The 115,343-nt window shown below is 37.8% G+C and carries 100 protein-coding genes (2 of these 100 cut by a window edge); 35 read left to right on the forward strand and 65 right to left on the reverse strand.

Annotated features, from left to right (window positions below; genetic code table 11):
* The 5 genes from WG904_RS11315 to WG904_RS11335 form a co-directional block, all read right to left on the reverse strand.
* A protein-coding gene (locus WG904_RS11315) for a CaiB/BaiF CoA transferase family protein (RefSeq protein WP_339579427.1) crosses the window boundary here: on the reverse strand, positions 1–377 show its beginning. It extends 772 nt beyond the left edge of the window; only the first 377 of its 1,149 coding nucleotides appear in the window; the start codon lies at positions 375–377; its stop codon lies beyond the left edge, outside the window.
* Positions 374–1,531 carry an ABC transporter substrate-binding protein gene (locus WG904_RS11320; RefSeq protein WP_339579428.1) on the reverse strand — a complete coding sequence of 386 codons (1,158 nt, stop codon included), beginning with the start codon at positions 1,529–1,531 and terminating at the stop codon, positions 374–376. The genes WG904_RS11315 and WG904_RS11320 overlap by 4 nt, the downstream gene beginning before the upstream one ends.
* 238 nt (positions 1,532–1,769) lie before the next feature.
* Positions 1,770–4,289, reverse strand: coding sequence for a glycoside hydrolase family 2 TIM barrel-domain containing protein (locus WG904_RS11325; protein WP_339579429.1), 2,520 nt, complete (start codon positions 4,287–4,289; stop codon positions 1,770–1,772).
* Positions 4,286–5,392: a glycoside hydrolase family protein gene (locus tag WG904_RS11330; RefSeq protein ID WP_339579430.1), complete on the reverse strand. Its 1,107-nt coding sequence runs from the start codon at positions 5,390–5,392 to the stop codon at positions 4,286–4,288. Before WG904_RS11330 ends, WG904_RS11325 begins: the two co-directional genes overlap by 4 nt.
* Positions 5,389–8,148 carry a family 78 glycoside hydrolase catalytic domain gene (locus WG904_RS11335; RefSeq protein WP_339579431.1) on the reverse strand — a complete coding sequence of 920 codons (2,760 nt, stop codon included), beginning with the start codon at positions 8,146–8,148 and terminating at the stop codon, positions 5,389–5,391. The genes WG904_RS11330 and WG904_RS11335 overlap by 4 nt, the downstream gene beginning before the upstream one ends.
* 359 nt (positions 8,149–8,507) lie before the next feature.
* Here WG904_RS11335 and WG904_RS11340 point away from each other — a divergent pair, with 359 nt between their 5' ends.
* Positions 8,508–9,296 carry an IclR family transcriptional regulator gene (locus tag WG904_RS11340; protein WP_339579432.1) on the forward strand — a complete coding sequence of 263 codons (789 nt, stop codon included), beginning with the start codon at positions 8,508–8,510 and terminating at the stop codon, positions 9,294–9,296.
* Between the two features lie 159 nt (positions 9,297–9,455).
* Here WG904_RS11340 and WG904_RS11345 read toward each other — a convergent pair whose 3' ends face one another.
* The 22 genes from WG904_RS11345 to WG904_RS11450 form a co-directional block, all read right to left on the reverse strand.
* Positions 9,456–11,630 (reverse strand): alpha-L-rhamnosidase-related protein, encoded by a 2,175-nt coding sequence (locus WG904_RS11345; protein WP_339579433.1) that lies wholly within the window; start codon positions 11,628–11,630, stop codon positions 9,456–9,458.
* 98 nt (positions 11,631–11,728) lie between these two features.
* The gene (locus WG904_RS11350) at positions 11,729–13,315 is read right to left on the reverse strand and encodes a sodium:solute symporter family transporter (protein WP_339579434.1); all 1,587 of its coding nucleotides are present in this window, start codon (positions 13,313–13,315) and stop codon (positions 11,729–11,731) included.
* Complete coding sequence (locus WG904_RS11355; protein ID WP_339579435.1) at positions 13,299–14,369, reverse strand: Gfo/Idh/MocA family protein; 1,071 nt, start codon at positions 14,367–14,369, stop codon at positions 13,299–13,301. The genes WG904_RS11350 and WG904_RS11355 overlap by 17 nt, the downstream gene beginning before the upstream one ends.
* A 2-nt stretch (positions 14,370–14,371) precedes the next feature.
* Positions 14,372–16,912: an L-rhamnose mutarotase gene (locus tag WG904_RS11360; RefSeq protein ID WP_339579436.1), complete on the reverse strand. Its 2,541-nt coding sequence runs from the start codon at positions 16,910–16,912 to the stop codon at positions 14,372–14,374.
* A gap of 1 nt (position 16,913) precedes the next feature.
* A complete protein-coding gene (locus tag WG904_RS11365) occupies positions 16,914–17,822 on the reverse strand; it encodes a sugar phosphate isomerase/epimerase family protein (RefSeq protein WP_339579437.1) in 909 nt (302 codons plus the stop codon).
* 8 nt (positions 17,823–17,830) lie between these two features.
* A complete protein-coding gene (locus tag WG904_RS11370) occupies positions 17,831–19,267 on the reverse strand; it encodes a DUF4974 domain-containing protein (protein WP_339579438.1) in 1,437 nt (478 codons plus the stop codon).
* On the reverse strand, positions 19,264–20,397 hold the full coding sequence (locus WG904_RS11375) for a sialidase family protein (RefSeq protein ID WP_339579439.1): 1,134 nt from the start codon (positions 20,395–20,397) through the stop codon (positions 19,264–19,266). Before WG904_RS11375 ends, WG904_RS11370 begins: the two co-directional genes overlap by 4 nt.
* A gap of 108 nt (positions 20,398–20,505) precedes the next feature.
* Positions 20,506–21,150 carry a DUF3826 domain-containing protein gene (locus WG904_RS11380; RefSeq protein ID WP_339579440.1) on the reverse strand — a complete coding sequence of 215 codons (645 nt, stop codon included), beginning with the start codon at positions 21,148–21,150 and terminating at the stop codon, positions 20,506–20,508.
* Positions 21,151–21,221: 71 nt separating this feature from the next.
* The gene (locus WG904_RS11385) at positions 21,222–23,948 is read right to left on the reverse strand and encodes an alpha-L-rhamnosidase (protein WP_339579441.1); all 2,727 of its coding nucleotides are present in this window, start codon (positions 23,946–23,948) and stop codon (positions 21,222–21,224) included.
* A gap of 112 nt (positions 23,949–24,060) precedes the next feature.
* Positions 24,061–26,832 (reverse strand): glycoside hydrolase family 2 protein, encoded by a 2,772-nt coding sequence (locus WG904_RS11390; RefSeq protein ID WP_339579442.1) that lies wholly within the window; start codon positions 26,830–26,832, stop codon positions 24,061–24,063.
* Positions 26,833–28,173, reverse strand: coding sequence for a sialate O-acetylesterase (locus WG904_RS11395; protein ID WP_339579443.1), 1,341 nt, complete (start codon positions 28,171–28,173; stop codon positions 26,833–26,835).
* A gap of 198 nt (positions 28,174–28,371) precedes the next feature.
* Positions 28,372–30,207 carry a sialidase family protein gene (locus WG904_RS11400; RefSeq protein WP_339579444.1) on the reverse strand — a complete coding sequence of 612 codons (1,836 nt, stop codon included), beginning with the start codon at positions 30,205–30,207 and terminating at the stop codon, positions 28,372–28,374.
* A gap of 90 nt (positions 30,208–30,297) precedes the next feature.
* Positions 30,298–31,227: a glycoside hydrolase family 43 protein gene (locus WG904_RS11405; protein WP_339579445.1), complete on the reverse strand. Its 930-nt coding sequence runs from the start codon at positions 31,225–31,227 to the stop codon at positions 30,298–30,300.
* Positions 31,227–32,633, reverse strand: coding sequence for a glycoside hydrolase family 140 protein (locus WG904_RS11410; protein ID WP_339579446.1), 1,407 nt, complete (start codon positions 32,631–32,633; stop codon positions 31,227–31,229). Before WG904_RS11410 ends, WG904_RS11405 begins: the two co-directional genes overlap by 1 nt.
* A 2-nt stretch (positions 32,634–32,635) precedes the next feature.
* Positions 32,636–35,809 carry a DUF6298 domain-containing protein gene (locus tag WG904_RS11415; RefSeq protein ID WP_339579447.1) on the reverse strand — a complete coding sequence of 1,058 codons (3,174 nt, stop codon included), beginning with the start codon at positions 35,807–35,809 and terminating at the stop codon, positions 32,636–32,638.
* 133 nt (positions 35,810–35,942) lie between these two features.
* The gene (locus tag WG904_RS11420; RefSeq protein WP_339579448.1) at positions 35,943–37,493 is read right to left on the reverse strand and encodes a pectate lyase family protein; all 1,551 of its coding nucleotides are present in this window, start codon (positions 37,491–37,493) and stop codon (positions 35,943–35,945) included.
* Between the two features lie 160 nt (positions 37,494–37,653).
* Positions 37,654–39,312 carry a polysaccharide lyase gene (locus WG904_RS11425; RefSeq protein ID WP_339579449.1) on the reverse strand — a complete coding sequence of 553 codons (1,659 nt, stop codon included), beginning with the start codon at positions 39,310–39,312 and terminating at the stop codon, positions 37,654–37,656.
* A 299-nt stretch (positions 39,313–39,611) separates the two neighbouring features.
* On the reverse strand, positions 39,612–40,568 hold the full coding sequence (locus WG904_RS11430; RefSeq protein WP_339579450.1) for a hypothetical protein: 957 nt from the start codon (positions 40,566–40,568) through the stop codon (positions 39,612–39,614).
* A gap of 48 nt (positions 40,569–40,616) precedes the next feature.
* Positions 40,617–42,473 (reverse strand): RagB/SusD family nutrient uptake outer membrane protein, encoded by a 1,857-nt coding sequence (locus WG904_RS11435; RefSeq protein ID WP_339579451.1) that lies wholly within the window; start codon positions 42,471–42,473, stop codon positions 40,617–40,619.
* Positions 42,474–42,483: 10 nt separating this feature from the next.
* Positions 42,484–45,633, reverse strand: coding sequence for a SusC/RagA family TonB-linked outer membrane protein (locus tag WG904_RS11440; RefSeq protein WP_339579452.1), 3,150 nt, complete (start codon positions 45,631–45,633; stop codon positions 42,484–42,486).
* 38 nt (positions 45,634–45,671) lie between these two features.
* Positions 45,672–46,334, reverse strand: a complete 663-nt coding sequence (locus WG904_RS11445) for a DUF3826 domain-containing protein (RefSeq protein ID WP_339579453.1) — start codon at positions 46,332–46,334, stop codon at positions 45,672–45,674.
* A 9-nt stretch (positions 46,335–46,343) separates the two neighbouring features.
* A complete protein-coding gene (locus WG904_RS11450) occupies positions 46,344–47,981 on the reverse strand; it encodes a fucose isomerase (protein WP_339579454.1) in 1,638 nt (545 codons plus the stop codon).
* Between the two features lie 240 nt (positions 47,982–48,221).
* On the opposite strand from WG904_RS11450, the gene WG904_RS11455 reads away from it, so the two are divergent.
* A complete protein-coding gene (locus WG904_RS11455) occupies positions 48,222–49,091 on the forward strand; it encodes an AraC family transcriptional regulator (RefSeq protein ID WP_339579455.1) in 870 nt (289 codons plus the stop codon).
* 8 nt (positions 49,092–49,099) lie between these two features.
* On the opposite strand, the gene WG904_RS11460 is transcribed toward WG904_RS11455, so the two are convergent.
* The 18 genes from WG904_RS11460 to WG904_RS11545 all read right to left on the reverse strand — a co-directional run bounded on the left by WG904_RS11460 (position 49,100) and on the right by WG904_RS11545 (position 67,024).
* Positions 49,100–49,738: a YceI family protein gene (locus WG904_RS11460; RefSeq protein WP_339579456.1), complete on the reverse strand. Its 639-nt coding sequence runs from the start codon at positions 49,736–49,738 to the stop codon at positions 49,100–49,102.
* A gap of 106 nt (positions 49,739–49,844) precedes the next feature.
* Positions 49,845–50,489 carry a YceI family protein gene (locus WG904_RS11465; protein WP_339579457.1) on the reverse strand — a complete coding sequence of 215 codons (645 nt, stop codon included), beginning with the start codon at positions 50,487–50,489 and terminating at the stop codon, positions 49,845–49,847.
* 72 nt (positions 50,490–50,561) lie between these two features.
* On the reverse strand, positions 50,562–51,146 hold the full coding sequence (locus WG904_RS11470) for a YceI family protein (protein ID WP_339579458.1): 585 nt from the start codon (positions 51,144–51,146) through the stop codon (positions 50,562–50,564).
* 117 nt (positions 51,147–51,263) lie between these two features.
* The gene (locus WG904_RS11475) at positions 51,264–51,971 is read right to left on the reverse strand and encodes a hypothetical protein (RefSeq protein WP_339579459.1); all 708 of its coding nucleotides are present in this window, start codon (positions 51,969–51,971) and stop codon (positions 51,264–51,266) included.
* A gap of 25 nt (positions 51,972–51,996) precedes the next feature.
* Positions 51,997–52,623, reverse strand: a complete 627-nt coding sequence (locus WG904_RS11480; RefSeq protein WP_339579460.1) for a YceI family protein — start codon at positions 52,621–52,623, stop codon at positions 51,997–51,999.
* A 147-nt stretch (positions 52,624–52,770) separates the two neighbouring features.
* The gene (locus WG904_RS11485; RefSeq protein ID WP_339579461.1) at positions 52,771–53,472 is read right to left on the reverse strand and encodes a sulfite exporter TauE/SafE family protein; all 702 of its coding nucleotides are present in this window, start codon (positions 53,470–53,472) and stop codon (positions 52,771–52,773) included.
* Positions 53,469–53,897 carry a FixH family protein gene (locus WG904_RS11490; protein WP_339579462.1) on the reverse strand — a complete coding sequence of 143 codons (429 nt, stop codon included), beginning with the start codon at positions 53,895–53,897 and terminating at the stop codon, positions 53,469–53,471. Before WG904_RS11490 ends, WG904_RS11485 begins: the two co-directional genes overlap by 4 nt.
* Positions 53,898–53,929: 32 nt before the next feature.
* Positions 53,930–55,291 carry a cytochrome c oxidase accessory protein CcoG gene (gene ccoG, locus WG904_RS11495; RefSeq protein ID WP_339579463.1) on the reverse strand — a complete coding sequence of 454 codons (1,362 nt, stop codon included), beginning with the start codon at positions 55,289–55,291 and terminating at the stop codon, positions 53,930–53,932.
* Positions 55,269–56,159: a cbb3-type cytochrome c oxidase N-terminal domain-containing protein gene (locus WG904_RS11500; RefSeq protein ID WP_339579464.1), complete on the reverse strand. Its 891-nt coding sequence runs from the start codon at positions 56,157–56,159 to the stop codon at positions 55,269–55,271. The genes ccoG and WG904_RS11500 overlap by 23 nt, the downstream gene beginning before the upstream one ends.
* Positions 56,146–56,328: a hypothetical protein gene (locus WG904_RS11505; protein ID WP_339579465.1), complete on the reverse strand. Its 183-nt coding sequence runs from the start codon at positions 56,326–56,328 to the stop codon at positions 56,146–56,148. The genes WG904_RS11500 and WG904_RS11505 overlap by 14 nt, the downstream gene beginning before the upstream one ends.
* Before the next feature lie 2 nt (positions 56,329–56,330).
* Positions 56,331–58,469, reverse strand: a complete 2,139-nt coding sequence (ccoN, locus tag WG904_RS11510) for a cytochrome-c oxidase, cbb3-type subunit I (protein ID WP_339579466.1) — start codon at positions 58,467–58,469, stop codon at positions 56,331–56,333.
* 106 nt (positions 58,470–58,575) lie between these two features.
* Entirely contained in the window at positions 58,576–58,767 is a 192-nt protein-coding gene (gene ccoS / locus WG904_RS11515; RefSeq protein ID WP_339579467.1) for a cbb3-type cytochrome oxidase assembly protein CcoS, read from the reverse strand.
* Positions 58,764–61,136: a heavy metal translocating P-type ATPase gene (locus tag WG904_RS11520; RefSeq protein WP_339579468.1), complete on the reverse strand. Its 2,373-nt coding sequence runs from the start codon at positions 61,134–61,136 to the stop codon at positions 58,764–58,766. Before WG904_RS11520 ends, ccoS begins: the two co-directional genes overlap by 4 nt.
* A 1-nt stretch (position 61,137) precedes the next feature.
* Positions 61,138–62,478: an oxygen-independent coproporphyrinogen III oxidase gene (hemN, locus tag WG904_RS11525; protein ID WP_339579469.1), complete on the reverse strand. Its 1,341-nt coding sequence runs from the start codon at positions 62,476–62,478 to the stop codon at positions 61,138–61,140.
* Positions 62,465–62,905, reverse strand: a complete 441-nt coding sequence (locus tag WG904_RS11530; protein ID WP_339579470.1) for a Rossmann-fold NAD(P)-binding domain-containing protein — start codon at positions 62,903–62,905, stop codon at positions 62,465–62,467. Before WG904_RS11530 ends, hemN begins: the two co-directional genes overlap by 14 nt.
* Before the next feature lie 89 nt (positions 62,906–62,994).
* Positions 62,995–64,026 carry a response regulator gene (locus tag WG904_RS11535; RefSeq protein ID WP_339579471.1) on the reverse strand — a complete coding sequence of 344 codons (1,032 nt, stop codon included), beginning with the start codon at positions 64,024–64,026 and terminating at the stop codon, positions 62,995–62,997.
* Positions 64,027–64,036: 10 nt separating this feature from the next.
* The gene (locus WG904_RS11540) at positions 64,037–65,224 is read right to left on the reverse strand and encodes a PAS domain-containing sensor histidine kinase (protein WP_339579997.1); all 1,188 of its coding nucleotides are present in this window, start codon (positions 65,222–65,224) and stop codon (positions 64,037–64,039) included.
* 27 nt (positions 65,225–65,251) lie between these two features.
* Positions 65,252–67,024 (reverse strand): hypothetical protein, encoded by a 1,773-nt coding sequence (locus WG904_RS11545; RefSeq protein WP_339579472.1) that lies wholly within the window; start codon positions 67,022–67,024, stop codon positions 65,252–65,254.
* 305 nt (positions 67,025–67,329) lie between these two features.
* Here WG904_RS11545 and WG904_RS11550 point away from each other — a divergent pair, with 305 nt between their 5' ends.
* Genes WG904_RS11550 through WG904_RS11590 form a run of 9 tightly spaced genes read left to right on the forward strand, consistent with a single transcriptional unit; the run spans position 67,330 to position 73,611 of the window.
* Complete coding sequence (locus tag WG904_RS11550) at positions 67,330–67,983, forward strand: cytochrome b/b6 domain-containing protein (RefSeq protein ID WP_339579473.1); 654 nt, start codon at positions 67,330–67,332, stop codon at positions 67,981–67,983.
* Positions 67,973–68,098, forward strand: a complete 126-nt coding sequence (locus WG904_RS11555) for a hypothetical protein (protein ID WP_339579474.1) — start codon at positions 67,973–67,975, stop codon at positions 68,096–68,098. The genes WG904_RS11550 and WG904_RS11555 overlap by 11 nt, the downstream gene beginning before the upstream one ends.
* A 6-nt stretch (positions 68,099–68,104) precedes the next feature.
* Positions 68,105–68,542, forward strand: a complete 438-nt coding sequence (locus tag WG904_RS11560; RefSeq protein WP_339579475.1) for a thioredoxin family protein — start codon at positions 68,105–68,107, stop codon at positions 68,540–68,542.
* Positions 68,529–69,470 carry an FAD:protein FMN transferase gene (locus tag WG904_RS11565; protein ID WP_339579476.1) on the forward strand — a complete coding sequence of 314 codons (942 nt, stop codon included), beginning with the start codon at positions 68,529–68,531 and terminating at the stop codon, positions 69,468–69,470. The genes WG904_RS11560 and WG904_RS11565 overlap by 14 nt, the downstream gene beginning before the upstream one ends.
* On the forward strand, positions 69,467–69,700 hold the full coding sequence (locus tag WG904_RS11570) for a DUF4266 domain-containing protein (protein ID WP_339579477.1): 234 nt from the start codon (positions 69,467–69,469) through the stop codon (positions 69,698–69,700). The genes WG904_RS11565 and WG904_RS11570 overlap by 4 nt, the downstream gene beginning before the upstream one ends.
* 17 nt (positions 69,701–69,717) lie before the next feature.
* Positions 69,718–70,911: a DUF3570 domain-containing protein gene (locus WG904_RS11575; RefSeq protein ID WP_339579478.1), complete on the forward strand. Its 1,194-nt coding sequence runs from the start codon at positions 69,718–69,720 to the stop codon at positions 70,909–70,911.
* An 11-nt stretch (positions 70,912–70,922) separates the two neighbouring features.
* The gene (locus tag WG904_RS11580) at positions 70,923–71,597 is read left to right on the forward strand and encodes a response regulator transcription factor (protein WP_339579479.1); all 675 of its coding nucleotides are present in this window, start codon (positions 70,923–70,925) and stop codon (positions 71,595–71,597) included.
* Positions 71,597–72,847 carry a sensor histidine kinase gene (locus tag WG904_RS11585; protein WP_339579480.1) on the forward strand — a complete coding sequence of 417 codons (1,251 nt, stop codon included), beginning with the start codon at positions 71,597–71,599 and terminating at the stop codon, positions 72,845–72,847. Before WG904_RS11580 ends, WG904_RS11585 begins: the two co-directional genes overlap by 1 nt.
* A gap of 5 nt (positions 72,848–72,852) precedes the next feature.
* Complete coding sequence (locus tag WG904_RS11590) at positions 72,853–73,611, forward strand: phosphatase PAP2 family protein (RefSeq protein WP_339579481.1); 759 nt, start codon at positions 72,853–72,855, stop codon at positions 73,609–73,611.
* 47 nt (positions 73,612–73,658) lie between these two features.
* Here WG904_RS11590 and adhP read toward each other — a convergent pair whose 3' ends face one another.
* From adhP to WG904_RS11615, 5 genes are all read right to left on the reverse strand, one after another.
* A complete protein-coding gene (gene adhP / locus WG904_RS11595) occupies positions 73,659–74,693 on the reverse strand; it encodes an alcohol dehydrogenase AdhP (RefSeq protein WP_339579482.1) in 1,035 nt (344 codons plus the stop codon).
* A 46-nt stretch (positions 74,694–74,739) separates the two neighbouring features.
* Positions 74,740–76,041 carry an acetyl-CoA hydrolase/transferase family protein gene (locus tag WG904_RS11600; protein ID WP_339579483.1) on the reverse strand — a complete coding sequence of 434 codons (1,302 nt, stop codon included), beginning with the start codon at positions 76,039–76,041 and terminating at the stop codon, positions 74,740–74,742.
* 13 nt (positions 76,042–76,054) lie between these two features.
* Positions 76,055–76,516 (reverse strand): hypothetical protein, encoded by a 462-nt coding sequence (locus WG904_RS11605; RefSeq protein ID WP_339579484.1) that lies wholly within the window; start codon positions 76,514–76,516, stop codon positions 76,055–76,057.
* A 91-nt stretch (positions 76,517–76,607) separates the two neighbouring features.
* Positions 76,608–77,393, reverse strand: a complete 786-nt coding sequence (locus WG904_RS11610; protein WP_339579485.1) for a hypothetical protein — start codon at positions 77,391–77,393, stop codon at positions 76,608–76,610.
* 14 nt (positions 77,394–77,407) lie between these two features.
* Complete coding sequence (locus WG904_RS11615) at positions 77,408–78,340, reverse strand: dihydrodipicolinate synthase family protein (protein ID WP_339579486.1); 933 nt, start codon at positions 78,338–78,340, stop codon at positions 77,408–77,410.
* A gap of 185 nt (positions 78,341–78,525) precedes the next feature.
* Between WG904_RS11615 and WG904_RS11620 the strand changes: the two genes are divergently transcribed.
* Entirely contained in the window at positions 78,526–79,920 is a 1,395-nt protein-coding gene (locus tag WG904_RS11620) for an arginine decarboxylase (RefSeq protein WP_339579487.1), read from the forward strand.
* A gap of 8 nt (positions 79,921–79,928) precedes the next feature.
* Here WG904_RS11620 and WG904_RS11625 read toward each other — a convergent pair whose 3' ends face one another.
* Positions 79,929–80,210 (reverse strand): hypothetical protein, encoded by a 282-nt coding sequence (locus WG904_RS11625; RefSeq protein ID WP_339579488.1) that lies wholly within the window; start codon positions 80,208–80,210, stop codon positions 79,929–79,931.
* On the reverse strand, positions 80,207–80,800 hold the full coding sequence (locus tag WG904_RS11630) for a sigma-70 family RNA polymerase sigma factor (protein WP_339579489.1): 594 nt from the start codon (positions 80,798–80,800) through the stop codon (positions 80,207–80,209). Before WG904_RS11630 ends, WG904_RS11625 begins: the two co-directional genes overlap by 4 nt.
* A 179-nt stretch (positions 80,801–80,979) precedes the next feature.
* Here WG904_RS11630 and WG904_RS11635 point away from each other — a divergent pair, with 179 nt between their 5' ends.
* The 7 genes from WG904_RS11635 to WG904_RS11665 all read left to right on the forward strand — a co-directional run bounded on the left by WG904_RS11635 (position 80,980) and on the right by WG904_RS11665 (position 86,367).
* Positions 80,980–81,438 carry a YHS domain-containing (seleno)protein gene (locus WG904_RS11635; protein WP_339579490.1) on the forward strand — a complete coding sequence of 153 codons (459 nt, stop codon included), beginning with the start codon at positions 80,980–80,982 and terminating at the stop codon, positions 81,436–81,438.
* Between the two features lie 21 nt (positions 81,439–81,459).
* A complete protein-coding gene (locus tag WG904_RS11640) occupies positions 81,460–81,900 on the forward strand; it encodes a YHS domain-containing (seleno)protein (protein WP_339579491.1) in 441 nt (146 codons plus the stop codon).
* A 12-nt stretch (positions 81,901–81,912) separates the two neighbouring features.
* Entirely contained in the window at positions 81,913–82,302 is a 390-nt protein-coding gene (locus WG904_RS11645) for a hypothetical protein (RefSeq protein ID WP_339579492.1), read from the forward strand.
* A 3-nt stretch (positions 82,303–82,305) separates the two neighbouring features.
* A complete protein-coding gene (locus WG904_RS11650) occupies positions 82,306–82,812 on the forward strand; it encodes a hypothetical protein (RefSeq protein WP_339579493.1) in 507 nt (168 codons plus the stop codon).
* Entirely contained in the window at positions 82,800–84,581 is a 1,782-nt protein-coding gene (locus tag WG904_RS11655; RefSeq protein WP_339579494.1) for an NRDE family protein, read from the forward strand. Before WG904_RS11650 ends, WG904_RS11655 begins: the two co-directional genes overlap by 13 nt.
* A 146-nt stretch (positions 84,582–84,727) precedes the next feature.
* Positions 84,728–85,081 carry a helix-turn-helix transcriptional regulator gene (locus WG904_RS11660; protein WP_339579495.1) on the forward strand — a complete coding sequence of 118 codons (354 nt, stop codon included), beginning with the start codon at positions 84,728–84,730 and terminating at the stop codon, positions 85,079–85,081.
* Entirely contained in the window at positions 85,081–86,367 is a 1,287-nt protein-coding gene (locus WG904_RS11665) for a type II toxin-antitoxin system HipA family toxin (protein ID WP_339579496.1), read from the forward strand. The genes WG904_RS11660 and WG904_RS11665 overlap by 1 nt, the downstream gene beginning before the upstream one ends.
* A 12-nt stretch (positions 86,368–86,379) precedes the next feature.
* Here WG904_RS11665 and WG904_RS11670 read toward each other — a convergent pair whose 3' ends face one another.
* Positions 86,380–88,395: an ATP-binding protein gene (locus WG904_RS11670; RefSeq protein ID WP_339579497.1), complete on the reverse strand. Its 2,016-nt coding sequence runs from the start codon at positions 88,393–88,395 to the stop codon at positions 86,380–86,382.
* A gap of 180 nt (positions 88,396–88,575) precedes the next feature.
* Here WG904_RS11670 and WG904_RS11675 point away from each other — a divergent pair, with 180 nt between their 5' ends.
* The gene (locus WG904_RS11675) at positions 88,576–90,072 is read left to right on the forward strand and encodes a sensor histidine kinase (protein ID WP_339579498.1); all 1,497 of its coding nucleotides are present in this window, start codon (positions 88,576–88,578) and stop codon (positions 90,070–90,072) included.
* A gap of 15 nt (positions 90,073–90,087) precedes the next feature.
* Complete coding sequence (locus tag WG904_RS11680; protein WP_339579499.1) at positions 90,088–90,447, forward strand: response regulator; 360 nt, start codon at positions 90,088–90,090, stop codon at positions 90,445–90,447.
* A 51-nt stretch (positions 90,448–90,498) separates the two neighbouring features.
* On the opposite strand, the gene WG904_RS11685 is transcribed toward WG904_RS11680, so the two are convergent.
* Positions 90,499–90,690 carry a cold-shock protein gene (locus WG904_RS11685; RefSeq protein WP_339579500.1) on the reverse strand — a complete coding sequence of 64 codons (192 nt, stop codon included), beginning with the start codon at positions 90,688–90,690 and terminating at the stop codon, positions 90,499–90,501.
* A 247-nt stretch (positions 90,691–90,937) separates the two neighbouring features.
* On the opposite strand from WG904_RS11685, the gene WG904_RS11690 reads away from it, so the two are divergent.
* Positions 90,938–91,177: a hypothetical protein gene (locus WG904_RS11690; protein ID WP_339579501.1), complete on the forward strand. Its 240-nt coding sequence runs from the start codon at positions 90,938–90,940 to the stop codon at positions 91,175–91,177.
* On the opposite strand, the gene msrA is transcribed toward WG904_RS11690, so the two are convergent.
* Complete coding sequence (msrA, locus tag WG904_RS11695) at positions 91,174–91,665, reverse strand: peptide-methionine (S)-S-oxide reductase MsrA (RefSeq protein ID WP_339579502.1); 492 nt, start codon at positions 91,663–91,665, stop codon at positions 91,174–91,176. The two genes, WG904_RS11690 and msrA, sit on opposite strands and share 4 nt — an antisense overlap.
* Positions 91,666–91,915: 250 nt before the next feature.
* Here msrA and WG904_RS11700 point away from each other — a divergent pair, with 250 nt between their 5' ends.
* Both WG904_RS11700 and WG904_RS11705 read left to right on the forward strand, forming a co-directional pair.
* Positions 91,916–92,695: an NIPSNAP family protein gene (locus tag WG904_RS11700; RefSeq protein WP_339579503.1), complete on the forward strand. Its 780-nt coding sequence runs from the start codon at positions 91,916–91,918 to the stop codon at positions 92,693–92,695.
* Between the two features lie 78 nt (positions 92,696–92,773).
* Complete coding sequence (locus tag WG904_RS11705) at positions 92,774–93,064, forward strand: hypothetical protein (protein ID WP_339579504.1); 291 nt, start codon at positions 92,774–92,776, stop codon at positions 93,062–93,064.
* Here WG904_RS11705 and WG904_RS11710 read toward each other — a convergent pair.
* Positions 93,061–93,291, reverse strand: a complete 231-nt coding sequence (locus tag WG904_RS11710) for a hypothetical protein (RefSeq protein WP_339579505.1) — start codon at positions 93,289–93,291, stop codon at positions 93,061–93,063. The genes WG904_RS11705 and WG904_RS11710 overlap by 4 nt on opposite strands.
* Before the next feature lie 119 nt (positions 93,292–93,410).
* Positions 93,411–96,326: a DEAD/DEAH box helicase gene (locus tag WG904_RS11715; protein ID WP_339579506.1), complete on the reverse strand. Its 2,916-nt coding sequence runs from the start codon at positions 96,324–96,326 to the stop codon at positions 93,411–93,413.
* A gap of 123 nt (positions 96,327–96,449) precedes the next feature.
* On the opposite strand from WG904_RS11715, the gene WG904_RS11720 reads away from it, so the two are divergent.
* Positions 96,450–98,867 (forward strand): TonB-dependent receptor, encoded by a 2,418-nt coding sequence (locus WG904_RS11720; RefSeq protein ID WP_339579507.1) that lies wholly within the window; start codon positions 96,450–96,452, stop codon positions 98,865–98,867.
* A gap of 35 nt (positions 98,868–98,902) precedes the next feature.
* Here WG904_RS11720 and WG904_RS11725 read toward each other — a convergent pair whose 3' ends face one another.
* Positions 98,903–99,577, reverse strand: coding sequence for a peptidylprolyl isomerase (locus WG904_RS11725; RefSeq protein WP_339579508.1), 675 nt, complete (start codon positions 99,575–99,577; stop codon positions 98,903–98,905).
* Complete coding sequence (locus tag WG904_RS11730; protein WP_339579509.1) at positions 99,578–100,087, reverse strand: DUF2911 domain-containing protein; 510 nt, start codon at positions 100,085–100,087, stop codon at positions 99,578–99,580. It lies immediately after the preceding gene.
* Between the two features lie 237 nt (positions 100,088–100,324).
* On the opposite strand from WG904_RS11730, the gene ribB reads away from it, so the two are divergent.
* The 7 genes from ribB to WG904_RS11765 all read left to right on the forward strand — a co-directional run bounded on the left by ribB (position 100,325) and on the right by WG904_RS11765 (position 108,265).
* Positions 100,325–101,452 carry a 3,4-dihydroxy-2-butanone-4-phosphate synthase gene (ribB, locus tag WG904_RS11735; protein ID WP_339579510.1) on the forward strand — a complete coding sequence of 376 codons (1,128 nt, stop codon included), beginning with the start codon at positions 100,325–100,327 and terminating at the stop codon, positions 101,450–101,452.
* Between the two features lie 224 nt (positions 101,453–101,676).
* A complete protein-coding gene (locus tag WG904_RS11740) occupies positions 101,677–104,142 on the forward strand; it encodes a T9SS C-terminal target domain-containing protein (RefSeq protein ID WP_339579511.1) in 2,466 nt (821 codons plus the stop codon).
* A 272-nt stretch (positions 104,143–104,414) separates the two neighbouring features.
* A complete protein-coding gene (locus tag WG904_RS11745; protein WP_339579512.1) occupies positions 104,415–104,663 on the forward strand; it encodes a hypothetical protein in 249 nt (82 codons plus the stop codon).
* 62 nt (positions 104,664–104,725) lie between these two features.
* Positions 104,726–106,060 (forward strand): paraquat-inducible protein A, encoded by a 1,335-nt coding sequence (locus WG904_RS11750; protein ID WP_339579513.1) that lies wholly within the window; start codon positions 104,726–104,728, stop codon positions 106,058–106,060.
* Positions 106,061–106,062: 2 nt separating this feature from the next.
* Positions 106,063–107,394: a paraquat-inducible protein A gene (locus tag WG904_RS11755; RefSeq protein WP_339579514.1), complete on the forward strand. Its 1,332-nt coding sequence runs from the start codon at positions 106,063–106,065 to the stop codon at positions 107,392–107,394.
* A gap of 12 nt (positions 107,395–107,406) precedes the next feature.
* On the forward strand, positions 107,407–107,769 hold the full coding sequence (locus tag WG904_RS11760; RefSeq protein ID WP_339579515.1) for a response regulator: 363 nt from the start codon (positions 107,407–107,409) through the stop codon (positions 107,767–107,769).
* 10 nt (positions 107,770–107,779) lie between these two features.
* Positions 107,780–108,265 carry a DUF892 family protein gene (locus WG904_RS11765; RefSeq protein ID WP_339579516.1) on the forward strand — a complete coding sequence of 162 codons (486 nt, stop codon included), beginning with the start codon at positions 107,780–107,782 and terminating at the stop codon, positions 108,263–108,265.
* Here WG904_RS11765 and WG904_RS11770 read toward each other — a convergent pair.
* The gene (locus tag WG904_RS11770; RefSeq protein ID WP_339579517.1) at positions 108,249–109,253 is read right to left on the reverse strand and encodes a pectinesterase family protein; all 1,005 of its coding nucleotides are present in this window, start codon (positions 109,251–109,253) and stop codon (positions 108,249–108,251) included. The two genes, WG904_RS11765 and WG904_RS11770, sit on opposite strands and share 17 nt — an antisense overlap.
* A gap of 88 nt (positions 109,254–109,341) precedes the next feature.
* Between WG904_RS11770 and WG904_RS11775 the strand changes: the two genes are divergently transcribed.
* The 3 genes from WG904_RS11775 (at position 109,342) to WG904_RS11785 (ending at position 110,618) form a co-directional block, all read left to right on the forward strand.
* The gene (locus WG904_RS11775) at positions 109,342–109,698 is read left to right on the forward strand and encodes a hypothetical protein (RefSeq protein WP_339579518.1); all 357 of its coding nucleotides are present in this window, start codon (positions 109,342–109,344) and stop codon (positions 109,696–109,698) included.
* Between the two features lie 32 nt (positions 109,699–109,730).
* Positions 109,731–110,393 (forward strand): DUF6766 family protein, encoded by a 663-nt coding sequence (locus tag WG904_RS11780; RefSeq protein WP_339579519.1) that lies wholly within the window; start codon positions 109,731–109,733, stop codon positions 110,391–110,393.
* 69 nt (positions 110,394–110,462) lie between these two features.
* On the forward strand, positions 110,463–110,618 hold the full coding sequence (locus WG904_RS11785) for a hypothetical protein (protein ID WP_339579520.1): 156 nt from the start codon (positions 110,463–110,465) through the stop codon (positions 110,616–110,618).
* On the opposite strand, the gene WG904_RS11790 is transcribed toward WG904_RS11785, so the two are convergent.
* The 5 genes from WG904_RS11790 to WG904_RS11810 all read right to left on the reverse strand — a co-directional run.
* A complete protein-coding gene (locus tag WG904_RS11790; RefSeq protein ID WP_339579521.1) occupies positions 110,593–111,363 on the reverse strand; it encodes a DUF72 domain-containing protein in 771 nt (256 codons plus the stop codon). The two genes, WG904_RS11785 and WG904_RS11790, sit on opposite strands and share 26 nt — an antisense overlap.
* Positions 111,347–111,952, reverse strand: a complete 606-nt coding sequence (locus tag WG904_RS11795; RefSeq protein WP_339579522.1) for a hypothetical protein — start codon at positions 111,950–111,952, stop codon at positions 111,347–111,349. The genes WG904_RS11790 and WG904_RS11795 overlap by 17 nt, the downstream gene beginning before the upstream one ends.
* Before the next feature lie 70 nt (positions 111,953–112,022).
* Positions 112,023–113,774 (reverse strand): HAMP domain-containing sensor histidine kinase, encoded by a 1,752-nt coding sequence (locus tag WG904_RS11800; protein WP_339579523.1) that lies wholly within the window; start codon positions 113,772–113,774, stop codon positions 112,023–112,025.
* Positions 113,775–113,895: 121 nt separating this feature from the next.
* On the reverse strand, positions 113,896–115,023 hold the full coding sequence (locus WG904_RS11805) for a sensor protein KdpD (RefSeq protein ID WP_339579524.1): 1,128 nt from the start codon (positions 115,021–115,023) through the stop codon (positions 113,896–113,898).
* A 57-nt stretch (positions 115,024–115,080) separates the two neighbouring features.
* A protein-coding gene (locus tag WG904_RS11810; protein ID WP_339579525.1) for a porin crosses the window boundary here: on the reverse strand, positions 115,081–115,343 show its 3' portion. Its footprint extends 808 nt past the window's final position; the window shows 263 of its 1,071 coding nt (coding positions 809–1,071); its start codon lies beyond the right edge, outside the window; the stop codon is at positions 115,081–115,083.

Consider the following 115,343-nt stretch of genomic DNA (forward strand, 5'->3'; position numbering starts at 1 on the left):
ACTACACCATAAATTATTGTCTGATTAATTAATTGTACCGACTGGTAATCCAGCCCAATTTTCTCCATCACCCCTGGCCTGAAATTATGGATCATTATATCGGCTATGCTAATTAATTTTTTTAACCGCTGTAAATCTTCGCTGTCTTTTAAATCGGCAGCATACGATTCTTTATTTCGATTAATGGTATGAAAAAGCAGGCTATCTTTATCGATAAAAAGGTTTTTAATAGCCAGTTGCCTGCAGGCATCGCCCTGCACTGGTCTTTCTATTTTAATTACTCTTGCGCCTAAATCAGCCAGTTTTAGACCAGCCGAAGGTCCTGCCAGAAATTGGCAAAATTCTAAAACTAAAACTCCTTCTAAAGGCTTTGTCATGCTATCAACGTTTTAGATTTAACATATAATTTATTCAATTCAGTTCGTACTTTTTCTTCGTTGCCACCATTCATCACATATTCTCTAACTATATCGCCTGCATGGTCTTGAAAAAACATCGATCCGTGGTAACGTGGGCGTAAAAATGCACGCTGTAATGCGGGTAAAGTATTAGCAAAATAGTTTTGGCTTTGGCGATTTACTTCTTCGTTGTTCCAAGCCGTTAAATGTCCGGGCTGACCACCACTTTCGAAATATAAGGTTTGTTGACAGCTAGGCGAACCAACGTAGGCAACATATTGAGCTGCGATAGCTAAGTTTTCGCATTTCGATGAAATGGCTAATCCAGTCCCCCCCAACGTGCTTCTTAACTTGGTTTTCCCTACAAGGCTAATCATATCATGAAAATACAAAGGCTTACGGGCATATCCATTTCTCGAGTAATTGGCATATCCGTAAGCAAATGGACAATAGGCGATTTTATCAGTGGCTGTCATCGCTTCATATACCTGAATAGGGTTTCGGTTAAAATTTTCTGCATCAATTTTACTAGCCAATTCTCGGTACATCTTTAGGGCTTGAATTCCTATCATTGATGAAATTACCTCCTCCTCATTTTGGCAAGGATCTTCACCTAATGAACAGCAAAACGTGTAAAAATTCATTAGAATATCGATTGGAATACCTGCAAAAGCAACTAGGCCTTTATCGGCCAGGGCCAACAAATTGTCGAATGATTTGGGCAAGCTTAATCCTTTTTCGTTAAGTAAATCTGGTCTACTTGCTGCTACTGGAGTTGCTGCATCGATGGGCAATGCCCATTGGTGATTGTCGTAGTGGTAACTTTCGTAAGAAGCGCCAACACTGTTTATTTCCTGATCTTTTAAATATTCTGTAGTTAAATAATTATCTAATGGAACAATAGATTTTGTTTTTGCGGCAAATCCTGCCCAAGGATGATCAATTACTAAAAGATCGAAGCGTTCTGCCAATTCTTGAATAGAAAAGTCGGCAAAAGCTTGCAGGCTTCTTTTTTCCCAAATAATTTGTACATGGGGATGAAGTTCTGAAAATCGCTGTGCAGTAGCTACCATGGGCAAAAACCCACGACTATGATTCCATGTTATACCTTTTAAAGTGATTTGTTTGTTCAATTTCTTACTATATTTTTTGATCTCACATTAATTCGCTAAGCGAATGATTACACCGATTAATAGATTTCACCGATTTTTAATATTTTTATTCTACTTAGCATCGTCATACCGAACGTAGCGCAGCGAGGAGATAGCTATTAAAGTTCTCTCGTCTCTCGTGCCTCATTCACTCGAGATGACGAATTGAGGTAAAACTCGCAACCATGCGGCTCCTAACCATTTTCCATCAAATCCTCATTTAGTTCTCTCCTTTCGTTGAGATGACAATGGTGGCTTCTTTCAATCCCTCTGCTGTGGCAGTTAGTTTTATGGTACCTGCTTTTTCTGTTGCCTGTATAATGGCAAGACAAAGACCATGATATGCTTTTCTATAATTTGCTTTAAAAGGTTCTAAGCTTGCTTGAAAACCATTGTCAACCCCAGCGATAAAACCTACACCGTCTAATTTAAAATTCACCAAATTATCCGCTTCAGGCACTAAATTTCCCGCTTCGTCGGTTATTTTAACCGTTACAAACGACAAATCGGTACCATTTGCTAGAATATTTTCTCGATCGGCAATTAATTCAATTTTAGCCGCTTTACCAGCCGTTTTAATTGTCTTAACTAAAACTTCCTTTCCATTTTTTCGAGAAACTGCTTTTAAGGTACCTGGCTCATAGTTAACTTTCCACAGTACATGTAAGTCGTCATTTTGTTTGCTTCTTTTACCTAATGATTTACCATTGAGGTACAATTCTACTTCGTCGGCATTATTGTAATAGGCCCAAACATCGATTACTTTTTCTTGTTTACCAGCAAATAATCCATTTACTGGCCAATTCCAATGTGGCAAAATATGCAAAACGGGTTTGGTAGTCCACTCGCTTTGATAAAGATAATACGAATCTTTAGGGAAGCCGGCCAAATCTACAATCCCAAAATACGAGCTTCTGGCAGGCCATGAATACGGTAGCGGTTCGCCTAAATAATCGAAACCTGTCCACACAAAAATACCAGAAACATGAGTGTATTTTTTTGCTGCTTTTAGCGTTTCTTCGTGCGTCGAACCCCAATAGGCCGAAACATTATCATAAGCTGATGCGGCCCACGAAGAATTGCCTTCTGTAAACTTTGTTCTTCCATCCTTTGGCCAGCGACGAATGCTATCTGCAGTATCGTAAAAACCTCGGGTTTCTAAGGCAGATGTAGTTTCAGTTGCTAAGAATTTCTCGTTAGGATAAAGTATTGGGAAATCTTCGTAAAGTTTGTGGTTATAGTTTAATCCATACACATCTAAAGCACCTGCTTGATAGATAAAATTCTTGGCGGCATTGGTTTCGGTTAAGGCAGATAATACTGGGCGCGATTGATCTAAATCTTTCACAATTTTTACGAGTTCTTTAGTAAGCGCAATTCCAGTGCTATCGAACTGTTCACGAATTTCGTTGCCAATGCTCCATAAAATGATCGAAGGGTGATTAAAATCGCGCTTAATCATATCTTCGAGATCTCTTTTATGCCATTCGGTAAAGTTTACATTATAATCTTTTGATACCTTTTTCTTTTTCCAAACGTCGAATGATTCGTCCATAACCAAAAAGCCCATTTTGTCGCACAGGTCTAAAAACTCGGGTGCAGGTGGATTATGTGCAGTTCGGATGGCATTGCAGCCCATTTCTTTTAAAATTTCGAGTTGGCGCTCCATTGCTCTTGTATTTACAGCGGCACCAAGAGCACCTAAATCGTGATGCATACAAACGCCATTAATCTTCATTGGTTTACCATTTAAAGAAAAACCAGTTCTTGCATCAAAATTGAAATATCGGATGCCGAATAGTGTAGTTTTTCGATCAATTGTTTTCCCATTTTGGAGAATTTCTGCAACTAATTTATATTGCTGGGGGTTTTCTACCGACCATAGCATTGGATCTTTCAAGCTATAATTATCATATTTGAATGTTACATCAACGCCTGTGGTCTTCACCAGCATGGGTTTCTCGTCTAAAACCAATTTTCCATTAGGATTAAAAATTGAAATCTTTATATTGAAAGACTGATTTCTTAAAGTTTTATTGAATACGTTAGTTTTGATGTTAATATGAGCAGTAGGGTAAGGAACGGAGTGAACTTGGGTTCCTCGAAACTCATTAGCTTTGGCAAAATTAGCGGTAACAGATGTACCCCATTGTGCAAATGCTAATTTGGATGTTGAAGTAATCCAAACATTGCGATAAATACCCGACCCACTGTACCAACGTGAGTCGGGCTGTGCAGAATTATCTACTTTAACTGCGATTATATTTTTTCCAGGTTTTAAATACTTACTTAATTCGTACGAAAATGAGATATAACCAAAGGGTCTTTTACCTAAAGAATGTCCATTGAGCCACACTTCACTATTTTTGTATACACCGTCGAATTCGATAGTTATAATTCTATCTTTATAATTAAATGGTGCAATAAATTCTTTTCGATACCAACCTATTCCCGTCGGTAAGCCACCTCCTTCAGGTTTTGAAGGATTTTTTTCGTCAAATTTACCTTCAATGCTCCAATCGTGCGGTAGTGTTAATTTTCTCCATTTCAAATCGTTAAATAGTAATGATTTAGCTGAATCGTTATCGCCTAAAAAGAATTTCCAGTCTTTGTTAAAGTTGGTTCTTGTTCGAGGGGCTTGGAGGGTGGAGTTGGGAGTTGGGGTTTTTGCGCTCACCGCAGATGCTACTGCAAAAAGCAAAACCATTAAAAAGCCATATTTAAAATTAAACCATTTCATTTTCCTACGAAACTAATTTTACTCTTTCCTAAATCTATTGAGGTAGCTACTGCAATTCCTCGCTCGTCATTTTTATTTACGGCACAATAAAAGTGGTACACTATGCCTTTATGTTTAAGTACAAACGATTTATGCGCATACAATTGATCATAAGTTTCTGAAGATTCGATAAGATTATCTCCCGTCCAATCTGTCCAGTTTATCAAATCAGTTGAGGCGGCGAAGCGGTTAAATGCTCCTTTACGATCTTCCCAAAATGCACCGAAATAGAACATTACCCATGTATTATCAATTTTTTGAATAACTGCATCGCCCGTTATCCCAACAGGGTGATGAACCACAGGGTCTTTTAAATAGCGCTGCCAATTTTGCATATCATCAGAAACAGCCATTCCTATTCGTTCATACCAACGCGTCTTTTTATTGTCGACCAACGAATCGCCAACAGCATTATAATACATGGCGAATTGGTGACCAGTTAACCGCTCCTTATCTTCGATCACCGTACTTTTAAATAGTTTATTCCGATTTTCCCACCATCTTACATCCGCATCTGCTGAAGTGAGTACAGGCTGAACTAATCTATTCCATTCTTGAACTTTACTCGGATTTTTATCGGTATATGCCATTCCAATCGATAGCGGTTCTACTTCGTAACCCTTTTCTTTTCCACCAAAATACGACATCCAGTAGTTGCCTTTATATTTCGATAATTTGTAGTTCCCACCCCAGTTTATATTGGTTAAAGCATTATACCCAGCCTTTTGGTTCTTGTCCCATGTTTCTGTATCTGAAAATGACAGTAGACGACCCAAGTTTTGCCAATGAAGTAAATCTTTACTTTTTGCTAACCAAGTTTCGTAACCTCTACCGCCATAGATCAGATACGTCATATACCAATATTTTCCTTTACGAAATACTGTAGGGCAATCCATTTTATGCTGAGTATCGTTAGGAACCATCACCAAGCCAAATTTATAAGGAGTTTTAACCTCTTGATAAATTTTTTCCATCTGTATTAATGAAACTGCATTCTTCTGTTGAGCAAAAGAAATTAAGGCGGTAAATATAAAGTAGGCTAAAAGTAAAATGGCTTTTCTCATCTTCCCATAAATTTATACGAACCCGAACCTACTCCTATTTTCGCTCTTCCATTTTCATAGCCTAAAGCGGTAAATGATGCCGTTCCTAAATTGGTTGCTTGATGTGTAATTGAGGCTGGTAAATATAGGGTAGCCGTGGCATTGGCAGGAATAGTAACTGCTAATTTCAACCCCTCATTGGTTTTTATCCATTCTGTTTCGATAATCCCATACGGACTATCGTAACTTGTTTTCGCAGAAGTTAAATCGCCCACCACTTCAGGATAAATTATGATTTTATTAAAACCTAAAGAATTTTTCTCTTGCCTAATTCCGCCCACGCCACTATAAAACCATTCCATTAAATGCCCAAGCATAAAATGATTGTTAGATACGGTAGGCAACGCTGCCCACGATTCTGTTAATGCGGTTGCACCTTTTGCAATTTGCATACCGTAACCAGGTACATCTGATCGGCTATTCATGTCGAATATTACATCAGACCGGTTCTCATTTTCCAGAACTTTTAACAGATAACGATAACCAATATCGCCAGCAGTTAAACTATTGTTCCTATTCCTAATATCTTTAATTATATTTTCTACTACAGCAGCTTTGTTTTCTGGTTCTACCAACTCCATATAAACGGCCATGGCATTGGCTGTCTGACTACCGGTAGCGTATTGTTTAGTAGTTGGATTAAAAAATGTTTGATTAAATGATTTTCTTACTTCCGTTGCCAAGCGTTGATAGGTTTTTATTTCTTCGGTTTTACCCAATACTTTCGCAATCTGTTGCAAAATCATCAAATCTTGATAATAAATTGCCGTTGCAGTAACACCCATAGGTGTTAATTGCGATACACCTGGAGGTTTTGGACCTAAATCGTACCAATCGCCCAGGCCCTGTGAAAGTATATTGTCTTTTGCTTTTGTACCTAAATAAGCGATGTAACGTTTCATCATCGGATAGTAATCAGCCAATACGCCCTTATCGCCATACCATTGATACAAATACCAAGGCATAATTATTCCGCTACTTCCCCACTCTGGCGAATCCCTGAACATATCACCACCCCATTCAAACTTCACATATTCAGGAGAAATTTCTGGAATTAACCCTTCTGTTGTTTGCGAATTTCTCATATCCTGTAACGCTTTTCTAAAAAGCAGCGCCACATCGTAGTTGTAACGAACCGAGCTTCCCATCAGGTGAAGTTCTTCTAACCAGCCCAATTTTTCGCGATGAGGGCAATCGGTAAATAAGCTTACCATATTGCTTTTTATAGCCCAATCTATTAAGTTAAACGTTTTATTAAATAAATCATTAGAACTAGAAAATTTTCCAACAGGCTTAGCTGCATTACGAATATGCAGCCCTTTTAAGTCTTCAATGTAAGGTTTACTTGACATTGATGTAAAGTTTATTTGACTTTTCTGTAAAGCACCCTTTACTTGCAAATATCGAAATCCATAATAGGTAAATTGAGGGCGCCATGTTTCTAGGCCTCCTCCCTTTAAAATATAAGTAAAGTAAAAGGGGCTACCAGTTGGGGCTTGATTTACATTGCCATCTGCTTTTAGCAATTCGGCCGGTGTAATTCGGATGGTATCTCCCTTTTTTCCTTTTACTTTGAGTTCTATTATTCCGGAAGCGTTTTGTCCTAAATCGTATACCAAGTCGCCATTGGGCAGAGATTGAATAGTCTTCGCAACAAAATTTTCAAATACTTTAACCGGTTCTTCTTTTTGTGAGTTGAGTGGGGGTCCATTAACAACTAGCGGTATTTTCCATCCAATAGACTTGAAGCCAATATTGTCCCATCCCTTTTGTTCTAAGTTAGCATCGTAATCTTCGCCCCCATAAATACTCGAGAAAATAATGGGCGAAGGGGCTGTTTTCCATGACTGATCGCTATTAATCGTTGTTTTGGTGCCATCATTATGTTCGATAATCAACTTGCAAATCATTTTAGGAAAACCGAATGCAACTTTTAATTTTCGATACCTACCTTTTACGGGTGGGATGTAATAAAATCCATTTCCCAGCATTACGCCTAAGGCATTGCTGCCCATTTTTATTTGTTTTGTTAAATCGAATGTTACATACAGTGCTTGCTTATCGTATTTGGTCCACCCTGCATCGATAAAATGGTCTCCAATTTTTTGTCCGTTAAGTTTTGCTTCGAAATGGCCTAGACCAGCAATAAATAGCGTTGCTCTTTTTACAGTTTTAGGTACTTCAAATTCTTTTCTAAAAAGTGGGAGTATGTTGTTTTGGTTAAACTTATCTTTTTTACCATCTGTAGGTAAGGTGTTTACATTCGAATCGGCCAATTTCTCGTACGCAATCCAATTGGCACCTTTCCAATCGGCCAAGGTAAGTAAGCCCATTTGCCATGTTGAAATGGCACTCCACGACACATTATTTTTATTGTCCCATATTCTAACTTTCCAGAAATATGTTTTTCCAGCTTTCAAAAGTTTCCCTTTAAACTTATTTTGAATCGATTGCTTTGAATTTGTTTTTTTTGAATCCCAAATGCTTCCCACATTCTTGCTCAAATCTGAGGTATTTTCAGCTACCAAGATTTGATAAGCTGTTTGAAGCACGTTATTTTGTTTCGATTTTAATTTCCAGCTTAAATAGGGATTTAGCGTTTCAACACCTGTTGGATTTACCTGATATTGGCATGTTAATTCATCAACCTTTAAAACTTGTGCAAACAGCGGAATGCTAAGAAAGTAAAGCCAAGAAAAAACGATCAGTTTGCTCATTACAAAATTAAAAACTAACTTTAGTTAGTGTTAACATCATCTATCGCAGGGCGACAATAAAATTGGTTTATAAATGGTTAAAGGATAAATACACCTTTAAAATAACTTAAATTTATGACTAAATTTAAAAAGTCATTATTCAAATATAAATGTTTTTTTTAAATATGAACGTATTATTGATTAAAAAATAGCAACACTATTAAATATTAACGCGTTTTTTAATTTAAATCACTTAGATACAAAGACAACAGAGAAAATATGCTCCAGAAACTATTTGTGCTATGTTTCTATGTGGTAAAAAAGTGAGCGATTAATTAAAAACCATTTTGTATGTTTGAAATACTAAACCGCTTTTATAAATGAGCACCATAAACGAAAAAGAATCAAAATATCAAGCGCCTGCGCTCGACAAAGGGCTTGATGTATTGGAATACCTTTCTGCCCAATCTATTCCGCTTTCGCAGTCTGATATTGCTACTGGGATTGGCAGAACGCCGAACGAAATTTACCGAATGTTGATGAGCTTAGAAAGCCGTGGTTACATTTTAAGGGATGAGGTTTCTGGGAAATACAGATTATCTTTAAAGTTATTTTACCTTTCTCATCGTCACTCGCCAGTTGATGAATTGCGTAAGGCTGCTCAATTTCCATTAGAAGAATTGGCGGATAGTGTACGCCAATCGTGTCATTTGAGTATTTTGTATATGAATCAAGTCATGGTTATTATTCATGCAAAAAGTCCTGGCCCAATCGCTTTATCAATTGAAGAGGGCAATCTTTTCCCCTTACCACTTACAGCATCGGGAAAAGTTATCTTAGCTTTTATGCCAGAAAAGGAGCGCATGAGCACCTTAAAGAATAATGACATCTTCAAAAAATACCCAAAAACAAAGCGTGAAGAATTTTTGGCTTCTTTAGAAAATATCCAGCAAACTGGCGCATATTTTAAGCCCAGTGATCTTGCCGAAGGGGTTTCTGATATTTCTGTTCCTATTGGAAAACAAAATAAAGATGGGGTTATTGCGTGCTTAACCATCTCGATGTTAAGCACCTTAAATAGCAATAAGAATATTAAGACAGAAGAAATTTTAGCCGAGGCGAATAAATGTGTAAAGAAAATTGAGGCAAGGATAGGGATAAATTTGTAGGTTTTTAAACCTCAAAGAAAGGGAGGATTGCACAGCACGTAAAGAGGTTTGGTTACTCTTTTTTTAACCGCAAAGGGCGCGGAGAGCGCAAAGGTATCGTTAATTTAACCGCCCTCATTAGCGCCCAGCCCTGCAACCCGCAATTCGCAACCATCGTGCCTATTTCAAAGCTGTGTACGTAATTAAATAATCTACTCCTTTCTGTATGCTGATTTCGTAAAGCCCTTTTGATATTTCGACTACAGTACCATTTTTTAGTGTTGGTTTAGCACTGCTTTTGAATCTTAATTTTCCTTCGCCAACTGAAGATTTAACTTTAATTTCTTTCGTACTGCAATATACTGAAATATCCCCATCAGGTGTTGGAACTTTACCCTCCATCCAGGCTAAACCGCCTAGATTTGGTTCTATCGTATAGGTTTTATAACCAGCAGTTAAAGGCTTTACTCCTAGATAGTATTTTCCTAATAAATAAATCGGACTAGCGCCCCAGGCATGGCATAAGCTTTTACCGAATGGACGACCGTACATGGCAAGATGTTCGGTGTCCTTTTTTTCAGGATTATATTCTTCCCAAAACGAAGTCGCTCCTAATTTTAACATCCCACCCCAATAATTTTTCATTTCTTTTAGCACATACGGCTGTTCGCCCATGGCGCACAAGGCCTCAAGTTCATAGAAGCGCATGTAAGGCGTTGTAATCTTGTTAACCTTATTATTTAAAAGTACATGCTGCTTAACTTCTAGTTTTTGCTCTGGCGAAAAATAGTCGAAAAAGATACCAAACATATTTGCATAGCGCGTTACATTATCGGTTTGTTTTCCGCCAATGCGACTATGTACTAGTGCATGTTTATCTTTATTCCAGTATAAATCGAAAATTTTAGTGCGTAAAGCTGTTGCCTGTTTAGTATAAACGGCCGAGCCAGCTGTATCCCCAGCCAGATTTGCGCATAAAGCCATTGTTTCTAAACTTCGGCAATACAATAACTGTTCAAAGCTTACCTCTCCCTCCTTACTTAATTTATCAGCCCAATCGATAAAAATCCAGTCGCCCGGCATCCATTCTAATAAGCCATCTTTATTTTGGCGACCATTAATATATTCCATTAAGGTTTTCATACGTGGATATATTTCGGATACAAATTTTTGATCTCCTGTAAATTTATAGTAATCGTAAATCCCTAGAAACCAGTAGAAAGAATAATCCATAATGGTGTTAATGTGTGCCGTAACGGGATCTTTTCCACGTTGTGCCAACAACGTCCTTTTTACTGTGGGTGCATCAAAAAACGAATAATAATTCATCAAATAACTTTGGTAGGCATCTCCGCTCCACACCCATCTGTCGCGCTTAATGCCATCGATAAAAAACTCTCTTGTATTTAGGTGAAAGGTGTATTTTGCGACATCGTAAATTCTGTTTAACTCATTATCAGCGCTATTAAATGAACCTCGTTCGGCAACTGGTGAATATTCGTACAGCATCGAAATTGAGTCTAGAGAAACTGTGCCTTCTGCTTGATAGTTTACATACCTAAATGCTTTCGAAAGTTCCAATACCGAGTCTTTTTTACTCGATAAATCTAGATCCAAAACGTCTAAAGTTTCGCACTTATCGGTAGATAAAGCTTCTTCTTTCGATTCACCATAAAAGATGGTAAGTTTTCCTTTTCCCTTTAAACCATGTAATTTTACAAAACCAAAGGTTTCTTTACCAAAATCGGCCACAAAACCTGTATTGTTTTTTTCTTTTTTAACTGCATTCATGGGCAAAACGGGCAATTTAAATTTCGATGGTGGTGTTAAGGGATCCGTTAAGTCCCATGTTCCAGCATTTACAAAAGTAGTTCCCGATTTGTCGGAAGTTTTTCCACTGGCATCGATCCACTCTTTGTCTTCAAAAGTTGTAAGCCAAGTTTCATCAGAAACAACTGTTTTACCTTGAACAAAAATGGCAGGAACTTTGGCTTGCCCATATACCTTTAAACTTAATTTATGTTTTCCTGCGGGAATCGATATCATTTTAGGAAAACCCAATACCGCTTGCCCGTCGATTTTTACATTGTACATGCCTTCAACGTATAACTTTACCTCTTCGGCAGCTGCCAAGTTAAATTCTTTATGAAAATCGACCAGTACATAATGGCTATCCATTTTCCAAAATGGCGGAAAAAACGAACCACGTTCTGTTCTTCTATTTTGCATTATATTGCTCATGTAGATATCAAAATCGCCTGGATACCAAATCCAGGAAGCTTTTTGCGCCTGTGATTCGACTACTAAACTTAATAAAGTAAGGGTACAGATCGAGAGTCTTAGAATAAAATTCATATGTGTATGATGTTATTGTTATTTGTTATATAGAATACGTCATGTATCTTCGTTTGCGTTGGTGTGTTTCGGCACATGGCTATTTCATAGTGTTAAAATTAGTGGCCGTTAAAAAAGATATATAATGCAACCATCACTAGGATTAGTAACACCCACAAAAACTTGACTTGAAAATCGGGTTTCGCAGATAAATCAATTTTCAGTAAAGCTTGATGATTTTTTTGTCCAGCTTTATCAGTGATGGTTATAAAAAATGCTAGGATAGAAAGGAATGCAAATATATAGAAGGATAAGAGTAGGAAATGAGGCCAGTTGTACGTACCATTCGGAAAAACCCACAGGTATAAAACACCAGTTCCTAAGCTAAATAATGTTCCAAATATTAGTACAAAATTTGCTGCTCGTGTTGTGGTTTTATTCCATAGTACACCAAAAAGAAACACCGCAGACATGGGTGGAGCAATAAATCCTAACACCGACTGAAATACATCAAAAAGATTTAAACCTTTAATACTATCTATACCTATAGTGATAAAAATAGAGATCAATGAACCGACCAGCACCACCCATCTGCCTGTTTTTTTGATGGTTGTTGGTGAAGCATTTGGCTTATATCTTTTAACATAAATATCCATGGTAAAAACTGTGCTTAAGGAGTTTAAGGCAGACCCAATGGTACTTATCAAGGCAGCAATTAACACCACTATAATCAACCCTTTTAATCCTGCCGGAAATAACTGAGTAACCATGGTTAAATACGCTTCGTCGGGATTTTTTAATTGAGGATATAAAACGAAGCAAATAATTCCTGGTAGAATAAAAAGGGGAACATCTAAAATTTTTAGCCAGCCAATAAAGTTTGCGCCTAGTTGCCCTTCCTTCAAGTTTTTGGCACCCAAAACCGATTGAACCATTGATTGATCGGTACACCAAAACCACACACCCATAATAGGATAACCTAATAAAATAGCTATCCAAGGATAATTTTTATCAGATGATGGAAGGAATAAGTTCCAATAAGAACCAGGGGTACTGTTGTAGATGGCTGATAGTCCGCCAGCCTTATCTACACCTAAAACTACAAGTAATAACGACACGACGATGAGTAATAACATCTGGAAAACATTGGTATATGCAATTGCTTTTAATCCTCCAGCTGCCGCAAAAAAAGCAGACAAAATCACCATTAAAATTACGGATAGATACATTGGCATATCGAGTAGCTGCTTCACCAGAATTCCACCTGCAAATAATGTTAGCGACAACCACGAAATTAAGATGGTAATTAAAGTGTACCACGCTAATATATTCCTTGTCGAATCGCCAAAACGTTTCCCCATAAACTCAGGCAGGGTAAGCACTTTAGCCCCTAAATAACGTGGTGAAAAGACCATCGCGAGCAATAATATAAAAATGAACGCATACCAGGCAAAATTACCCGCCACAATACCGCTGGTAAAGCCAACACTTGCCGAAGCAATAAGCATCGAAGGCCCAACATTTGTACCCCACATATTTAAACCAATGCTCATCCACCCCAAGCTATTACTAGCTAAAAAAATGTTTTCGTTATCTACTTTATTTTTAACAAAGGAGATATAATAACCAAAGGCAATAAGGATAATTAAATAGGCCGCAATAACAGCATAATCTATCGGTTGTAAAAAGTTATTGATTTGGCTCATATTCTTTTAAAATATCATCAATTTTTACTGGTTTTCCTGTTTCTAGCGATCTGTCCATGGCCTGCAAGAGTGCAACTGTTCCAATTCCTTCTTTTAAATCGGGATAGGCTATGGCATCGTTTTCAATACTATTGGCAAAATAATCGAGGTAATTTTGGTATTCGCCGGCGTGGTGACTTTGGCCTTCGAAGCGGAAATAGTGTTTTAATTTTGCATCGCCCCACGTAATTATTTTCTCTTCGCCAGTTTTATCGGTTACCGCATAGCGGAGTTCATGGTAATCGGCCTGACTCGCACCTTCCGTTCCTCTTAAAATGGTACTCATGCCACTGTCGCGATAGGCGGGTTGGGTGGGTCCGGTATAGGCACCACTTACACGTGCAATTCTTCCATCTTTTGCTTTAAAGATAAAGTGCATGGTATCGTGATTTTTTAAACCTTCTTTAGCCCCGTTGCTGCTAAGCATACCATAGCCCATAACCTCTTCAATTTCGGGCAAATACCATCTAATAAAATCTGTTGGGTGACTTAAGCCCCCATAAAGCCATTTAAACGATTGTTTTAGCGACCAACCTTTGGCTAAAAACCAACGATGATCAGCATGGTATTGTGCTTCTATGGTAATTAAATCGCCAATCAGCCCTGCTTCGTAGTCACTACGTTGACGCATGGCTGGCTCAAAAAAACGAGAACTTTGGCCTACAAAAATTTTCTTGTGGGTTAATTTACTTAACTTTAAAAGCTCGCTTGCTTTTGATAAATCGTCGATAAATGGTTTCGTACAAATTACATGTTTATCATGTAAAAGTGCTTGTTTAACGTGCTCAGCATGCAAATGATCAGGTGTATAGATTGCAATTACATCAATGTTTTTATCATCCAGCATCTGCTGATAATTGGTGGTGAAGTTATGGAAGTCGAATTCTTTTGCTCTTAGTTTACACATTTCTAGACTTGCATCGCAAATCTGGGCCAATTGGTACTTATCGCTTGCTAAAGCTGCAGCTATCGTACTTCTACCCTCTCCTAAACCTAAAATTCCTAGTTTTAACATACTTAGTTTGTTGGTTTGTTAGTTGTTGGTAAGGGATTAAAAAACACCCACACTTCCCCGGGTTTTGTTCCTTCAATTCCTACTTGATATTTTTTCATTAATGCATTCCAATCGTTAACCCTAGGATTATTTTCTGTCGTTTTAGGATTTAACTCTTCTAAACTTTTTCCTTTCGGGATACTGATGATGAGCATTAATTGTGGCCCATTCTTATAAATTAACAGTTGCTGAAACTCAGCATTACAAAATCCCTTTGAGAGTTCTGGCCATTTTTCGAATTGTGTAGCATGGTGGGCAAGATATTCGTTTTGCAAGGTGGTATCGCTTAGCAAATTAGCCGACAAAATAACATGACCCCATTCTTTCGCAAATGACAAATCACAATTCTTTTTTCGATTAAAATCGTAGATTAAATTATCGTATAACTTAACTTCCGCTTCTTTGAACTTAAGTGCTAATGCTTTTTGCATCACTGATGGATGTTGCTGATAGGTATAAATTACAAATCGATTTTCCCATGAGTATATAGCTTCAGCTGGAATATTTTTTTGCACGCAAAATGTTTTCAGCTCATCTGCACTTGGCTTTGTACCCACCGCGAACACAAGTTCAAAAACCACAGACTTTTGAAGAGCAAGATCTACATTAATTTCTCTAGAAGCTAACATACTAGCTTTTTCTGTTAGCAAGTACTGATACTCCTTTTGTAAGCCTGCGTTTTGTCTAATGCTATCCGCTACTAAATTTCCATTATTTAACCAAAGGTTACCCGGCCCATTCGCATTTTGCAAAAATTTGCTCGAGGGAGTCCAATTATCTTTAACTGTAAAATAGGATGAACCTTCGTCGGTATAGATGTAAAACCAATGATCAGGCAAATGTGCATATGGAGCACGATAGATGCTATCTATATAATTCTTTGTAATTAAAGAATTTTCTTGCGCCGATAAAGTATAAATACCCGATACATCATACAGGTGCTTTCCATAATGATGAATTTTATTCCCGATAATGGTATTGTTTTTCATTGCATTAACGGATTGTGTCCACCCCCAACCCAAACTTATCCCTGTATAAGAAACCTCATTTATTTCGTTGTGAGAAATTTTAATTCCACTTACATAGCCTGCTCCAATTCCTACAGCACCCCAGTCTTCGTTGGTGGCGTTGGTTATAAGGTTATTTTCGATGAGTTGATTACTACTTATTTCGCGCGTATCGGTTGGATTATAAGGCAAATGTACTTCTGTAGCTTCATCCGAAAACTGACCAACCAGTATAGCCGAGCCACCGATATCTTTAAAAAGATTTCCTTTAATGCTATTATTGTGGGTACCTTTTTTATAATCTAGTGCTGTTGAAGCCAAATGTTCGAAGCTACACGATTCGAAACTCGTAAAATCGGCATAGCTTACCTCTACAGCTGCCGCAGGGCGGCCAACCCAGGCTTGGTTTTCTAACGTGCGTTTATCTGTTGTACCAGGTACAGCTAATTTATAAGCATCGAGCATATACATTCCAGCTTGATGTGGAACATGGCCTTGTTTAGATGGCCTGAGCCATGAAGAATGTTGAAATGAAATTCCTTTAAACGAAACATATTTAACAGGATTATCTATTGTACCTTCAATTTTTAGTAAGTTTTCTAAATTAGGAACAATTGCAGTAGCGATTTGCATTTGCTCATTTCCTCTTGGCCAATAATACACTTTATGATTTTTAAGATCATGAAACCATTCGCCAGGTTGATCTAAAAATTGAATTGAATTGGTTAGAAAGTAGGCAGAATTACCCGTTTCTGTAGATAACCATGGTGCTGGCCATGGATGCTCAGATTGAATTCTGCTCTCGGGTTGCCTAAAAGATAATTCTACGGCATTGTCCATTACTTTTGCAGTCTTAACCCTTAAATTGGCTATGGCCCACCATTGGTGGATTACCATTTCCATGCCTTCGACATTGGAAAAGTTGATGGTCTTTGTTAAAGGTATCCTGCAAGTTTGTTTCTCAAAATCCCAAGACAAAATCCTACCCATTTTATCGCCATTATAATCTTTTGAGCGTATTGCCTTCTTATTATTTACCCAAAGCTGTCGAAATGTTAAATCGTAAGGCACATCAGCCGCCCAAACTTTACCCTGGGCATTTTGTGAAAGGCCATTAACCTTTCCTATTACCTTTTTCCAATTCTTTAAGCTTTGTCCACCACTTAAAATAACTTGGCGGCCTGGAACTGCAGCAATTGAAGTCGGACTACTTGCTGTTCCAGAATCTTCTGGCCGAAGTTTAACTGCTTCGTAGAGTTGGTAAAACCCTTCCTCAACGTTAATTCGGATACCACCTTTAATGCTCGCATCGTTAACTCTTCTTAATTCTCGAGCAATACGAATAGCTGCATTTAAGGTAGCCACCGGTTTTATTTTTGTTCCTGCATTTGTGTCATTACCTTTTAAAGAAACATAAATATCTGCTGCGTTAACCGAAATAACCGTTACAATAACGTTAAAGAATAAAAGCAAATAAAAAAGTTGTTTTATCTTCATCTTAATTAAGTTGAAATATCTTTTTTAGATAAGCTGTATTGGCGCTAAAATTACGTTTCACATCCTTGGTATTGTTGGCATCGCGCGAACGTTCGATAACCAACCATCCAGCCCATCTCATATCATCGAGTGTTTGCTTTACGCGAACCAAATCTATTTTTGGATCATTTTGCAGCCAAACACCATCTTCGTTCGTGGCATGAATTTGAATAATATTTTTTTTTCCTAAAATTTTCAACTCTTCGCATACATCTCTTCCATTTTTTAGTGCATTAGAAAAGTTGAAATAGCTTTTTATCGACTTAGATCCTATTTCTTTAAGCAATGTTAATTCTCCTTTTGCATCTAAGGCGGTTTCAATTCCAATTACAACACCCGCTTTATTGGCCATTTTGCCTACAACTTTTAATCGATCTACAATAGGCTGGCGCAATTCTGGATTTTTCACTAAATCGCCTTGCACACCTAAAGGTAAAAATGCCACGTTAACATCCATTGCTTTCATGGTATTTAAGCAATCTTGAATCATTTTAATATAAGTGGGGCGAGTTGCAAAAGATTGTGCATAAAAACCCGTCATAGCCAGCGAACAAATCTCTAACTTCAGTTCTTTCGCTTTGGTTAAAAATTTCCTTCTAATAGATGGGTCTGCTAATTGATTTTCAAAAGTTTCTCGATTACCCAATCCACCCATATCCACTTCTAGTCCATCTGCACCAATTTCTTTTGTAAGATCAAATGCACTTAATTTTTGACGTTTTAATAGCATTAAATCAATAACCGCAACCTTGTATCTGCATTTTTTAGGTGTGGATGCACTTGTCCATTGCATTGGAAGGAACCAGCCACCCGCTAATAGACCCATTTGCGTTAAAAAAAACCTTCGATTGCTATTTGGTTGGTTTTGCATGCGCCAGTTTACTTTTTAGTGAATAATTTCTCTAATTGTTCGAATCCCATGATTGCATTTTTCGGCAAACGTTCTCCATTATCTCCAAATACGTACAGTGCTTTTTCAGGTTCAATGGTGCATTTGCTTTCATTATATTTTCCGGTACTGTCTCTAACTGCAGTTGCGTTAAGCTTAAAATTTTTAATCAGGAAGTTGTACAACGCTATGCGCTTATTTACCCCAAAGTCGTGCTTTTCAGTTGGCAAATGCACATTTTCAACCTGATTTGTTGCACCATAATATGCATAAATTTTTTGCAGGTACGGAAAGTCGTGCTGTGGGGTTTCTGCTGTCCAATCGCCCCCATCAGACACGATAAGCATGGGTTTCGGTGCAGCCATGGCTGCTAATTCTACATTATTTGTTCCGCCACCACATTGATGAATTGGCATACCACTTTCACATGGGCAACCACCAAAGAAATAAGACGACATGGCAACTACCGGGGCACTTAATTTAATCCGGTCGTCTAAAGCAGTCATCAATATAGAATGACTGCCTGCACCTGAACCCCCACTAATGCCAATTCTCTCGGTATCTGTTTCTGGAAGCGCAGTGAAATAATCGAGTATGCGTATTCCGCCTAAAGTTTGAACGGTTTGTGATAAGCTCCTTCTGTGGTCTTCATAGTTAAACTGCAGCATCGACTCGCCCCACGCAAAAAGATCATAACTAAAAGCCATCGCCCCCATTTTAGCTATCATCGCACAACGTAGTTGACAATCGGCTCGATAGCGTTGCTTTTCCCAATGCCCATCAGGACTCAATACTAAAGGAATTTTACCTTTAAATTTCAATGGTTTATACAACGACCCGTTGATGTAAACACCAGGCAAAATTTCTAAAGCAATGTTCTCAACAGAATAGCCATCCATTATCCGCTTCTCAGTGATGATTGGTTTTGAAGCGGGTTTAGCAGGTAAAGGCGAAAGTTGTAAGGCCTCATATAGAGCGGGTTTAAGCAATGATTTACGTACTTCCCAACTGGCTTTATTGTTATATTTTGTAGCCAATTGGTCTAGAAATGCCCAGCCATCTTTAACTTCCCATCGATAATATTCATATTCTTTAAGTTTATACACCTTGTCCTTTTCTTTATTCACTTTCATGTCTAAAGGCATTAAAACGTTGGTCAAGGTTTCATCAACAGTAGTTCTAAATCGCCAGCTGGCATAGTTAACCCATTTATCTTTTACTTGAGGTTCGCTATATTTAATTTGTACACCAAAACGCCTTTCGATTTCCTTAATAACATCGACCAATGGTTTGCGGTATAATTTATCGGTGTTTTGTTGAGCATGTAGGGTAATTTTGAGGAGTAAAATCACAAATACCAAAATCAATCGCTTTAGCATTGCTTGGTTGTATTTCCTCTCCATAGCGCTATACATAAATTTTATCATGGTTCTTCACTTTTAGCTTCCGTTAATGCAGGTGCAGTATATCCTTTAAGGCTTGGCCAGATGCCATTTTTAATCGGTATCAATTTGAGTTTAGAAGGATCGACCACTACGTGTTTAATTTTTTCTCTTCTCCAGGTATAGATAAAATGAAGCATTCCATCAGCAGTTTGGATTACCGCAGGATACGAATATTGGCTAATTGGGGAGTCTTCTAAAATTAAAGCAGCCGACCAGTTTATGCCGTCTTTAGAGATGGATACATTTAAAGGTGTTCTTGCTCCTTTTGCTAGATCGCCTGGAGGCAAAACATGATTATAAACCAGAACATGTTGCCCATTTTTCATGGTTAAAGCATCGGTGCCTGAATTGTTGTTCGGTAATGAGGTTAACGTTAAGGGCGACCAAGTTTCGCCGTTATCGTGCGACCATGATTCGACAATTGCACGATTTCTTGTCCGAGCTAAAATTTGCAGTTTTCCGTTGCCATGTGTTAAAATACTAGGTTGGATCGCATTTATACCTTTACCCTCGAGTGGGCCAATAGTTCTCCAAGTTTTTCCATTATCTTTTGTTACTTCAAAATGAATTTTCCATCCATCGCCTTCCTTGCTCGATGGGGCAAATAAGTTACCATTATTTAATAGAATAGGCTTATTTTTAACTGGGCCAATGTAGCCATCAGGCATTTTTGTAGCTGCAGACCATGTTTTCCCCCCATCTTTCGAGGTTTTCATCATTCCCCACCATTCTGATGGTTTTGGACCGATCTTGTAAAATAAAATCAAATCTCCTTTTGGGACTTGATATAATACAGGATTCCATGTAGGTAATCTAGTTCCATCCTTTTGCACGCCATCGGCCGCTGAAACAGGCGCTAACCATTTACCTTTTACCATTCTGCTGATATAAATTTCTACATCAGGATCACGTTCTTTAGTACCCCCAAAATAGGCTGCTACTAAACCTGTAGGCGTTTCTACCAAAGTAGCCGAATGACATGATGGAAAAGATGCCTTTTCGTACAGAAATTCTTGTTTAACAATGCCAGTTTGCCATTTGGCCAATTGGGCTTTAACGTTAAAGGTAAATGCTGTGGTTATTATTAAGGTTAAGATTATATTTTTTTTCATGTCATTGGTTCATTGGTTCATTTTGTTGGCAAGTTTAAATGTTGCAAAGTTCAAGTCGATCGAGTTATACGTCCAAAACAACTTTACAACTTTAAACATTACAGTTCCTTACTGTTTCGCTGCTTTTTCGTCTCTTATTTTTTTTGCATACGCACTATATAATGCTCTCCAGTTGCGTCCATTACTGTTCAAAAACTGCTCTGATTTCGTTTTATAGATTTCGAAAATTGCTGAAATCTGTTTCATGTTTTTATAATCTACAGCTTGTTCTCGTGCTTGTTTTAAGAAAACCGTAATTTTTGCTTCTTCGTTGGCTGTTAAATCGGGTACTATTGATTTATATCCTGCTAACGTGAAGGCAACTTTTCCAATCGTATATTTATCTAGGATAGCCTCGACTTGCTCTAGCGTTAAATCTTTTCGCAATCCATTCATTAAATCTTGATGAATAGCTATTGGCATAGCCGAATCGGCAATAATAGAACGATCTAATTCACTTAGCTTCGTACCTGTAACAGGATTTATGCCCTCTGGAATGGTTGATGAAGGATGTTCGTTGTGCCAATTACGAATGGTGGATAAATGCGTTGCAATTACAGATCTCACCCTCGCTTCTTTTTGGACATCGTTTAAGCTTAAGGAGGACACCCACTCTGCCGATTTTTTTTCAATTTCGGGATCAGCTGTAGTTTGCGCTTTTGAGGCAAATGTAGTTTGTAAGATTATTACAATTAATAATGCTATTCTTTTCATTTTTCTTATTTTAATTTTTAAAGAGATTGCTTCGTACCACGCAATGACGCGAACTACTTCATTAGCTAGCTCTATTTCACTAAAAATGAATAATTTCCAGAGCCCAATTCATATAATGCCCTATCTTTTTCCATTTTTATAAACTTTAAATCTTTAATATCTCCAAACTTCTCACTTACATTTTCGCGAGAAGTGGTAGGAATATATACCTCGGCAGTTGTATTTGCTGGTATCGTTAAATTCCAAATAAATTGTTTATCCGTTTTACCATAGCTACTTTTAATTAATCCGTACGGTGAATCATAACTTGCAGTTACCGAATTTAACCCCCTTATCATCTCCGGTTTCATTGTAATCTTTTTAAATGCTGCACTTTCTGCTTTTATTCCTGCTAGATTTTCATAATACCAGATTAATAAATCGCCCAACATCATCACATGATTTTGAGAATTCATTTTCGGGTCGGAAGTATTTCCGTTCCAGAGTTCCCAAATGGTAGTTGCGCCATTATCGACCATATATCCCCAACTTGGGTAGGTTTTTTTTGTTGCAATGGTATAAGCCAAATCTGGTCGGCCATAATCATTCAAGCAACGCATCAGCCACTGTATTCCCACTAAGCCATTACTTAAATGCCCATTGTTAGTGATTTCTATGGTTTGGATAATATTTTCAAAAACCTTGTCGATTTCATTTTTAGGAACCATTCCAAAATATAACGGAATAATATTCTCTGTTAATGCATTTGTTCCATAATATCCCTTACCGTTATAGAACTTCTGATTAAAGGCATGATTAATTTTATTACCTAAAACTTCATATGCATCTTTTTCTTCGTTTGCACCTAACAAAGTACTAAACTTCATCATCATCTGTGTAAAATGATAATAATAAGCTGTTGATATTAATTCTGAAGGATATTTTTTATCTGCACTTTTACCTCTCCCGGCTTCTATAGTAATTGGTGGCATACACCAATCTCCATAACTATCTTTAGTTAAAATATAGTCTTTCATGTAGCGATCTTGCATATATGTTAACCATTTTTTCATTGAATGATAATTATCTTTAATAGCCGAAATATCACCAGTTTGATTGTACACCATTTCACTAACCAACAAGAGTGTTCCGGGCCAGCTCATGTTATCGCTATAGTAGCGCCAAAAAGCTGGTGCAACATCGGGTATAGCACCATCATCTTTTTGCGAATTCCGGATGTCTTGCAACCATTTGGTATAGAAACGACCGTTATCAAATACAAAACTCTCACCAACTGTTACCGCTCCACGATCGCCCAGCCAAGGCATACGCTCATTTCGTTGTGGGCAATCGAGCGGAATCCCTTTATAATTTCCGGCAATACTCCACCATGCGTTTTTGAAAATCTGATTCGTTAACTGATCAGAAGTTTCGAATGAGCCAATGGTTTTAATGTTATCGTAAATAATTTTACCCGTAAAATCACTCAAGTTAGGCTGATAGGTATATCCAGTAAGCTCTACATATCTAAATCCGCGATATACAAAAGTTGGTTCCCAAGTTTCAGGTTGATTATCTTTTAGTTTATATAAATCGGTACATTTTGCATCACGAAGGTTGGCGGTAAAAAGTTCGCCATTTGGCTGAAGCGATTCAGCAAAACGGAGTTTAATTAGCTGTCCCTTAACCCCCTTAACTTTTAATTGCAACCAGCCCACCATATTTTGGCCCATGTCTAAAATGTACCTTGTGCCCGTTAATTTGGTAATTGAAATTGGCTTGAGCTCGTCCATTATCTTAATATTCTCGTTCATTTGAGCCTCATACGTTCCTGCTGGTTCTTGCACAAATTCGGCTTTCAGCCATTTTGTATCTACAAAACCAGGGGTATTCCAACCAGGCATTTCCTTACTTGCGTCGTATTCTTCTCCATCGTATTCGTTATTGGCCCGAATTGGTCCATCGGCCGTGCCTTTCCAACTATCGTCTGTATCTATATTAGCTATTGTGCCATCAGTATAAACGATATTGATGTTCAAAAGCATTTTTGGAAAACCAAACGATTTCACTTTGTAAGGCTTATTGTGCTGGCGCATGGCGAAAAATCTTCCATTTCCAAGCTTTGCGCCCACAGCATTTTTACCATTAATGATATAAGAAGTTACATCATAAGTATTGTACTTTACATTTTTGGTATAATCTGTTGGCGTAGGGGCTAAAACCTCATTACCAACTTTTTTACCATTTATAAAGAGTTCGTATAAGCCTAAACCCATAATTGAAGCAGTGGCGTACTTTATATCTTTGGTACTTTGAAATTCTTTTCGGAAATAGCGGGCAGATAAACGGGAGTCGGTTTTAACATTATCCCAGGGAAAAGCCCGATCGAAACCAATCCACCCCTTTGGCCAATCTTTGTAATACAGCAAGCCTATGGTAAAGAAATTATTGGCCGACCATTGACTTTCTCCGACGGTTGTCCATGTTTTTACTTTCCAAAAAGCACGCATTCTACTTTTCAAAGCTTTTCCACTATAGGTAACATACCTAGATTCTTGCGTGGTTATTTTACCTGAATCCCATAAATCGCCTTCATTTGCACTTAATTTTTCAGAACTTGAAGCAACCAAAATTTGATAAGCCGTTTGCATTACATTACGTTCTCCTGAAACAATCTGCCAAGCAAAACGAGGTTTAACCACATCGATACCCATCGGATTCGTTAACATTTCGCAGGTGGTATTTTGCAAAGTTACTTGAGCACTTGCTTGTTGGGTTAACAGAAGTATTATAATTAATATGTAGCTTTTTAAGTTCATCCTTATCTATTTTTTGTTGCTTAGCAGCTTTTTTAACACAGAGTTCGCTGAGTTTTACACAGCGTGCTCGGAGTTCTCTGTGTATTCTCTTTTTCTCTGTGGTTAACCCTTCCTATTTCCCCGTAAAATCAAAATACAAGGTCATATTTAATGCCCTTGCAGGCTCCTTTTCAAAGTCATAAAATATATGTTTCATTCCCATTGGCCCTGTGGTTTCTGGTTTTTGGGTTTTTGTTCCAATTGCCGATATCCCATTCATAAATGAAATATCACCTGTTGGGAAAGTTGGGCTCATGTTGTCCCATTCGGTATCTCTTGATTTTTTAGGCGTAAACAATCTCAAGAAAACATCTTCTCGATCGGTAAACACCTTAAAAGATTGCGATTTTCCTACAAACTTTACCCAATACAAGTTAGCATAATATCCTTTAAACTCTGGATATTCAAATGGGATTTCTCCTGTTGCGCTAGTATTATAGTCTTTCTTCCAAACTCCAAAGCTATTCCCTTTCATTCTATTTTTCCAAACTCGATTTGGGCCATTTCCCATATATTCAACTCCTTTAATTTCTGTTTCGGGGTACGAGAAATTTAATCCCACGAAGGTGGTAAAATAGGCGCTAGGGAAATAGTTTACCTCCATTTTAAGTATACCAGAAGGAAATACGGTCCATTTTAACGTATTATAACTTTCTTTACGGTTAAAGGTGGATGAAATCACCACGTTTTCGCCGTCCTTTACTGCCTTAAATTCTTTAAAATTATTTACACCTTCCTGTAATATTGGCCCATTATTAAGTGGAACAATCGCATTTTCCTTGCTTACTTTTTCGAGCAAACCTGTAATTTTATTAAACACAAAATGGATACCATTTGCTTCAGTTTCGAATGCTGTGCCTGTTTCATTTAGTTGTACTGGCAATTCACCCTCTTTTTTTAATAGACGTTCTGCTTGTGTTTTTGGCAATAGAATTGGAAAACTCCACGTAAATATTTTTACGCCACTTGGCGATTTTGCTGTAACGTATAAAACGTCGTAATTTCTCCAACCGGTTGGTAGGTCTACTTTTAATATTCCTTTTTCAAAAGGTTTGATTGATGGAGCCCTTATTGTTCCCTTTTCGAAGTTTGAAATTGGATTTTTCAATTCCTCAAGTCGCCAGCTAAAGGTGCATTGATTTAAATTGGTAAAGGCATATCGATTTTCAATAGTAAATTTGCCGTCGAATGCAGGGGTCATTTCACGTTTTTCGAAAAATATTGGGCTCCATACTTCTTTAATCGTATAAAAACTCCCTTCTTTTTGGCGATAAGGACCAACTATACCATCGGGTCCACGGTTGCCATCGGTATCTATTTCTCCATTTTTATCGGTACGAACTACACCCTGATCAGCAAAATCCCATAGAAATCCACCCGCTGATAAAGGATTTTGCCACATTGCATTCCAATAATCTTCTAATCCGGCACCATGTCCACCATCGAACATACCGTGCAAAAATTCAGTCGGCATAACGATATTGTGGCCATGATCGTAGTTCCCAATCCCATAATCGAATTCACGATAGTGTGTAGTTTCAAAGCCACCAAATACTTCCCACGGGTGAACAACCACACGTTTTTGAATATCTTGTTGTGAAAATAATGGATCAAGGTCTCGATTGTGTCCGCCTTCGTTGCCATTGGCCCAAAGTACTATCGAAGGATGATTTTCGTCGTTCATCATCATTTCTTCTAGCAATTTAGTTCCAGTTGGCGTATCATAATTCCCATGCCATCCAGCAAGTTCATCCAAAACATATAAACCTAACGAATCACAAACGTCTAAAAAATGGCCATCTGGTGGATAATGTGACATACGGACGGCATTCATATTCATTTCTTTTATCAACAACACATCGGCAATGCTAATCATTTTGCTTGTGGTACGCCCTGATGATGGATAAAAAGAGTGCCTATTTACCCCTTTGAACTTTATTTTTACACCGTTTACATATACGCCATCGCGTTCTTTTACCTCAATGGTTCTAAAGCCAATTTTTTTCGATTGGGTATGTACAATTTTTCCGCCTTTAGTTAAATTGAATTTGGCGGTGTATAAGTTTGGGAATTCAGACGACCATAATTTTGGATGAACAAACTGTTTTGAAAATTCGACTGATCTAGCACCTGGTTTTATTGCTACCGTTATTTTTTCTCCGAATTTACTACCGTCTTTCGCTAATAATTGAATTTCTACACGATCTGCTATACCCGCGACAGTTAATTTACCTGTAAACAAACCATTTGCCTGCGCATAAAGTTGTACTCTATCAAAATGGGTCTGCGGTAATGCTTCTAAATAAACCGGTCTAAAAATACCGCCAAAAATCCAAAAATCGGCTTTCCGTTCTGCTTCATTAACCGATTGGTTAGCTGAATGTTTAGCGACTTTAACTTCGAGTAAATTTTCAGCGCCATATTTTAATAATTTAGAAATATTATATCTGAAAACGTAAAATGCCCCTTGATGTATTTCTCCTGCTGGCTGACCATTAATTTTAACCTCTGTATCGGTCATAGCACCCTCGAAAACGATATTGGTTAACTTATTTTTCCAGTTAGCTGGTACAATGAATTTATACTTATAAAACCCTTCTTCTTTTCCTCTGACACTATCTTTTGCAAAACCATAATCGTACTTCCCGAAGCCTTGTAATTCCCAATTTGAAGGAACAGGTATGGTTGTCCATTTTCCTGCATTCATACCCTTAGTACAAAAGAAATCCCAGTTTTTGGTATTATCGTTACCGGTACCAGATAAATATACCTTTTCTGTTTGCTGAGCATTTGCTGAGCAAAATAGCATAACCAGGTAAAAGAAAAGTACAATTGTTTTCTTCATTTAATTAATTTTGAATGCACGGGTTAAGCTATTATCTGTTCTAAAAGGCAAAGCTGGTAAGCCCGTTTTGCCATAAAAATTGCTAGCTGGCGACTCTGTCCAATTAAAACGAACAATCTCTGGTTTACTAATTTCCTTGGCCGATACCACTACCACTTTACCAACAATATGGGCATCTGCTGTCACAAATTTACCGTCGTTGCCTGCAACGGTAAAACCCGTTAAGGGTTCTTTTAAATCGGCATCGAACAGATCGAATGCTACCATCGCTTTATCACCCTCAAAGCAAACTGATTTGTACAGTGGGCCAGAAAACACTACTTTTTGATGATAATCGTTCGCCAAGGCCCATAATGCAAGTCGCCTACCAACCTCCCATTTATAGGTGGGGTGCAAATCCTCGCCATTATCGTTAAGATCTGTCGTAACAATTAACCCTGTATGGGGCAAACGTAGTTGCTGTGCCTGCGCTTCCCAAAACTCGGGTTCTGTATTCGCATCTAGTGCCTTTTCGTTCTTTTGTTTCGAATAATTAAATGGTGCAATTTGAACTAAATAAAAGGGCATCGTTTCATTTCCTCCCCAAGCGCTACGCCACAAATTGATTAATACTTTCATTTTATATGCATAGCTAATTTTTTCATCCAAAAAGCAATTCGTTTCGCCTTGATACCATAAAAAGCCACGTAATTTAAATTTTGTTAAGGGCTCTATCATGGGCGTGTAGAATTTACCAGGATCATTACTTAACTTTTTATCCTTAAAATAGGCTTCTTGTGCTAATGCTTCTTTCGAAATCCAAGGTTCTATGGCGCTACCACTTACCGAAGAGCAAACGATCCCAATCGGAATATCCAATTTTTGTTGCAACGCTTTTGCAAAGAAATAGCCTACGGCCGAAAAGGCACGTAAAGCTGAATCTTGTGCGATACTCCAACTTTTATGTATAGAATCGGGTTTAATTAATGTTTTTCGATTGACTAAAAAGATACGAATTTTCGTGTTTTTGGCATTTTCTACTTCATCTTTCGGGAAACCTAGCTTTGGATTTTTAGGCGTTGGAATCTTCACCAACTTTCGCATTTGATATTCCATGTTCGATTGACCGGAGCACAACCATACTTCACCCACCAAAATATCGGTTAAAACAATTTTATTGCTCCCAATGATGGTCATGCTCTGGGGTACAGACGATGTTTTTAAAGGCTCCAAAACAACTTGCCACTTGCCCGATTGGTCGGTTACCGTATTTTTAGTTTGTTTAGCAAAGCTAACGCTCACTTTTTCGCCTGCTGCACCAAAGCCCCAAATGTTTATGCGTGCATTTCTTTGCAATACCATTTTACTTGATAAAATCTGGGGCAAGAGAATTTTGGCGTTGGCTGAAAAAGATGATAGTATAAGAAAAAAAAGAACTAAACTAATTACTAAGCCAGAAGTTTGTAAGAAGATTGCTTTGTAACTCGCAATGACGAACTGATAGATTGCTTTGTAACTCGCAATGACGGTTTTGACATAAAAAATTGCTACTGCTATCATCTAAAACACTCCCGTTTTTAAATATTTAATCGAATACGAAGCTTCCTGATCCATTTCGCCGGGTTTTGGCAAATCGTAGTGCTGATCGGCAGGGGTATCTACAGTTGGAAAGCGACGTACATCGCCCGTGCGAAAAACAATTCTTGAAACTTCTGCTAAAGGCACAAATGATAAACTAGTTAGTACATCTTTTCCATTCACTGTAACCGTATAAAAACGATTTGCTGTGTTTAGTTTTATATCAATTGTGTACGTTTCGCCAGCTTTATAAGTCATAAAATTCTTATATCGTGACCCTGCTTTTGCACTCAATGTTCCTGCAGAGTCGAACGTTAATCGAACGCCTGCCACTCCTTTGGCATCTTGTAGTTCAATTTGCATTAAGCCATGATGATCTTGCGCAGGCGTTATCGAAAAAGAAGTAATTATTTTAGTTCCGGCTGGAAAAACTCGTTCGGCCTTAGCGTAATCGTAAGGATCTTTATCTTTCAATACTAGAACTCGTTCATTTTTAAGGGTTTCTATTTTAACAGGAGCCCAAATGGGGCTATATATATTCCATAATGATAGCTCTTTACCTGTGCTTATCTTATTAAATACTTCATCAACTTGCGAGGTTGCTTTTTCATGTACTGGAAGGGGAATAGACGATACCCAAATGTCTTCTTTATTCATGCTGTAGGTAACCCACAACTTGCCATCGGGCGGATTACCATTGCCCTCTTCAATGCCTCTAACATATTGAGGTCCGTACGATTTGTAATTCCCACCATAGCGCATCGGGGAGATTTCGCCATTTACCAACAATAAATTAGTATAAGTTAATCCATCATTACTCGTAGAAATGGCTAAAGGCCATCTGTATTCTGATGGATTATAAACCGTAGCATATTTACCATCTGCTGTTTTTTGTCCCCATATTTTAGCATTGCTATTTACAAAACCCGGAGCTCTAAATGCACTTTCTGGCCAGCTATTTCCATTATCTGTACTTATTGCTGTTAGTGCATTTTTCCATAAGCCAACCACTCTACCATCTGGCAGGTGATAATAGCTAAAAGCTTTGTATTGCTTCTGAAGGGTAATTATTGGATCCTTTCTATCGGCTTCTTCATTCCACTGTTGAGTCATTAACTTATTAGCCAATAATTCATTACAGGCCTCAACAAATGCTTTACTTTTACTTTTGGTATAAAAAGGGTAATTGGTATTCGCTTCTGACCATTTCGGATTGTAGCGGATAAAATAGATTGGCCCATACGTACCATCGGGCATAATTTCTCTTACAGCTCTACCAATTCCATTCCCATCATTAGGATCGTCTTTTGCATCGAAACTAATGGCATAAAAGCCTAAAACTAAACACACATTCTTGGTCGACACATAAAAACCCATCCGTTGGTGCATTACCGCATCAAGATCTTTGGCCACATCTTCTCTACCTTCTTTTTTGGTTCCATCAGGGATGCGATAAATAGGAAAAATAACTTCTGGCTTTTTCCAAGTATAGCCATCTTTAGACGATTGAATAAAGGTTTGTCCGGGAGGGATACTTTCGCCCACTTTATCGCTTAAATATTCTACATAGAAGGTATTATTCCAATAGGCTAGCATTGGGGCGTGATTATACGTCCACCCAAATCCCTCTGCCCATTCAGGATGCTCACGATTGGCACGAAAGGTTTGAATGCTATGTACGCCTATTACTGGTGTAAGTTGGCCATGATGATAATCAGCATTAACGAGGGTTTTGCCCGTATAGCGTACGGTGTCTTGGGCGGATGATTGAAAAATTATCCCTAGTATTAAAATAATGGAGCTACTTATTGCTTTCATTTACGCTTTATCTTATCGTCATTGCGAGGTATGAAGCAATCTCATTATTAAATTCTGCTAGCAGATTGCTTCATACCTCGCAATGACGGTTTATTGTTTCGTTAATTTTTCTACCACTTTCCTTTTCACCTTAATTATGGTCCCGTGTTTATGGCCTTCTGGGACCGTAATTTCTGAAGTTACATCTTTAAACGACTTAAAATCTTTTGTTTTAACGGCCGAATATTTTTTATCGCCATAGGCATCGAAATAGATCAACCAGTCTTTTCCCGCTTTTACTACCGTAGGCCCTTCGGTTAAATTCGGACTAAACGGTTCCGAAACTCCAGTATATGGACCTAATGCGTTATCACTAAAAGCTACCTTTAAATTGCGGTTTGGGCGTGTATTATCTTTTAACACCAAAACATAATCTTTAACCGCTTTTTTAACGATAACTGCATCAATAACACTAAAACCTGGATCTAAAAACAATTTGGGTGCTGTAAATGAGGCAAAATCTTTGGTTGTAATTACATACATCCGATGGTTATTGTCTTCTTCTTCAATACCTTTTGCAAAGCGGAATGGAATGGTCGAGGCCCAAATTATCAAAAACTCTTTCTTTTCACTATCATAAAATACCTCTGGCGCCCATACATTTACGGTTGTGGGTTCATTCGCTAAAACTGGGATAAACTTTTGTTCGCTCCATGTAATTAAATCTTTCGAACTGGCATAGCCAAACCCTCTGTCTCCTTTCCAACTGCATGTCCATACCAAATGAAAAACTCCATTTGGATCTTGAACGATCGAAGGATCTCGCATAATTTTTTGAGTTCCAATAGTTGGTTTCAAAAATACCTTATTTAAATCCTTCCAATGGTAAGCATCGTTACTATATAACAATCGTAAACCTTCGTTTGCAGGTTCATGAAAAGAAGTAAAAAGGTATGCTTGCTTTGAACACGAGCTAAATGCACAAAACGCTACCGCTAAAAAAGCATAGAGTAAAAATTTATGTTTAGCCTTCGTTATCATTATTTTATACTATCCAATAGTAAAACCCAATCATTTGCGTCCTTATTTCCCCCTGGCGGAGTAAAATGTTGCACTCCTTTGTTCTCAACTTCATTAATCAATGTGGTTTTTCCTGTACGAGGGTCGAACCACGATGCTTTCACTTTATCGCCTTCGATTTTACCCATGTTAACATGAATATCATTTCCATTGAAAACATAAATCATTGCATAATCTTTTGCTCGGGTAGCCACTAAATGGTTGTATTGTGTTCCATTTTCTCCGGCAATGAGCGACTGATCGGGCACACGGTCGAAATAAGAACGCGATAACATCAAGTTCTTTAAATGGATCATTTGAGTGGCTCCTTCAGCATTTATTGCTTTGAACCATTGGTCTTTTGGACCATAGGCGGGATCTTTGTCGGTTAGCTTAAAAAATTGCATTACCGAATTGTGTCCATAAGTGTACCCAAATGCACCTGCAAAAACCGACCAATACCCATATCTTCTCACATCAGCGGCAGTCCACCGAGGTTGCTTCGTATCGTGTAATCCTTGTGGGATATCTTCGTACGAGGGTTCGCCATCTATTGTTGGTTTAGTTGGTTTTAAGGCATAGTCTACATCTATATACTTATAATTATCTGGTCCGAAATGGTTTTTCTCATTTCTTGAGGTATCCTGGCTGTACCTGCGATGCCCAGACTGCACCATGTTAAAGTCCATCCATTTTGAGTTGTGAAACCAATCTGAAGAGGCAGTTCGACCGCGAGGATGGAAAGTAATTAGGTGAGTTGGGTCGTTTGAGCGTATCGTTTCGCCAATCGTTTTCCAAACAGGCATTTGTTCACTTCCTTTAATATCACCACCGTTTAGCCAAATGATGTTCCATTTATCTCTATACCGTTTAGCCAGAAATTCGGCATATTTTGCAGCTTGATCTCTTTTAACTTTTTTATCTTTAACATTTGTTCCCCAAACGGGCACTAAAGCCATATAAATTCCCTTTTCGGCGGCTTTATCAATAATATAATCTACATGATCCCAATAATCGTAGGCCAATGAATCTTTAGGATCATTTCCTTCGGTAACAGCCGGGTATGCTACATTTCCCTTTACAACCGACGAATCTAAATATACATTTCTCGAAGGCACATCGTGCAAAAGCATGGCTTGAACCACATTAAATCCCTGTTGCTTACGATCTTCAAGATATCGATCTGCCTCTTCACGGGTTAATCGGTTAAATAATAGCCAACCTGTATCACCTAACCAGAAAAACGGTTTACCATCGCCAGTCATTAAAAATCGTCCATTTTCTGAAACGACTAAACTTTTTGGGCTTTGTACATTTTTCTTTGTACAGCTATAGAGTGATAAACATAGCACCAGAAAAAGAGTATTTTTTTTAAGGATTGAGTTCATTTTTAAATTTTATGGACGAAAATGACTTCATCTCCTGTTGCTACTCTGTTAATTTTTACTGTTGTGCCAGCGCTTATGTTCTCTTCTTTTACCACATACCCATTACGTGGATTAATAACTTTTACAGTAAATATTCCTGTTGTGTTTCTTAAATCGAGGTTAATGGCATCGGCCGATGCATTGTAGAATAGGTAATCTTTTCCCATATTGGCTAAGCCGTATTGTTTTGGTTTAAGACCCTCAAATGCAAAGGGTTTCATTGTTGCAAGGGTGGATAATAAATTGGATGCAAATACATTGGAAAGTGAACCGCCCCCCATTAAAATCGCCCAACCAAACATTGGATAGCTATCGCCTGAATAGATGATCGCCTTTTTAGGAAATTTGTTTCTATATTCCGAAACTGCACGATACACCTGTTCGAAAGAAGTTTTTTTCGGCTTAAGTAAACGTGCATGTTGACGGGGTGCTAAATTTTCTCCACCCTTTGGCGCGTAAACCTGCTCATTTTCTTGGTAATGCCAATACCTGATATCGATTAGATCGACTACTTCGGCACGTTTAGGATCGGCCAAGATTGCATCTTGCACATCTTTAGTCACACTTAATCCAATTATTGGGTGCTTTCCTGTTTCTTTTTCCCATTCTTTGATGGTATCTAGCCAAAACTGAACAAAATGAAGGGGTCCAGTAAATTCAGCTCCAATTAATTGAATAACACTAGAATTGTTTGCAAAATTATCCAGGCACTTTCTAATGTAAGCGATGTGCAGTTTACGACGTACTGGATTATCAATATCATAAAATTGCGCTGCTAAAAAAATACGTTTATCCCCTGCATACGGTACCGGCTCTGGAAATCCACTGCTATTGATATTATTTGCTGTACGCCAAGGAAAATCGGCATAATGTGCTCCCGCTTCGATAATGTTATGCTGAAAGTAATTTTGATGTAGGAGCACCAAGCCTTTTTGGTCGGCCAGATTAGCAAATTGCTTGAGGCGGTCCCAATACCATAAATTATACTTCGATACGTCATATTTGCTTAATCCGTCCCAAGCCTTATCTACACCGCTTCGCGCAAATGGAAGTTCATAGAACGGTGCCCACACGTCGCCATCCATTCTTCTAATGCGTTCGTGATCGTCTCTACGGCGATCGTACCACAAGCCATAATTATGTTCTAAAATCTTCATAAAACTATTTTTCATGCTATCGGTAATCGCATTCAGATCGTCTGTTAACCCTTTTCCTTCTCTCCCCGGCACAAAACGGGTGATGTGAAATTTTGAACCTTCAATACCATGTGGTCTTGCGCTTCCATTCCACCATTGCACCTCTTGTCGGTTACCAAGCACCACGTCATTTCCCCGTACCAACCAGCCATTTTTAACTTCCATGGTTAAACCTTTTGTGGGTTGAACTACCTTATCTAGTCCAATGGCATCAATTGATTTCGCACCATGGGCATCAGTGCTTATTTTTTGTCGCTTAGGCGCCTCATCTATATATTCGGCCAAGGTTTGTAAAGGGTTTATCGCAAGTTTAGTTAGTTTCATGGCCACCTCTACGGGCGGACTACTCGAGGCTTCAGTTTCTACTGGGAATAATATTTCTCTTTGGTTTGCCTCAGCTGCTATTCGATCTTTAAGCTGTGCATAATATAGGCTCCGGGGTTGGATTTGTTCATTAGAAAGGTCCCAATAGCCATCGCCAGCAAATTGAGCCCAAGTACCAAAAGCCCAATTTTGGGCGGTTGGTGGACGATAATTATCTACTCTAGCGGCACTACATTGCCAAAACACGCTGTTTGCGGCGGCCCAACCGGCACCTTGCCCGTCTTGGCCACGATTTAAATAACTTAAAGCTTGGCCATCTACATTTACAATATCGAACAATACACCCGATGCCCAACTATCTAAAGCACCGCTAAATCCAAACGGCAAATACGATTCACATTGCACAAAAACATTCGGACCCGCTGCACAATACCCCACACCAAAATCGTGCATGCCATATTCGGCATAAATGCGCTGAAAAAGGGTTTGTTGGCCTGTAGTTAAGAAGGTATTTCTTCTTTCGCCAGCAATTTCAGAGATTGGCGCTAACGATTTGCAATCTTCTACGGTAACTCGGTTAGCAGATTCTAAAATATTGACCGCTGAGCCTGCAAAATGCTCAAAAACCACTTGACGAACCCAAGCATCGGATGCATTTTCTATACTAATGGCGTTCCAACGATGGTATTCGTCCTTTATATTTGCCTTGTTGTAGGTAGATTGAAGTTTTAGATTTTCGACACCTGTTTGATGAATACGACCTTCCCAGATATATTTCGCAACTGTACCACCTTGGTATTTGGCGTCCAGCGCGGTTGTAATTGGGGCATCGAATGTAAGTTGATTTCCGCTAATGCTAGTGATTTTTCGGTCCCAAAATACATTTCTCTGGTTTGGTTTCCACCCTAAAGAAGTAATGCCACCCCCAAAGTGATCGGCCCCTATATCATCGATCCAATTTTTTGGTGATGGACGTTTAATGATAATTTGATCGCCTACGTTAAAATCTGCAGCATCCGCGACCGTAAATTGAAGCGCATTTACTGGCACATAATTATCTTTTATGGCTATTTCTGTTTCTTTTACGCGGTTATTTATACCTAAAATTCGAATTACGCCAATTCTGTCGAGCCCAGAAGCTAAAATTACGGTTCCACCAGTTCCCATTCCACTTCCACGAAGTACCACACCAGAAGCATTTATTTTTAGTACCCCTGATACATTATAAATTCCCTTTTCAAGTAACACAGCTCCCCGCAAACCATCTTTTGCGATGGGTAATTTTGCTACATAATTTAGGGCCGATTGTATTCTTAAAGTAGCATCGCCCGCTAAAACAGGCACAACTATTTTAACCGATGCCATCGGAATTGCTTTATCGCCGCCCATGTAACCCGCGTACGAAAAATCGGGAATGCGATTGCCTAATGAGTCGGGGGTATATTGCATTTTCCCATCCTTACCTTTGAAAATGGGTTTAGGGGGGAGTACGGGTTTTTGGGCTAAGGCTGATAAGGTGAATAAAAGAATAAATAATGCAAGCGTTGAACGCAGCGTGCAGAGCATACTAGATTGTTTTTCGCTTTGCGAATGATTGCACAGATTAATTGATTTCACCGATTTTGTTTTTTATTTAGTTTTTCTCCCCCCAATAAATCGTCATATCGAACAAACGTAGCGAGGAGATATCTATTTAAATTATCCGATAGTTCTCTCCTTTCGTCGAGATGACGTGATTTTGTAAGGTTTATTATTTAATTAAAGGTTTAACCGTACTTACTGGCACCAAACTATTTAAATACTCTTCAATATTCGCATATCCACTCTTTGATATTTTTGCGGCATCTGAAGCATTTTTAGGGTTTAATCCATTTTTTACCTCCCAAGTATCTGGAATACCATCCCTATCGGTATCAAGATAAGGTTTTCCTTTGTATTCGGGGTAGCCACCAACTTGAGCAATGTCTGAAATAATTCCTTTTTTGTACGAATCTTCTGGGAGACGACGTTTTACATACTGTTGTTTAGCAGGTAATTTTCCATCTTCAATAAGGGAAATTTTACCGGTTTTTACCTGTTCAATTATACGAGTATCTACAGGATCGCGTAAGGGCAAAGTTGCGCCAGCATTTGCTAAAACATAGGTATAGGCAGCTTTTGCATCGATTAGGCTAACTTTTGCCATTGGAAGAGGGGTATCGGTACGAATAGAATCGAGCAATTTCTGTTTGTCTCGTTTCGACTCAGGCTGTACGCCTCCATTCCAATTGTTTTTTGTTACTTTTTCATTTCCTTCAACGATGTTGCCCGTTACATAGGCACGTCCAAAAGCATCTTTAAATTTAATGTCCCTACCCGACTCAGGCTTTAAAATCCGATAGGCTATAGGTTGGCCGGGTGGAGTTATTGGACCAGGCTTGTAATAATTATTTATAAAACTATAAAATGAAGCATTATCGCCGCCATCGGCACTCCGGTTCCACCAGTTAAACACCACGTTGTTCACAAAACCAAAATCGCCATACATACCCACAGAAGGGTTACGGCTAATATTCGATGCCCATAAATTACGGATAAATGTACTGTTTAAACCTCCAAGGGTGCTTCCAAAGGCATGGTTATAGGTGTCTAGCGCTTCCGAAAAAATGGAATTTTGGATGGTAATGTTTACGGTAGGTAGTTTTTGTGGTTTAGTGCCATCTTTCGGATCGTACATGTGGCGGTACATCGACATATTTTCGTCTAATCCCCAACTGGCCGATACATGATCGATAATGATGTTTCCTACTGGATTACCACCAATAGCATCATCTCGCCGCGTTACATCAGTAGCTCCTCTACGAAAACGCATAAAGCGGATAATCACATCATGCGTATTTAACCAAACCGATTCGCCAGCTACGCAAACTCCGTCGCCAGGGGCACTCTGACCTGCAATAGTGATATAAGGTGCTCTGATAATCAGCGGTGTTATTAATTTAATAATGCCCGAAACGTTAAACACAATAATTCTTGCTCCCCCTTGTTCGCAGGCTTCTCTTAAACTTCCAGGGCCTGCATCAGCAAGTGTATTTACTACATACACTTTTCCACCACGACCACCAAAAGCATAGGCACCACCACCTTCAGCCCCCGGAAAAGCAGCTAAGGTAGATTGGGGTAAATCGCTTGGTTTAGCCGCCCATGGAAGGTATGGCTTACCCAATTTTGCTTCTGCATCAACAATAGGTTTTACTTTTAAAAACTGTAATTCTGATTTTCTTTCGATTTCAGCAAGCAAGGAGTCTGCTTTTTTCTCCATCGCTTCTGGAATAACCGGGTATTGAGCGAAGGTTGATGAGAAAGAAAAAAAGCAGCATATAATAAGCGTTAACGGTGAAGCTAAGCAGTTTCTTTGGTTATTTGCGCTTTTCGATTGATTACACAGATGAAGTGATTTCACGGATTTTTTTATTAATTTACTACTTTATTGGTTTAACCGTACCCAACGGCACCACACTATTTAAATACACTTCGATATTCGCATAACCGCTTTTTGAGATTTTTGCTGCATCCGCCGCATCTTTTGGGTTAAGGCCAACTTTAATTTCGTACGCATCAGGCATCCCATCGTTATCGGTATCAATATAGGGTGTACCTTTGTACTCGGGGTAGCCCCCTACTTGACTGATGTCGGTAATAATGCCTAGTTTATACGAATCTTTTGGTAAGCGACGGTGTTCAAAATCTTTTTCGGGCAAGGGCACACCTTCGATATAATCTATTTTACCCGTTACTACTTGCTTAATTACACGTGTATCTACAGGGTCTCTCTTGGGTAAATTTGCACCGACGTTCGTTAATACGTATTTATGTGCTTCTAGTGTTGGTAAAAGTGTAATTTTTGCCATTGGAAAAGGCTTATACACACGCATAGCAGCAAAGTAAGGTTTTGCCTGCTCATAAGTCATCAAATTCCCTTTTTTATCTTCAACTTGAACGCCACCATCCCAATTGTCTTTCGTTACTTTTGAATTACCTTCGATAACGTTTCCATTCACGTAGGCACGGCCAAATACCACGTAAGGCAATTTACTACGACCAGATTCGGGTTTTAAAATGCGATAGCTTATCGGATCTTTTAATTCGGTAACAGGCCCAGGTTTATAATAGTTGTTAATGATGTTGTACAAAGCTGTATAATCGCCACCATCGGTAGATCGGTTATTCCAGTTAAAAATAACGTTGTTTGCGAAATTGAAAATACCATTCCAACCAATTGATGGATTTCTAGCCCCATTATCGGCCCAAAGGTTACGCATAAAAGTACAATTCTCGCCACCTAGGGTACTCCCAAAAGCATGGTTCCAGGTATCTAGGGCTTCAGAAAAGATCGAATTTTGGATAGTGATGTTTACCGTTGCCAATTTATCTTCGATTTTCCCTGTACTATCGTTATACATGTGGCGGTACATAGACATGTTCTCATCTAATCCCCAACTGGCCGAAACGTGATCGATCATGATATTGCCAACAGGGTTACCACCAATAGCATCGTCTCTGCGACCTACATAAGTTTCGCCACGCCTAAAGCGCATAAAGCGGATGATCACATCGTGGGTATTGATCCATACCGACTCGCCAGCAACACAAACACCATCGCCAGGGGCAGTTTGGCCAGCAATGGTAAGGTAAGGTGCACGAATAATTAAAGGGGTTTTGATGCGGATGATTCCCGCTACGTTGAAAACGATGATTCTAGCTCCACCTTGCTCGCAAGCATCACGTAATGAACCTGGCCCGCTATCGTTTAAATTCTTCACTACGATTACTCTACCACCACGACCACCAAAGCTATAAGCGCCACCACCTTCGGCACCCGGAAAGGCAACTAATTCAGATTGCGGCAAGTCTGTTGGGCGACCCGCAAAGGGAATATAGGGCTTACCCTGTTTTGCTTCCTTTTCGATGATAATTTTAGCTTTTTCCCAAGCAATATCAGAATGCTTACGTGCTGTCTCCATCATTTCGTCAGAAGCCTTTTGAACGTCTGCCGGAATTTTTGGGTATTGGGCAAAAACGAAAGTTGTAGAGAGTATTAATGAGGTTGTTAGCAACAAGCCTACTAATTTTTTGTTCATATCCTGAAGTATTTATTTTGGTTAGAAAGTATATGTTCTTTCAAATTTAAACGCTAAATACGGCTATTTAATCTATAATCTTCTCATGGTACTGTACAATCTTACCCTTAGCCCAATTATCGCGTAACAATGTTATCTCAAATCTATAAAATTTTCATCAGTAAATATACTATTCACTGATAAATATAAATAAAAAAAGGGATACATCCGTATCCCTTTAACCAAATATACTAAAATACATAAATAAACTACCCCATTTTATGCTTCTAGCAGTATCTGATGGATGATTTTACATCCCTTTATTTTTGAATTTTAATACTTACATTGATGTAAGGCTTACTATTTAAGTCTTCAGTAACCCTACTCACTAGCATGATACCATATTTACCTTCTGGAGTTTGAAAAAACACGGCACTTCCTGCTGCTAAACCAGCAGCAGCCGTGGTTGCAACCGTATTGTTTAGATTTATGTTTCTTGCTTTCGCTAACGTTTCGATAGTTGATCCCGAAATTGCACTATTGGTAAAAACAGTGGTTTGACTGGTTACAGGTGCGCTAAATTTAGTTACTCTTTTTTCCCAAGAACTTACATCATAAATTGGGAACGTCGTAGCTGGAGCACTGGTATTATACAAATTGATGGCGTAAAGTGGATTTCCTTGCGAATCCTTATACAAAGTTCTGTAAATTCCAAAATCGATTTTTGCAGCATTTGCAGCTCCATTTGTGTAGCTATAGGTAGAACCATCGCTTAGTGAAACGAATGAGGGTGTTGCTTTCGTAGTACTGTCTGGTAGAAAAACTTCTCTATTAGCATAAATCATATAACTTGGGTTCACCTCAACAGTTACTTTTTTATATCCATCACCAATATAGACACCTTTTTGGTTTAAAGCATACACACGATAGCTTGCTTTTCCATCTCTATTTGCTACCATTTTGATGATATTTGAGAAGCTTCTTCTTTGGGTATCATCTGTAATGGGGGTGGTAATACGGGAAGGCTGCTGCGTACCTGCAGAAGTTTCGACCACATAAGCGTACATATCTTCTGATGCCGAATTGATCGTAAAATCAATCCATACTTCATCTTTGTCATTTACCACTTTATAATCGGTAACACAACGCGGATCGCTGTTGTTATAGGTTACCGTTACATCATCAAACATGGTAAATATATTTTCTGCTTCCTCTTTACAGGCAGCGAACAATAGAACGCTTGCAAGGAGAAATAACTTTTGAATATTTAGTTTCATTTTTTTATCTTTTTAAATCAGACAATTTGAGTTTATTATTTCTTAATTCTAATCTAATGGGTCAAACGTTCCACCTGGCCATCCAACAGTTGTAGCGATGTTAGACCCAAAATTCACAAAATCGTTATGGAACGTATAGAAATAATGAAACTCTGGAATGTTATAAGCGTTAAAGTTTGGCGTAGTAATGGTATTTCTAAAATATTTCGTAAACGTTGCCTTGTCATCAAAGTTCAGCGTTTCTCTAAACATTTCGCCATTCGTTGAGGCTTCTAATACTGCTTTATCTGAAGATTTTATTAATGTAAGCTCCATTTTAGCCATATTGCCCGTTAATAAATGCATGGTGCGTGTTCTCCTGAGATCGGCATTACGTTTATTTTCGAAAGCGAACTCAATTCTACGTTCGCCTAGAATTAATGTACGTAAATCGGCTGTACTATTCGCCAATCCCAATCCGTAATCAGAATCACCAGCAACCACTCCTGCTCTCACTCTAATTTGTCTAACCATGTCTTTCGCCATTGTAATGTTTCCGGTTTCGTTTAAACAGTCGGCATAATTTAACATCACTTCTGCTAATCTTAGATCTATCCAATCCATACCACTTCCGCCAACACCATTTGAATAAGGCACAGAACCTGCAGCTAACCCTGGCGTAGTAAAACGTTTCACGTATACCGCATTCCCATTCGATTCGTTAATTGCATTATTATATGTGTATTGTTTTCTGTTTGCATTGCCACTTAAGGGATAAACACTTCCGTTCACAGCGAAGGTAGCTTCGAATCGAGGATCTCTATTTTGCCAGTACATGATGGCATCATAAGGAAAATCTGACGAAGCTCCCAATGGCTTACCATCTTTCATTGGATAGGCATCTAACATTTTTGTGGTAGGAACATACATGGCATGATACGAGCCTCCTTCAGATGTTGGTCGATTACGCGATTCGCCTTGGTGGCCTCTATTGCTAATGGTATTCGAATAACTTCTTACCAAGATCGCTTCTGTATTTGCTGTTCCTTCAGTACGGAAAATATCGAGGTAATTGGGCATCAATTTTTTTCCTGCTGCGATACACAAATCGTACGCTTCTTTATTCGCCGTTAACGCTTCCGTCCATCTCGATGCTTGATAAGGGTGTTTTGGATCATTAGTTGGATTAAATTGCGGACTTGCCCAATATAAAAGCACCTTAGCTTTGATACAAGCAGCAATCAATTTAGTGATTTTACCTCTTCCATCGCCGTCGGCTGGATTAAAGCCTTCAAGCATGGTCATTGAAGTATTCAAATCGTTGATTATAGCAGCAAAACATTCCTTAGCACTTTTTCTTCCACCTGTATATACACTATTAGCCAGCTGTTGCTCCAAAATTAGCGGAACACCGCCATACACCTTAACCAGTTCAAAATATGTTATTGCTCTGAGCGCATGGTATTGACCTAATAATTCATTCTGTTTAGCAATCGCCATTTTACCTTTCGGAATATTAGTAATTGCATCATTACATCGTGCAATATCCCAATATTTATTATCTCCCGGATTACCACGATATTGATTACCTACAAGCCCTCTAACATCATTTACACCTAATTCGCCTTGTAACCCTAACGCAGCTCGCGCATTCGCATCACCATTTGGAAAATAATTTTCATCACTTGCAATATGTGTTCCATAGCGATCAGGGACTACTTGTAATGGAAAGGCGGGGATAGTTACGTCATACACTCTATTTAAATGTAATTGAACCGAGCCTTCATTATCCCATATTGCAATGTCTATACCCTCGGTATCAGGTAAGAGAAAAAATTCGTCTTTGTTTACGCAGGCTGGTAAAGCTGCTGCCATGGCTAAAACCAACAAAGACTTCGATATATTATTTTTTATTTGCTTAATCATTTTCTTAAAATTATAAGTTAACACTTAATCCTAAAGAGATTGTTCTCAAAATTGGATAATCATAGGCACTTGAGGTATATGGATCTTTGTAAGGAAGGGGATTAACAATAGTCCATAGATTATTTCCTGTTAATAATAGGCGCGCACCTCCAAGTCCTAACCTTCCTGCAAATGCCTGTGGCATTCTATAGCTCAAGGTCATGTTATTGATACGAACCATGGTTCCATCAACAGCCCAGAAATCAGAGTTCCTTACTAACGATGGATCGTCGAAGCGAGGAAATTTACCTTCCATTGGATTTTCTGGCGTCCAACGATCTTGCCAAATCGTAAGAATGTTTCTAGTTACCGAAGGAGCTATTCTTCCTCTGCTATCATAAAACACTTTTCCGCCCAATCGTGCATTAATATTAGTGCTTAATGCAAAGCTCTTGTAGGTTAAGTTTAGTGATATTCCCGACCCAAAGAATGCACTTGTATTATCGAACATTGGTAGCATATCGCTATCTGAAATTACACCATCGCCGTTGGTGTCTTCATAATATAACCATCCAGGTTGTGGAACGCGATCATACACTCTGTAGTTAGGATATTTAGCCATCCATTGATCTACCTGTGCCTGTGTTCTAAACATTCCGATATTTTTTAACCCAATATTACTTGAATTGTAAACACGCGGATCCGTACCAAAACTAATTAACCAATCGTTCGCTATATTATTAAAGAGGTTGCCCGGCGCATAAAGTTCTCTTTCTACAATTGAATTGCCATAAGAAAAGTTAATGTTTGCGCTCAGATTTAAATCTGTAGCTAGCTTAGCTTTATAGCCAATGCTAAATTCAGATCCCCAATTGTAAGTTTGTCTGTAATTGATTACTGGAGCTGCAGTACCGAAATACTGTGGATATAGGTTATTTCCACCCAAATCGAATGCATCGTAGTTATAATTTTTAAATACCTCAACACTAAGATCAAGTTTGTTGTTAAACATTGACGTTTCTAACCCTAAGTTGTAGGTTCGTTTCTTTTCCCAAGTAATATCGGGATTAGCCAAACGCGAGCGATTCAAACTGTTTTGTGTAGAGTTTCCGTACAAGTACCCATTCGTTACATCAATTTGAAATCTATCTTGCCATAAACGAGTTCCCACCCTATCGTCGCCAGTAATACCAACGTTCAGTTTCAATTTTAAGAAATTAATAAAGCTTAATGATTTAGCATTTTTAAAGAAATTTTCTTGACTAATTATCCATCCCACTCCTGCATTTGGTGAAACACCCCAGCGATTTCCAGTAGCAAACTGAGAAGAAGCATCAACACGAGCAATTACTTCAACTAAATATTTCTTATCAAAGTCATAATTAAAGCGACCAAAACCTGAACGTTTAGAGGTAGCTGACCTTCCAAAATCCTGCCGCGCTAATGTAGAAGCATCGAAAGCCCAATATTGATCTAATCCCGGAATTAATTGATTTGTATAACGTACCGTTGAGGCCGATGAGTTGCCTTCGCTCTGCTCACCCCCAACTAGCAAACCTGCCGTATGTTTACCGAACGTTTTATTATATTGCAAGGTAATAAACCCCTGATAACTGTTGTTTTCGGATACACCTGGCGTGATGGTTGCTGAAGCCGCTGTAGTTACTTCTCTATACGAAGAAGTTGAAGATGTATTCACTAGCTGATCCGTAAACAATTCATTATTATTTCCCGTTCTAGCATAGTTAAAGATTCTATACGGAGGTACGTATTGCGTACTTTTAGTTGCACCGCTCGATTGCGAAATTTGAAATTTAGCAGAAAAACCCTTTAAAAATGTTGGTTCATAGGTTAAACTTGTATTAATTCGGTAGGCTTTACTACTCTGATTATTATAATATCCAGATTCTACTTGGGCTTGCGGATTTACTAAATTATTATAGTTCACAAAATTCCCATTGATACTGATGGGCACCCATCTCGGGATGCTTACAATCCGTTCAAAGAAAGGTGCATCGTTATCCGAAGCATTATGGTGCTGCTCTCTCGTTCCGTAATCTACATTAAAGTTTACATCTGCTTTTAGGCCAGCCGCTAAAGTTGCAACTAACCCACTTCTAAAACTATATTTATCAAATTTCATTCCCGCGTAATTGGCATTTTCGCTTTGATAACTACCCCCTGCAAAAAACGTGATCTTTTCACTACCGCCAGAAAGGCCGATATTATGTCTTTGTGTTGTTGCAGGCTGCCATATTTCATCGTACCAACTTTTATAATTTAAAGTTTTGATGTAATCTAAATCTGCCTGTGAAAAAAGTTTCGATGTGCCATCGCTTTGAATTCTAATCCCATCGTTCACGAGTTTTGCATGTTCGTAACCTGATAACATTTCAGGTTTGCTTGCAGCATCAGAAACCCCTACATATCCGTTATAGGTTATGCTCGGTTTGCCTACTTTTCCTTTTTTTGTTGTAACTAGAACAACACCTTTTGCACCAGAAGCTCCATATATGGCCGAGGAAGCATCTTTCAAAAATGTAATATCATCAACCATCGACGGATCAATATTGTCAAACGCGTCTCGGGTTACTGTAATTCCATCAACCACATATAATGGCTCGTCGGTAGCCCCCGGTACTACATCAGATGATGTTGAGTTTCGAATGTTTAAGGTAATTGGAGAACCTGGGCGACCAGACACTTGGCTTACGCCTACCCCAGCGATTCTGTTTCTCAAAGCTCCAGAAATATTTGGCGCAGGGATATCCATCAAATCTTCGCCCTTTATGGTAGCAGAAGCTCCTAATGCCTCACTTTTTTTCTTGGTACCATAACCAACGTTAATAATTTCTACCGCTTCTAGAACCGTTTGATCGGCGAGTAAAGTAACATCAATTTTAACACGGTTACCTACCGGTATTTGCTGGCGCACAAAACCGATGTACGAAAATACCAGCACATCTTGGTCTGATTTTACCTGAATGGTGTATATACCCTGCGCATTTGTACTTACGTTACTGGGTATCCCCTTAATGCTAACATTTACTCCAGGAATAGCGTCACCAATTGCATCGGTAACCTTACCTGTAACCTTTCGGTCTTGAGCAAATAAAACTGTACCCGACAGGAGCAGTACCAGCAAGGACAATGAAAATTTACGTAGAATTTTTGAGTTCATATTTATGATTTGGTTAGTTTTTGATTCGATTTAATACGTTAATGATTGGTTTTTGCGGCCTCTATTCTCTTTTGCCATGCTATCCCTTCCTTTTTTAAGTCGTAACCTTCGGCTGATAAATAATTATTGATCTTACCTTTGTACTTCCCGAACATGGCATGTTTTTTATCGGACGATTCGGCATCCATTGCTTTTTCTCGCGCTTCGGTAAGCCAAGTTAAAATCTGTTTCTTCTGTTCATCGGTAAGGGTAAGTATTTCTTCCTGGTAGGCCTTGAAAGTAAGTGGTAAAACGCCATAAGTCATACCATCTTTAATACCCTCAATTTGCTGTGCATTTAAATGCTTAGCCAATTTTCTTAAATATTCATGATGCAACTTGACAGTTTTAACTTCTGTATTTGCATTTTCTTTGGCTAAAGCAACCTCACGAACTGATTTTTCGGTGTATTTTTCTTTTATCACTTTTATAGCTAAATCACGAGCAGCATACACATCATTCAAATTGCTGTATTGATCTCTAACAATAGCACTAACTTTTTCAGCTTTGCTGGCATTGTCGATTTTTAATGAGGCTACGATTTTGTTGGCCCGTTCGGTAATTACTTTAACATACGCTTCATTAGCTGAAACAGCATTGTTCTGTGCAAACGTACTTGTAACGTTTATTAATAGTAAAACTAGTATAGCAGAAAGCCTCATTTTCCCTTTTTAATTAATTGTTTTTTTCTTTATTAAGTTTACCTCTCCACAGAAATGTACTTTTAAACCCAATTCATCCATTGCCGCCGCTTTAATTCGGCAAGCTTCGTGCGCATTGGCCTCGTAATTTGCATATACCACATGTATATGGTTCGCTTTATGTCTTGCCATCATCTGATCGCGTGTTACCCCTTTTAATACCGCATGCATAATGGGCCATTGCGGTGTGGTTTCATTCCATCTTCTGGTGGTTTCTTCGGCAGGTAAGGCAACAACTTCACCCACACCTAAATCGCAATGCAATTCTTTATCGCAAACATATACCCTACTCCACACAATAAAACCTGGCTTACTTATCCCTTTTAGTGTACCCCCACCTAATCTAAAATACATGGGCGGCTGCCTTTCGCTACTTGCCCCAGCATAGCCATCGATAAAATGAGCAGCAGGTGCGGCACCTGAAATTAGAAAAAGCCAAACAAACTCGTCGATGCCCTCTCCTTTATAATGCTCGCCCCATCTAATATCGTGCAAGGTATTTTCGCCAGTCATGCCCATCTCGTTCCATAACTTATACGTAATTAAGGCATCTAAACCAGCGCATTCGTCGACTTCATTAAAATGAGGCAATGCTTTTTTGGCGTAAAGTTCTTTCCCTGAAGTAGAAAATACAGGTGGGCGATCGGAGTTATTCAATAAACCTTCTACAAGATCGCTAGCTACTGTTAAATCTTTTAATCCTTGCTGATATTGAATACCAATGGTATCGCAACTAAAATCATCCGCTATGCGAACGGAAGCAATATACATTTTGCATTGCTGCAAGGTTTGTTCTTTGGTTAATTCTGTTTCTTCGTTGCTGCCCCAATTAAACTTCATTCCTTTTTTCAGCAACCAGTTTAGCACCGTTTCTGCTTCTTTATCGCTAACCTGTAGCATGGAAGCATATAGGGCCGATTGACTTAACCTTTCCTTAAAAAATCCAGTTTTGTGTAAAAGTTCGTCCGGTATAATGGCATTGTACATTCCCATACAGCCTTCATCAAATACGCCCATAATTACTTTACGTTCTTTTAGGCCACGAGCAAAAGACCTGCCTTTCTTTTCGTCGGCTAAAGGAATTTTACTTAAGGTGAAACTTTTAACGTGACTTTGATCGTAGCTGATTTTTCCGGTCGACAACCATTCTTGCAGGCCATCAACAAAAAAATCGTCGTCGAAGTTCTCGCTCCATAATGTGCTGTATGCAATTTCTGCCTTAGTTAAGCAACCATTTAAATTAAGCATACCTACCAAGCCTGGCCATTGACCGCTCCAATTGGCAACAGTTAAAATAGGACCACGGTGTGTAGTTAATCCAGCAAGTACATGATGAGAATATTGCCAAACACTTTCGGCTACAATTAAAGGCTGATCAGGGTCGATTTCACGAAAGATATCCATACCCATTCGTTGCGAATCGATGAAGCCATGTTTTTTCGTAGAATTATAGGGATGGGCACGTTTTATAGACCAGCCAAATTTCTCAACTGCTGTTGTTAAATTGCTTTCCATTTGGAGTTGTGCAGCCCAGCAATTTTGGTTTGCTGAAAGACGTAAATCTCCACTCGAAACTAATACAATTTGTCCCTTAACACCCGGTTTCATAATTCATTAATGAACAAACAATTCATATAGAAATAGTTTGTCGGTTTATATTTTGGTTATTGCCTTATAGGCTTAATACAAAACTCACCAATCAAAAACACTATTTATTCTATTTTTTTATCAAATTAATATAGGATATTATCTTAAAACCTCCTACCTTTAATCTTTATGGATTTATGATTTGCTAAAATAAGCCAAAGATATAAAACCAACTATTTGTATTTTTTTGATGAACCAAAGATGAAACCTCATTTTCACAAAGTTCCAATTACGCTTCAAAGTTCGTTCAGTATTCGACACGATGTTAAGCCCGATTTTGGCACGGTTTGGCACTACCATCCCGAGCTAGAATTACACTATAATATTAAAGGTGAAGGGGTTCGTTTTATTGGCGATAACATCAGCAATTTTGTTTCGGATGAGATGGTGTTATTAGGCGAAAATTTACCGCATACTTGGCGGTGTAAAGATGAATATTTTCAGAATAATCCAGAGTTAAATGTTGAGGCGATGGTGATTCATTTTTTACCCGATTGTTTAGGCAAACACTTATTAAATTTACCAGAAGCCTATCTTATTCCTAAGCTGTTCGAAAAGGCAAAAAGCGGAATGATTATTCATGGAAAAACCAAAGATACTTTAGCAAGATTAATGGAAACGGCTGTGCATGCCACCAATTTAGACCGGATTATCATATTGTTAACCATCCTCAAAACGTTGGCCGAAACAGACGAATTTGAAACCATAACAACAAAGAGTACATTTTATCAATCAAATGAATCGGAAACACTGCGTATTAACAAAATTTGCACCTATACCCTATCTAACTATAAAAAGGACATTACTCTAGAGGAAGTAGCTTCATTAAGTAATTTAAGTATTACTTCATTTTGCAGGTATTTTAAGTTAATGACAAAGAAAACGTACTATGATTTTCTGATAGAAATTCGAGTAAGCCACGCCTGCAGGTTTTTAATTGAAAATAAATTACCTACAGAAATGATATGCTTTAACTGTGGGTTTAATAATGTTTCTAACTTCTATAGGCATTTTAAAAAAGTGACAGGGATGACGCCGTTAGATTATAAAAGGAAATATTTGAATGAGTAAAAGGACAATTAAAAATTAAGCAAAAAGTTAGATTTTGGGCCTAATAATTTAGAGTCTACCATCTTAATGTCCACTTCAAGAATTAACTCGTCTTTACTTTCGTTTTGCAAATCAGCAGGCAAAATAATACCAAATTCGTGTAAAAAGATAGTTTGTTTACCTTTTATACTTATCGATTGATCGGGACTTATGGTATAGGCTAATTGAAACGAAACCGGTCTTTTCACATTCCCAATGTTGAGTTCGCCAACGATATGAATCATTTTCATTACCGGTAGTACCATCACTTTTTGTTGGTCAAAACTAACAGTATTTGTATTGCTGGTTTTAAATAGCCCGAGAATTTCTGACTGAAATACCTGATTATCACTGTTAAATTCTTCAACGGGAATGTTAAATTGGAATTTTGTAATATCTACAAGGTTACCCTCCTCCATTATTAAAGTTGCAGTGCAATTAAATACATTGGCTACCATTTTTGTATCGAAAAACTGTGGGTTGGCCAGTGAAATATGCGAGTCGATACTTTTAAAAAGATGAGTTTCTTTACTGGTGCCAATAAATGCAATAGAGAAAATAAATCCACCAAGGGCAAAGGCGGTGATCAGAAAGGATCTGGTTACCGAGAAAGTTGATACATTTTTCATAAAGTAGGTTAAAATTTATTAGCCTAAAGTTAAACATATACAACAATGGCGTTTATGACCGCTATTTCATAAAAAAATGATTAAAATCACTTTTTTAACAGTTGAACTATTCATAATTAATTGCAAATTTTGATCTTGGCACAATCAATTCTTCATCTATCATTTTAAGGTTTAATTTTATTTTTATGCTGTTATCGACAACGTTTTTCAAAGCATCGGGTATTTTTAAACCAAACTCGGCTAAATCAATGGTTTGTTCTCCGTTAATCGAGATTGACTTATCCTTGTTTATAACATACGTAAATTGAAATGCAAGAGAATGCTCTACATTAGCCATGGTAAGCAAACCAATTACATGAATCATTTTCATGGTAGGCAATACCATAACCTTTTCTTGGACAAAGGAAACCTGAGTTACTTGATTAAGTTTGAATACAGTATGTATTGCAGATTCAATGTTTGGATTAGCAATATCAAATTGGTTAAACGGCACTTGAAACTGAAAGTTAGAGACATCCATAACTTTACCTTCATCGAAGGTGAAGTTTGCTTCGCAGTTAATGATGTTGCTGTTTGTTTTTTGTACTTGAGCCGAAGAAGCATTTGTTATTGCAACGGAAGAATCGAATGTTTTATAACGAACAGTTTCGTCTGATATACTAATAAATGATATAGAGAAAATAATTACGCATAGAGAAAGCAGGCTAACTAGCCCAACCCTGCTCAATGCAAAGTTTGAAAAATTTTTCACAATTTAAGAGGTTAATACTTACAGAATGGCAAGCAACTAATAAACAATAGAAAAGGCTTATTGTTTTTTTTTTTAATCCACCATCTTCATCTTTAGTTCGAAAACCACTTTTAATTCGTCTTTAGCCTTAATTAACTTCCCAACTCGTTGCGGAGCTACCAGCTTGAAGTCCGAAAAATTAACCGTCTGATGACCTCGCAACTGTATATAATTATTTACTGATTCGAATTCATAACAAATCTCGAACCTTTTGGTTACCCCAGCAATTTTTATGGCCACTAAACCCTTAATTGAATTTACTCGTTGATTTGGAGTTGGGAATTCTTTTAATGATAAAAAGGTAATGTAAAGGAAAGGAAATTCTTCGTGTTTTAAAGTTTTACGAAACTGATGAGTCATCATTAAATTATTACACTCGAAATTATTGACATTAAGGCTCAAAGCTCCCGTTAACAGCATTAAATCATTGGTTCTATTTATAGTGATGGTATCTGTTTTTGGATAGTTTAAAATGGCACAAGAGAATGTATTTACGTTCGTACTTCCATGTATGGTAAGGCTACTGTTTTGGGTTATTACCCATTTAGTAGCACTTTTTGGGGTCGAAAAGTTTGTTAAGGTAAATGTTAAGATAACAAGTATGATGTAATTAATCATGATTACTGATGGTAATATACGCATGATTGCGAGGCACGAAGCAATCACCTTACTAATTTCTGATAGCAGATTGTTTCGTGCCTCGCAATGACGCGAAGTGATAAAAATTCGTACGTATTAAAACCCTACAACGGCTTGAATAACATATGGAGATTTATGAATGTTTGCATCTTGTGCGGTTGCAACCAATTCATCAATATTCCCTTTAATCATCCCGTTAGAAACACCAACCATACCGAATAATCCACTTTTCTGAACTAAAACTTCTCCACCAATTTCGGTAGCAAAACCGTCCATAATGTAGTTTTCGATAAAGGGATTATAAATGGTTTGTCCGCCATCTGATCTACGAAAATGCTGATCGCCATAATTAACTTCCATGTGGCCAACTTTTATGGTGGTTACCGACATAATGTCTTTCCATAATGTACCTTTAAAAGGGAGTTGATCGAATTGAATATAACCGCCTTTAACCCAAGTTTCGTTATGGTGGCGAGATGATAAATAACTGGTTAAGTTTAAACGAATACCTTCAGCCAATTGCACATCCATAAATAAATTGGCGTTAGCCGTATTAAATCCAGGTGTAATTTTATATAATCCACCAGAAGCATTTTCGTGTTTTAAATTCTGAAAAGATTGAGTAAATCCAGCACCAAATTGAACCTTAAGTTTATCGAAAACCGTGGTACTATCTTTTGGTGTTTCGAACACGTTGATGCCTGATTTATCGTAAGGGCGCAGGTTGTTTACTTGAGCTTGTGTGGTAATGGTGATGAAGCCGAGCGAAAATACCGCAAGGGCCATAGCTAATTTATTGTTCATGATCTTATCATTAATTTGTGTGAGTTTATTTTGAGGTTACAGTTTTTGTGTAGTCTAAATCGAATTTGATAACTAAATTGTTGCCTACTTTCATGGCACCAAACATAAAACTTGGAGGTTCGATACCGTAGTCGGTTAACATTAGTTTTTCTGTTCCATGGCAACTGATGGAATTATCGGCATTTACCAAAGCCATTACTTTCATAGAAATAGTTTGTGTTTTACCGGCAATGTTTAATATCCCTGTTGTTTGTATCGAATATTTGTTGGCCTGCACGGCAGTTACTTCGGCAGAGGTAAGTTTGTAACTAATCTTTGGAAAGTCTGTAGCTTTAATGCTTTTATAAGTTCGCTCGTCCATTGATGATTTACCACTTTTTAACGATTTTGCTGCCACCGAAAAATTGAAGGCCGACAAACCTATAAGTTCATCCTTGGCATTAAACTTAAAGGCGCCTTGACTTTCGATATCTTTTGAAGTCATTTCCCAATCGTGAACATTAGATTGTCCATTTACAGTTACTTTGGTGCTATTATTCGATGCCACTTTGTAGATCGATTGTGCCATAATTACCTGTGGGGTAAGCAGGAAAAGTAAACTTGCAATTTTGAAGCTGTTCCAGCTAGACTGGAAATGGAAAGGTGTTTTCATAGTATGTTTTAATTAATTTTCTTAACCAAAAGTACCATGTATTGAAACTTATTTAAATGATAAACAACAGGTTAAAAATTGATTGGTGTCAGAATCGGGTTAACTCCTTAAAGAGTTATTTTTTCACCTAGATGTTAAAAAACACGCTTACTTACAAACCTCAACATTACCATGAGAATGGTAACCCATATCGGGCGATAAAAAAGGAACACCCAAATTCACAGAACGTAGTATAAACAGTGTTCCGATAAATAGCATAAACCAGGGAACCAGTTTATTCGTATTAAATTTAATATATCGTTTTAAATAAATTCCCCCGAGCGAAATCATTAACATCAACGGAGTTGTGCCTAAACCAAAAAGCAACATAAAGGTAACAGCGCCTGTTATGGAAACTGAATTTAATGCAGTTGCCAAGGCTAAATAAACCATCCCACAGGGAATTAACCCGTTTAATATCCCTGCAAAGAAACCCCATAAAGGTAAGCCGTATAATTTCCCCATTAATTTACTGATTGGCAAAACGAGGTGCATTTGGAACCCACTTAAGGTACTTACATATTTACCACTGAACTGTAATAAAGTAAAAACAACTAAAGTAGAGCCTACAATTAAACTAAGTATTTCTTGGTTAGCAAAAACACGAAAACTGTTTCCAAGGTAACCAACAAATAAACCCAAAACAGTATAGGTTAAAATGCGACCACATTGATAAAGCACTAACTGCAAGGCAGATTTTAGATGGTTTGTTTTTTGCAGAGGTAAACTAAGCATAATTGGACCGCACATTACAGCACAATGTAAACTACCCAACAACCCTAATAAAAAAGCTAAAGGCAAATTGCTCATAGGCTTAGGCTACTTTTAAATAAGTATTTTTTACCGTTACTCGACCAATTTAATTCTAAATACCATAAACCTGCAGCCCTATTTAACCTGTCTATTGAAATGATGTGACTTTCGGTTAAAGTAACTCCCTTTTTCAAAATATCATCTTTTTGAGTAGCTGGCCGCACTAACTTTAAAGCATAACTGGCACTATCTTTTAATTTGATGATAATTTGGCTTTTTGTAATAGTGATTACAGGCTCCATCTTGTCGATCATCATATTTCGGGTAGCATTATAGGATTGATCGTAATTGATGCCCTTTTCGTAATAATCTTCATCTACCAGCGCATCATTACCATGTACGCTGAACATGTATACTACCATGGCAATGATAAAGAGCATAAAGGCGATCATACCTAAAACGATTTTTGTTCCCCAGTTCATATTTTGATGTTTAGTTGTTTAGGTGTTTAGGTCTATTCAGGTTGAGAGAAGAACGTTGTAGCGGCAGTGCTTACTACTTTCCCATCAGAAACTACCTCGAAAGACACCTCAGATTTGTATTCCTTTATGTTTTTAGGTTCTTTAAACAAAAAGAAGGTGATTTGCGTACTTCCCTCTTTTGGTAAGTGTTTTGGCAGCTGGATAAATTTAATTTGATCGGCCGGGTCTTTTGATCTAAAAGTAAACTTAACCGTCTTATTGGTTTTGTTAATAAGTTCTGCATGATATAAATTGCTTATCGTGCCATCGGTATTGGTTTGATATAGTGTTCCACTTGCCCTTAACACTGTAGTTTCTACATCTTGCCGCTTATAAATTAAGCTCGAAAAAACAATCATCACCAAAGCCAGCACAGCTGCGTAACCATAGGCTCTTAAACTTAGCTTAAATGGTTTTTTATGTTGAATAAAATCTTGCGTAAAAAAACCTATTAAATTAACGGGCTTATTTATTTTGATCATTACTTCGTTACAACTATCAATACAGGCGGTACAGTTTACACATTCTAATTGCGTGCCTTGTCGAATATCGATTCCTGTTGGACAAACTTGTACACATAAACCACAATCGATACAGTCGCCTGTGTTTGTTTGGGCATTATTCTTTTGTAAATGCCCTCGCGGCTCTCCTCTCTTTTCGTTATACGCCACAATTAAACTCTGGTTATCGAGCAACACACCCTGCAAACGTCCGTACGGACAAATCACTGTACACACTACTTCTCTTACATAGGCAAACACTCCGTAAAATATAAGTGTAAATAAGCAAATGGAAAAAAAGCCAGAAAGGTGCAATGCAACAGGTTCGGTTATAATTTTGTACAACTGTTCAGATCCGATGATGTAGGCTAAAAATGTATTCGCAATTGCAAATGAAATAATCAAGAAAATAAGGTGTTTACTCCCTTTTTTAACAACTTTTTCAGTATTCCATGCTTGTGCGTCGAGTTTTTTCTGTTTGTTGGCATCTCCCTCTATCCAATATTCTATGCGTCTAAAAACCATCTCCATAAATATGGTTTGTGGACAAGCCCAGCCGCACCATAATCTTCCCAAAACCACTGTAAAACACACAATGAAAATGATAAAAATCATCATGGCTAAAGCGAATAAATAAAAATCTTGCGGTGTAAAAATTAGCCCAAAGAATACAAATTTTCGCTCTATAAAATTAAGAAGCACCAACTGTTCGCCATTAAGCTTTACAAATGGGCAGCCAAACAAAAACAGGAGTAAAAAATAGCTTACCCACTTACGGTAGGTATACAATTTTCCCGAAGGTTTCTTTGGGTACAAAAAATTGCGACCCTTTTTATTTTTTTGTGTTATTTCCATTTTCAACAGTATCCTTCACACTTTCTTCCTTATATAAATCTCCTTGTGGTGCTTTAGCATTAATGGGGTTAGTTCCTTTTAAGGTTAAAATATAATTGCTCAGCTCGGCAATGTTTTTGGCACTTAAATTTTTCTCCCAACTTACCATCCCTTTTGCAGGAACACCGTATTTAATGGTTTTAAAGATTTCGTTAATGCTCCCTCCGTGTAACCAATAGGCATCGGTAAGATTAGGCCCAATAATACCTTCACCATGTTCGCCATGACAAGCCTTGCAATTATTAGCAAACACTTGTTTCCCATTTACAACTAAGGCTGGATCAATTTTAACTGAATTTTCGTCGTACTTTTCTCCAGATTTAGCCAGAAAGGCTATTTTATCGGTTATGGCCTTCGCCATTTCATTTTCGTATTCCTGATCTTGTTTTGGTCCATATTCACCAATGTGATAGTAATAAAGGTATCCAGCCGCAAAAATCATGGTTCCATAGAAAAGCACATTAAACCAAGTAGGGACAGGATTATTAAGCTCGTGTATCCCATCATAGGCATGTGGAATAATCAGTTCTTCTTCCTTTTCTATGGGTTTAAGACTTAATAATTTAACCCATATGCTCGGCTTACCTTTCTTCTGTTTTAACCAGTCTTCGTAATTCAAAGGTGCTGGATCTTCATATTTCTGATAAGGCTTTAAATTATTCCGCTCTCTCAGCGTAACCTTAAATGCATTAAATAAAATGATGGTTACGAAAAGAAGAACCGCTGCAAAAATTAGCAAGGCAATAATTAAGACTTCGGTAACCGTTAAGCTAAAACCATCACCGGGTAAAGGTGTTGCATTGGCAAGTAATACACTAATGATTTTCATTTTCGTTAAGTTGAGGTTCGTTAATCGGCATTTGGCTCATTTGGTTGATGTAATTTTTATTTAACATTAACAGGTACGCCCCTACTAGAATAAAAAACACCATGAATATAAGTAGCGAGGCGATGAGGTAATATTCGCCACCAGCTAGATCTTTAATTTGTTTGAACATGATTATTGATTTGATGGAATAGTTAATTTATTTGCTTTAATATCGGTACCTAAGCGTTGCAAATAGGCAATTATTGCGATGATCTCTCGATCGCTTTTAACCTTAATGTTATTTTTTCTTAAATCTTTGGCAATACTATCTGCTTGTACCTTAAGCTCAGTGTTTGCTTCTTTATCGTAATCACTTCCATAAGGTACGCCGAGGCTTTGCATGGCCCGTATTTTACTTGCTGTAGTTGCAATATCTAGTTGTTGTTTAATGAGCCATGGGTATGAAGGCATAATACTACCGGGCGACATTGAAGTAGGATCTAACAGGTGGTTAAAGTGCCAAGCATTGGTGTATTTACCACCTATACGATGTAAATCTGGACCGGTTCGTTTACTTCCCCATAAAAATGGATGGTCGTACACAAATTCACCCGCCTTGCTGTAATCTCCATATCGCTCGGTTTCGGAACGGAACGGGCGCACGGTTTGGGAGTGGCAGTTTACACATCCTTCGCGGATGTACAAGTCTCTACCTTGCAATTCGAGTGGCGAATACGGTTTTACACTCGCTATTGTTGGTATATTCGATTGAATGGTAAACGTAGGCATCATCTCTACCATCCCTCCAATTAAGATAACAATTAAGGCCAATACCATAAACTTTATCGGTTTACGTTCTAATGCACGATGCCACTTTTTATCGGACGGATCTATCGTAGCATTTTTTGCTAAAGGCATGGCCTCGGCGGGCTCGTTAGCCACTAATTTCGCCTTTAACATGGTTTTACCAAGGTTAACCGCCATTACAATTACACCTGTTAAATACAAAGCTCCACCAATAGACCTTAGCACATGCATTGGAATAATTTGCAAAGTTGTGGTTAAAAAATTTGGGTATTTTAGCAGTCCTTCTGGCGTAAACTCTTTCCACATTAAACCTTGTGTAAATCCAGCCCAGTACATGGGTACGGCATAAAAAATAATCCCCAGCGTTCCTATCCAGAAATGAAAAGAAGCCATCTTTTTAGAGTACAATTCGGTTTTATAGATTCGAGGAATTAACCAGTACATAATACCGAAAGTTAAAAAGCCATTCCAGCCCAATGCCCCAACGTGTACGTGAGCAACAATCCAATCGGTAAAATGAGCTACTCCATTAATTTGTTTTAGCGATAAAAGTGGTCCCTCAAACGTAGCCATGCCATAAGCGGTTAAGGCCACCACCATAAACTTTAAGGTTACATCTTCACGAACTTTATCCCAAGCGCCCCTCAAGGTTAGCAAACCATTAATCATCCCACCCCAACTCGGAGCAATAAGCATAATGGAGAAAGCCACTCCTAACGATTGGGCCCAGCCTGGTAAAGAACTGTATAATAAATGATGTGGGCCCGCCCAGATGTAGATAAAAATGAGCGACCAAAAGTGAAGAATACTTAACTTATACGAATAAACTGGTCGATTAGCCATTTTAGGCAAGAAGTAATACATCATCCCTAAATAAGGAGTGGTTAAGAAAAAAGCAACCGCATTATGTCCATACCACCATTGCACCAGTGCATCCTGCACTCCAGCATATATATAATAACTTTTTAGAAAAGAGATGGGAAGTTCGAACGAATTAACAATGTGCAATACGGCAATGGTTACAAACGTAGCAATGTAAAACCAGATGGCAACATACAAATGCTGCTCTCTTCTTTTAAGAATTGTACCAAACATATTGATCCCAAAAACTACCCATATTAGCGTAATGGCAATATCGATTGGCCATTCGAGTTCGGCATATTCGTGCGATGTAGTGAAACCAAGTGGTAGAGTAATTACAGCCGAAACAATAATTAGCTGCCAACCCCAAAAGTGAATTTTGCTTAACACATCGCTAAACATCCTTGCTTTTAGCAAACGTTGCAATGAATAATATACCCCCATAAAAATGGCGTTTCCTACAAAGGCGAAAATAACCGCATTGGTATGCAAGGGCCTAATTCGTCCGAATGTAGTGTATTGATTGCCCAGGTTCATACTGGGTTTAAATAATTGCATGGCTATTAAAAGGCCAACGGTCATGCCAATGATACCCCAAATTAGGGTAGCCAATCCAAAATTGCGAACAATTCTGTTGTCATAGGTAAATTTTTCTAACTGCATAGTGTTTGTTTTGTGATGAAACAAAGGTATTTAGCAGGCTAGGTTTGACTGGTGATTACGGTTACAGCGAAAAGTGATTTTTATCACTTAATCGGGCCGAAAGTTTTTAGTCCGATAGTCCGGTTTTTCCGACTTTCGGATCTTCGGTGTTTTGAGATACCTCATCATCAAATAATATCCGAATACCGGGCGTAACCATATCATCATGCTGTCCATTTTTTAGCGACCAGAAAAAAGCAGCTAAAAAGATTAAAGCCATTACTATGCTACAGCCGATTAAAAAATAGAGAATGATCATGCTAGTTTGTTTTTACGTGCAAAAAAACGGGTGGCAATTGTAGTGAAGCTGATGATGGTGATGGTGCTTATAGGCATTAATACAGCTGCAACCAGTGGATAAAGTGTGCCTTGTACCGCAAAATATAAACCCACACAATTGTAACTAATCGCTATCGCAAAGCTGATTTTAATAATCATTAATCCATCTTTACTGAGCTGATAAAAATTCGGAAGATAGTGCATCGCGCTGCCCTTTAAAATGGCGTCACAACCTGGCGTAAAGTTGTTGATGTTATCGGTTATTGCAATCCCAAAATCACTTTGTTTTAACGCTCCAGCATCATTTAAGCCATCTCCGAGCATCATCACCGTTTCGCCAAGTTCTTGCTGAGCTAAAATCGCTTCCAGTTTTTGGTGTGGACTCTGTTCGAATTTCATCACCGTATGAGGAGCGAAAAAAGTGAGCAATTTCTGTTCGTCTTTATCCGTATCGCCAGATAAAACTTTTAGTTTAAATTTCTCTTGTAAAGTAAAAATTAGCGTAGCTAATGATGTTCTCCATTGCTGCTCTACACAAAAAGTACCTTTATAATTACTATCAATTACAATATGAACACCACTTTTTTGGTTAGTTTCTATTTTGAATGGCAAAATTTGTTCATTACCTGCATAAACCATTTGGTTGTTCACTAATCCTCTTATACCCTTTCCGGGTGTTTCTTTGTATTTTGCTATCGGATAGAAACTAGCGCAATCAAGGCTCTTTAGTATCTGCCTACTTAGCGGATGAGAGGAATGATTTAATAACGAAACCACCAATTTCTTTTCTTCAGCAGTTAGTGTTCCTATAAAATTTACATTTGCATTTTCGCTTGTGGTTAAGGTACCTGTTTTATCAAATACCATCGAATTGCATTTGGCCAATTGCTCTACCGCATCTGTATTTTTTACATAAAAACCCTTTTTATCAAAAACGGATAAAATAGCCGATAAGGTAAATGGTGTGCTTAAAGCAAGTACACAAGGGCAAGCTACAATAATTACGGCCGTAAAAGCCGCCCAAGCTCTATCGGTATGATGATTTACGAACCAATAGCCCATCGATGCAAAAGCGATTAGAAATACAACTAGGCTAAAATATTTTGCAATGCTATCGTTAAAATTCTGAGTGGTTTTAGGGGTATAATTTTCCTTATTCCATAAATTAGTGAGATAGCTTTGTGAAGCTAGTTTAACAACTTCTAATTCGATTCCTTCTCCTATTTGCTTACCACCGGCATAAATAATCTCTCCCAGCACCTTTTGTTTGGGTTCTATCTCACCAGTTACAAAGCTCATGTCCATCCAAGCTTCACCCTTCATTAAAATCGAATCGGCTGGCACCAATTCGCCGTTCCTAATCCATAACCGATCGCCAATAGCCAATTCGTTAATCGCTTTTGGTTTTTCCTTTCCGTCTTTAAGTGTGGTTATGGCTATCGGAAAATAAGACCTATAATCGCGATCAAAGGAAATATGATGATAGGTGCGCTGTTTTACCCATTTGCCCATCAATAACAAGAATACTAATCCTGTTAGGGTATCGGCAAAACCGGGGCTACCTGTAAATAATACGGAAAAGGCTGTCCTAACAAACAAAACCCCAATAATTAAAGCCAAAGGGGTATCTAGATTAATGTGTTTATGCTTTAAACTGGTATAAGCAGAAATAAAATAATCTTTTGCGCAAAAAAATGTTACTGGGATACAAAAAATTAGATTTAACCATCCAAATAGCTCTTGAAACTGTTTCTCGAAGCTGGAAAGACCAAAGTACTCGGGAAAACTGAACAACATTACATTCCCCATGCAGAAACCAGCAATCGCAATCTTAAGTATAAGAACTTTATTTACACTATTGCTATTTTTTTTTACTACATCCTGCAAATTGATAGAAGGTTCATATCCAATATGCACTAAAGTTTGCACTAAATTACGGAGCGAAATTTGATCGTGGTTGAAACTAATGGTTACTTCTTTTTTAATGAAATCGATCCTAGAATCGCCTATTGCGGAATTTATTTTATATAAATGTTCTAACAACCAAATGCACGAACTGCAATGGATTGCTGGAATATAAAATGTGATTATTGTATGTTTATCATCTCTATAGCTTATCAATTGCGCACTGATAGAAGGTTCATCAAGATAAGCTAAATGGCTGGATTCTTTAAATCTACTTCCAGGAGAATCATTATACGCATAATATGCACACATATTGTTCTCGGAAAGAATTTTATATACACTTTTACACCCTATACAGCAAAAATGTTTTTGCTCGTACACCAAATCGATGTTCGAAATTTCTTCACCACAATGATAACACGCTATTGCTTTTAACGTAGGCATATTATATTGCTTTACTAAACAAAGTAGTTTCGGGTTTAGATGCCCACAAACGCTCGTCGAACGCCATGCACACGTTACGAAGAAAAGATTTTCCAAGACGAGTAATACGCACTTCTTGATCGTTTACCTCAATTAAATTATCTTTAAGTAATGGCGCTAACCTTTCTTGTATAGTTTCAGGAATAAGCTGATCGAAATGGGTTCGTCCTTTGCACATCAAGTTTAAAATGTGGTGTTTGATGTAACTATCTATTTCATTCAGTATATGCCCCTTTTCTATTGAAAACACACTATTATTTATATTATTAAGATAATTTTCTACTGTTTTACTGTTTTGAGCAAAAGCCGTATGAGAATCGCTGATAGAAGAAACGCCCAATCCAATTAGAATTTTTGTTGACCGATCGGTATATCCCATAAAATTGCGGTGCAGTAATGTATTTTCACTAGCTTGATATAAACTATCCTTTTTTAAAGCAAAGTGGTCCATTCCGATTTCTTGATAACCTGTTTCAATTAATAGTTCTCTTCCTACTTGGTACAAAGCAAATTTTTCGTTACCCTGTGGGATATCTGTTTCTGAATAATGGCGTTGGCCAGGTTTAAGCCACGGCACATGGGCATAACCATAAAATGCAATGCGCTCGGGCTGCATATCGATTACTTCGTTTATCGTTTGTGTTAACCCTTTTAAAGTTTGGCCTGGTAAACCATAAATGAGGTCGAAATTAATTGATTCGTAACCAATAGCTCTTGCCTCGCTTATAATTCGAAAAACTTGTTCTGGAGTTTGGAAACGATTAATCATCAACTGTACCTTAGGGTCGAAGTCTTGAATACCAAGACTTAATCGCTTAAATCCGAGGCTGTATAAGGTTTGCAAATGATAGATGGTGGTATTGTCTGGGTGACCTTCGAATGAGCAAGCAATTCCTTCAGCCCCGTCCTTAACAATGCCCAAAATAAGCGTTTTTAAGTTTTCTGGACTAAAAAATGTAGGCGTACCACCCCCCAAATGGAGTTCTTTTATTTTGGGTCTTTCACCTAAAACAGCACAGTACATCTCCCATTCTTTAATTACCGCTTCGAGATATGGAAGTTCTACACCATGATTTTTTGTAATGCGCGTATTACAACCGCAATACGTGCAAAGACTTTCACAAAATGGAAGATGGATATATAGGCTAATTCCTTCTTCCTTATAACGTTGATAGGTACTTTTTAATGCAGTTAACCATTTTTGTGTATTAAAGCACTCATTGTCCCAATATGGAACAGTGGGGTAGCTCGTATACCGCGGAGCTGCAACATTGTACTTTTTAAAAAGATCAGTGTTGTTCATGTGGCTTTTGTATAAAAGATTTAACAGCACAATCGTTTTGACAACGACAAGCATCTCCAACACATTTTCCCGCCGCCCAATTATCTAAATTTTTAATTACCTGTTGCATGTTTTCTAGACCTCCTCCATCCTTAAAAGGAATATTGGCAATTTTTAAACCTGTTTTTTTTGCCGCCAGAAGGTCGATATGCTTGTATTCGAATGACGAAGTAGCTAGATATTTAATACCTAACTCCTTTAATCCCAGAATTATTGAAGCATCGAGTACATCTTCATTAAAAATAATTAACGCTTCCTTACCATTGGCAAAGGCCAAAGTATCGAGGGTTAAGCTATTGGCAATAATGGTGATGTCGTGTTTTTTATGGTTGGCCAGGATGAGTAATTCTTTTTCTTTTGCACCGATATTATAGGCTATAGCTTTCATTTTTTCACATATTTTATATGCAAATTTAAAGCAGACTACATGTTTTGGCTATGATATCGGTTATCAGAAAAAATGATATTCGTCAGAACCTATTGTTTTACATTCCTCAATTTCTCAATCGACAGAATATGGATGGCATTTCCGTTCTTTTCGATGAGCTTTTCGTCTTTAAAATCGGCTAACATCCGACTTACGGTTTCACTTGCCGTACCTACCAATGCTGCTAAATCGTCTCTTGATATTTTCAGGACACAGCTATCAGAATTAGGTTCACCAAACTTTTGAGCAACTTGAATCAATGCATCTGCAACTCGTTTACGCACTGAGAAATAGGCTAAGCGAAGCATTTGCTCTTCCTTTTCTTGAACACTACCCGACAATAAACTAATAAATGCAGTAGCAATTTCTTGATGATTAAGCAGATAATCTAAAAAATCTGCTTTAGCAATGAGAATCAATTCCGAATCGCTTAAGGTAGCGGCATTATCAGTATAGGGAGAGGATTTACATAAACTTTCGTAGCCAAAAAAATCGCCATCGTTATACAGTGTAGATGATAATTCGCGACCATCTTTAGCGCGCTTATAGGTTTTGATTTGACCTTTCTTTACAAAATATAAATAAGATGGTTCGTCGTTCTCTACATAGATAATCTGCTTATTCGAAAAAGTTCTTGCTTTTCCTTTCGCTCTTAAGGCAGAAAATAAAGATTCTTTATCACCAGCAGCACCTTTAAAGCCATTAGGTTTAGCCTTCTTTTTTAACCTGCTTTCGATCGCGTTAAATAGCTCAACATCGTCGAATGGTTTGGTTAAATAATCATCTGCTCCCATTTCCATGCCTTTACGCATATCGGCCCTTTCGGCCTTGGCCGTCATAAAAATAAAAGGAATTGATGCCGTTTGCTGATTTTTTTGCAAGAGATACAATACGCCATACCCATCCAATTCGGGCATCATAATATCACAGAGAATAATATCTGGAATCGTTTTAATCGCGAGATCTACCCCTAACTTACCATTTTTAGCAGCAAATGTTTCGTAACCTGCCATGTCAAGCATTTCTACAATGCCTTCTCTAATGTCGTCGCTATCTTCGATAATTAATACTTTTCGCATCATGCTAATAGATTTAGAATTTAAAATGCAATTTAAATGTGGTACCTAAATTTTGTTTGCTTTCGCAAGTACAGGTACCATTCATCAAGCCTACATAACGCTTCACAATATTTAACCCCAAACCGGTACCAGGAATATCGCCAGTATTGTGCGCCCTAAAAAAAGGTTCAAATAAATTATCGATTTCAGAAGCGGGAATTCCTATCCCATTGTCTTTTACATCTATAATTAATTCACGATCATTAATAATGCTATTAAATTGAATCAGGGTATCTTCACCAGAATACTTGATAGCATTAGAAATAAGGTTAATGATGCAGTTTTTCAATAAATTCTGATCCAGAAACACCTGCCCTGTTGTACCTTTATGCTCGTATACAATAAGCTGATTTTGTTTGCTCATTATTTGCATTTCTTCGGTAATTTCTTCCGAAAACGCAATCATATCAAACCAACTAGAGCTTGCCTGCACCTTTCCAGCTTCTAATTTCTCTAAAGAAAGGAAGTCGTTTAATATGGTAGTGAGATTAACTATCGAGTTTTTGATTTTTGAAGTATGCTTCTCTACACTTGCAGCATCCTGCTTTTCTACGTACTTATCGATTAACGAAGCTGATAATTGAATTGAACTTAATGGCGTTCTAAATTCGTGCGAAGCCATTGATACGAAGCGTGTTTTAAGCTGATTGAGCTCTCGTTCTTTATGAAACAACGCACTCATGTGCTCTTTAGCCGACTCGAGCTCATTAATAGAACGAACGAGCTCTTGTGTTCGATTCTTTACTTTAGTCTCTAACTCTTCAGTATAACTTTTGATTTTTATTTCGTCTTCTTTCTGACGACTTAAATCGTGGATAAATCCTGTATAAATTCTTCTATCGCTAAATTTAATTTCACTAACCCCTAACCGAAAGGGGAAAGTGCTACCATCTTTTCGTTGACCAGTTACTTCACGCCCGATGCCAATAATTTTTTTCTTCCCAGTATGTTCATAATTGGCGAGATAACTATCATGAAGTTTCTTATCAGGTTCGGGCATTAGAACTGATACATTTTTACCGAGTAAGTCTTCTCTTTTCGAATAGCCAAATAACTCTAAAGCTGAGGGATTAATATTCTCTATTGAACCCCTATCATCAATGGTAATAATCCCATCAATCGCATTTTCGATTATAGCGATTAATAACTTCTCTCTTTCCATAGGTAATGATTTCATTCCAAATATAGCTTAAATTAAATCACTAATGAAGGTATTAGCAAGCTTATTTTCGGCTTTTAAAAGCTCGGTGTAAGGATGGCTACTTTCGACTGAAAACATACCTTCTGTATTCCTAAATAAAGATTTGTAATAATCGACACCGGCCAACAACTGCGTTTTAAACTTTATAAGTTGTTTTATTTTTTTGTCACTTAGGTTATTCAAATGATTTTGAATGTCCTTTTGAAGATACTCTATGTATAGATTTAGCTCTTTAATAAAGAAATGTGGTCTTTTTACCTTTTCAAGTAAGTTAAGTTGCCCATAGATGTGAGAAACCATTTCTTGAAGGGTGTATGTAGCTGAAAAATAAGCCAAATTTGGACCTGGACAAATGGCAACAGCAGCACTTTCTTTTGGCTTACTCATTTCGTTTTTTAAGTAAACAGAAGTGCAAAGGCCTTCGCATAAGCAAATTTTTTCTGTAATGATATTAAATTGCCGCTCGTAATCGGCCTTAGGAAGTTGTAAGTTTGCGAGCTGGTTAATTTTTAAATTTTGGTATTCCCTAGAAGCTGTACAGATCGGTTTTTCAGTAAACTCTGTATTTGTGCATAGATATTTTTTGGTACACGGACTACCTGGCCTACCCTTTTCTAGTCTGCTTAATCGCTCTTGCTCGATCGTACTACCTTTAAAATTATTAAATAGTACGCCCAGCGGGGATGAATTACTGAGATAATAGTCTTCTTCGCTTGCGTTAACTAAATTTTCGAGCGTACCCCCATCAACATTTGTTACTTCAGGCACTAATAAAAATGGACTGCCCCACCCCGTGGCGTCTAGCTGATAATGCTTGAGCAGAAAATCATTTTCAGACGAGGTACCAATGCCCCCCTGTACAGTGATTAACTGTTTTGGAGGTAGCGTGATGGATGGCGTTATCGGATGACGGTTAGGGTTTTCTGCTAAAGCTTCGCAATACAGATCAAACAGTTCTGCTAAAAGGGTGGATTTATTTTGTTTAAATTCTTCTAAAATGGGCCCCAAAAGATAACCCTCCGTTGCAAAAGCATGTCCGCCACAATTTAAGCCAGACTCAATTCTAAATTCAGATACCCACAATCCCTTTTTGGCTAAGAATTTAGCTTGGATAAATGCCGACCTAAAATCGCTCACCTTTAAGATGATACGTTTCTTTAGCACGCCATTTCTATTTGGAAAAAAATCATCAAATTCACTGATATAGCTATACAATTTGGGATTCATCCCGGCCGACAAGACCACCGAAGTAGTTAAATCGCTTTCGGCAAAACCTCGTAATGCAGCAAGTGCATCTGAATTATTATCTACCTTAGCCATAATATTTACATCTATACTCCCTATTACCATCCTTTTTTTCAGAATATTCTGAAAAATTCTCTTTCTTTCGCCTTCTGGGTAATCCATCATTAATTCATAGCCCAGTCTGAGTTGCGAATCGCTTGGAAGGAGCTCGAAATATCTACAAAGATCATTTCCATGCTCAAAAGGCAGCTCTTGAAGGGCGTAGAACTGCAATTTCACTACATTATTCATAAAATTAAGGTAGCTTGTAATGCGTTTTGCTCTACTATTAATGGTTTTTTTAGCAATAGGAATAAATTCCAAATTATTTTTTTCAGTATGATATTTACGCATCCGCTCTATCAATTCATCATCAACAACAGAAACGACCGATGAAATACCATATTTAGCAACTTTTAAAGGGGTATCGATAGAAAAACCTAAACCTAATACAGGGATATGAAACTTGTGAACCATTTGAAGAATTTTTTGCTTCAAAATTATCATGATAGACTCCGTAAAAAATTGCGAGCATCATCCAAAAAAGTGATATTGATCAGTTTTTGCAAACGTAATTCGATGTAATTTACTGGTAAATTAGATTGCCTATACATCCAATTATGAAAACCATCCCTGTTTCCTATAGATTATCCGCCCTGCGCGCACAATGCCAGATTGAGGACTAAAGTTTTTATCGATAGGTACATCTAATCTACAGACTCTCTTCAGATTTTAGGTCTACTTTAGATCAATTATAACTCTTATTCGAAAAAATTACAGCAATGAAAACAAATCCATCGCATCCTAAAAAAAATAGTGTATATATACGCATTTGGCATTGGTTAAATGTTGCACTTATTTGTGGTTCATTGCTTACGGTATTGATTAATTCTACTCTTTTTGATGGTAGACCCAGTAGTGCTTTTATAAAAAATGAATTACAACAGGCGGGCGCAAATGTTTCTCAGGAGCAAGCAAGAGCCGTGCAGCATGGCTTTGAAGATAAAATATGGGAAATTCATATTTATATTGGTTATGCATTAGCGGCTTTAGTTCTTTATCGAATTTTAATGGAATTGTTCGAAAGTAAGCCGTACAAATTTTTTCCAAAATTAAAGCGCAGTTTCCGACTTTACTTTACTACAAAAATCAGGTCTAATGGATATGAATTTGGCATAAAACTACTTTATCTTGTGTTTTATTCAGTGATTTTTTTGATGGTGATAACTGGTTTAAGCGTCGCTTTTGATGATGAACTAGGATTTTCGAAATCATTTAGCCATACACTAAAAGAATTTCATGGATTTTGTATGTATATAATTATTGCTTTTAGCGTTCTTCACATTGCTGGCGTGTTTTTTGCAGAAAGAAAAGATAAAAAAGGAATAGTTTCGGATATGATTAATGGAGGTGTTTTAGACAACCATGACCAATAAGTTAAGGAACCATCATCTCGAAAACCATCTCAAAAGCGCTCACTTTATTACCGATATGGTAATTAGGATGAATGATGGTTTAACGGTACCTTTTGCATGGGATAATTTAAATTAAAAAAAGATGAAAAATTTATTAATTATAGCTTTAATCGCATTTTTTTCGGTAAGCCCATGGGAACCCGATTTTACAAATGCTAAAAAGATTGCTAAAGAAAAAAATGAATTGATTTTACTAAATTTCTCAGGATCTGACTGGTGTGGTCCCTGCATTCGAATGCACAAGGAAATTTTCGGAGATGCTAATTTCTTAAAAATGGCCAGTACAAACTTAGTTATGGTAAATGCCGATTTTCCTAGAAGTAAAAAAAATCAACTGTCGGCGCTTTTGAAAAAACAAAATGAAGCTTTAGCAGAAACTTATAATCCAAAAGGTAGTTTTCCGTTTACGGTTTTAATAACTGCAGAAGGAAAAGTAATTAAAGAATGGGAAGGTCTGCCGAACCAAAGTGCAGAAGTTTTTACCGCTGAGGTTAAAAAGATTTGCGATGCCCATAAATAATACCTCTAAAGTTTATAAAAAGACGGAGCGTTTGATGGGCAATACTTTCGAACTCACTGTACTTGCCGAAGACGAACTTTGGGCATTTGAAAAAATCGACTTGGCGATTACTGAGATTAAACGGATTGAGAAACTGCTTACTACATTCGACCCAACGAGCGAAACAAATAAAATTAATGAAAATGCAGGAATTTGTACTGTTAATGTAAGTCTAGAAGTATTTAATCTGATCGAAAGAGCAATTAGAATTTCGAGTATAACTGATGGTGCTTTCGATCTGAGTTACGGTTCGATCGATAAGCGATTATGGAATTTTGATCGCAATATGACTAGCTTACCAGATGCTGAAACCGCAAAAAATAGCATTTCATTAATTAACTACAAGAACATTATTTTAAATAGAGAAGAAAATTCTGTGATGCTTAAAGAAAAGGGCATGCGCATTGGTTTTGGAGGCATTGGAAAAGGGTATGCTGCCGAAATGGCCAAAGCCCTGTTAAAAAAGGAAGGGGTTCAAAGTGGTATAGTAAATGCATCGGGCGACTTAACCACATGGGGTAATCAGTTAGATGGAAAGCCATGGACTATTGGAATTGCTAATCCAGATTATGCAAACCTGCCTTTTTCGTACCTCAATGTAACCGATATGGCTATGGCCACCTCTGGTAATTACGAAAAATTTATTGAAATTGAAGGTAAAAAGTACTCTCACACCATTAACCCTAAAACAGGACTACCCGTAACGGGAATTAAAAGTGTAACTATACTTAGTCCGAATGCAGAAATTGCCGATGCGATGGCTACGCCAGTAACCATTATGGGCATCAATGCTGGCTTAAATATGATTAATCAAATTAACTATTTAGGCTGCATCATCGTAGACGATTATAATAAGATTTACACCAGTAAAAACATAAGGATTAGATGAAGATAAAATATTTCGACCCCAAATTTATTTTTAGCATAATTTTGCTAAATGGCTTATTTTTAAGCTCCTGTACTACAGTAAAAGAATTTCAAAAAATCAGATTAAACGATTCTGAAATGATCTTGGGCAACCGAAAGATCGAGAAAACGGAATTAAGTTTCCAAGGCTATAGAGAAGGTGCATCGGGTGCAAACTCAGGCAAAAGTGGTGGCGGCTGTGGCTGCAATTAAATAAACATATACTAACAATGAAGAAAATATTTTTAACGGCAGCAGCAGTTTTTGCTTTACTACATTCATTTGCCCAAACTACACCGAAAGACAGTACAGGATTTCAAAGTAGAAAATTAAAACTCGAAGAGGTAAATCTTGTTTCGAGTTACTATACTCAAAACGGAAATAATGCTGCGGTTACAGGAGGAATTGGAACTCAAAAATTAACTGATATTGCGAATGTATTTGATGTGAAATTAACCAAATACGACACAAAAATGCGCAAACACACTTTTGGCTTAGAAGTTGGTATCGATCATTATACGTCTGCTTCGTCTGATATGATCGATTTACAAGCCAATTCGTCGGCATCGCATGCCGATACGCGAATTTACCCAACATTAAACTGGTCTATCGAAAACGAAAAAAAAGGCACCACATTCGCTTTAGGCGCATCTTCTTCGACCGAATTCGATTATCAATCGTTTGGTGCCAACATTAGCTTATCTGCAAAAACTAAAGACAAAAGTGGCGAGTTTACCGCAAAATTTCAAACCTATTTAGACCAGGTTACTTTAATACAACCGGCTGAACTCAGAGTGGTGGCAATGAGAGATGAAAACGATTACGGATCGGCCGCAAGAAATACATTTGCCGGATCGCTTTCTTATTCACAGATTATTAATGAACGGCTTCAAATTATGTTCTTAGCAGATGCCATTCAACAAAATGGCTATCTAAGTCTCCCCTTCCACCGTGTTTATTTCAAAGACAATTCTGTTCATCAAGAAAACTTACCCGACAGCAGATTAAAAATCCCACTGGGTTTTAGAGCAAATTACTTTGTTGGTGATTTATTTATCGTTAAAACCTATTATCGCTATTATACCGATAACTGGGGAGTTAAAGCCCACACGGCAGATATCGAAATTCCGATTAAGGTGAATCCATTTTTCTCTATCAGTCCGTTTTATCGCTATTATGCACAAACTGCAGCTAAATATTTCGCACCTTATCAAACCCATACCATTGCCGATCAATATTATAACAGTAATTACGATCTCTCTAAATTTAAGAGTGATTTTTATGGGGTTGGATTCCGTTTTGCCCCACCTAAAGGCGTGTTAGGTATGCAACATTTTAGTATGTTTGAGTTAAGATATGGCCACTATGCTAAAAATATTAACATGAGTTCTGACATTATTTCGTTAAACATAAAGTATAAGTAAATCCCTGTTGGATGAAAATATTAGTTGTAGAAGATGAGGAACTATTAAGGCGTAATATCTTGGCCTATTTAAAAGCAGAGGGCAATGTATGCGATTATGCGAAAGATTTTACAACTGCAATGCAAAAAGTTGCCATCTATGATTACGACTGCATTCTACTCGATTTAACACTACCCGATGGAGATGGCCTGGAACTTTTAAGGGAGCTAAAAAAAATGAATAAAAGTGATGGTGTGCTCATTATTACCGCTAGAAATTCGTTAGATCAACGTATCGAAGGGCTAAGTTTAGGCGCAGATGATTATTTAGCAAAACCATTTCATCTTTCTGAGCTTGGTGCTCGCATTATGGCTATAGTTAGAAGAAGAACGTTTAGTGGAAGTGATCATGTTCTCTTCAATGAAATCGATATCGACATACAAGCTAAACAAGTTAGGGTAAACAACGCAACAGTTAACCTCACGAGAAAGGAATTCGATTTATTGGTATATTTTGTGGCCAATAAATCGAAAGTAATTTCTAAATCTGCTGCTGTAGAGCATATATGGGGCGATAATGCTGATATGGCTGATAGTTTTGATTTTATTTACACCCATATTAAAAACATTAGAAAGAAATTATTGGATGCGGGAAGTAAAGATTACTTTCATTCTATTTATGGAATAGGGTACAAATTTTCAGAGTAATGAGGCTTTTTACCCGATATAATCAAGTATTACTTACTGCGAGCAGCATTGGCTTATTAATTATTGGCTATCTTTTTTACTTAACATTAAGTTATTATCTAAACAAACAAGTTGATCGTTACCTTATTGAAGAGCAGTTAGAGGTAAAAGATTATGCAAACAAAAATGAAATTTCTGAGGCCCATGTTGCCTTTAAAGACTTAATTGTCGATTACATTAAAATTGATAAGGTTAGCAAAGAGCGAAAATTTGCAGATACTGTTTTTTATAATCCAAAAAAAGGAATAAAAGAATCGGCCAGATATCTTAAGGAAGACCTATACTTAAGAGGCAGGCCCTATCGTGTAATTATTATGGTATCGAAAGTTACACGCGCTGAGCAAGCCGAAAGTGTTACCCTTATTATCGTTCTTCCCGTTTTAGCATTACTACTTATCTTGCTGTTTTTACATCGAATAATGATGAAGCAGTTGTGGAGACCCTTCAAAGAAATCGTGTCAAATTTAAAGTCGTTCAACCTCAATCAGGATGGGAATTTTATTCCAGTACGCACATCAATTCAAGAATTCAAGGAATTAAATAAAGCGCTTACCGATATTTCTTTGAAAATTAGATCTGATTACCGAGAAATAAAACTTTTTACCGAAAATGCATCACACGAAATGATGACCCCCATTGCCATCATTAATTCAAAGCTCGACATGATGTTACAAGCTCAAAATCTGAGTGAGGAACAAAGTAAGCACTTAAGCGATCTATACAAAGCAACTTCAAAATTAACAAAACTGAATCAATCGTTGCTATTGCTCGTAAAAATAGACCATAACTTACTCAGAGACGATGAAGAAATAGATTTAAAGCAGTTAATTAAAGAAAAAATAAACTATTTTAATGAATTATTGATTAATAAAAACATTGAAATAGCGCAAAAATTTAGTGATAAAAGTATACTAATGAGTAAATATTTAGCCGATATTTTAATGGATAACCTCATAGGAAACGCAATAAGACATAATTATAATGGCGGAAAAATCAATATTGAGTTAAATACCAATGAGCTCATCGTTAGAAATACCAGTACTCAAACTGCATTAGATCCTCTTCATGCTTTCGAACGCTTTCATAAATCTCCATCATCCGAAGGAATGGGTCTAGGATTAGCCATTGTAAAACAAATTGCTACTTCGCAACATTTTAACATCACTTATTCTTATTCAAATGGTGAGCATGAATTTAAAATAAAATTTTAATCGAGATGAGATATTTGGTATTCGTATTCGTATTGCTTACTTTAAACGCAAAAGCACAAGTTCCCGACTCGGCACTTCATAGGGATGAAAAACATGCTAAATTCTCTAGCCCAAAAAATCCTAGTTCTTACATTATTCCTACCGTATTAATCTCATACGGCTTCCTTTCACTCGGTAGTAATGGAATCAGAAATCTCGATTTAAGTACGCAAGCAGAACTGAGTGAAGATCATCCTCAATTTGCTTCAACCATTGATGATTATTCTAAGTTTATACCTATTATGGCAATGTATGCCTTAGATTTAACCAAACTTAAAGCAAAGCATACTGTTTTCGATCAAACCGCCCTGATGGTAATTTCAGCGATAATTACCGATGTAACGGTTACTTCTTTAAAGCGAACTACACTCCGATTAAGGCCTTCAGGTTCTGGCTATTCTTCATTTCCATCAGGACACACCGCAGTAGCTTTTGCAGCCGCAGAACTATTGCATCAAGAATTTAAGGAGCACTCTCCATGGATAGGTTATGCAGGGTATGGAATTGCGGGGGCAACGGGAGTATCAAGGATGTATAACAATAAACATTGGCTAAGCGATGTGATTGCAGGAGCTGGATTTGGCTTGTTATCTACAAAGATCTCGTATGTAGTTTATCCCTATATTAAGCGCATATTAAGCAAAAAAGAAGGTTTGCTAAGGCTTGCGCCAACTTTAATAGAGAATAAACCTGCGTTTAGTCTTAATTACACATTTAATAAATAAATTTAATCGTCATCGGATAACGCACAAGTCGTCATCCGATAACGGAATTAAGGTTTTGAAATCTCAAGCACAATTCTCCCATCAATTTCACCTTTTTTCATTTGTTCAAGCACTTCATTGATGTCTTCCAATTTTGCAGCGTGTACCGTAGCTTTCACTTTTCCTTCTACAGCAAAACCAATAGCTTCTTGCATATCTTTTCTGGTGCCAACAATAGAGCCTCTAACTGTATAGCGATTTAGTACGGTATCAAAAATTGGCAGATCAAAACTACCTGGCGGCAATCCATTTAATGAAATGGTACCTTTTCTTCGTAAAGCAGATAGGGCTTGCTTAAATGCAATTGGCGATACGGCAGTAACCAAAACGCCATGCATACCGCCTGTTTCCTTTTTTAGAAAATTTCCAGGATCATCATTCATCGCATTCACTGTAAGATCGGCACCTAGTTTTTTAGCGAGCGCCAATTTCTCGTCAGCTACATCGATTGCCGCTACATGCAGTCCCATTGCCTTTGCATATTGTACAGCCAAATGGCCTAATCCGCCGATTCCCGAAATCGCTACCCATTCGCCCGGTTTCGCTTCTGTTTCTTTTAAGCCTTTGTAAACCGTTACCCCTGCACAGGTGATGGGCGCCATTTCTAAAAAATTAATTCCGGTAGGAAATTTGGCAATGTATCTAGCATCGGCAATTACATACTCGGCATACCCCCCATCTACACTATATCCTCCATTTTGTTGACTTTCGCATAGCGTTTCCCATCCAGTAATACAAAATTCGCAACAGCCACACGCACTGAATAACCACGGAGCACCAACAATATCGCCCTCTTTAACATGCTGTACCCCTTTTCCTAAAGCCACAACATACCCAACCGCTTCGTGACCAGGTATTAAAGGCAATTTCGGTTTCACCGGCCAATCGCCCATACATGCATGTAAATCGGTATGGCATACTCCACTGGTTACCACTTTGATGAGGATTTGATTTTCTCCAGGTGCTTTTACGGCTACCTGTTCGATTTGTAAGGGCTCGCCAAATGCATGAAGCACGGCGGCTTTCATTGTTTTAGGTATCATAATGATCTAATTAAATAGGATTAACCTTCTGTTTGCTTTAACTATTTTAAAAGCCAACGGCGTTAATGGCATGCCCAAATCTTTCAAAAAAAGAAATTTCCAACCCCTCTCTATGGTTTGGATGGGCAATGCCGATAAGGGCTTGCGCACGTTGCTTTAAACTTTTGCCAAATAAATTAACAATGCCGTATTCGGTTACTACCCAATGCACATGGCCTCGCGTAGTAACCACCCCTGCACCCTCTTTTAGAAATGGTACTATCCGGCTAACGCCTTTATTAGTTTGAGATGGAATGGCAATAATTGGCTTTCCTCCTTCAGACAAAGATGCACCGTGGATAAAATCCATTTGTCCACCTATACCCGAAAATTGATAGGTACCGATTGAATCAGAACACACTTGCCCAGTTAAATCAATCTCTATTGCACTATTAATTGCGGTAACTTTTGGGTTTTGTCTAATGATGCTCGTATCGTTAACATAGCTAATATCCATTACCCTGATTGCAGGATTATCGTTCACGAAATCGTATAGCTTACGCGTTCCGGTAATAAATGAGGTAACTGAACGCCCTTTATTTAACTTTTTCTGGCTATTGTTAATTATGCCATTTTCGATTAACGGAATAACACCATCAGAGAACATTTCAGTGTGCATACCTAAATTTTGATGATTGTTTAAGTTTTTTAACACCTGATCGGGGATGCTTCCTATTCCCATTTGTAAGGTTGCACCATCTTCAATTAAAGAAGCAACATTAAAACCGATCTTCTTCACCACATCATTTACCGTGGTCGAATAATCTATTTCTGGCAAGGCCCGATCATACCAAACCAGGGCGTCAATTTTATCGATGTGAACAAAACCATCTCCATGGGTACGTGGCATTAATGGATTTACCTGGGCGATAATAAATTTCGCCGTATCGACCACTGCTCGAGCGATGTCGACAGATGTACCTAAAGAGCAGAAACCGTGTAAATCTGGAGGAGAAACTTGAATGAGTGCCACATCAATAGGCAATATATTTTTTCGGAAGAGTTGCGGAATCTGACTTAAAAAAATAGGAACATAATCGCCATTTTCGCTATTCACTACATTTCTAGTGGTATTAGAAACAAAAAGCGAATTGAAAAAGAACGATTGCTGTTGTGCAGGGTTATCGAAATTAACATCACCTAACGTAGTAATGCTCACCAATTCGATGTCGGTGAGTGTATGATGCCTCATTTGCAAGGCCTCTACCAAAGGGACTGGTGTTGCTGCACCACCATGTATAAACACACGGTTGCCTGATTTTACGTGCAACATGGCCTCTTCGGCCGATATGTATTTTGGAGTAAACATAGGAAAATTGAAATTAAAGAATAGGATAGCGTTTACTTTCTATGGTGCTTGAAGATCCACCGTCTTTAGTATTAGATTTTAAAGACTCGATTAACGCAAAAAGTTCCTGTTTAACTTCTTTATCGGCAGCTAAAAGTGCTTTAATTTCATTTACAATGGCCGTGTCTTCTTCAATAAATGTAAGGGTTATCGTTCTCATTTCATCTCTAAGCATCGCTTCCAGTACGTGCTTGCGTTTATCTAAAATGCTTTTTAGATGATTTCTTCGTTCTTGAAGCGAATTTAAGCTTGCGTTAATAAAAGCTACTTGCTCAGCATTATCTTGTTTAACTGGCGATTCCAAATATTTTTGAAATAGCTGCTGAAAAAAACGCATTTCGTCTTCCAAGAATAGAATATCCGACGACCATTCTTTATTCTCGAGATACATTTCTTGCAATTCGTACGAGAGTTGTGTTTCTAGTTTAGGTTCCATAGCCAAATGATTTTATAATTCAAAGTTGGCTATTATAGGAGTAATCGGGTCTGAGCGTTATCAATTTAGGAACTGATGCTCATCACAATACCTATAAAAAATTTAAGCCTACACGAGTGTAGATTCGTTTAAGAAGACTTGATTTAAAAGTAAGCTTACCAGCTAAATACAATTCCACATCGGTTTCATTGGGTATGATATCCCTAAAATCAAACGTTGTCAACTTAAACAAGTTCATTCTTAGCTTAACGAACTCGTAATATTCTGCTTTAGGCCACTCGAGCTGGTTTCTTTCGTACTGATCAATTTTCAGAAGTAAGGTAGAAAAATCAACAAAATCTTTCTCATTTGGTATAGAATTAAACAGTTTGATCGCATTTTGTAATCCGAGTTCATATTCTTCTTTTGTGGCAAAATAATTAAAATCGGCTAAAGTAACATCCACATTGAAGGCTTTAAGTTTATCTTTTGGCGCAGTATTTAATAGGTTCACCGTTTTGCCTCTTTTATGCGTCTTTCTACCCTTTAAGGTAAAAAAAGAGGTTGAGGAAAACTTTTCTAATGCTATGCCACGTTCTTGGTAATAGTTCTCTATCGCTTCCACTTCAAATCTAAATTTTTCTTCATGTTCTGCCACTGAACCCACCCATGTAATTAACTGAACTTTTGCTGAGAGATTAATTTGATATTCAATTTGGTAACCATCGCTGGATGCAGTTCCATGCGACCTAGGCCAACTTCTATACAATTGATGAGGTTGATCCATACCTACAAACGGTCGTGAAGGATAGCTTCGAAGCCATAACAGTAAAGCTACCCTTGATTCAGGGTGTTTTTTTATATAGTCTAAGATTTTATGTTGTGCAATTAGAAGCATAATTGGCGCTAAACCTAAATAAAAACCTTTATATCAAAATCATTTAAGAGCATCTTATAATCAGTAAACAAATTTTCTACTTCTTTTACAATCGAAGGAGTAAAGGAACCGACTTCCCTTCGGGTAAATGTAGAGATATTTAATCCTCTTTTTTGAAGAAAATACTTTGAAACCATTGGATAAACATTGTGCATCACCTCCATATTATCGATGAGAAACTGTTGAACCGTATTCACTTCATCCGCCAGTGCGGTATCGTTATAATGATCGCATAGCCAAACAATTAATTCGGGAAAATAATTACCTTGAATGCACGACAAACCTGCAGATCCGGCTTTCAAAGAATCGACAGCATGGCCCATGTACGCATCATATAAACCAAATGAATATCGTTTAGTTAAGCTGATTTTTTCTTTAACCTCACTAAGGTTTAAACTGGTGTCTTTATGATATATTACCCTTCCAGTTTCTACAAATTGCTGTAATTGTTGAGGTTTTAGCACCCTTTTGTAGGGCACAGGGCATTCATAAAACCCAATTGGAATGCTATCGGTTTGCTTTAGCAGTTCAACTACATTTGCGTTTAAAATTTCGTCGTTATCCTGTTCATGCGCCAATAAGCTTGTGATGGCAATTACAGCCTGGACTCCAGTATCGTTAACTTTTTTAACAAAATCGGCTTGCTTAGAAATAGCTCCACCAAAGGTTCCGGTCGCAATTACAGGTACTTCGCCTGCAACTACATTAATTACATGCTTAATGGCTTCAATTCGTTCTGTATCATTTAATTCGAACATTTCGCTCGATAAGCAATTTGCAAATAAACCTGCTGCTCCTGCTTGTAAATAAACTTCGGTTAGCTGACTTAGTGCAGCAAAATCGATATTTCCATTGCTCGAAAATGGGGTGAGCATTACGGGGATAAAACCCTTGGAAGAATTTCTCATCTATAGATACGTATATAATTGCTTTAAACAAATATCTATGCATAAACCTCAATATTCATATCGAATTTTGCCTATATGTTGTAGTATGTTATCAAACACAATATACCTATTCAAGTAAAAAAATTATCATTAACCCTGAATTCTCAATTTAAAATTACATTTTTGCAAAAATATTTTTGAAATAAATGCAGAGTTACTCCGAATTTCTTGATCTAAGTGTTGGCTTTCCGCAAGAAGGTTATAGCGTTATAGACGATGAGCTATATTTTCAGGATCTAAATTTAATGGAAATGATCGAAACCTATGGTACACCATTGCGTTTCACCTATTTACCAATGATTAGTAAAAAGATACAACAAGCAAAACTGTTGTTCCAAACTGCTATTATCAAAAATAATTACCGTGGCGATTACAAATATTGCTACTGCACCAAAAGTTCGCACTTTCGCCATATCGTAGAAGAGGCCCTTAAAAATGGCATTCACCTCGAAACCTCATCCGCATTTGATATGCCGATGATTGAAGCCTTAGAGAAAAAAGGTGCCTTAAGCAAAGACATTACCGTAATTTGCAATGGTTTTAAAACCTATCAGTATAAGCAATATATTATCGACATGTTGCACGATGGGTATAAAAACATCATCCCTGTTTTAGATAACAAAGAAGAGTTTAACCTTTACGATGATGAGGTTGAAATGGATACGCCTTGCAACTTAGGCATTCGTATCGCTGCAGAGGAACAACCTGATTCGCAATTTTACACTTCTCGTTTAGGGGTGCGTATGGAAGATGTAATCGATTTCTACAACAATAAAATCGCTGCAAACCCTAATTTTAGAGTTAAATTATTGCACTTTTTTATTAATTCTGGAATAACAGATTCGCCATATTATTGGAACGAATTAGAAAAATACGTTACACTTTACTGCAAATTCAAAAAGATTAATCCTGAGTTAGATACGCTCGATATTGGTGGTGGAATGCCATTTAAAGATAGTTTGGTTTTTGATTTTGATTACGAGTACATGGTAAACGAAATTGTAAAACGGATTAAGGAAATTTGTGCAGAACATGATGTAATTGAGCCCGATATTATCACGGAGTTCGGAAAATATACGGTAGCCGAGGCATCTGGCATTTTATATAAAGTCTTAGGTCGCAAGCAACAGAACGACCGAGAAAAATGGCTGATGCTCGATGGTTCTTTCATCACCAACCTACCCGATGTTTGGGCCTTGAACCAAAAATATATCCTTTTACCAATTAACAATTGGGATTCGGAATATGAACGCGTAAACTTAGGTGGCATAACTTGCGATGGACAGGATTATTATAATCAGGAAGCGCACATGAACAGTGTATTTATGCCAAAAACACGTAAAGTTCAATACCTAGGGTTCTTTAATACGGGTGCTTACCAGGAAGTTTTAAGTGGTTACGGCGGTATACATCATTGCCTTTTACCTAGCCCGAAACATGTAATTATTCGTCGAAATCGTGATGAAACGTTTAATTTTGAGGTTTTTGGGGAAGAGCAAAATTCTAAACAAGTACTGAAAATTCTGGGTTATACTTCTTAGTTGGTTAGCTATATGCCCTTACTCGCATCAACCTCGTCGGCAATGCGCTTCGATAGCCTTTCTTTAAAATCAGAATCAAGCTCGAATGTTGAGGTCTCATTAAAGAATTGTTTTTTCACCATTCGATTAATTAACATGCTTTGTTGCTGAAAAATACGGCAAACCGAGCAACCCATTAAGTGGTATTTCAATTCTAATTCTTCTTTTATAGAGATTCGGCCACAGTTTTTCTTTTCAATTAAAAATGTTGCTTTTCTGCAATTATAAGTGATTCTTTTTAGTGCATTCATAACCAATGTGTTTGAAGGCATGCTCTTAAGCTTAATTTTGTTCGATGTATAATTACCCAAAAATTCGACGACGTTAGTTTCAAATCTAACAGTATAGTTTCGGTAGGTTCTTCATCAACATGTTTCATGGTAAATACCGTAGCCCATAATGCCGGTAACTTTTTAAAGCATAACTGCAAGGTCTGATTAAATTCCTTATGATTTAAAGGGTCTTGTTGCTCAGTACCAAATAATTTGGGGGCGTAATTACTTTTCCAATGTCCATCGCTCGCTTCAAAAAAGTCGTTACTTTCCATTTCGGTTTCAGAAATTTGTTTTGTCTTTTGTAAACCAGAATACTCTCTTCGGTATACATCTATAATTTTATGTTTCAAGATACCCGTAAGCCACGTCTTCTCCGTGCTTTTACCTTCAAATTTATCAAGCCCCTTCAATGCAGATAAGAACGTTTCCTGCACCAAATCTTTTGCTATCTCTTCATCATTAAAACGGGCAATCGCATATTTAAAAAGATAATCGGAATATCGTTGTACCCATGTTTTCGGATCGCACACCTTTGCCTCGTGTTTTTCTTTTAACTCAATTAGCATAGAGATATTTATTTGTACATAAATATAGGATAATATTAGTTTGTCGTGAAATTCCCTAAATCCTTACAACTTCATGATTATTTTTTTAAAATATTTTGTAAGGTCTAACACAATGGTACGACCAATGGGCAAAAACACCATAAGTTAACACCTTATGAACAATTACTAACCACAACAACATGAAAACACTCCTCATCTTTTTACTTTTTAGTTTAACTTTTAGCTTCGCAGATGCTCAAATTAATGTGCGGAAAAAGCACTTTAACATCGATAAAATGGCTTTAGCCATAGAGGGTTACGACCCCGTAGCTTATTTCAATGCTAAAAAAGCTGTGGAAGGAAAGAAAGAAATTAGCTTCACTACAGAAGGTATTACCTATTATTTTTCAACTACCCAGAACAGAGATTTGTTTAAAGCAAACCCTTCGAAATATGAACCACAATTTGGAGGATGGTGTGCCTATGCCATGGGCGAAAATGGCGAAAAAGTAGTTGTAGATCCAGAAACGTTTAAGATTGTAAATGGGAAACTGTATTTATTCTACAATAAATATTTTAACAATACACTTAAAGATTGGAATAAAAATGAAGCCTCGCTTAAGCAAAAAGCGGAACAAAACTGGACAAAATTTAATTAATAAAAACAAAAATTATATAAAATGAAATCTCTCTTCGTTACCTTATACCTATTAGTTGCGATAGGCAGTGCAAAGGCACAAAAATCTGAAATCTTTGCCCCAGCAGGAAAAGCCATTAAAGGCTATGATCCCGTTGCCTTTTTTACCCAATCGAAACCAGTTATGGGAGCCGACAGCCTCTCTTTTGCCTACAAAGGAGCAAATTGGCTATTCTCGTCGACAGAGAATCTTAAAAAATTTAAAGCCTCGCCAGGCAAATATGAGCCTCAATATGGAGGATATTGTGCCTATGGTATGGCCGACGGACATAAGGCGCCTACGCAAACCGAAACTTGGACGGTTACAGACGGGAAACTGTATTTCAACTACAACCTTAAAGTAAAAGAAATGTGGAATAAAAATCAGCCTGCATTCATAGAAAAAGCAAATGCTCAATGGCCAGGCCTTAAAGATAAACCTTAACCAAATCGGAATATGACAGCTCAACAAAAAAATATTGGAATTTGGATTCTACGGCTAATTGCGGCTATTATACTCTTGCAAACTTTATTTTTTAAGTTTTCTGGTGCTGCCGTTTCTATTTATATTTTTACGCAAATAGGTATCGAACCTTGGGGAAGAATTGCCACAGGCATTTTCGAACTCATTGCCGCTGCGCTTATACTCATGCCTAGGACTACAGTTTTTGGCGCCTTACTTGGACTTGGATTAATGATTGGAGCGCTGTTTTCTCATCTCTTTAAGCTAGGTATCGTAGTACAAAACGATTCAGGAAAACTTTTTATTTTGGCTTTAGTGGTATTTATAAGTTGCCTTCTTTTGGTGATTATGAATTGGAAGCTATTACAATTTAAAAAAAATTAGCGTATGATTAATCAACTTCGCTTTTCCATTACTAATTTATTGTTGCAATTGGAGCAGGTGTTAACAGCATTATCTGATGAACAATTTTGTGCTCCTGTACCCCTGCTCTCCAAATCGACCATTGGGCAACATATTCGGCATATCATAGAGTTTTATGTTGAGTTAAACAAGGGTTACGAAGTTGGCATCATTAACTACGATGGTCGTAAAAGAGATCATTCGCTGCAAACCTGCCGAGTTACTGCCATTAAAAAACTACAGGAAATAAGTGCTGTACTTAACAAGGAAAACATCACCCTAAATATCTATGCCGATTATGCGAACGACGATGGAAGTATACAGCAGCTTAGCACCAATTACTTCAGAGAATTGATGTACAATTTAGAGCATACTGTGCATCATATGGCTCTTATCAGGGTGGGAATACATAGCTGTACAAAACTAGGAGTACCTGACGATTTTGGGGTGGCCGCTTCTACAATTAAGTATAGAGAACAATGTGCACAGTAAGCTATTTGCCACTTTCTACCGGCATTGTACTCACTTCAAATCGAGATGAGCATACCAATCGCCCAATAGCCTTTGCTCCGCATGTAGAAGAACTAGGAGAACTTAAACTCACCTATCCGAAAGACCCCAAGAGTGGTGGTAGCTGGATTGCCTTAAAAAGCAATGGCGATGCGGCAGTTTTGTTAAACGGTGCATTCGAAAAGCACGAGAAACAAGCAAACTATCGAATGAGCAGAGGCTTAATCTTTCTTGAAGTGATTAAATCGCCCGCTCCGTTACGGTGTTTCGAAGCGCTAGATCTAAGCGAAATTGAGAACTTTACGCTCATTATTTTCTGCAGGTCTAAACTCTATGAGTGCCGTTGGGATGGCTCACAAAAGCATCTCCTTGCTAAAGACGAAAAGGTAGCACACCTATGGTCGTCTGCCACACTGTATAATGAAACGGTACGAAATGAACGTGCTCAATGGTTTGCCGATTGGTTAAAAAATGAGACGGATATACATCCGCCTCAAATAATTGAATTTCATCGAAGTGCAGGAAGCGGAGATACCGAAAACAATTTGGTTATGAAGCGGAAGGATGGGATTTCTACCTTTAGTATCACATCTATACAAATTACAGGGTCTGTTTCACGACTTAGCCATTTCGATTTAAAAAATGATGCGGTGTATCATCAACAATTAACCAAAAAAACAGTAGCATTCTTTTGGGAAAAACGCCTGCTTACTTTGCGAATGATAATGATTAGAACTTTGCATTGGGAGTATTGGCCGATGCATGTTTTTTATGCTCCAATGTATTTTTACTGGGTGTATCTTAGCTTTAAAGCAAGGTCTTTATTTTTTTTCAGTGCAGCCAATCCCCTTCGTAAACATGCGGGATTTGCACTAGAGAAAAAAAGTGAGGTGTACGCACATATTCCACCACTACATTATCCAAAAACCGTTTTATGCCCTGCAGAAATTACGGCAACCGAATTAAAAATGAAAATCGATACACAGGGCCTTCAATTTCCCTTAATTGCAAAACCAGATATGGGAGAAAGAGGCGTAAAAGTAGCGCAAATTAATACTTTGGTCGATTTGGTCACCTATAGTAGGAAAAGCAAAACCGACTTTTTGGTACAAGAATTTATAGATTATCCGCTCGAAGCAGGAATATTCTATTATCGCATTCCGGGCGAGTTAACGGGTACGATTTCGGGCATAGTTGGAAAAGAATTATTAACCGTTACCGGTGATGGGATTTCGACTATAACCAGGTTACTAAAAAAGGAAGGGCGATTTTTGCTTCAACTTTCATCGCTAGAGCGTATGTATGGTAAAGAGCTTGATACTATACTTGCAAAAAATGAACAGAAACTGTTGGTACCTTATGGCAATCACTGTAGGGGTGCAAAGTTTATCGATGTAAGTTTTAAAATTACCGAACAGCTCACCAAGGTTGTCGATAGCCTTTGTAAACAATTACCGGAATTCTATTTTGGCAGATTAGACATTAAATTTAATTCGTGGGAAGACTTATATGAAGGGAAAAATTTTTCGGTTATTGAATGTAATGGGGCAGCGAGCGAACCGGCACATATATACGACCCTACGCACTCGATATTTTATGCCTGGAGAGAAATAATACATCATTGGAATGTGTTGTATAAAATTAGCACCATAAATGCAACTCGACTACAATTAAACCTTATGGGAACTGCCGAAGGGTTAAAAATGCTTAGTAAACATAGCGCGTATTTAAAGAAGATAAATGCTATTTAATAATTTTGTACGACTTATAAATCATTAAGTCAATTTTTTATTAATAATGACCGATTTATCATACATTTGATTTATTTTTGTAAATAATAAATAATTTAGCTAATTTTGTATGAAATAACAAACATTATAAATATAAATAGCTATTAATGATGGATAAATCAGACATTATCACCTATTCAAAAAGCGATAAATTCTACATCGAGCAAATTGGTAACTACATTCGTAATCATCGCCTCGAGCAAAACAGAACGCAAAGTGAACTTGCCGAGAGTGCCGGATTGAGTAGATCTACACTTGTTCAATTAGAAAGCGGAAAGCGAGTAAATCTTATTTCATTAGTACAAGCACTTCGTGCGCTTAAAAAGCTTCATGTACTGAATGAAATGGAATACATCCCACAGGTAAGTCCACTAAAACTCGCCGCCCTCGAGCAAAAGCAACGCCAACGCGCCAGTGAGAAAAAAAACACAGTGCCCGATAAACCAAAATCGAATTGGTAATGAAAACGGCATACATCAATATTTGGAATAAACGCGTAGGTGCGGTTTCGTGGAACGATGAACGAAAACTGGGTAATTTTGAATTCGATCCTTCTTTCTATACGAATAATTGGGATATATCGCCAATAAAACTCCCTATCGCATTGAGGGGGCAAATTTTCAATTTCCCAGAATTGGTGGGTTCAACAACGTATAAAGGCTTACCAGGCTTATTGGCCGATGTATTGCCCGATCGCTATGGAAACACTTTAATTAATACATGGTTGGCCAGAAACGGACGAGAACCTGACAGCATGCACCCCGTAGAGATGCTTTGCTTTACTGGCAACCGGGGTATGGGTGCGTTAGAATTTGAACCCGTACGTCCGAAAAGTGCCGACAACATCACAAAAATAGAAATTAGCAGCCTGATCGAGGTTGCGCAAGACATCCTTAACAAACGAAGTTCATTTTACACCAGCCTTAGCGAAAATGAAGAAAAAGCACTTACTGATATCTTAAAAGTAGGTACATCAGCCGGAGGCGCAAGAGCAAAAGCATTAATTGCTTATAACGAAAAAACTGGGGAGGTACGCTCTGGACAAGCCACCGCGCCAAAAGGATTTGAGCAATGGTTAATTAAATTCGATGGTGTACACGACACTCAATTTGGTGAATCGAGCGGGTATGGGCGAGTAGAAATGGCCTATTACCACATGGCAATAGCATGTGGAATAGAAATGATGGAGAGCAGATTGTTAGAAGAAAACGACCGGGCACATTTTATGACCAAACGTTTCGACCGCATCGACGGGAAGGAAAAACTTCACGTACAAACCTGGTGCGCAATGGAGCACAAAGATTTTCAAAATGTGGGCGATTATAGTTACGAAGAGCTCTTTCAAACGATGCGTGCACTTGGCTTTCCCTATCCACGCGCTGAACAACTTTTTAGGCGAATGGTTTTTAACGTTATGGCCAGGAACTGTGATGATCATACCAAAAATTTTGCCTTTACAATGGATAAAAGTGGGTTATGGGATCTCTCTCCAGCCTATGATATTTGCCATGCTTACCGCCCAAGTAGCATTTGGGTAAGCAGGCAATCGCTAAGCATTAACGGAAAAAGGGAGCACTTTAATCGCAAAGACCTGCTCATTCTTGCCGAACAAATGAACATCAAAAAACCCAATCAATTAATAGAAGAGGTACAAGAAAGCGTTAATAATTGGAAAAAACACGCAAAAGAGGCAGACGTAGGTAAAAAATTAACAGCGGCGATACAAAAAACATTATTAAAACTATAAAGAGCAAAGAATCTAATCTAAGGGTAAACTAAAATAAAAAGTAGACCCTTTCCCAAACTCACTTTCTACCCCTATTTCGCCTCCATGCCTGGCAATGATTTCGGCACTTAAATACAGGCCGATACCAAAACCAGAGATTTGATTTCGACTATCCACTCGGTAAAAACGATCAAATAAATGAGAAAGGTGTTTAGCCTCGATACCAATACCTTTATCGCTTACACTTAATTTCACCGTTTTATCATTACCTATACAATTAACGCTAATCAGTTTAGCATTAGGCGAATATTTAACTGCATTGCTTAATAAATTAGCTAACACGCTTCCAATCTTAACCCGATCGGCAAAAACTGTAATCTGGTCGCATTGTATAAATTTGATAGCGTGAGAAGCATCAACTATGCCCGATTCGGCAGCAACCTCTTTAAGCAGCTCATCTAATCGAAATGTAGTTTTATCAAGCACCATTTTACCCGATTCTAATCGAGAAAGATCTAAAAAGCCATTAATCATAGCATTCATTCGTTGTAATTGTTTTACTGCCGACCCAGCAATTTCACTTCCCTGCTCGTCTCCTTCCTTTCTTGCTCTTCGTTGCAACAATTGCAGGTATCCATTTAGCGAAGTTAATGGCGTTTTGAGCTCATGGCTTACGATACCGATAAAATCGTTCTTGCGCTGCTCTTCTTTCTTGGCTTGGGTTATATCCATTACAAAACCAGAAAAAACGGGTTTACCACTATCACTCAGATTTACTTTACCAAACGATCTAAGCCAGATAACCTCGTCGTTGTCGAATCGCTTTTGAGTAAAGGTAACATCATACTCTCCACCCGTAGTAAGCGCACGCTCTATCGCTGTGTTTAAAAGGCCAACATATTCTTTACTAACCTGACCAATGGCATCATCGAAAGTCATTTTACGCTCATTGTTATACCCATATAGCCGCGCTAACGTATCGTTATAAGTTAAGTTTTTAGTTACCGGATCGATGTGCCACGAACCAAGCTTGGCGGCATCAATAGCCATTTCCATCATTTTTTTGGTTCGCTGAAGTTCGAGCCGCGACAACACTTGCTCGGTAACATCTGTAACCACCTGCAACACGCTATTTATTTTGCCATCGCCATCTTTAAGAGGCTGAAAAATAAAGCTAAAATAACCTTCTGTTAATTTCCCATTTCTGTGCACAAATGCCTTACTTTCCTTTCCATAATAAGGAATGCCCGTAACCATTACCTCTTGCAAAATACCAATAAAAGGTTGCCCAACCAGTTCTGGCATAGCTTTCACAAGGGGCAACCCAATTACGGCAGCCCCTTTAGCCCAGATTTCAAGAATTTTTGGATTTGCGATTTCAATCGTTAAATCCATCCCCCGAAGTACGCTTATCGCAACAGGAGCTTGCTCAACCAAACGGTTAAATCGCTTACTAATTTCTAAAACTTCAGCTATCCGAAGTTGAACTTTCGATTCTAAATCGGCATTTAATTCTGCTAGCTGTTCCCTACTTTCAGAAAGCTCTTCGTTAATGGCATTTAATTCTTCGTTAGACGAGGCGAGTTCTTCATTTAAGGCCTGCTCCCTTTCCAATCCATCAGAAAGTTCCTTTGCAAAACGCATTGCCTTAGCATGCAAAACCCTTTCGGTAACATCAACAGCAGAGTGCAAAATACAGCATACTTCGTTATCTTCATTGTAAACGGCTTTATATTCGAAATCGAAATAATAAGTCTGTAATTTCCCATCTACCACAATATCGGCGGGAGTATCTGTTCCCGAAATCGTTAATCCCTCTCGCCAAACCTTAGCAAATAATTCAATAAAAGGCTGTCCTTTTAATTCTGGAAGCGCTTGTTCTAGGCTTAAACCCATCACCGACCTGTCTTTTCCCCAAACCGATAACATGGCGTTGTTAGCATACTGAATGATTGCATCTTCCCCGATATGTACTGCCGTAGGAGTTTTGCTAAGATTAAGAATTTCTAGAAGTTGATCGTTGTTCAGAAAATTTGGCCTAATGGTCATTCGCTTAAATTTGCCTATAAAATTAGTTATAAAAGACTAACACATAGCGGTCATTATTGTTTAATAAATAACGAGACTAAATAACTTTCTCCAAACCAATTGGCACGGTATGTGTTTATACCAAAAAATATTTTTTTCGATTTGAATACTAAAGAACATAAAAGCGTAAAGACTAGCCAAATGCTAGATTTAAGCATCCTGTCTAAAGTGATTGATGCAACCAATACAGGAATCGTAATTACCGATAATTTATTACCCGATAATCCGATCATTTATTGCAACCCAGCATTCGAGCACCTTACAGGCTATACTCGGAATGAGATCATTGGCCATAATTGCAGATTTTTGCAAGGGAAAGACCGTGGGCAAGAAGCCATCTCTAAGCTTTCATCAGCAATTGAAGAAGGCAGAAATTGTACGGTAGAAATTCGCAATTATACCAAAAGTGGAAAATTATTTTGGAACGAACTCTACTTATCGGCCGTTAAAAACGATGATGGAGAAGTTACTCATTTTATTGGCATACAGAATGATGTTAGCGCTCGAAAGAAATCGCAAGCAGATCTGGAAATGAATTATATAGAAACTGAAAGGAGAGTTGAAGAGCGAACTAAAATGTATCGTGAAAGCCAAGAATTTCTTTCTAGCATTGTAGAAACCATTCGCGAAAGCTTGTTGGTAATGGATAAAGACTATAAAGTTCTGAGCGCAAACACGCATTTCCTAAATACATTTAAAGTGTCTATTAATGAAACTAAAGGCAAATTACTTTATGAATTGGGAAATGGACAATGGGATATCCCCGAGTTAAAACGAATGATGGAAGAAATACTACCAACCAATAATCCTGTACTCGATTATGAGGTGGAACATGATTTTCCACATATTGGCAAAAAATTAATGTTGCTTAACGCACATCGGATCGAATTGGAAGGCGCGTATAAAGATTGGATATTATTAGCAATTGAAGACATCACCGAACGTAAAGCCATTCAGCAACGAAAAGATGATTTCTTATCCATTGCCAGCCATGAGCTTAAGACACCTTTAACCACCATTGTTGGCTATATGCAAATGATGAACAAGTTGATGCCAGATCATGCCAGTGAAAAATTTAAAACGGTTGTTAAAAAGACGGAAAAACATGTTAGTCGACTAAACCAGTTACTGGGTGAATTACTCGATGTTTCACGCATTCAGACGGGCAATATTGAACTTCATAAAGAAGAATTCGATTTCGATAAGATGGTACGCGAAACGATTGAAAGTATACAAACGGCAACGTCTGGACGAATAATCAACTTAAAAGGGAGTGTGAATATAAATTACTTGGGCGATGAATCGCATCTGGTACAAGTAATCACCAATCTATTAAGTAACGCCATCAAATATTCGCCAGAAGATACCGTGGTCGAAGTTCAAGTGTGTTTAATAAGTGATTTTATTAAAGTTTCGGTAATTGATCAGGGCATGGGAATTAATGCAGATGAACAAAAAAAGGTCTTTGATCGCTTTTATCGAGTTGGGGAAGTACAAAAACATTATCCAGGAATGGGTATAGGGCTATACATTTGTCAACAAATTATTACCAACCATGAAGGAACAATATGGGTAGAAAGTGAAAAAGGAAAAGGGTCAGTATTTAATATTACGCTTCCGTTAAAACAAGAAAACTAACCAAACATAATTCGAATGAAAGGAAAAAAAATACTGGTATGTGACGATGATAAAGGAATATCAGAAATGTTGCAAATGTTGCTTGATGATGAAGGATTTACCGTTTCTGTTGAAATAAGTAGTGTAAACTTGTTAAAGAGAATGGAGAACGAAAAGCCAGATCTACTTCTGCTTGATATTTGGATGCCCGTACTCTCAGGAGATCAAATTCTAAAAAGAATGAAAGCCAGTGCTTCGTTCAGCCAAATCCCCGTATTAATGTATTCTGCAAGTACAGAAGGGCAAAAAATAGCAGATGCATCGGGCGCAGATGGTTTTATTGCAAAGCCATTTGATCTGGATGAATTGTTAGAAATGATAGAAAAAATGGTATAAAAAAAAACTCCGACATTAGTCGGAGCTTCTCAATTTATGAAGGATAATTTCTTAGTCTATCTTAACATTAACTGCGTTTAGGCCTTTTTTGCCTTGCTCTACATCGTAGCTTACTGAATCATTCTCACGAATGCTATCAATTAAACCTGATACGTGTACGAAAATTTCGGCATCGCCATTTGCTGGTGTGATGAATCCAAAACCTTTTGTTTCATTGAAAAATTTTACTGTTCCTTGTTGCATTATATTGTAATTAAATAAAGCACAAACATACGATAATTTATTGATATTCAGTAATTTTTATTTAACATGCTATGCTTTTGCCTGTTCATCACATTTTTTGATAGGTTCGTCACATCTATTTTTCCGCTAATAGAAATTGACTTAATATTACAAAAGGTCTTAAAATCAACCTAGTAAGATTATAAAATCCTATATATTTCTTGTTTTCGCACTTGTTTTTGGAAAAGTTCAGGCAAGCACAATTAAATTGTCGGTAAAGAAATACAGCAACGATAAAGAACTTGAAGTAATAAGCATATCTATCGATATTGATCGAAACGAATGGTTGAAAGATGTTATGAATTCTTCTTCAAAAAACTTTTCAATACCTCCTTTTATCCTTCTAGATGAAAAAGGTGTGGTCATAAATTCGAAAGCTCCACGCCCATCTAGTCAAGAACTATACTCGTTAATTGATTCTGAGTTGAAGCGAATAAGGAAGAATTAACTTAATTTCCACTCCGGTCGTTCAAAATGACAGGTATATCCATAAGGATGTTTTTGCAGGTAATCTTGATGCTCTTCTTCCGCATTCCAAAAATCGCCTACAGGAACCACCTCAGTTACAATTGGTCCTGGCCATACACCTGATGCCTCCATCTCGGCGATTAGAGCCTTTGCCGTTTCGTGCTGAGTTTCATCCGCATAGAATATAGCAGATCGGTAAGACATGCCAAGATCATTGCCTTGTCGATTACGAGTTGTTGGGTCGTGAATTTGAAAAAAATATTCGAGCAGTTTACGATAGGATAACTGGGATGGATCGAAAACGATTTCAATACCTTCGGCATGTGTACCGTGATTTCGGTAGGTAGCATTAGGCACATCGCCACCTGTATACCCCACTACTGTTGAAATTACGCCTGGATAATGGCGTATTAATTCTTCAACCCCCCAAAAGCATCCTCCTGCTAAAATGGCCTTTTCTGTATTCATATGTAGATAATATTGTTTTTAATTGTCATATGGAATACGCCATGTATCTTCATTTGTGTTGGTGTGTTTCGGCACATGGCTATTTCATATGTAGATAATGTTGTTTTTAATTGTCATATGGAATACGCCATGTATCTTCATGTGTGTTGGTGTGTTTAGGCACATGGCTATTTCGTCATTATTTTTATTGTTACCTAAAGATACGAACCTAAACCCCTATATTTAGGATTAAAATCAACAGAATTTTGTCATGTTTAACGTAAAGGCCTTTATCTTTTTCCTTTTTTTATGCTCGAGTACGCTAACTGTAAACGCACAAAAAGAATTTTATCAGTTAAAAATTTATCATATTAAAACTACTGCACAAGAAGATAAAATAGATGATTTTTTAGCAAAAGCCTATTTACCAGCTTTGCATAAGGCTGGGATTGCTAAAGTGGGCGTATTCAAACCTGTTATAGTGGACGATTCAACACGAGTTGAAAAATTAATTTATGTATTTATTCCATTTAAGGCCTATGCAGAAATGGATAAACTGGCAACAAAATTAGCAAAAGACGAAACATATAAACTTGCTGGAAAAAATTATCACGAAGCATTATATACTGCCCCGCCGTACGAAAGGATAGAAATAATACTCCTGAATGCTTTTGAAACTCATCCTAAATTTACTATGCCACAACTTAGCTCGCCTAAGCAGAGCCGTATTTATGAGCTAAGAAGCTATGAAAGCCATACCGAAGCAATTGCTAAAAACAAAATAGAAATGTTCAATAAAGGTGATGAAATAGGATTGTTTAAACGATTAAATTTCAATGCAGTTTTTTACGGTGAGGTTGTTGCCGGAAGTAGGATGCCCAATTTAATGTATTTAACCACCTTCGAAAACAAAGCCGATAGAGATGCCCATTGGAAAGCATTTAGCGCAGATGCGTACTGGAAAGAATTATCGGCTAAGCCCAATTACAAAAATAACGTTTTGAAAAATGACACCAAATTCTTGTACCCCACCGATTATTCGGATATTTAAAAGTTATGTTAAGCGCTATTCTATTGCTTAACATAAAGATAATGTGAATTTAACCTTGCATTAATATAGCTTTGTGGAATGAAAAAGAATAATCAAAAAGCAAGCGGTAAAGCGCAGAAAAAAGCGGTAAAAAAAGAATTAACACTTCTAATTAAAGCTGCCTTAGCTTCGATAATTGTAAATTTTGCAAAAAGCAACAAAAATACGGCTAAAACTATTGCTAAAAGCACCAAACAACTGGTTAAAAAATTTTCGATAGAGAAAATAAATCTCCAAATACCTACTGAAGCTCTGGTTTTAGTTGAAGAAGCAGAAGAGAAAATTGCAGTCCCTACAAAAACCAAAAAACCTGCTAAGACTAAAAGTTAGGCAGTTTGAAATCCTTCAACCAGTTGTTGCAGTTCCTCTTTTGAAATCGCATCTGGGTGATGATACTGCTTGTCTAAAAGACCCAAGGTAATTTTAATCATACCACTTGTGGTCTCTATTAAACATTCACCATCGTCGATTGTACTCGAAATATACCTTCCGATTCCCCTATTTATATCTGAAAATCGGAGCACTAATTCGTGGAAAATAAATACTGGATAATTCATATGGTAATATAGGGAGGCTATGTTAAGTTAATATTATCATTATATTAATTTTTGTTAACATTAAGTTAATATTGCGTTTTGTTTCGCATCGCAGCTATGGTTTAAAAGTTTTGTACAATCTATATCAACTCCAACAAATCCTTTTTTGTTAACGATTTAAAGATCGATGCTTCTGCTTTAATCAACCCACTCGCAATTTCCCTTTTTGATTCTTGCATCATCATTATTTTTTCTTCGATGGTATCTGGACAAATTAAACGGACTGCCATTACATTCTTATGTTGGCCGATGCGATAAGCCCTATCTATGGCTTGATTCTCTACTGCAGGATTCCACCATGGATCGATTAGATACACGTAATCGGCCTGGGTAAGGTTAAGCCCCACTCCTCCTGCTTTTAAGCTAATTAATAATACCCTAACGGAGGGCTTATTTTGAAATGAATCTACTATAGCCGATCGATCTCTGGTTTGCCCAGTAAGATAAGTAAATTCAATATTCCGTTTTTCTAGTTCTGCCTTTACCAATGCCAACATGCTAACAAACTGCGAGAACACGAGAATTTTGTGGTAGGGCGCTTTATTTTCGATCTGTTCTATGAGGGCATCCATTTTTGCAGAAGCATCGCCATAATATTTCTCTTTGCTTAAAATTGCTGGCGAATTACAAATTTGCCTTAACTTGGTAATACCTTGCAACACATGCATACTGCTTTTTGTAAGTTCATCTTCCGAATTACCCATCAAATAATCCCGAATTTCTGTTCTGCAGCTCTCATAAATCTCGCGTTGCGCCTTGCCCATTTCGCAATAAATTACCATTTCGGTTTTATCAGGAAGCTCGCTAGCCACCTGTTCTTTGGTTCGCCGAAGTAGAAAAGGATTGATACGTTTTTGTAATTCTTCTGCACGTTTGCTATCTTTAAATTGATCTATAGGCACCGAATATAACTGTTTAAATTGTTCTCGATTACCTAGTAGACCCGGACAAGCGAAAGAAAATTGACCATACAAATCGAATGTATTATTTTCTATAGGGGTACCTGTTATCACCACTTTATTGCGCGAATTAAGCAGACGAACTGCTTTATAACGTTGCGAGTCGGGGTTTTTTATCGTTTGCGATTCATCAAGAAAGATATAATTAAAGCGGTATTCTTTTAACAACTTTATATCCGACACTAATGTTCCATAAGAAGTAAGCACTACTTCATGGCTATCGAAATTGCTCTTGTTGCGTAAGCGGTCTGCACCATAAACCGTTAACACTTTTAATGTTGGAGCAAACTTCTTAATCTCATGCTGCCAATTAAATACCAAGGAAGCAGGCACAACTACTAAATTTGTATTGTGACTAACCTTTTCGCGTTGCGATAAGATAAAGGCCAATATTTGTATCGTTTTACCAAGTCCCATATCATCAGCCAAGCAACCGCCAAAATTAAATCCATCTAAAAAATTTAGCCAGTTTAATCCATCTTTCTGGTAACTTCGTAACGTTGCATTCAATTCCTTTGGCACTTCCACGTCTTTAATGGCTTCGAAAGAAGCTAATTTCGATTTGTACACTTGCAATCGTGCTTTCGTTTCAAGATCGAGCAGCTCTTCTTCATACAACTCTTGCACAGTAGCGTAGTTGATATTTGGTGTATGCAATACTTCGCCAACAACTTCTGCAGCACTAAAATAACGCTCAAATTTAGCTAACCAATCAGCTGGTAAAATACCCGTTGTTCCATCGTCTAACTGAACAAATTTGCTCTTATTTCTAATCGATTTATGCAAATGCTTTAGTGAAACTATTTGCTTACCAAATTTTATTTTTATAGCGGTCTCAAACCAATCGATTCCGCTGTTTACATGAATGGCTATTTCTGCAGGGTGTGAATTAAGCTTATTATCCTTAAGTTCGTTAAAGCCTAAAATAGCAATGCCCTTGCTCCGCCACGTTTCAAAAGCTGCCAAAAACCAATCGGCATCTAAAAAATGCTTGCGATGCATGTAAAAACAATCGGCATGGCGTTGACCTGAAAATTCATCGGCTTGTTCCGTAAAGTAGGGATGCATTTTTGCAATAGTGGTAATAAATTGAAGTTCCTTTTCTTCATCACGCGCCAGCGTAAATAGCTGCCCTCGTTTATCTTTCGATCTAATTTGCTTTTGTGAAATGACTGGGATTTCGAGGTTACCATAACGCATTACGGGCGTTAGGAGTACAAAATCTTCAGATTCAGTAAGGTAAATCAGTTCCTCATTATCGAGATCGAAGCCCTGTTCGATGATTTGCTTTTTTGTAGCAGGTTTTAAATAGGCATAATTAATCTTAACTTTCTCTTCTAATTTCGATAATACGTTTTGTTGAAAATCTTCATATTCAGATCGACTAATCACAAAGTTGTTTTGATGTAGTTTAAAGAAATCAATTACACTTAGAAAATAAGAATTATCAATCAAGTAAAATTGATTTTTTACTTCAACAAAGTACTGATAACGCAAGTGGATATCTTCTAGATTGTACGCTTTACCATTGAGGTGCAATTTGCCGAGTACCTCGAAACTATCTCCTCTTTCGTCTACAAACAACTCTAGATCTGGTTTTAAGATAGAAAATGTAGCGGCTAAAAGAGAGCTAGCGTTTACGTTCGATGATTCCTTCTCGTTGTGTATATAAAAATTAAGGCCCAAGGGATTCCGCATAATCGCTTTAAGCGCCTCTAAATCTGAATCTTCCTTGCTCTCATAATTATGTTTAAATCGAGATACGCCCGTAAAAAACTTCAGTTCATCTTGGTTTTCAGTTTTCCATACCAAATCTAGGGGATCAATACTGGTAATTGGATTTTTAAGCTTACCATTTTTTGTAAATCCAGCGCTAGCCAGCTCAACAACTAAGTGCCTGTAGAACCGATGCCGACTAAAAACAAGTACCAAATTAGCTTCCGTGTAACCGTGCAACAAACCACTATGTTTGCTTGCAAGAATTCGATCAAGCTTAGCAAATTTGAACTTCTCGTTTTGGTAACCGTCTTTTTCCATCGTCTAGCTGCTAAAGATAATAGGCTTTCGTCACATTTTTTTGATCTTTTATCACATTTTATTTTCAGATAAAAATATTTTATCTATACTTGTGTATTAATTCACTAATACACTAATATCAAAATGAAAACCTTACTTTTAATTCTTAGCTTTTTAGGGCTAGGATTTGTTACCATGAGCCAAACTCCTCAGGCTTTACAGATCAGTGGAAAAATAATAGATTCTGCAAGTAAAAGTCCGATTCCAATGGCTAGTATTTTCTTAAAAAACGATAAGAAAATTCAATTAAAATCGACTATTTCTGCGAAAGACGGCACTTTTTTGCTGGGTGGCCTTTCTGCCGGAAGCTACACGTTAAGCATAGTTTACATTGGTCACCAAACCAAAGAGGTTCCACTGAATTTAACTACCACTTCTAAAGTTTTCGGAAATATCTCGATCGTTCCATCAGTGGCAACGCAACTTAAAGGAGTAACCATTACGGCAGATAAACCCTTAATTAAGCAAGAAATAGATCGTATTTCTTATGATGTCAAGGCCGATCCCGAGAACAAAGTGAACAATGTGTTAGAGATGATGCGTAAAGTGCCTTTATTATCGCTCGATGGAGATGATAATATTCAACTTCAAGGGAATAGCAATTTCAAAATCTTAATCAACGGAAGACCTTCGGGCATGATGGAAAGAAATCCGAAGGATATCTTAAAAAGCATGCCTGCTGCTAACATCGAAAGAATTGAGGTGATAACCACCCCGCCTGCTAAATATGATGGCGAAGGTTTAGCGGGTATTATTAACATCATCACCTTGAAAAAGATCGATAACGGATCGAATGGTTCACTGAATGCAAGTCAGCGCTTCCCCGTAGGTGGACCCAGCCTAGGTGGATCATTTACCCTAAAGACCGGAAAATTTGGCATTTCGAGCAATGCAGGTGGAAGTTTAAACAGTTCTCCGCTATTAAATAATAGCAATTTAAGGTTAACTCAAGGAAACAATCCAACCAACTTATTCCAAACTGGAACACAAGATTTCTCTGGCAAGAGCGGTTATGCAGGTGTAGAAATGAGTGTTGAACTCGATAGTTTGAACCTAATTTCTGCTCAGTTAAATTATAATGCAAATTCGAATGAAAGCTTAAGCAAACAATATTCAACACTTAAAAACTCAACTTCTTTATTGCAAAGCTACGAACTTAATAATACCTTAGAAGGGTCGGGAAATGGTGTTGATGCTGCTTTAAATTATCAGTTAGGTTTTAAAAAAGACAAAAATCGTCTGTTAACTTTCTCTTATCGATATTATCGTTTCAGTAACGATCAGTTTAATAATGTGAATGTATTTAATCCTATTGCCTATACCTTGCCAAACTACAGGCAAAATAATACGGGTGGCTCTGCCGAAAAAACTGTCCAAATCGATTATGTTTACCCTTATAAAAAGCTCACTGTTGAAGCTGGTGTGAAGGCCATTTTTAGAGATAACAACAGTAGTTTCAATTTTTTATCCCTCAACTCGGCTGGACAGTTTGTTTTAGACCCATTAAGAACAGACGGATTTAATAACGAACAAAACGTATATGGCATTTACAATACCTATCAATTTGCTTTTAAAGATTGGGGCATAAAAGCTGGAATACGAGCCGAACAAACCGAAATTGACGCCATATTCTCTACTACAACCACATTACATACCAATGCGTTAAATTTTATACCTTCTATTTCTATAAATCGAAAATTTAAGGACATGAGTAGTTTAAACTTTGGTTTTACTTCTCGCATTCAACGCCCAGGCATAAACCAACTTAATCCATTTGTAGATCGTTCGAATCCTAATTTAGAATCGTCTGGAAATCCTGATCTTAAACCCATGAGTGGACAAAGCATAGAAGTTAATTATAGCCGGTTCAAAAAAGCATCCTTAAATATCGGCATAAGAGGCATGTTTTTCGATAATGTGATTATGCCTCGTGTGGTAACCGATCCGACTACCAATATTACGCGTAGTAGTTTTGGCAATACGGGTAGCGCTAGCTTAATAGGCATTAGCTTGAATATAAACTACCCAATTACGGCTAAACTAAGAGCTAACCTGAATGCAATGGCCAATTATGGCCAGGTAAAAGGTGAAATTAATGGTGTACTTTTGGAAACAAGTGGCTTCCTTAGCCGGGCATTTTCTTCGCTAAGCTATCGCCCAAGCAAAACTTGGCAAGGTACCGCCACAATTAATTATAATGGACCGAATTTTACGTTACAAAGGAGTTCAAATGCTTTTGTTTCTTCATCATTTAGCGTAAATAAAGATTTACTTAAGACTAAGTTAAGCATTTCGTTTGCGGCTAATAATGCCTTTAATAAATATAGAAAAGCGATGAGTTACACGAATGGACCAAACTTTACCCAAGAATCCTATAACCAAAATTACCAGCGCAACTTTACAGCTAGTTTAAATTATCGCTTCGGTAAATTAAAGGAAGCCATAAAGAAGAATAAAAAGGGCATAGTTAATAATGATGTTTCTCAAGGTTCAACTTTGTAGAAACTTTGACAACTTTGACAATCTTTAAAAGATTGTCAAAGTAATTGTCGTATTTTTCTTTTTGAAAGCATAGAAACCTTTAGCTTAACCTTAACCAATGGCCGGTCGGCTTTATCTTTATTTTGCGATGCAATGCGATCTAATACTTCCCAACCTTTTAGCAATTGACCGAATACGGTATAGTTTTGATCTAACGAGGGCGTACCTCCTATTTCTTTATATCTTTTTCTAGCCTCTGCAGAAAAATGAAAGTTATTTCCTATCCGTATTTCGAGGGCATCTAACTGCAAGTCAGTGTACTTTTTACCATCAACTACGTAAAACTGCCCTAAAAAAGAGGCCTTGTCTTTGTTATCATCACGCCCAGCAGCCAGTGCACCTTTTTGATGAAATAATTGGACATTGAATTCTGAAGGAAGCCTCTTAACCACCTGCCCTGCCTTCTCCATCGCCGCATAAGCCGAATCAGTTTCTCCACCTTGTATTACAAAGCCTTTAATTACCCTGTTAAAATCGTAGGTATCGAAATAACCTTTTTTTACTAAGTCAATAAAATTTGCTTTATGGTTGGGTGTTTCTTTATACAATTTAAAAATCATTTCTCCCAAGTTGGTCGATATGCTTACGTAACTATCGGTGTGAGGTTGCGCATTGGCGGATGAAAACGTGACAAAAAGAAAGAAAACAACTAAGAACGCAAAAAATCTCATTTACTTTATTTTAACTGGAACGGTAAGCTTTTCCCAATTTAACATAAATCCTTTTGGAGTTACTTCGTAAATCAATCTTTCATTAAAAGTTTTGGATTCTTTCGGTTTTACATTAACCTTTAGTACATCTTTAGCAGGGTCGTTTGTAGTTAAACCCGCACGTGTAATACCCCATTGCCCAACTTGCGAATTAAATATAAAGGTCCATTCACTTTCTGTAGGAAGTACATATAAGCTGTATTTTCCGGCAGGCAATTCCTTACCTTCTATTTTTATAGCTTTATCGGTTTCAAAAATAGTGGCTTCGTTAGCACCAGCTCTCCAAATCTTGTTGTAGGGCACCAATTCTCCCCAAATTTTTCTTTCTTTTACAGCTGGACTACTGTATGAAATACTAATGTTTGCAGCGCCAACACTGCCTTTAGCTGTGGCTGCTGGACTTGCTTTCTGTGCCTTTACTGTTGAAAACACAATTAGCGAAACAAAAAATACTAATGCTATTTTTTTCATGATGTTATTTTTTATGTTAAACTTAGATAAATTCCTTTTTATATGCAATATAATTGCGTTGCATAAAAAAAGGAATTATCGATCTCTCCTCAACCATTGAAGAGATCTTATTATAAAGGAAATATACGATTTTTTTGTAACCATAATTAGGCTCCTTTACTCATCTTTAGCAGTATTGCATATACTGTAATTATCGTAACTTCGTGCCAAAATCAGATATTTCAGTACACATACAGCATGGACATCCATTTAAACACCATAGAAGAAGCAATTGAAGAGATTAAAGCTGGGAAAGTTATCATTGTGGTAGACGACGAGGATAGAGAAAACGAAGGCGATTTTGTGGCTGCTGCAAGGTATGCAACTCCCGAAGTTATCAATTTTATGGCCACCTATGGCCGTGGATTAATCTGCGCCCCTCTTGTCGAAGAGCTTTGCGACCATTTAGGCTTATCACTTATGGTGCAGAACAATACCGTGCTTCATCAAACTGCGTTCACCGTTTCTGTAAATTTAATTGGAGAGGGGTTTGGAACCGGGATTTCAGCTTCAAGTCGATCAAAAACTGTACAAGCACTCATCAACCCGAATACGAAAAGAGAGGATCTTGCGAGTCCTGGCTCCATTTTTCCTTTACGTTCGAGAAAAGAGGGCGTATTGCGTCGCATCGGTCATACCGAAGCCGCAACAGACCTAGCTAGGCTTGCAGGACTAGAGCCAGCGGGTGTTATTGTTGAGATTATGAACGACGATGGTACAATGGCACGTTTACCTGAATTAATGAAAATAGCCAAAGTGCACCAGCTTAAAATTGTTTCGATTAAAGATCTAATTAAATATCGACTCTCTACAGAAAGCCTAATTAAGGAAGAAGTTACCATTAATCTGCCTACAGAATGGGGAACCTTTAAAATGACAGCGTATACGCAGTTAGAAAATGGCGCTACCCACCTTGCGCTTACCAAAGGTAAATGGCAAGAGGGAGAGGTAATCTTAGCGCGAATTCATAAATCGTGCTTTACAGGTGATGTATTTGGTTCTTGCCGATGCGAATGTGGCAAGCAATTACATAGCGGACTAGAAATGATCGAAAAAGAAGGAAAGGGAATTTTGGTGTATTTGAATAAAGAATTAAATGGTGAGGGGTTACTAGATAAGCTTCGTGCGTACAAAACGATAGACAATGGAGGATACAACATCAACCCAGAGCCGGCAAACGACGAACGCGATTATGGTATTGGCGCGCAGATATTAAGAGCACAAAACGTAACCAAAATGAAATTGATTTCTAACAATCCGAAGCGACGAGTGGGATTAGTAGGCTATGGCCTTGAGATAATTGATACCGTTCCATTGAACTATTAAATTCATGATTTCGCAAACATCCACGATAGATCTGTTAGCTTCTCATTCTGCCATTCTATTACCTTGAGAGAGGAAAGGTTTTTAGTACCCTAATTCTTATGGCGAAATAATTTTAAATTTAACATTCATATATAAATATTACAATTACCTATAAATAATAATTGAATATTTTAGCTAATTTCGAATACTCTTATCGCACTCGATAACGTATTAATTGTAACCAAATGAAAATCTTTACCCTATTCTTAACCTTGTGCTGCTGCCTCACCGCTATTGCATTTGCACAGAAAACAGTAATTAAAGTAGATTTAAACACTGGTGCCCGACGCGAAGCTGAAGTAAACGAGCGCGACTACACGCCTTGGGCAATTAAAGAGGGAGTGACAGACCAACGTACCTATAAAGGAATTACAATTACATTTAGTGCTAAGTCATCGCTAATCGCAAATTATTATAAAACAGGTATCCAAGCACCCTATTACGCAAGGTTAGTGGGCGATGGTTTATCGGTTAAAGAACGAAGTACAGCGGCACAAATAGAAATGCGCATCAGTGGTTTACCTGCCGGAAAACATACACTGCTTACCTATCACAATAACATCGACGGCAAAACTACCGATACGTTTAGCCCAATAAACATCTATGTTAATGGTAAAATCCAAGTTGGTAAACTTATTCCTACATTTAGGACGAAAGAAAATACAGAAGCGAAAACAGCGTATTTACAAATAATTGCGCAAGCAGGTAAAGATGTAGTTATCCGCTTCGAAGCAGACCAGGCAACAGATGCTACCGTTAAAAATATTATAATTAATGGATTTGAACTTAATACTGCCAACCTGGTCGATCTTGCACGTTTACCCCTACCTAAACATGGCAATGAACACGCAGCTGTAACTAATGGAAAGTTAAACTTAAAATGGACACCAGCAGTAACTGCAGCAACACATGATATCTATCTTGGAACAGATTCTACTTCAGTAGCATCGGCAACACGCACTTCTCCATTATTTAAAGGAAATCAGAAAATGGCTGCTTACGAGGCTGTTGGCCTTTATAGTATGAATACCTATTATTGGAGAATTGACGAGGTAAATGCTTCCAGAAAAGTAACAAAGGGTAAAGTATGGTATTTTAGACCTAGGCAACTTGCGTTTGCAGATGCAGAGGGCTATGGGCGTTTTGCACGTGGCGGACGAGGCGGTAAAGTGGTAGAGGTAACGAACCTAAACGATGATGGCCCGGGTAGCCTACGCGAAGCGGTGACCAAAAATATCGGTCCACGCACCATTGTATTCGCAGTTTCTGGTATAATTCAGTTAAAATCGAGATTAGTAATTAGTGAACCCCACGTTACCATTGCCGGACAAACAGCCCCAGGCAAAGGAATTTGCATTTCTAGGGCGCCCTTAGGTATCGTTGCCGATGATGCGGTTATTCGTTTTGTACGGGTAAGATTGGGTGGAGGCTCAACTTTCGATGGCATGGGCATAACCGGAGCAGATAATAGTATTGTAGACCATTGTTCGATTAGTTGGACCATTGATGAGGGATTTAGCTCGAGAGGCGCACATAATATTACTTTACAACGCACTATAATTTCGGAAGCCTTAAATGTTGCAGGTCATGCGAACTATGAAGCGGGTAAATCGCATGGGTTTGCTGCCAGTATTGGCGGTGAGGTAGGTAGTTTTCATCATAATCTGTTAGCCCATAATGCAGGTCGAAATTGGAGCCTTGCCGGAGGTGTAAATGGGGATGGCGACTATCTAGGTAAAATGGATATCCGTAACAATGTGGTTTACAACTGGGATTACCGCACTACTGATGGTGGAGCCCGTGAAGTGAATTTTGTAGGAAATTATTACAAACCTGGCGCAGCAACTCATTTTATGTATGCGTTAAACGCACAACACGAAGGCTATGGGGGTGGCATGCAACGTTACTTCTTTAGCGGAAATGTGATGCCTGGTCGTTTCGACGAAAAGAACCAAACGTTAGGGCGTACAGAAAGTGGTAAAAAAGTAGCCTATCAAACCTTTGTAGACCAGCCCTTTTTCGAGCCTTTTGTAACTACACAAACTGCAACTGATGCTTATAAAAACGTATTATCTGATGTAGGATGTAATTTACCGCTCTTTGACGATCACGATATTCGCATCGTTAACGAAACCTTAAATGGCACCTATACTTATAAAGGAAGCAAATCTGGCAAGCCGGGCTTACCCGATTCGCAAGAAGATGTGGGTGGATGGGAAAATTACCCAGAATTGCGCCGAGATTCAACTTTTGATAGCGACCACGATGGCTTGCCTAACTGGTGGGAGAAATTGCATCATCTAAATACCAATTCTAAAGCAGGCGATTTTAGCGATGCAAACACCGACACTGATCGGGATGGCTTTACCAACCTGGATGATTATTTACAATGGATGGCTCAGCCACACGAAACGGCTACTATAGGTAAGGCAATAACGATAGATTTAACTAAACTTTCTCGAGGCTACACAGATAAGCCTGTTTACAGTACTACTTTAGTAACAAATGGAAAGGTAACGGTAGATAAAAACGGTATAGCTCTATTTACCCCAACGCAAGAGGGTTTGGGTTCTTTTGAGTTCACGGTTATGGATAGCATAGGAAGTAAGTTTACTCGTAAGGTAAATGTGATTGCGAGCAATACAAAATAACTTTATGCCCCGACTTTACCCTCCCCGATGCGAAGGGAAATGAATTTAAGCTTTCATCCTTAAAAGGAAAATATGTGTTCGATTTAGCATTGCAACCATCCCGCAAAATGTATTGCTATATCCAGATGGGAAAGTGATTGCAAAAGACCTTGGAGGCGAAGATGTGAATAAAAAGATTGGTAAAACTATTTTCCCCTTGCAATGTTGTGATGAAAGACTCAAGCCTCAATCTTAGATAGTCTGGTTACTCTTTCATGTTAAATACCATGTCTATGCATCCCATATCTGTTACCTTAGATAACGTTACTTATCGGTTCGAAGTAGGTGAATATCCACATCACGACGAATTGCGTTGTAAATTTAACGTCTTTTATCATGGGAAACTGGTAGCTACTTTTGCGCCAGATCGACAACAGATTTTGCATTTATGTAAGAACTACGGAAACATGAGAGATCAAATCTTGCATTTGGTAGCCGATCAGATCGAAGCGCTCCATGTGTACGGCTTTTTTGAACAATAAAATACTAGCAGTAAAACAATATGCAAATATAAATGTTATCGAAGTAACCGAAAAAAGCGCACTTGAACACTACATCTAAATCCTCTTCTATTAAACTATCGACTCTTTCTAAGATTTTACTAATCTTGGGCCTTTCGGTACTATTAATTAGTGAGGGTTATTTTGGTTACCGATTGCACCAATTATCTGAGCAGCAGGAAGAGTTAAAGTACGATCATTCTCAGATGAATAACATTATGCTCGGGCTATTTTCTATGGAACAATGGCAGGGCAAAATCGAAACCATCATTAAAAACCAAGCTAAAAATCTAGACATCGACCCTGAAAATAAAAAACAACTTCAAAAAGAGATTGAAGGGGTAATATTAGCACTGATTAACCGCGCTGAAGGGCTCGTTACCAAACCAGAAAAAAAATCGATAAGGGGTAAGCTTGTTAAATTTGCGGTAAAAAATTTTGTAAAGATAGACACCATTAAAAAAAAGGTGCCGAGTATTGCCAGAACAATTATAGCCAAGGTAGATAATCCAAATATGAGGCGGCAATTGGGTGAAATGGCCTTAGATAAGCTAGATAAAATAGATGAGACCGCTTTTATAGACAGTACACTTAAAGCAAATGCAAAAAAAATAAACAAAGTATACCGTAAGTACGCGGTTTCGAAACGAGCAGATTTTAATGCTAAAATTCTAACTGGGTTAAAACAAATAGAAATAGATACCTATGCTTATGCTGGAGCTATGCTTAGCGGCATAGTTGTGTTCTTGTTAGCATGGTGGTTTTGCAGAAAAAGAAAAGACCTGCATACGCCCCTATTTATTTTATCGCTGCTTTTTGCCTTTATTCTTCTAGGTGTAGGTTTAACGGCGTCTATGATTGAAGTAGACGCGCGCATTAATGAGGTCGAATTTGTATTGTTAGGCGAGCATATCACTTTTACAAATCAAGTTCTATTCTTTCAAAGCAAGAGCATCATCGATGTAACGATGATTTTAATAAGCGGAACCGCTATCGATTCGATTGCAGTAGGCATACTTATCCTCGTTTTCAGTATTCTCTTCCCAGTGATGAAATTAACATCAACAGGTATACATTTATTGGGCAGAAAGAGCTGGGCAGAAAACAAAATCATAAAATACTTCGCTTTCCAATCTGGCAAGTGGAGCATGGCTGATGTAATTGTGATTGCCATTTTAATGGCCTATATCGGATTGAATGGATTGCTCGAAAGTCAGCTTCAAAGATTCAACATCCCGGCCGACTCGCTTACGCTAATTTCTACACATAATACGGCCTTGCAGCCGGGCTACATCATATTCATTTCGTTTGTACTCTTTGGCCTTGTGCTATCAACCATTTTAAAATTTATTACACCACACGATTCGAACTCACGTTAACCATGCAAGAAACGAAACAAAAAGCAAAAAGAAAACTCATTCCTCATCTCCTCGTTATTTTGGGATTGGGAATACTTTTCGCTGGCGAATGCTATTGTGGTTATCAGCTGTATACCCTATCTAGGGAGCAAGAACAGGTTAAAGAAGATTATTCCATGGTCAACAATATCACTTTTGGGGTATTTTCGATTGATCTTTGGCGGGATAGGATTGCAGATATGGTTAACGCAAAGATTAAAGGCTTTAGGGTTACAAACGAACAGAAGGCGCTAATGCGTGAACAGATCGAAAAACAACTTCATATCATGGTAACCGAAGTGGTAAAAGAATTCAATATGCCGCAGAAAAGCCTAGGTGGAAAACTTAAAAAACTTGCTTTTAATAGCTTTGTTGACCCAAAAGAACTGCATGCAGAAGTGCCCGGCTTTGCCAACACCATTATGAAACGGATTAACAGTCCACGCGCCACTCGAACGTTAAAAAATATTGCTACAAATAAATTTGAAGAGTTGGCCGATCAAACCTATGACAGTACGATAACGGCTATAAATACGGTAAAGAGCCAAACGTATCGAAAATATAATGTTAATGACAATAAGTCTTTTAATAAACAAATCGAAACGCAATTAACCAACATTCGAAAAGTAACCTATAATTATGCGTATGGCATGCTAGCGTTTGTGGCAGGGGTTATTGTAGTTTGGATACTGCTTAGAAAAAAAGTACACTTGCATACTGCCCTATTCGTAATGTCTTTATTCTTTGCATTGGCACTTTTAATAGTTGGCATTACGGTTTCAATTATTGAAGTAGATGCACGTTTAAGCTCGCTGGAGATTTTTTTAATGGGCGAAAAGATTCGATTCGAAAATCAAGTTCTTTTCTTTCAGAGCAAAAGCATTTTAGGAGTGGCAGAGGTGCTAATTAAACAACCCAAACCTGATTCCATTACCGTTGGGATCCTTATCCTGCTATTTGTAATTACACTCCCTATTTTAAGGATAACAGCAAGAGGTATACACATGCTTTGTAAGCCTTTGATAGCTGAAAATAAGATTACCAGATATCTGGCTTTCGAATCTGGAAAATGGGACATGGCCGATGTAATGGTTGTGGGGATTTTAATGACATATATTGGTTTAAACGGGATATTAAAAAGCCAACTTCAAGATTTAAATCTCAAAAATGAATTTTTAAGTACGACATCGGTTAATTACACATCCCTGCAGCCTGGATATATCATTTTTGTGGGTTATGTGACCTTTGCGTATATCTTATCCTATCTTTTGAAAAAAGTTAGGTGTGCACCAAATAAAATACATCATGACCATTAAATCTTTAAAATCATGCCAAAACGAATACTAATTATTGAGGATGACCCAGATATACTAGAAATTTTGGATATCATTTTTCAAGATGAGGGTTTCGAGATTATCTCGAGTAGCAACGGTATGTCGGTAGATGAAGTATCGTTAATACATCCTGATTTGGTGTTGCTCGATGTTAGAATTAGCGGATTTGAAAAAACAGGTGCAGAAATTTGTGCAGAGTTGAAGGCCTATGCACAAACTAGTCATTTACCTGTATTGCTACTCTCGGCAGAAACTGGCCTCCCCTATATTGCCGCTAAATGTGGTGCTGATGGCCATATCGCCAAGCCATTTACGATTGACACCCTAATTTTAAAAGTTAAAGAAATGACTAAATAATTTAAATAAGATGGACAATAAATTAAAAACATTCTTTGTAGAACATCTCGACAAAATCTATTGTGCAAAGCTGCACTTGATAACCCGTCTGCCCAAACTGCTAGAGCAGGCGCATTTTAACGACCTAAAAGATACCATTTTAGCGACTGTAGGTCACGTAGAGAACGAAATCTCCCGAATGGAAATTATGTACACGCTTATTGAAGCTCCATATTCAGATTGTAGTTCAAAAGGATTAAATGGATTAATTGATGATGCCTTTGAAGCGATACAAAAACAAGGGTCAGACAAAGAACTCCGAGACCTCTCTATACTTTTTTATTTGCAAAACATCGAAAGTGTAGAAATGGCTTCGTTCCAAATTCTACAAATGGCTGCAGTTAAGCTTAAGAACAAGCAAATTTCTAAATTACTTAAAGAAAATTATGAAGAAGCTAAAGCAGATCGCACGCTTTTTCTACTGCTTGCAGGGAAATATATTATGGATAAACCTTAAAATTTGGCACCCATTCGCCAAAAATATTTTTAAAAGTATAGGCTTTGGCTTGTTTGGATGTTAACTGTTTTGACCAGGGTACACGATTGACTATACTAGCGCCTGGTCCAATATTTTGGTATTCTGCATAAAATACTGTCTTGCTTTTGTCGCCGAACAACACGTCTCCATCCCAAGGATTCCAGCCTTCAGGAACAATATGCTCGCCAAGTGTACAGCGGATAAATACGGTTTTTGCATAAGGTCGCCATGGCCTGCCTAGATATACCTTTTTTACGTCAGGTGCAGCAATTAGGGTACAATCGAAAAACACATACCCAAATTGCTGTTGTTTTGTAGTGGATGCCGCGGTGATGTATGAATTGGAGAGGCTTTTTATAATACATTTATTAAAAATAGCGGTAGCCTCACCGAATATAAAATCGGTAGTACCTGCGATAACACATGATTCGAAATAGTTCTTGCCATCTTTTGAAGTGTATAATGTATCTTGGTTACCTAAAAATGCACAATTCTTTGCCGCAAACCGATCGGCTTCTACCGCTAATGCTACGGCTTGACCAACTCTACCCGCAGTATTCTCTACCGTTAAATTTTCTAACACACAATCACTGCCTTGTACCAATACCGTATAAGAGGTGTAGGTACTGTATTTTGTATTGCCCGTAAAATCTTTATTTGGAAATGCCTTTCCAGAATAATCGGCATTAGAGATAATGGTGTTTTCTCGGCTTTCCCCAATGATGGCAATGTTCTTTTTCCAAGCTGGGATTACTAATTTCTCGTGATAGGTACCCGCCTTAACCCTAATGGTAAATCGAACTTGCATATGGTCTCGAACCGCATTTACTGCTTCCTGTATCGAATTATAATCGCCTGTTCTATCTTGTGCCACAACGTATGTGGTTTTGAGTGGATCCATTTGCGCACAAAGCGCGGTAGAAATGGTAAAGAGAAGAAAGAAGATGTGAAATGATTTGTTAAACATAGTTTCTTTGAAGGATAAATTCTTGTGTTAAAGGTAAATCAAAATTGGAAAGATTAAAAAATTAAAACAATAATTGAATAGCCCTGTTATGGCTTCGTTTTTATCCAATACCACTGTACCGATTATTGTTTTAACCATCAAAAAAACCGCCAAGAAAATGGAATGGATCAGCTTTACTTTGAACACTGCTAAAAAAAACAATTTCGAAAACGAATTACTTCCAGCGCTTTGGAAAAGTCATGGTAGCTTATTAGAGATGTCGGGGTTAACTTGGGCTACCTACTTCGAAAAAACGGGGATAGATAGTTACCATTGTCTTTTCTACTCAGACAGCGGTTTATTTTTAAAATTCGTCAAAGCCTTTGCGGTAGATTTCAGTAAAGTATTCTCTGTTCCAGACATTAGCGCAATGCAATATTTCGGCCCAGAAAACCTTGATTCCTGAAAATAATACTCTCTTTTATAAAAAACTTGCCCATGAAGAAAAAACATAGTTTCTTTTACCGTAATAGTCTTACTATAGTATTTATGAGTTTATTTTTGATTACCCTTTATGCACAAGCGCTCTCGGGTTGGAAAGAACATAATCAAGAATTAAAAGAGCTAAAAGCAAGCGAATTGCCCTTGGCTGACTATCTAGCAAGCGGGCATTTCATTTCGGCAACTTTCGAGAATTTTGAGTCAGAGTTTTTGCAGATGTCGATGTATGTGATTATGACTGTTTTTCTAAGGCAAGTTGGTTCTGCAGAATCGAAAAAATTTGATGAAAAAGAAGAAGTAGATCGAGAACCCGCGCCGTATACCGATGCGCCATGGCCAGTAAAAAAAGGTGGAGTACTATTAAAAATTTATAGTAATTCACTCTTTATTGTTTTCGCACTACTATTCTTTTGCAGTTGGGGATTACATTTTTATGGCAGTTTGCAAGACCATAATGTTAGTCGAACGCTAAAGGGCTTACCAAAAGATTCAGTTATAAGTTATCTAGGTGAACCGCAATTTTGGTTCGAGACTTTTCAGAACTGGCAGAGCGAATTTCTATCTGTAGCTGCCATTGTTTTCTTAACCATTTATCTAAGGCAAAAAGGTTCCCCTGAATCTAAGCCCGTTGATGCGCCTAATATGGAGACTGGAAAATAAATCATTTAAACTATTTACAGCATTAGTGTACATGCCAGACCATGCAAAAACGACAAAGAAACAGGAGATATGAACGGTCGTGATCTTCAATTTTTCGATGCAATGCGGAAAACGTTTAAACAAGACTATAAAGTAGATGGCAAACGAATCTATGCCACATGGCACTCGAATGGAGGCGGCTTTACTTATCAAGGAAACGCTATCCGGCAGAAGCAAAAGCAGTAGTGATAAAGTTCTTTAAATTGCTAAGATTTCGATGCGCCTCTCCCATGGTATTGTTAAAATAAGTAAAGACCATTTTGCCCTTTTGTAGCCATTCGGCGATATAACTAGCGTATTCAGATAGCACATCATCAGCGTAACTACCTCGATAATTACCTTCTGGCCCATGAAAACGGAGGTATATAAAATCCAATTCCGTATCTCGAACTGGGCTACTGGCTGGTGTTTTATCGTGAACTACCATACCCATTTGATATTCAGCTAATAACTCATAAACTTCTTCCACATAAAGAGAAGGGTGTCTAAATTCTAAGGCAATTTTCCATTCACTAGTGGGGTCGTTAGCTCGCAAAACCGACATTAAAAAACGTAGCTGAGCAAAATGATTAATCCGAATGCTAGGTGGGAACTGAACCAAAACACAGCCCTTCTTACCTTCTGCCTTTGAAATGACTTGAAAAAACTGCGCTACAACTTGCGGATCGAAAGCCAAATCTTTATGATGGGTAATTTCTTTAAACAGCTTAAAAGTAAAAAGAAACTCTTCTGGCACATCTGCTGCCAACTTACCAACTGTTGATGGCATGGGCATCTTATAAAAACTGCTGTTAATTTCTATCGAATTGGTAAGCGAGGCATAATAATACAACCTAGATTTTTGCTGAAATTCTACAGGATAATAAAGTTTATTGGGCACTGGGAGTAATAACCCGCTTGTTCCCGAATAGTAGTTATTTATGGTTTCCATCTACAATTCCTTCTACCAGTAATTTCCACTGCGGAAACGAAAGACCAATTTTGGCACTATAGCCCACTGCCATGTTGCGCAAGCCATCAAAAAAACCAGAATCCATGGTATTGGGTTCCTCGTTTTTTCCATGTATTTCGGCATATACCGTATTGCCCGATAATCCTACCAAAAAGCTCGACGTTGCCGTGTCTTTAAAGAAATGCGCTATACCCTGTTCGGGTTTTTCGGGATTTGAACAAGGCCGTACCCGAAATCCGAAAAACTGGCAGTTATTTTCATTCTCCAACACCTGCTCTATTTGTACCCAATCGTATCCATTACCCAAATGCGTACCAGGCCCTGGAATATCTATTTTTATAAGGCTGCCTTCTGAAAGTTCGCCTGGCGCATCACCATTTGCATTTAACAACTCAAAAGTTGTAGCCTCAGTACCACAAACCTTAGACCAGCTATTTATTGATTTTAGGCGCTTCTTTGCTATTCGATAAAAAGCAATAGCATTCTCCAAGGTTTCAAATGTTGCCTTTGCTTTAACGTTCATTTCACTTCCTATAACCTGTTCAGGTATTAATGCATTTTCTATCATTTCCTTTTTTAAAGCAAGAACAAAGAATTGAATAGAAGGTTTTAACGATAGTTGTGATTACTTAGGTAACCTAGGTAAGTAATGGTAGGGTGAAACAAAACCTACTTCCTTCGCCAATAGCACTTTCGACCCAAATTTTTCCTTGTTCAGCTTCAATAAAATCTTTCGAGATGGCCAATCCTAAACCAGAACCCGATTTGTTCTGTCCATCTGTAGGTACCTGATAATAGCGGTCGAACAGGCGTTTCTGATATTTATCTTCAATACCTTTTCCAAAATCTTTAACTGAGAATTCCAAGCCTTGGTTAACTTTTTTCAATTGAATAACAATTTTTGACTTAGCTGCGCTATATCGCAGTGCATTTGATAAAAAGTTGACCAAAACCCAGGCTGTTTTCTGAACATCTGCATTAACTTTTGCTAAATCATCATCCGTTAACAATTCCAATTGGATTTCTTTTTGAGCTGCTTGAAAACGAACAGCATCAATAGCATAATTTATAATATCGATGGGGTTAGAAGGAGTTATGTTTAACTTTAGGTTTCCTGTTTCTACTTGCGCCAAATTAAGCAGTTCTCCCGTTATTTTCAATAAACGTTCTGTATCTTCTTCAATGTGCGAAACCAATTGGCTTTGTTCTTCATTCATTGCCCCTACTCGTTCGTCTTTTAATAACTTGAGGCTCATTTTTATAGACGATAATGGCGTTTTTAACTCATGTGATACGGTGGCAATAAAATTAGTCTTCGCTTGATCGAGCTCCTCAAATTGGGTTACGTTCTTAAGTATATATACATTCCCCACCGACCTGCTCGACGAAGAAAAAGGCAGGTCTTTATCAATTTCGATATTAGGCACTACAATTTCCCTCGATTCAAGCTGGAAATAAGATTCCTTTTCGTCTGCATATATCTTTAATGTTCTATTATCTGCTTGTGGTTGGATAATACTTTTAAGCAATTCGTTCCTCGATATAAGTTCTTCAACATTCTGTCCGATAGTAGCCTGTTCATCAACACTGATAAGCTTAGCCGCTAATTGATTCAAGAAGAGTATTTCGCCCTTTTCATTCACTCCAATAATTGCATCTTGCATCTGGGCAATAATGGCTTCAATCCTTAATTTCTCACTCTTAAGCTTTGAAAGATTGCTATTTTCCCATTCGTTGAGCTTTTTAGCCATCGCATTAAAAGATACTGCAAGTTCTGAGAATTCGTCGTTATTGTTAAAGTTTAAACGTTGTAGGTAATTGCCATTGCCAACCTGCTTGATGGCCTGACCAAATTCCGCTAAAGGATTAGCTACAAAGCCGGGAAAATTTACAATAAAGGTAAATAGCACAACAAAACAGCAGGAAGCTGTAACAGCGATATAAATTTCGGCTTTGGAATAGGTTCGATTGGCTTGCTCATTTTTGTTGCTGATGGCCTGCATATTTACCGATTCTATCTTTGCAAGTTCTGTACGGATATTCCTTTCAGCAAGTTTCCGCTGATCATCTCCACCGGCAGACAACAAACTTTCATAGGCAATCGATAACTTTTCGACCGCTTCTTTTTCCCCAGGTTCAGTAATATTCTTCTTTTCCAGCGCAAGATTCTGTTCAAACTTTTCGGTATTATTTTTTGACAGCGGATAGATTCCTTGATCAATTACGCTGCGCATCTGAGCAACATAGCCCATCGTCTTATAGTTGTCCTTCAATATCAGCTTTGCCTTTGAAGAAATTTCGTTGAGAAAGAATAATGCGATAAGTCCAAATCCTAGAACGATGACAAACAGAAATCCGAATCCTGCATGCAACTTTGCTTTTATTTTCATCTGTTTATAATTTTGTTTTTAGTGGTCAGATGTTCCTTACCATGACTAGTTAATCATACCCTTGTGTGTTTAATGATTTTTTAATCATGGTCGGTTCATGGTCTTCTTTTTATTTTATGATCTAAGAGAGAATAACTAGGTCAATTTCTTTTTTGGCTAGGTTTCTGAGCAGCTGGTTGAAGATCGCCGTTCGTAGAATCACCTGAAAAATATTGAGATGTGGCTTCCCGATACAAATAGTGGTAATCTCCCTTTCGCTTGCCATATCAATAATGGTCTGCGTGACCTTATTACTCTTAACCTTTACTACCTCTGCCCCAAGTTCTGTAGCCAGCTTAAAGTGATTGATCAAATGCCGCTGTTTATCTAGCTTAATCTTGTCTAAACTCTCACTATCGCTCTGTACATACAGCACGATCCAAGGGGAATGATAGTATGAAGCCAGCCTAGCGGTCTTACGAATCACAATTCCGGCTGTTTCCGCGTTCGAGGAAATGCAGGCTAAAAACTTCTCTGGCCTAAGCTTCACCGACTTAGGAATCTCGATATGGATCTTGCGTTCCACTTGATGCACCACTTCCTTAAGTGCCAGTTCCCTCAGTTGTAATATCTTATCGGACTGGAAAAAATTACTTAGTGCCTGCTCTATCTTGATTTTATCATAGATCTTACCTTCCTTTAGCCTAGTCACAAGCTCATCTACCGTAAGGTCGATGTTTACGATTTCGTCGGCAATCTCTAATATTTTATCGGGAATGCGTTCGGTGATGGTAATGCCAGTAATCTGCTGGATATCTTCGTTGATACTCTCCAAATGTTGTATATTTACTGCAGAAACCACGCTGATGCCAGCTTCGAGGATATCGTAAACATCTTGCCAGCGCTTGGTGTTTTTGCTACCTTCTACGTTGGTATGAGCAAGCTCGTCTACCATTACGATTTCTGGATGACGGTTGATGATGGTCTGCACATCCATTTCTTCCAGTGACTTGCCACGATAGAAAATACTTTTTCTCGGAACGATTGGAAGTCCGGCTACGAGTGCCTCCGTTTCTGTTCTTTTATGGGTTTCAACATAGCCAATGCAAACGTCGACCCCGTTTCGCAAAAGCGCATGTGCCTCTTGTAGCATGCGATAGGTTTTGCCTACACCTGGACTCATGCCGATGTAGATTTTCAGCTTTCCCCTTCTCGACTTTTTTACAAGATCTAGAAATCTGCGTACCGATTCTTCTTTGTTCTCTTCCATGAGTGGATTAGATAACTGTAGCTAAAATATCGTTTTTAAAGCAATTCATTACGTCTTTTAAAAAGAAACGGCAATACTTGCCGTGAACGATGCATTATGGTTCACCATAGCCAATTCCCGTGAAAACATTTTGTCTTTACTATCATATACTTTTCCCTCAAATCTCACTACCGAATTGCTAGTTGGGGTGTAATCTAGGTTAAAGGAGTACCCGTTCGTTTTAAAGCCATTTGGCGTGCTGGTAGCGATAAAAATGCCATCTCTATCAGCATAATATTCTGCCCTTGCGGCAACGGCCCATTTGGGAGCAAATTTATAAT

Source organism: Pedobacter anseongensis (assembly GCF_037482965.1).
GTDB classification, from domain to species: Bacteria; Bacteroidota; Bacteroidia; order Sphingobacteriales; family Sphingobacteriaceae; genus Pedobacter; species Pedobacter anseongensis.

Bases quoted from the DNA above. Each gene is read 5' to 3' on its own strand.
- WG904_RS11325 (WP_339579429.1), bottom strand. From the start codon at position 4,289: ATGAAATGGTTTAATTTTAAATATGGCTTTTTAATGGTTTTGCTTTTT.
- WG904_RS11330 (WP_339579430.1), bottom strand. From the start codon at position 5,392: ATGAGAAAAGCCATTTTACTTTTAGCCTACTTTATATTTACCGCCTTA.
- WG904_RS11335 (WP_339579431.1), bottom strand. From the start codon at position 8,148: ATGAGCAAACTGATCGTTTTTTCTTGGCTTTACTTTCTTAGCATTCCG.
- WG904_RS11340 (WP_339579432.1), top strand. From the start codon at position 8,508: ATGAGCACCATAAACGAAAAAGAATCAAAATATCAAGCGCCTGCGCTC.
- WG904_RS11345 (WP_339579433.1), bottom strand. From the start codon at position 11,630: ATGAATTTTATTCTAAGACTCTCGATCTGTACCCTTACTTTATTAAGT.
- WG904_RS11350 (WP_339579434.1), bottom strand. From the start codon at position 13,315: ATGAGCCAAATCAATAACTTTTTACAACCGATAGATTATGCTGTTATT.
- WG904_RS11355 (WP_339579435.1), bottom strand. From the start codon at position 14,369: ATGTTAAAACTAGGAATTTTAGGTTTAGGAGAGGGTAGAAGTACGATA.
- WG904_RS11360 (WP_339579436.1), bottom strand. From the start codon at position 16,912: ATGAAGATAAAACAACTTTTTTATTTGCTTTTATTCTTTAACGTTATT.
- WG904_RS11365 (WP_339579437.1), bottom strand. From the start codon at position 17,822: ATGCAAAACCAACCAAATAGCAATCGAAGGTTTTTTTTAACGCAAATG.
- WG904_RS11370 (WP_339579438.1), bottom strand. From the start codon at position 19,267: ATGATAAAATTTATGTATAGCGCTATGGAGAGGAAATACAACCAAGCA.
- WG904_RS11375 (WP_339579439.1), bottom strand. From the start codon at position 20,397: ATGAAAAAAAATATAATCTTAACCTTAATAATAACCACAGCATTTACC.
- WG904_RS11380 (WP_339579440.1), bottom strand. From the start codon at position 21,150: ATGAAAAGAATAGCATTATTAATTGTAATAATCTTACAAACTACATTT.
- WG904_RS11385 (WP_339579441.1), bottom strand. From the start codon at position 23,948: ATGAACTTAAAAAGCTACATATTAATTATAATACTTCTGTTAACCCAA.
- WG904_RS11390 (WP_339579442.1), bottom strand. From the start codon at position 26,832: ATGAAGAAAACAATTGTACTTTTCTTTTACCTGGTTATGCTATTTTGC.
- WG904_RS11395 (WP_339579443.1), bottom strand. From the start codon at position 28,173: ATGGTATTGCAAAGAAATGCACGCATAAACATTTGGGGCTTTGGTGCA.
- WG904_RS11400 (WP_339579444.1), bottom strand. From the start codon at position 30,207: ATGAAAGCAATAAGTAGCTCCATTATTTTAATACTAGGGATAATTTTT.
- WG904_RS11405 (WP_339579445.1), bottom strand. From the start codon at position 31,227: ATGATAACGAAGGCTAAACATAAATTTTTACTCTATGCTTTTTTAGCG.
- WG904_RS11410 (WP_339579446.1), bottom strand. From the start codon at position 32,633: ATGAACTCAATCCTTAAAAAAAATACTCTTTTTCTGGTGCTATGTTTA.
- WG904_RS11420 (WP_339579448.1), bottom strand. From the start codon at position 37,493: ATGGAGAAAAAAGCAGACTCCTTGCTTGCTGAAATCGAAAGAAAATCA.
- WG904_RS11425 (WP_339579449.1), bottom strand. From the start codon at position 39,312: ATGAACAAAAAATTAGTAGGCTTGTTGCTAACAACCTCATTAATACTC.
- WG904_RS11430 (WP_339579450.1), bottom strand. From the start codon at position 40,568: ATGAAACTAAATATTCAAAAGTTATTTCTCCTTGCAAGCGTTCTATTG.
- WG904_RS11435 (WP_339579451.1), bottom strand. From the start codon at position 42,473: ATGATTAAGCAAATAAAAAATAATATATCGAAGTCTTTGTTGGTTTTA.
- WG904_RS11440 (WP_339579452.1), bottom strand. From the start codon at position 45,633: ATGAACTCAAAAATTCTACGTAAATTTTCATTGTCCTTGCTGGTACTG.
- WG904_RS11445 (WP_339579453.1), bottom strand. From the start codon at position 46,334: ATGAGGCTTTCTGCTATACTAGTTTTACTATTAATAAACGTTACAAGT.
- WG904_RS11450 (WP_339579454.1), bottom strand. From the start codon at position 47,981: ATGAAACCGGGTGTTAAGGGACAAATTGTATTAGTTTCGAGTGGAGAT.
- WG904_RS11455 (WP_339579455.1), top strand. From the start codon at position 48,222: ATGAAACCTCATTTTCACAAAGTTCCAATTACGCTTCAAAGTTCGTTC.
- WG904_RS11460 (WP_339579456.1), bottom strand. From the start codon at position 49,738: ATGAAAAATGTATCAACTTTCTCGGTAACCAGATCCTTTCTGATCACC.
- WG904_RS11470 (WP_339579458.1), bottom strand. From the start codon at position 51,146: ATGATTAATTACATCATACTTGTTATCTTAACATTTACCTTAACAAAC.
- WG904_RS11475 (WP_339579459.1), bottom strand. From the start codon at position 51,971: ATGAACAATAAATTAGCTATGGCCCTTGCGGTATTTTCGCTCGGCTTC.
- WG904_RS11480 (WP_339579460.1), bottom strand. From the start codon at position 52,623: ATGAAAACACCTTTCCATTTCCAGTCTAGCTGGAACAGCTTCAAAATT.
- WG904_RS11485 (WP_339579461.1), bottom strand. From the start codon at position 53,472: ATGAGCAATTTGCCTTTAGCTTTTTTATTAGGGTTGTTGGGTAGTTTA.
- WG904_RS11490 (WP_339579462.1), bottom strand. From the start codon at position 53,897: ATGAACTGGGGAACAAAAATCGTTTTAGGTATGATCGCCTTTATGCTC.
- ccoG (WP_339579463.1), bottom strand. From the start codon at position 55,291: ATGGAAATAACACAAAAAAATAAAAAGGGTCGCAATTTTTTGTACCCA.
- WG904_RS11500 (WP_339579464.1), bottom strand. From the start codon at position 56,159: ATGAAAATCATTAGTGTATTACTTGCCAATGCAACACCTTTACCCGGT.
- WG904_RS11505 (WP_339579465.1), bottom strand. From the start codon at position 56,328: ATGTTCAAACAAATTAAAGATCTAGCTGGTGGCGAATATTACCTCATC.
- ccoN (WP_339579466.1), bottom strand. From the start codon at position 58,469: ATGCAGTTAGAAAAATTTACCTATGACAACAGAATTGTTCGCAATTTT.
- ccoS (WP_339579467.1), bottom strand. From the start codon at position 58,767: ATGATCATTCTCTATTTTTTAATCGGCTGTAGCATAGTAATGGCTTTA.
- WG904_RS11520 (WP_339579468.1), bottom strand. From the start codon at position 61,136: ATGCCTACGTTAAAAGCAATAGCGTGTTATCATTGTGGTGAAGAAATT.
- hemN (WP_339579469.1), bottom strand. From the start codon at position 62,478: ATGAACAACACTGATCTTTTTAAAAAGTACAATGTTGCAGCTCCGCGG.
- WG904_RS11530 (WP_339579470.1), bottom strand. From the start codon at position 62,905: ATGAAAGCTATAGCCTATAATATCGGTGCAAAAGAAAAAGAATTACTC.
- WG904_RS11535 (WP_339579471.1), bottom strand. From the start codon at position 64,026: ATGATGCGAAAAGTATTAATTATCGAAGATAGCGACGACATTAGAGAA.
- WG904_RS11540 (WP_339579997.1), bottom strand. From the start codon at position 65,224: ATGGAAAGAGAGAAGTTATTAATCGCTATAATCGAAAATGCGATTGAT.
- WG904_RS11545 (WP_339579472.1), bottom strand. From the start codon at position 67,024: ATGGTTCACAAGTTTCATATCCCTGTATTAGGTTTAGGTTTTTCTATC.
- WG904_RS11550 (WP_339579473.1), top strand. From the start codon at position 67,330: ATGAAAACAAATCCATCGCATCCTAAAAAAAATAGTGTATATATACGC.
- WG904_RS11555 (WP_339579474.1), top strand. From the start codon at position 67,973: ATGACCAATAAGTTAAGGAACCATCATCTCGAAAACCATCTCAAAAGC.
- WG904_RS11560 (WP_339579475.1), top strand. From the start codon at position 68,105: ATGAAAAATTTATTAATTATAGCTTTAATCGCATTTTTTTCGGTAAGC.
- WG904_RS11565 (WP_339579476.1), top strand. From the start codon at position 68,529: ATGCCCATAAATAATACCTCTAAAGTTTATAAAAAGACGGAGCGTTTG.
- WG904_RS11570 (WP_339579477.1), top strand. From the start codon at position 69,467: ATGAAGATAAAATATTTCGACCCCAAATTTATTTTTAGCATAATTTTG.
- WG904_RS11575 (WP_339579478.1), top strand. From the start codon at position 69,718: ATGAAGAAAATATTTTTAACGGCAGCAGCAGTTTTTGCTTTACTACAT.
- WG904_RS11580 (WP_339579479.1), top strand. From the start codon at position 70,923: ATGAAAATATTAGTTGTAGAAGATGAGGAACTATTAAGGCGTAATATC.
- WG904_RS11585 (WP_339579480.1), top strand. From the start codon at position 71,597: ATGAGGCTTTTTACCCGATATAATCAAGTATTACTTACTGCGAGCAGC.
- WG904_RS11590 (WP_339579481.1), top strand. From the start codon at position 72,853: ATGAGATATTTGGTATTCGTATTCGTATTGCTTACTTTAAACGCAAAA.
- adhP (WP_339579482.1), bottom strand. From the start codon at position 74,693: ATGATACCTAAAACAATGAAAGCCGCCGTGCTTCATGCATTTGGCGAG.
- WG904_RS11600 (WP_339579483.1), bottom strand. From the start codon at position 76,041: ATGTTTACTCCAAAATACATATCGGCCGAAGAGGCCATGTTGCACGTA.
- WG904_RS11605 (WP_339579484.1), bottom strand. From the start codon at position 76,516: ATGGAACCTAAACTAGAAACACAACTCTCGTACGAATTGCAAGAAATG.
- WG904_RS11610 (WP_339579485.1), bottom strand. From the start codon at position 77,393: ATGCTTCTAATTGCACAACATAAAATCTTAGACTATATAAAAAAACAC.
- WG904_RS11615 (WP_339579486.1), bottom strand. From the start codon at position 78,340: ATGAGAAATTCTTCCAAGGGTTTTATCCCCGTAATGCTCACCCCATTT.
- WG904_RS11620 (WP_339579487.1), top strand. From the start codon at position 78,526: ATGCAGAGTTACTCCGAATTTCTTGATCTAAGTGTTGGCTTTCCGCAA.
- WG904_RS11625 (WP_339579488.1), bottom strand. From the start codon at position 80,210: ATGAATGCACTAAAAAGAATCACTTATAATTGCAGAAAAGCAACATTT.
- WG904_RS11630 (WP_339579489.1), bottom strand. From the start codon at position 80,800: ATGCTAATTGAGTTAAAAGAAAAACACGAGGCAAAGGTGTGCGATCCG.
- WG904_RS11635 (WP_339579490.1), top strand. From the start codon at position 80,980: ATGAAAACACTCCTCATCTTTTTACTTTTTAGTTTAACTTTTAGCTTC.
- WG904_RS11640 (WP_339579491.1), top strand. From the start codon at position 81,460: ATGAAATCTCTCTTCGTTACCTTATACCTATTAGTTGCGATAGGCAGT.
- WG904_RS11645 (WP_339579492.1), top strand. From the start codon at position 81,913: ATGACAGCTCAACAAAAAAATATTGGAATTTGGATTCTACGGCTAATT.
- WG904_RS11650 (WP_339579493.1), top strand. From the start codon at position 82,306: ATGATTAATCAACTTCGCTTTTCCATTACTAATTTATTGTTGCAATTG.
- WG904_RS11655 (WP_339579494.1), top strand. From the start codon at position 82,800: ATGTGCACAGTAAGCTATTTGCCACTTTCTACCGGCATTGTACTCACT.
- WG904_RS11660 (WP_339579495.1), top strand. From the start codon at position 84,728: ATGATGGATAAATCAGACATTATCACCTATTCAAAAAGCGATAAATTC.
- WG904_RS11665 (WP_339579496.1), top strand. From the start codon at position 85,081: ATGAAAACGGCATACATCAATATTTGGAATAAACGCGTAGGTGCGGTT.
- WG904_RS11670 (WP_339579497.1), bottom strand. From the start codon at position 88,395: ATGACCATTAGGCCAAATTTTCTGAACAACGATCAACTTCTAGAAATT.
- WG904_RS11675 (WP_339579498.1), top strand. From the start codon at position 88,576: ATGCTAGATTTAAGCATCCTGTCTAAAGTGATTGATGCAACCAATACA.
- WG904_RS11680 (WP_339579499.1), top strand. From the start codon at position 90,088: ATGAAAGGAAAAAAAATACTGGTATGTGACGATGATAAAGGAATATCA.
- WG904_RS11685 (WP_339579500.1), bottom strand. From the start codon at position 90,690: ATGCAACAAGGAACAGTAAAATTTTTCAATGAAACAAAAGGTTTTGGA.
- msrA (WP_339579502.1), bottom strand. From the start codon at position 91,665: ATGAATACAGAAAAGGCCATTTTAGCAGGAGGATGCTTTTGGGGGGTT.
- WG904_RS11700 (WP_339579503.1), top strand. From the start codon at position 91,916: ATGTTTAACGTAAAGGCCTTTATCTTTTTCCTTTTTTTATGCTCGAGT.
- WG904_RS11705 (WP_339579504.1), top strand. From the start codon at position 92,774: ATGAAAAAGAATAATCAAAAAGCAAGCGGTAAAGCGCAGAAAAAAGCG.
- WG904_RS11710 (WP_339579505.1), bottom strand. From the start codon at position 93,291: ATGAATTATCCAGTATTTATTTTCCACGAATTAGTGCTCCGATTTTCA.
- WG904_RS11715 (WP_339579506.1), bottom strand. From the start codon at position 96,326: ATGGAAAAAGACGGTTACCAAAACGAGAAGTTCAAATTTGCTAAGCTT.
- WG904_RS11720 (WP_339579507.1), top strand. From the start codon at position 96,450: ATGAAAACCTTACTTTTAATTCTTAGCTTTTTAGGGCTAGGATTTGTT.
- WG904_RS11725 (WP_339579508.1), bottom strand. From the start codon at position 99,577: ATGAGATTTTTTGCGTTCTTAGTTGTTTTCTTTCTTTTTGTCACGTTT.
- WG904_RS11730 (WP_339579509.1), bottom strand. From the start codon at position 100,087: ATGAAAAAAATAGCATTAGTATTTTTTGTTTCGCTAATTGTGTTTTCA.
- ribB (WP_339579510.1), top strand. From the start codon at position 100,325: ATGGACATCCATTTAAACACCATAGAAGAAGCAATTGAAGAGATTAAA.
- WG904_RS11740 (WP_339579511.1), top strand. From the start codon at position 101,677: ATGAAAATCTTTACCCTATTCTTAACCTTGTGCTGCTGCCTCACCGCT.
- WG904_RS11745 (WP_339579512.1), top strand. From the start codon at position 104,415: ATGCATCCCATATCTGTTACCTTAGATAACGTTACTTATCGGTTCGAA.
- WG904_RS11755 (WP_339579514.1), top strand. From the start codon at position 106,063: ATGCAAGAAACGAAACAAAAAGCAAAAAGAAAACTCATTCCTCATCTC.
- WG904_RS11760 (WP_339579515.1), top strand. From the start codon at position 107,407: ATGCCAAAACGAATACTAATTATTGAGGATGACCCAGATATACTAGAA.
- WG904_RS11765 (WP_339579516.1), top strand. From the start codon at position 107,780: ATGGACAATAAATTAAAAACATTCTTTGTAGAACATCTCGACAAAATC.
- WG904_RS11770 (WP_339579517.1), bottom strand. From the start codon at position 109,253: ATGTTTAACAAATCATTTCACATCTTCTTTCTTCTCTTTACCATTTCT.
- WG904_RS11775 (WP_339579518.1), top strand. From the start codon at position 109,342: ATGGCTTCGTTTTTATCCAATACCACTGTACCGATTATTGTTTTAACC.
- WG904_RS11780 (WP_339579519.1), top strand. From the start codon at position 109,731: ATGAAGAAAAAACATAGTTTCTTTTACCGTAATAGTCTTACTATAGTA.
- WG904_RS11785 (WP_339579520.1), top strand. From the start codon at position 110,463: ATGAACGGTCGTGATCTTCAATTTTTCGATGCAATGCGGAAAACGTTT.
- WG904_RS11790 (WP_339579521.1), bottom strand. From the start codon at position 111,363: ATGGAAACCATAAATAACTACTATTCGGGAACAAGCGGGTTATTACTC.
- WG904_RS11795 (WP_339579522.1), bottom strand. From the start codon at position 111,952: ATGATAGAAAATGCATTAATACCTGAACAGGTTATAGGAAGTGAAATG.
- WG904_RS11800 (WP_339579523.1), bottom strand. From the start codon at position 113,774: ATGAAAATAAAAGCAAAGTTGCATGCAGGATTCGGATTTCTGTTTGTC.
- WG904_RS11805 (WP_339579524.1), bottom strand. From the start codon at position 115,023: ATGGAAGAGAACAAAGAAGAATCGGTACGCAGATTTCTAGATCTTGTA.